This is a genomic window from Kiloniella antarctica (assembly GCF_042682825.1).
In the GTDB taxonomy this organism is placed as follows: domain Bacteria; phylum Pseudomonadota; class Alphaproteobacteria; order Kiloniellales; family Kiloniellaceae; genus Kiloniella; species Kiloniella antarctica.
The window spans coordinates 1-115,343 of sequence record NZ_JBHUII010000013.1; the positions used below are offsets into that span (position 1 = coordinate 1).

At 42.8% G+C, this 115,343-nt stretch carries 100 protein-coding genes, 3 pseudogenes and 2 riboswitches (1 of these 105 running past the window's edge); of the genes and pseudogenes, 55 read left to right on the forward strand and 48 right to left on the reverse strand.

Annotation, left to right across the window (positions count from 1 at the left end; genetic code table 11):
* Positions 1–263: 263 nt before the first annotated feature.
* Together ACFSKO_RS18600 and ACFSKO_RS18605 are read left to right on the forward strand one after the other, a co-directional pair.
* Positions 264–2,276 carry an ASKHA domain-containing protein gene (locus ACFSKO_RS18600; RefSeq protein ID WP_380254476.1) on the forward strand — a complete coding sequence of 671 codons (2,013 nt, stop codon included), beginning with the start codon at positions 264–266 and terminating at the stop codon, positions 2,274–2,276.
* Positions 2,277–2,559: 283 nt separating this feature from the next.
* A complete protein-coding gene (locus tag ACFSKO_RS18605; RefSeq protein ID WP_380254478.1) occupies positions 2,560–2,739 on the forward strand; it encodes a hypothetical protein in 180 nt (59 codons plus the stop codon).
* 206 nt (positions 2,740–2,945) lie between these two features.
* Here the strand turns inward: ACFSKO_RS18605 and yaaA are convergent, their stop codons facing one another.
* Positions 2,946–3,725 (reverse strand): peroxide stress protein YaaA, encoded by a 780-nt coding sequence (yaaA, locus tag ACFSKO_RS18610; protein ID WP_380254480.1) that lies wholly within the window; start codon positions 3,723–3,725, stop codon positions 2,946–2,948.
* Between the two features lie 196 nt (positions 3,726–3,921).
* On the opposite strand from yaaA, the gene ACFSKO_RS18615 reads away from it, so the two are divergent.
* The 9 genes from ACFSKO_RS18615 (at position 3,922) to ACFSKO_RS18655 (ending at position 13,149) form a co-directional block, all read left to right on the forward strand.
* Positions 3,922–5,142, forward strand: coding sequence for a bifunctional alpha/beta hydrolase/OsmC family protein (locus tag ACFSKO_RS18615; RefSeq protein ID WP_380254482.1), 1,221 nt, complete (start codon positions 3,922–3,924; stop codon positions 5,140–5,142).
* 73 nt (positions 5,143–5,215) lie between these two features.
* Positions 5,216–5,446: a ParD-like family protein gene (locus ACFSKO_RS18620; protein ID WP_380254484.1), complete on the forward strand. Its 231-nt coding sequence runs from the start codon at positions 5,216–5,218 to the stop codon at positions 5,444–5,446.
* 1 nt (position 5,447) lies between these two features.
* A complete protein-coding gene (gene map, locus ACFSKO_RS18625) occupies positions 5,448–6,245 on the forward strand; it encodes a type I methionyl aminopeptidase (protein WP_380254486.1) in 798 nt (265 codons plus the stop codon).
* 311 nt (positions 6,246–6,556) lie between these two features.
* Positions 6,557–7,636 carry a hypothetical protein gene (locus ACFSKO_RS18630; RefSeq protein WP_380254488.1) on the forward strand — a complete coding sequence of 360 codons (1,080 nt, stop codon included), beginning with the start codon at positions 6,557–6,559 and terminating at the stop codon, positions 7,634–7,636.
* Between the two features lie 9 nt (positions 7,637–7,645).
* Positions 7,646–8,767, forward strand: coding sequence for a hypothetical protein (locus ACFSKO_RS18635; protein ID WP_380254490.1), 1,122 nt, complete (start codon positions 7,646–7,648; stop codon positions 8,765–8,767).
* A 26-nt stretch (positions 8,768–8,793) separates the two neighbouring features.
* On the forward strand, positions 8,794–10,755 hold the full coding sequence (locus ACFSKO_RS18640) for an ATP-binding protein (protein WP_380254492.1): 1,962 nt from the start codon (positions 8,794–8,796) through the stop codon (positions 10,753–10,755).
* Between the two features lie 5 nt (positions 10,756–10,760).
* Complete coding sequence (locus ACFSKO_RS18645; protein ID WP_380254494.1) at positions 10,761–12,179, forward strand: DUF6638 family protein; 1,419 nt, start codon at positions 10,761–10,763, stop codon at positions 12,177–12,179.
* Complete coding sequence (locus ACFSKO_RS18650; RefSeq protein ID WP_380254496.1) at positions 12,179–12,469, forward strand: hypothetical protein; 291 nt, start codon at positions 12,179–12,181, stop codon at positions 12,467–12,469. Before ACFSKO_RS18645 ends, ACFSKO_RS18650 begins: the two co-directional genes overlap by 1 nt.
* 8 nt (positions 12,470–12,477) lie before the next feature.
* Positions 12,478–13,149, forward strand: coding sequence for a DUF1523 family protein (locus ACFSKO_RS18655; protein ID WP_380254498.1), 672 nt, complete (start codon positions 12,478–12,480; stop codon positions 13,147–13,149).
* Between the two features lie 6 nt (positions 13,150–13,155).
* On the opposite strand, the gene ACFSKO_RS18660 is transcribed toward ACFSKO_RS18655, so the two are convergent.
* Positions 13,156–13,572, reverse strand: a complete 417-nt coding sequence (locus tag ACFSKO_RS18660; protein WP_380254500.1) for a GNAT family acetyltransferase — start codon at positions 13,570–13,572, stop codon at positions 13,156–13,158.
* Positions 13,573–13,736: 164 nt separating this feature from the next.
* Positions 13,737–13,919: riboswitch (FMN riboswitch) on the forward strand.
* A 134-nt stretch (positions 13,920–14,053) separates the two neighbouring features.
* Between ACFSKO_RS18660 and ribB the strand changes: the two genes are divergently transcribed.
* Together ribB and ACFSKO_RS18670 are read left to right on the forward strand one after the other, a co-directional pair.
* Positions 14,054–14,749: a 3,4-dihydroxy-2-butanone-4-phosphate synthase gene (gene ribB / locus ACFSKO_RS18665; protein ID WP_380254502.1), complete on the forward strand. Its 696-nt coding sequence runs from the start codon at positions 14,054–14,056 to the stop codon at positions 14,747–14,749.
* A 134-nt stretch (positions 14,750–14,883) separates the two neighbouring features.
* Positions 14,884–15,372, forward strand: a complete 489-nt coding sequence (locus ACFSKO_RS18670) for a DUF1203 domain-containing protein (RefSeq protein WP_380254504.1) — start codon at positions 14,884–14,886, stop codon at positions 15,370–15,372.
* 128 nt (positions 15,373–15,500) lie between these two features.
* Here ACFSKO_RS18670 and ACFSKO_RS18675 read toward each other — a convergent pair whose 3' ends face one another.
* From ACFSKO_RS18675 to ACFSKO_RS18685, 3 genes are all read right to left on the reverse strand, one after another.
* Positions 15,501–16,085, reverse strand: coding sequence for a FlgO family outer membrane protein (locus tag ACFSKO_RS18675; RefSeq protein ID WP_380254506.1), 585 nt, complete (start codon positions 16,083–16,085; stop codon positions 15,501–15,503).
* Between the two features lie 11 nt (positions 16,086–16,096).
* On the reverse strand, positions 16,097–16,891 hold the full coding sequence (locus ACFSKO_RS18680) for a hypothetical protein (RefSeq protein WP_380254508.1): 795 nt from the start codon (positions 16,889–16,891) through the stop codon (positions 16,097–16,099).
* 146 nt (positions 16,892–17,037) lie between these two features.
* Positions 17,038–17,610 (reverse strand): hypothetical protein, encoded by a 573-nt coding sequence (locus ACFSKO_RS18685; protein ID WP_380254510.1) that lies wholly within the window; start codon positions 17,608–17,610, stop codon positions 17,038–17,040.
* A 351-nt stretch (positions 17,611–17,961) separates the two neighbouring features.
* Here ACFSKO_RS18685 and cysQ point away from each other — a divergent pair, with 351 nt between their 5' ends.
* Positions 17,962–18,828, forward strand: coding sequence for a 3'(2'),5'-bisphosphate nucleotidase CysQ (cysQ, locus tag ACFSKO_RS18690; RefSeq protein WP_380254512.1), 867 nt, complete (start codon positions 17,962–17,964; stop codon positions 18,826–18,828).
* A gap of 45 nt (positions 18,829–18,873) precedes the next feature.
* Complete coding sequence (locus ACFSKO_RS18695; RefSeq protein ID WP_380254514.1) at positions 18,874–19,908, forward strand: L-threonylcarbamoyladenylate synthase; 1,035 nt, start codon at positions 18,874–18,876, stop codon at positions 19,906–19,908.
* 26 nt (positions 19,909–19,934) lie between these two features.
* Here the strand turns inward: ACFSKO_RS18695 and ACFSKO_RS18700 are convergent, their stop codons facing one another.
* Positions 19,935–20,585 (reverse strand): HAD family hydrolase, encoded by a 651-nt coding sequence (locus ACFSKO_RS18700; RefSeq protein ID WP_380254516.1) that lies wholly within the window; start codon positions 20,583–20,585, stop codon positions 19,935–19,937.
* Positions 20,586–20,741: 156 nt separating this feature from the next.
* Here ACFSKO_RS18700 and ACFSKO_RS18705 point away from each other — a divergent pair, with 156 nt between their 5' ends.
* Positions 20,742–22,184 (forward strand): FAD-binding oxidoreductase, encoded by a 1,443-nt coding sequence (locus tag ACFSKO_RS18705; protein WP_380254518.1) that lies wholly within the window; start codon positions 20,742–20,744, stop codon positions 22,182–22,184.
* 6 nt (positions 22,185–22,190) lie between these two features.
* Positions 22,191–22,652, forward strand: coding sequence for a GNAT family N-acetyltransferase (locus tag ACFSKO_RS18710; protein WP_380254520.1), 462 nt, complete (start codon positions 22,191–22,193; stop codon positions 22,650–22,652).
* Between the two features lie 82 nt (positions 22,653–22,734).
* Here ACFSKO_RS18710 and mmsA read toward each other — a convergent pair.
* Positions 22,735–23,748, reverse strand: a pseudogene (mmsA, locus tag ACFSKO_RS18715) (CoA-acylating methylmalonate-semialdehyde dehydrogenase); the annotation flags it as partial.
* A 122-nt stretch (positions 23,749–23,870) separates the two neighbouring features.
* Positions 23,871–24,546: pseudogene (locus tag ACFSKO_RS18720) on the reverse strand (IS6 family transposase); the annotation flags it as partial.
* Positions 24,547–24,710: 164 nt separating this feature from the next.
* On the opposite strand from ACFSKO_RS18720, the gene ACFSKO_RS18725 reads away from it, so the two are divergent.
* The 3 genes and pseudogenes from ACFSKO_RS18725 to ACFSKO_RS18735 all read left to right on the forward strand — a co-directional run.
* Positions 24,711–24,839 (forward strand): transposase domain-containing protein, encoded by a 129-nt coding sequence (locus ACFSKO_RS18725; protein WP_380255413.1) that lies wholly within the window; start codon positions 24,711–24,713, stop codon positions 24,837–24,839.
* Between the two features lie 106 nt (positions 24,840–24,945).
* Positions 24,946–25,245: a YciI family protein gene (locus ACFSKO_RS18730; RefSeq protein WP_380254522.1), complete on the forward strand. Its 300-nt coding sequence runs from the start codon at positions 24,946–24,948 to the stop codon at positions 25,243–25,245.
* A gap of 26 nt (positions 25,246–25,271) precedes the next feature.
* Positions 25,272–25,480: pseudogene (locus ACFSKO_RS18735) on the forward strand (transposase domain-containing protein); the annotation flags it as partial.
* 184 nt (positions 25,481–25,664) lie between these two features.
* Here the strand turns inward: ACFSKO_RS18735 and ACFSKO_RS18740 are convergent.
* From ACFSKO_RS18740 to ACFSKO_RS18770, 7 genes are all read right to left on the reverse strand, one after another.
* Positions 25,665–26,549, reverse strand: a complete 885-nt coding sequence (locus tag ACFSKO_RS18740) for a hypothetical protein (RefSeq protein ID WP_380254524.1) — start codon at positions 26,547–26,549, stop codon at positions 25,665–25,667.
* Between the two features lie 1,024 nt (positions 26,550–27,573).
* Positions 27,574–28,317, reverse strand: a complete 744-nt coding sequence (locus ACFSKO_RS18745) for a copper resistance protein B (protein ID WP_380254526.1) — start codon at positions 28,315–28,317, stop codon at positions 27,574–27,576.
* A 3-nt stretch (positions 28,318–28,320) separates the two neighbouring features.
* Entirely contained in the window at positions 28,321–30,036 is a 1,716-nt protein-coding gene (locus ACFSKO_RS18750) for a copper resistance system multicopper oxidase (protein WP_380254528.1), read from the reverse strand.
* Between the two features lie 182 nt (positions 30,037–30,218).
* Complete coding sequence (locus ACFSKO_RS18755) at positions 30,219–30,800, reverse strand: cupredoxin domain-containing protein (protein ID WP_380254530.1); 582 nt, start codon at positions 30,798–30,800, stop codon at positions 30,219–30,221.
* 127 nt (positions 30,801–30,927) lie between these two features.
* Entirely contained in the window at positions 30,928–31,263 is a 336-nt protein-coding gene (locus tag ACFSKO_RS18760; protein WP_380254532.1) for a hypothetical protein, read from the reverse strand.
* Positions 31,264–32,064: 801 nt separating this feature from the next.
* Positions 32,065–32,823 (reverse strand): CbtA family protein, encoded by a 759-nt coding sequence (locus tag ACFSKO_RS18765; protein ID WP_380254534.1) that lies wholly within the window; start codon positions 32,821–32,823, stop codon positions 32,065–32,067.
* 36 nt (positions 32,824–32,859) lie between these two features.
* Positions 32,860–33,045: a CbtB domain-containing protein gene (locus ACFSKO_RS18770; protein WP_380254536.1), complete on the reverse strand. Its 186-nt coding sequence runs from the start codon at positions 33,043–33,045 to the stop codon at positions 32,860–32,862.
* A gap of 40 nt (positions 33,046–33,085) precedes the next feature.
* Positions 33,086–33,300: riboswitch (cobalamin riboswitch) on the reverse strand.
* Positions 33,301–33,796: 496 nt separating this feature from the next.
* On the opposite strand from ACFSKO_RS18770, the gene ACFSKO_RS18775 reads away from it, so the two are divergent.
* Positions 33,797–34,255 carry a c-type cytochrome gene (locus tag ACFSKO_RS18775; RefSeq protein WP_380254538.1) on the forward strand — a complete coding sequence of 153 codons (459 nt, stop codon included), beginning with the start codon at positions 33,797–33,799 and terminating at the stop codon, positions 34,253–34,255.
* Positions 34,256–34,407: 152 nt separating this feature from the next.
* Complete coding sequence (locus ACFSKO_RS18780) at positions 34,408–34,920, forward strand: flagellar basal body-associated FliL family protein (protein WP_380254540.1); 513 nt, start codon at positions 34,408–34,410, stop codon at positions 34,918–34,920.
* A gap of 75 nt (positions 34,921–34,995) precedes the next feature.
* Here ACFSKO_RS18780 and ACFSKO_RS18785 read toward each other — a convergent pair whose 3' ends face one another.
* On the reverse strand, positions 34,996–37,452 hold the full coding sequence (locus ACFSKO_RS18785; protein ID WP_380254542.1) for a heavy metal translocating P-type ATPase: 2,457 nt from the start codon (positions 37,450–37,452) through the stop codon (positions 34,996–34,998).
* 172 nt (positions 37,453–37,624) lie between these two features.
* On the opposite strand from ACFSKO_RS18785, the gene ACFSKO_RS18790 reads away from it, so the two are divergent.
* The gene (locus ACFSKO_RS18790) at positions 37,625–37,798 is read left to right on the forward strand and encodes a hypothetical protein (RefSeq protein ID WP_380254544.1); all 174 of its coding nucleotides are present in this window, start codon (positions 37,625–37,627) and stop codon (positions 37,796–37,798) included.
* 32 nt (positions 37,799–37,830) lie between these two features.
* Here ACFSKO_RS18790 and ACFSKO_RS18795 read toward each other — a convergent pair whose 3' ends face one another.
* Positions 37,831–38,769, reverse strand: coding sequence for a hypothetical protein (locus ACFSKO_RS18795; protein ID WP_380254546.1), 939 nt, complete (start codon positions 38,767–38,769; stop codon positions 37,831–37,833).
* 24 nt (positions 38,770–38,793) lie between these two features.
* A complete protein-coding gene (locus tag ACFSKO_RS18800) occupies positions 38,794–39,153 on the reverse strand; it encodes a beta/alpha barrel domain-containing protein (protein WP_380254548.1) in 360 nt (119 codons plus the stop codon).
* Positions 39,154–39,704: 551 nt separating this feature from the next.
* Between ACFSKO_RS18800 and nhaA the strand changes: the two genes are divergently transcribed.
* The 8 genes from nhaA (at position 39,705) to ACFSKO_RS18840 (ending at position 51,448) form a co-directional block, all read left to right on the forward strand.
* Entirely contained in the window at positions 39,705–40,874 is a 1,170-nt protein-coding gene (gene nhaA / locus ACFSKO_RS18805; protein WP_380254550.1) for a Na+/H+ antiporter NhaA, read from the forward strand.
* 328 nt (positions 40,875–41,202) lie between these two features.
* Positions 41,203–41,532: a hypothetical protein gene (locus tag ACFSKO_RS18810; RefSeq protein ID WP_380254552.1), complete on the forward strand. Its 330-nt coding sequence runs from the start codon at positions 41,203–41,205 to the stop codon at positions 41,530–41,532.
* Between the two features lie 149 nt (positions 41,533–41,681).
* On the forward strand, positions 41,682–43,124 hold the full coding sequence (locus tag ACFSKO_RS18815; RefSeq protein WP_380254554.1) for a TolC family protein: 1,443 nt from the start codon (positions 41,682–41,684) through the stop codon (positions 43,122–43,124).
* Positions 43,121–44,662: an efflux RND transporter periplasmic adaptor subunit gene (locus tag ACFSKO_RS18820; protein WP_380254556.1), complete on the forward strand. Its 1,542-nt coding sequence runs from the start codon at positions 43,121–43,123 to the stop codon at positions 44,660–44,662. Before ACFSKO_RS18815 ends, ACFSKO_RS18820 begins: the two co-directional genes overlap by 4 nt.
* Positions 44,663–44,673: 11 nt before the next feature.
* Positions 44,674–47,826: an efflux RND transporter permease subunit gene (locus ACFSKO_RS18825; protein WP_380254558.1), complete on the forward strand. Its 3,153-nt coding sequence runs from the start codon at positions 44,674–44,676 to the stop codon at positions 47,824–47,826.
* Positions 47,827–47,957: 131 nt separating this feature from the next.
* Positions 47,958–49,166, forward strand: a complete 1,209-nt coding sequence (locus ACFSKO_RS18830; RefSeq protein ID WP_380254560.1) for an ABC transporter ATP-binding protein — start codon at positions 47,958–47,960, stop codon at positions 49,164–49,166.
* A 212-nt stretch (positions 49,167–49,378) separates the two neighbouring features.
* Complete coding sequence (locus ACFSKO_RS18835; protein WP_380254562.1) at positions 49,379–49,951, forward strand: recombinase family protein; 573 nt, start codon at positions 49,379–49,381, stop codon at positions 49,949–49,951.
* A gap of 60 nt (positions 49,952–50,011) precedes the next feature.
* Positions 50,012–51,448, forward strand: coding sequence for an IS1182 family transposase (locus ACFSKO_RS18840; protein ID WP_380254564.1), 1,437 nt, complete (start codon positions 50,012–50,014; stop codon positions 51,446–51,448).
* A 197-nt stretch (positions 51,449–51,645) separates the two neighbouring features.
* Here ACFSKO_RS18840 and ACFSKO_RS18845 read toward each other — a convergent pair whose 3' ends face one another.
* Complete coding sequence (locus ACFSKO_RS18845; RefSeq protein ID WP_465262321.1) at positions 51,646–52,152, reverse strand: aldehyde dehydrogenase family protein; 507 nt, start codon at positions 52,150–52,152, stop codon at positions 51,646–51,648.
* Positions 52,153–52,295: 143 nt separating this feature from the next.
* On the opposite strand from ACFSKO_RS18845, the gene pdxR reads away from it, so the two are divergent.
* Positions 52,296–53,762 (forward strand): MocR-like pyridoxine biosynthesis transcription factor PdxR, encoded by a 1,467-nt coding sequence (gene pdxR, locus ACFSKO_RS18850; protein WP_380254566.1) that lies wholly within the window; start codon positions 52,296–52,298, stop codon positions 53,760–53,762.
* A 52-nt stretch (positions 53,763–53,814) separates the two neighbouring features.
* On the opposite strand, the gene ACFSKO_RS18855 is transcribed toward pdxR, so the two are convergent.
* On the reverse strand, positions 53,815–54,282 hold the full coding sequence (locus ACFSKO_RS18855; RefSeq protein ID WP_380254568.1) for a hypothetical protein: 468 nt from the start codon (positions 54,280–54,282) through the stop codon (positions 53,815–53,817).
* A 383-nt stretch (positions 54,283–54,665) separates the two neighbouring features.
* Between ACFSKO_RS18855 and ACFSKO_RS18860 the strand changes: the two genes are divergently transcribed.
* Entirely contained in the window at positions 54,666–54,989 is a 324-nt protein-coding gene (locus ACFSKO_RS18860; protein ID WP_380254569.1) for a PilZ domain-containing protein, read from the forward strand.
* Between the two features lie 55 nt (positions 54,990–55,044).
* Here the strand turns inward: ACFSKO_RS18860 and ACFSKO_RS18865 are convergent, their stop codons facing one another.
* From ACFSKO_RS18865 to ACFSKO_RS18875, 3 genes are all read right to left on the reverse strand, one after another.
* Positions 55,045–59,280: a response regulator gene (locus ACFSKO_RS18865; protein ID WP_380254571.1), complete on the reverse strand. Its 4,236-nt coding sequence runs from the start codon at positions 59,278–59,280 to the stop codon at positions 55,045–55,047.
* A gap of 161 nt (positions 59,281–59,441) precedes the next feature.
* The gene (locus tag ACFSKO_RS18870; protein ID WP_380254573.1) at positions 59,442–60,434 is read right to left on the reverse strand and encodes a GlxA family transcriptional regulator; all 993 of its coding nucleotides are present in this window, start codon (positions 60,432–60,434) and stop codon (positions 59,442–59,444) included.
* A gap of 308 nt (positions 60,435–60,742) precedes the next feature.
* Positions 60,743–62,311, reverse strand: coding sequence for a trimethylamine methyltransferase family protein (locus ACFSKO_RS18875; RefSeq protein ID WP_380254575.1), 1,569 nt, complete (start codon positions 62,309–62,311; stop codon positions 60,743–60,745).
* 564 nt (positions 62,312–62,875) lie between these two features.
* Between ACFSKO_RS18875 and ACFSKO_RS18880 the strand changes: the two genes are divergently transcribed.
* Complete coding sequence (locus ACFSKO_RS18880; protein WP_380254577.1) at positions 62,876–65,395, forward strand: GcvT family protein; 2,520 nt, start codon at positions 62,876–62,878, stop codon at positions 65,393–65,395.
* A 115-nt stretch (positions 65,396–65,510) separates the two neighbouring features.
* On the opposite strand, the gene ACFSKO_RS18885 is transcribed toward ACFSKO_RS18880, so the two are convergent.
* Positions 65,511–67,322 (reverse strand): gamma-glutamyltransferase family protein, encoded by a 1,812-nt coding sequence (locus ACFSKO_RS18885; protein ID WP_380254579.1) that lies wholly within the window; start codon positions 67,320–67,322, stop codon positions 65,511–65,513.
* A 216-nt stretch (positions 67,323–67,538) separates the two neighbouring features.
* Here ACFSKO_RS18885 and ACFSKO_RS18890 point away from each other — a divergent pair, with 216 nt between their 5' ends.
* The 5 genes from ACFSKO_RS18890 to ACFSKO_RS18910 all read left to right on the forward strand — a co-directional run bounded on the left by ACFSKO_RS18890 (position 67,539) and on the right by ACFSKO_RS18910 (position 72,530).
* Positions 67,539–68,516: a Bug family tripartite tricarboxylate transporter substrate binding protein gene (locus tag ACFSKO_RS18890; RefSeq protein ID WP_380254581.1), complete on the forward strand. Its 978-nt coding sequence runs from the start codon at positions 67,539–67,541 to the stop codon at positions 68,514–68,516.
* Positions 68,517–68,641: 125 nt separating this feature from the next.
* Positions 68,642–69,151 carry a tripartite tricarboxylate transporter TctB family protein gene (locus ACFSKO_RS18895; protein WP_380254583.1) on the forward strand — a complete coding sequence of 170 codons (510 nt, stop codon included), beginning with the start codon at positions 68,642–68,644 and terminating at the stop codon, positions 69,149–69,151.
* Positions 69,152–69,157: 6 nt separating this feature from the next.
* The gene (locus tag ACFSKO_RS18900) at positions 69,158–70,816 is read left to right on the forward strand and encodes a tripartite tricarboxylate transporter permease (protein WP_380254585.1); all 1,659 of its coding nucleotides are present in this window, start codon (positions 69,158–69,160) and stop codon (positions 70,814–70,816) included.
* A 106-nt stretch (positions 70,817–70,922) separates the two neighbouring features.
* Positions 70,923–71,750 carry a sulfite exporter TauE/SafE family protein gene (locus ACFSKO_RS18905; protein WP_380254587.1) on the forward strand — a complete coding sequence of 276 codons (828 nt, stop codon included), beginning with the start codon at positions 70,923–70,925 and terminating at the stop codon, positions 71,748–71,750.
* 39 nt (positions 71,751–71,789) lie between these two features.
* Positions 71,790–72,530 (forward strand): FadR/GntR family transcriptional regulator, encoded by a 741-nt coding sequence (locus ACFSKO_RS18910; RefSeq protein WP_380254589.1) that lies wholly within the window; start codon positions 71,790–71,792, stop codon positions 72,528–72,530.
* Positions 72,531–72,562: 32 nt separating this feature from the next.
* On the opposite strand, the gene ACFSKO_RS18915 is transcribed toward ACFSKO_RS18910, so the two are convergent.
* Positions 72,563–74,071: an FMN-binding glutamate synthase family protein gene (locus tag ACFSKO_RS18915; RefSeq protein ID WP_380254591.1), complete on the reverse strand. Its 1,509-nt coding sequence runs from the start codon at positions 74,069–74,071 to the stop codon at positions 72,563–72,565.
* A 331-nt stretch (positions 74,072–74,402) separates the two neighbouring features.
* Between ACFSKO_RS18915 and ACFSKO_RS18920 the strand changes: the two genes are divergently transcribed.
* Together ACFSKO_RS18920 and ACFSKO_RS18925 are read left to right on the forward strand one after the other, a co-directional pair.
* Positions 74,403–75,428: a glycosyltransferase family 61 protein gene (locus ACFSKO_RS18920; RefSeq protein ID WP_380254593.1), complete on the forward strand. Its 1,026-nt coding sequence runs from the start codon at positions 74,403–74,405 to the stop codon at positions 75,426–75,428.
* A 39-nt stretch (positions 75,429–75,467) separates the two neighbouring features.
* A complete protein-coding gene (locus tag ACFSKO_RS18925) occupies positions 75,468–76,403 on the forward strand; it encodes a UDP-glucuronic acid decarboxylase family protein (RefSeq protein ID WP_380254595.1) in 936 nt (311 codons plus the stop codon).
* Between the two features lie 166 nt (positions 76,404–76,569).
* Here the strand turns inward: ACFSKO_RS18925 and lpdA are convergent, their stop codons facing one another.
* The 4 genes from lpdA to ACFSKO_RS18945 are packed head-to-tail and all read right to left on the reverse strand — an operon-like array spanning position 76,570 to position 81,515.
* Complete coding sequence (lpdA, locus tag ACFSKO_RS18930; protein WP_380254597.1) at positions 76,570–77,964, reverse strand: dihydrolipoyl dehydrogenase; 1,395 nt, start codon at positions 77,962–77,964, stop codon at positions 76,570–76,572.
* 3 nt (positions 77,965–77,967) lie between these two features.
* Positions 77,968–79,263, reverse strand: coding sequence for a dihydrolipoamide acetyltransferase family protein (locus tag ACFSKO_RS18935; protein WP_380254599.1), 1,296 nt, complete (start codon positions 79,261–79,263; stop codon positions 77,968–77,970).
* 3 nt (positions 79,264–79,266) lie between these two features.
* Positions 79,267–80,280, reverse strand: coding sequence for an alpha-ketoacid dehydrogenase subunit beta (locus ACFSKO_RS18940; RefSeq protein WP_380254601.1), 1,014 nt, complete (start codon positions 80,278–80,280; stop codon positions 79,267–79,269).
* 2 nt (positions 80,281–80,282) lie between these two features.
* The gene (locus tag ACFSKO_RS18945; protein WP_380254603.1) at positions 80,283–81,515 is read right to left on the reverse strand and encodes a 3-methyl-2-oxobutanoate dehydrogenase (2-methylpropanoyl-transferring) subunit alpha; all 1,233 of its coding nucleotides are present in this window, start codon (positions 81,513–81,515) and stop codon (positions 80,283–80,285) included.
* 157 nt (positions 81,516–81,672) lie between these two features.
* On the opposite strand from ACFSKO_RS18945, the gene ACFSKO_RS18950 reads away from it, so the two are divergent.
* On the forward strand, positions 81,673–82,143 hold the full coding sequence (locus tag ACFSKO_RS18950) for an Lrp/AsnC family transcriptional regulator (RefSeq protein ID WP_380254605.1): 471 nt from the start codon (positions 81,673–81,675) through the stop codon (positions 82,141–82,143).
* Between the two features lie 212 nt (positions 82,144–82,355).
* On the opposite strand, the gene ACFSKO_RS18955 is transcribed toward ACFSKO_RS18950, so the two are convergent.
* The gene (locus ACFSKO_RS18955; protein ID WP_380254607.1) at positions 82,356–83,933 is read right to left on the reverse strand and encodes a hypothetical protein; all 1,578 of its coding nucleotides are present in this window, start codon (positions 83,931–83,933) and stop codon (positions 82,356–82,358) included.
* Between the two features lie 320 nt (positions 83,934–84,253).
* On the opposite strand from ACFSKO_RS18955, the gene bmt reads away from it, so the two are divergent.
* Complete coding sequence (bmt, locus tag ACFSKO_RS18960; protein ID WP_380254609.1) at positions 84,254–85,342, forward strand: betaine--homocysteine S-methyltransferase; 1,089 nt, start codon at positions 84,254–84,256, stop codon at positions 85,340–85,342.
* Between the two features lie 91 nt (positions 85,343–85,433).
* Here the strand turns inward: bmt and ACFSKO_RS18965 are convergent, their stop codons facing one another.
* The 4 genes from ACFSKO_RS18965 to ACFSKO_RS18980 all read right to left on the reverse strand — a co-directional run bounded on the left by ACFSKO_RS18965 (position 85,434) and on the right by ACFSKO_RS18980 (position 89,368).
* Complete coding sequence (locus tag ACFSKO_RS18965; RefSeq protein ID WP_380254611.1) at positions 85,434–86,132, reverse strand: HAD family hydrolase; 699 nt, start codon at positions 86,130–86,132, stop codon at positions 85,434–85,436.
* Between the two features lie 18 nt (positions 86,133–86,150).
* Positions 86,151–87,350, reverse strand: a complete 1,200-nt coding sequence (choV, locus tag ACFSKO_RS18970; RefSeq protein WP_380254613.1) for a choline ABC transporter ATP-binding protein — start codon at positions 87,348–87,350, stop codon at positions 86,151–86,153.
* 20 nt (positions 87,351–87,370) lie between these two features.
* Positions 87,371–88,231, reverse strand: a complete 861-nt coding sequence (gene choW, locus ACFSKO_RS18975) for a choline ABC transporter permease subunit (protein WP_380254615.1) — start codon at positions 88,229–88,231, stop codon at positions 87,371–87,373.
* 186 nt (positions 88,232–88,417) lie between these two features.
* Complete coding sequence (locus ACFSKO_RS18980; RefSeq protein WP_380254617.1) at positions 88,418–89,368, reverse strand: choline ABC transporter substrate-binding protein; 951 nt, start codon at positions 89,366–89,368, stop codon at positions 88,418–88,420.
* Positions 89,369–89,723: 355 nt separating this feature from the next.
* Between ACFSKO_RS18980 and betI the strand changes: the two genes are divergently transcribed.
* From betI to ACFSKO_RS18995, 3 genes are all read left to right on the forward strand, one after another.
* Complete coding sequence (betI, locus tag ACFSKO_RS18985) at positions 89,724–90,311, forward strand: choline-binding transcriptional repressor BetI (RefSeq protein WP_380254619.1); 588 nt, start codon at positions 89,724–89,726, stop codon at positions 90,309–90,311.
* A 58-nt stretch (positions 90,312–90,369) separates the two neighbouring features.
* Positions 90,370–91,836, forward strand: coding sequence for a betaine-aldehyde dehydrogenase (betB, locus tag ACFSKO_RS18990; RefSeq protein WP_380254621.1), 1,467 nt, complete (start codon positions 90,370–90,372; stop codon positions 91,834–91,836).
* Positions 91,837–91,901: 65 nt separating this feature from the next.
* The gene (locus ACFSKO_RS18995) at positions 91,902–92,318 is read left to right on the forward strand and encodes an HIT domain-containing protein (RefSeq protein WP_380254623.1); all 417 of its coding nucleotides are present in this window, start codon (positions 91,902–91,904) and stop codon (positions 92,316–92,318) included.
* 268 nt (positions 92,319–92,586) lie between these two features.
* On the opposite strand, the gene znuA is transcribed toward ACFSKO_RS18995, so the two are convergent.
* Entirely contained in the window at positions 92,587–93,660 is a 1,074-nt protein-coding gene (gene znuA / locus ACFSKO_RS19000; protein WP_380254625.1) for a zinc ABC transporter substrate-binding protein ZnuA, read from the reverse strand.
* A 128-nt stretch (positions 93,661–93,788) separates the two neighbouring features.
* Here znuA and ACFSKO_RS19005 point away from each other — a divergent pair, with 128 nt between their 5' ends.
* From ACFSKO_RS19005 to ACFSKO_RS19015, 3 genes are read left to right on the forward strand one after another with little or no spacing between them, the layout of a single operon-like run.
* On the forward strand, positions 93,789–94,283 hold the full coding sequence (locus ACFSKO_RS19005) for a Fur family transcriptional regulator (RefSeq protein ID WP_380254627.1): 495 nt from the start codon (positions 93,789–93,791) through the stop codon (positions 94,281–94,283).
* 54 nt (positions 94,284–94,337) lie between these two features.
* Entirely contained in the window at positions 94,338–95,222 is an 885-nt protein-coding gene (locus ACFSKO_RS19010) for a metal ABC transporter ATP-binding protein (protein WP_465262322.1), read from the forward strand.
* Positions 95,222–96,037 carry an iron chelate uptake ABC transporter family permease subunit gene (locus tag ACFSKO_RS19015; RefSeq protein ID WP_380254629.1) on the forward strand — a complete coding sequence of 272 codons (816 nt, stop codon included), beginning with the start codon at positions 95,222–95,224 and terminating at the stop codon, positions 96,035–96,037. Before ACFSKO_RS19010 ends, ACFSKO_RS19015 begins: the two co-directional genes overlap by 1 nt.
* A 66-nt stretch (positions 96,038–96,103) precedes the next feature.
* On the opposite strand, the gene ACFSKO_RS19020 is transcribed toward ACFSKO_RS19015, so the two are convergent.
* Positions 96,104–97,048: a LysR substrate-binding domain-containing protein gene (locus ACFSKO_RS19020; protein WP_380254631.1), complete on the reverse strand. Its 945-nt coding sequence runs from the start codon at positions 97,046–97,048 to the stop codon at positions 96,104–96,106.
* 346 nt (positions 97,049–97,394) lie between these two features.
* Complete coding sequence (locus tag ACFSKO_RS19025; RefSeq protein ID WP_380254633.1) at positions 97,395–98,756, reverse strand: aminotransferase-like domain-containing protein; 1,362 nt, start codon at positions 98,754–98,756, stop codon at positions 97,395–97,397.
* A gap of 166 nt (positions 98,757–98,922) precedes the next feature.
* On the opposite strand from ACFSKO_RS19025, the gene ACFSKO_RS19030 reads away from it, so the two are divergent.
* On the forward strand, positions 98,923–99,891 hold the full coding sequence (locus tag ACFSKO_RS19030; protein ID WP_380254635.1) for a threonine dehydratase: 969 nt from the start codon (positions 98,923–98,925) through the stop codon (positions 99,889–99,891).
* A 92-nt stretch (positions 99,892–99,983) separates the two neighbouring features.
* Here the strand turns inward: ACFSKO_RS19030 and ACFSKO_RS19035 are convergent, their stop codons facing one another.
* From ACFSKO_RS19035 to ACFSKO_RS19075, 9 genes are all read right to left on the reverse strand, one after another.
* On the reverse strand, positions 99,984–100,211 hold the full coding sequence (locus tag ACFSKO_RS19035; protein ID WP_380254637.1) for an amphi-Trp domain-containing protein: 228 nt from the start codon (positions 100,209–100,211) through the stop codon (positions 99,984–99,986).
* A gap of 249 nt (positions 100,212–100,460) precedes the next feature.
* Complete coding sequence (locus ACFSKO_RS19040; RefSeq protein ID WP_380254639.1) at positions 100,461–101,042, reverse strand: GNAT family N-acetyltransferase; 582 nt, start codon at positions 101,040–101,042, stop codon at positions 100,461–100,463.
* A gap of 210 nt (positions 101,043–101,252) precedes the next feature.
* Positions 101,253–101,702 carry a DMT family transporter gene (locus ACFSKO_RS19045; RefSeq protein ID WP_380254641.1) on the reverse strand — a complete coding sequence of 150 codons (450 nt, stop codon included), beginning with the start codon at positions 101,700–101,702 and terminating at the stop codon, positions 101,253–101,255.
* Between the two features lie 70 nt (positions 101,703–101,772).
* Positions 101,773–102,393, reverse strand: a complete 621-nt coding sequence (locus tag ACFSKO_RS19050; RefSeq protein WP_380254643.1) for a Crp/Fnr family transcriptional regulator — start codon at positions 102,391–102,393, stop codon at positions 101,773–101,775.
* A gap of 82 nt (positions 102,394–102,475) precedes the next feature.
* The gene (locus tag ACFSKO_RS19055; protein WP_380254645.1) at positions 102,476–103,177 is read right to left on the reverse strand and encodes a hypothetical protein; all 702 of its coding nucleotides are present in this window, start codon (positions 103,175–103,177) and stop codon (positions 102,476–102,478) included.
* A gap of 565 nt (positions 103,178–103,742) precedes the next feature.
* Complete coding sequence (locus ACFSKO_RS19060) at positions 103,743–106,676, reverse strand: CHASE domain-containing protein (RefSeq protein WP_380254647.1); 2,934 nt, start codon at positions 106,674–106,676, stop codon at positions 103,743–103,745.
* Between the two features lie 384 nt (positions 106,677–107,060).
* Positions 107,061–108,494 carry a phosphonoacetaldehyde dehydrogenase gene (gene phnY / locus ACFSKO_RS19065; RefSeq protein WP_380254649.1) on the reverse strand — a complete coding sequence of 478 codons (1,434 nt, stop codon included), beginning with the start codon at positions 108,492–108,494 and terminating at the stop codon, positions 107,061–107,063.
* 24 nt (positions 108,495–108,518) lie between these two features.
* A complete protein-coding gene (gene phnA / locus ACFSKO_RS19070; RefSeq protein WP_380254651.1) occupies positions 108,519–109,769 on the reverse strand; it encodes a phosphonoacetate hydrolase in 1,251 nt (416 codons plus the stop codon).
* Between the two features lie 30 nt (positions 109,770–109,799).
* Entirely contained in the window at positions 109,800–110,954 is a 1,155-nt protein-coding gene (locus ACFSKO_RS19075) for a 2-aminoethylphosphonate--pyruvate transaminase (RefSeq protein ID WP_380254653.1), read from the reverse strand.
* Between the two features lie 196 nt (positions 110,955–111,150).
* Between ACFSKO_RS19075 and ACFSKO_RS19080 the strand changes: the two genes are divergently transcribed.
* From ACFSKO_RS19080 to ACFSKO_RS19100, 5 genes are all read left to right on the forward strand, one after another.
* Entirely contained in the window at positions 111,151–112,029 is an 879-nt protein-coding gene (locus tag ACFSKO_RS19080; RefSeq protein WP_380254655.1) for a LysR substrate-binding domain-containing protein, read from the forward strand.
* 114 nt (positions 112,030–112,143) lie between these two features.
* Positions 112,144–112,941 (forward strand): substrate-binding periplasmic protein, encoded by a 798-nt coding sequence (locus ACFSKO_RS19085; RefSeq protein WP_380254657.1) that lies wholly within the window; start codon positions 112,144–112,146, stop codon positions 112,939–112,941.
* A gap of 241 nt (positions 112,942–113,182) precedes the next feature.
* Positions 113,183–113,473, forward strand: coding sequence for a chorismate mutase (locus ACFSKO_RS19090; RefSeq protein WP_380254659.1), 291 nt, complete (start codon positions 113,183–113,185; stop codon positions 113,471–113,473).
* A gap of 233 nt (positions 113,474–113,706) precedes the next feature.
* Complete coding sequence (locus ACFSKO_RS19095) at positions 113,707–114,390, forward strand: cytochrome c oxidase subunit 3 family protein (protein WP_380254661.1); 684 nt, start codon at positions 113,707–113,709, stop codon at positions 114,388–114,390.
* 3 nt (positions 114,391–114,393) lie between these two features.
* Positions 114,394–114,705: a cytochrome C oxidase subunit IV family protein gene (locus tag ACFSKO_RS19100; protein ID WP_380254663.1), complete on the forward strand. Its 312-nt coding sequence runs from the start codon at positions 114,394–114,396 to the stop codon at positions 114,703–114,705.
* Positions 114,706–114,780: 75 nt separating this feature from the next.
* Here the strand turns inward: ACFSKO_RS19100 and ACFSKO_RS19105 are convergent, their stop codons facing one another.
* Together ACFSKO_RS19105 and ACFSKO_RS19110 are read right to left on the reverse strand one after the other, a co-directional pair.
* Entirely contained in the window at positions 114,781–115,185 is a 405-nt protein-coding gene (locus ACFSKO_RS19105) for a YchJ family protein (RefSeq protein WP_380254665.1), read from the reverse strand.
* 15 nt (positions 115,186–115,200) lie between these two features.
* On the reverse strand, positions 115,201–115,343 hold the final stretch of the coding sequence (locus tag ACFSKO_RS19110) for a hypothetical protein (protein ID WP_380254667.1). 382 nt of this gene lie beyond the right edge of the window; 143 of the gene's 525 nt are visible here — the last part of the coding sequence; the start codon falls outside the window, past its right edge — the gene reads right to left on this strand; it ends in the stop codon at positions 115,201–115,203.

A 115,343-nucleotide genomic window follows, 5' to 3' on the forward strand; every position in this document is an offset into this window, starting at 1 on the left:
AGCCAGCAGCAGAAGGCGCTGGTGGGGCGCGTGAAGGTCGTCGCAGTCGCCGACGTGCATAGATAAATAAAAGAAGCACCTATCCAAAGCTCTTTAGCCTTGTGGGTATAAGGGGTTTGTTTCACATAAGATCTATTTTATCTGTATATTTGCCACATAGACACTTAAGACAAATATCGGCTAAATAAAGAAGTGACAAATGACAGGCATTATAAGCCTGCATTAAAAGTAAATAACTGGGGAAATGGAGCAAGGAGAGTCTTATGTCTAAAGATGCTCATATCGTATTTACACCTTCCGGAAAACACGGTGATTTTCCGATAGGAACACCTGTTCTAACCGCAGCCCGAAATCTCGGCGTAGATATTGATTCTGTTTGCGGAGGCCGCGGTATATGCGGTCGCTGCCAGGTCGTCGCCGGTGAAGGTGAATTCGCCAAGCATAAGATTGTCAGTTCCTGCACAAACATGACAGCCTTCTCAAGCGTAGAAGAGCGCTATGCAAGCAAGAAAGGTATGAAAGAAGGCCGTCGGCTTTCTTGTCAGGCAATGATAGAGGGTGATCTTCTTATCGATGTCCCCGCTGAGAGCCAGGTCCACAAGCAGGTCGTTAGAAAACGTGCAGATGTTCGCCAGATTGAAATCGATCCCCCCATACAGCTTCATTATGTCGAAGTTGAAGAGCCAGACATGCACCATCCTTCTGGCGACCTAGAGCGACTTTTCTCTGCGCTTAAAGCACAGTGGGGATTGACCGATCTCCATTGCGACCTCCGCACCCTGCAAACACTGCAACCGATACTACGTAAAGAAAAATGGAAAGTTACTGTTGCAGTAGAAAATCAAAAAACCATCATTGCCCTTTGGCCTGGTTTTAAAGAAAAAGGTTATGGCATAGCCGTCGATCTCGGATCGACAACGATTGCTGCCCATTTATGCGACCTTCAAACAGGTAACGTCACAGCTTCTTCTGGAATTATGAATCCTCAAATTCGTTTTGGGGAAGACTTAATGAGCCGTGTTTCATACGTAATGATGAACCCAGGTGGCGACAAAGAAATGACCACTGCCGTTCGTGAATCGCTTGATACTCTAATCGGAGTTGTCGCAGACGAAGGCGGTATTGAACGCAGTGATATTCTCAGCATGACTTTTGTCGGCAATCCTGTAATGCACCACCTCTTACTGGGCATTGATCCGACAGAGCTTGGTGGAGCCCCCTTCGCTCTCACCTTAAACTCATCGATCCATCTCTACGCATCAGAATTAGATCTGAATATCAGTCCTGATGGTCGGGTTTACATACTCCCTTGTATTGCCGGACACGTAGGAGCCGATACTGCTGGTGTCATCCTTTCAGAAGGGCCACATTTACAAGACGAAATTACCTTAATCTGTGATGTGGGTACAAATGCTGAAATCGTACTGGGGAATAGGGATCGGCTACTTGCCTGCTCCTCCCCAACAGGACCTGCGTTTGAAGGCGCACAAATTACGAGCGGACAGCGGGCCGCACCAGGAGCAATAGAGCGTATTCGTGTAGATCCAGAAACACTTGAACCCCGATATCGGGTTATTGGATCAGATTTGTGGTCAGACGAAGAAGGGTTTGCTGAAGCAACCAAATCCAGTGGTGTAACAGGTATTTGCGGGTCAGGTATCATTGAAGCCATCGGGGAAATGTTCCTGGCTGGTATCATCCAGACTGATGGCATAATTGACGGTTCAAAAGCAACCGTTTCTCCACGCGTTCAATCCAACGGAAAAACTTTTGACTACATAATAAGTGACAAAGAGCCTATTATCAAAGTTACCCAAACTGATGTCCGTGCCATTCAGTTGGCAAAAGCTGCTCTCTATGCTGGCGTTAAACTGTTAATGGAAAAGTTAGATGTCACAACCGTTGATCGCATCCAGCTTGCGGGCGCATTTGGTAGCCATATCGATGTAAAGTACGCCATGGTAATAGGCCTGATCCCTGACTGCGATCTTGAACGTGTTAAATCTGCAGGTAACGCAGCTGGAACAGGCGCACGTATTGCCTTACTAAATAAAAAGGCACGTAAAGAGATCGAAAATGTCGTCAGCAAAGTTGAAAAAATTGAAACTGCCGTCGAACCAAAGTTTCAGGAACACTTCGTCAATGCCATGGGAATGCCAAACACCGTGGATGAGTTTGTCAACCTGTCAAAAATAGTCACCCTCCCCGAGAAAAAAACGGGTAAGGCAGAAAGCCTGGATGATCAAGGTCGGAGCCGGCGTAGAAGAAGACGCTAAGTTAAGAACAAGTAAGGAGGGAACATTAACCCTGCCCTCCTTACTTTTATTCCAAAGTGAAAAACAAAAAACACCTAATTACCGCTATTTACTGTATCTCTTTTATTCATTGATCTCCTCAAATACTAAATCACAACTTTCACTTCATAAAAAATTAACTTTTAATTAACCTTCATATATCGTAAAGTTTACACACAGAAAAAGGAAGATCATAGGCACGGCATCAACTTCCCTCTCCAATCGATCAAGATGACGAGAGGGTTCTAAAGGAGGCAAATTACCAATGCCGACAACAGAACAGTTAGAAAATCGTCTGGCTGAGGATAACATTACTCATCGAACTTTTGGCATCAGCAGAACTGCCTACGATGGCGTGATTTCCTACCAACTAGAAAAACACGGCTTTGAAGGTGCTTTTCGAGTTATAAAACAACAGGTAGACGCACTACAAACTACACATTAGCTTTACATTGTTGGAATTACTCAACGAGACTAAGAAGCACACGTATCAGTACCCTTTATTTATCTGAGGGTCAGATACTTTATGAAAAAATCAAAAAAGTCATGCTTATGCTCACGCTCATGAAGCTCCCCTTCCCAAAGCAGCATTACAAACCACTTAGCATATGCTTTCACTGCCCCAAAGGATGTTGACTTGAGACAAAGGGCTCAATTAGTGCCCTGCTCCCGAATGAAAACATAGATATCATCGCTAGATAGATGCTCTTGATAAGAATACCCCGCAACCGAAAAATCTTTAAGACCTTCAGGACGATCAATACGTCCTTGCACCATATAGCGAGACATCATTCCCCGCGCACGCTTGGCCGGAAAACTAATAATTTTGGCCACACCGTCTTTGACTTCTTTAAAGACGGGAGTGATAATTCTCCCTTTCAGATTACGAGGCTTTACCGCCTTAAAGTATTCGGTGGAAGCCAAATTTATTAAGACTGGTTCCGCCATGTCAGCAAGTAAAATACTCAACTCGTCCGTGATCTGATCTCCCCAGAAATCATAAAGATCTTCGCCGTGAGGATTGCGCAATTTTGTCCCCATTTCCAGACGGTACGGCTGCATCAAATCCAAAGGACGAAGCAAGCCATAAAGACCTGAGAGGATGCGAAGGTGATCTTGAGCATATGTAAGCTCTGCATCGTTAAGTGTCTCGGCTTCTAAACCAACGTAAGTATCGCCCTTAAAGGTATCTACAGCTGTTTTGGCATTATCAACGGTGAAAGGAAAAGAAAAGGCCCGATAGCGCTGATAGTTTAAATCAGCAAGGTTATCGCTGATGTTCATCAAGCTCCTAAGATCTGCACGAGACAAATCCTTTGTTACTGTTAGCAGGTCCTTTATCTGGCTAGAAAATACAGGGAGCGTTGTAGGTAGATCTACTTTCGCAGCGCCATCGTCTAATTTCTTTGCCGGAGAGATAACAGCTAACATGATAACCTCAATTTCAATAAAACAGTATATTACTAAAGCTAAGAAATGAACCCGCAAGAAACAAGGTTGGAGTTAACTTTTACCGAAAATATAATTCGAGTAGGGTTTATAACCAAGATGTGATTTTACTCCTTCCTGCCGCCAACCATTTATATGCTAGGATTATTCCAAATTTAAATAAAAGAAAGACGGGGCAATGCAGAGAATTAAAGTAAGCTTTAAAAGCCAGCAAGGAACCGACCTCGTAGGCGCTTTAGAATTACCAGATCAAAAACCAAGCGGTTACGCCCTCTTTGCCCACTGTTTTTCTTGTGGAAAAGACATCCCGGCAGCTACAAGGATTAGCCGCAGCCTCGCGGAAAAGGGCTTTGCCGTTCTCAGATTTGATTTTACAGGACTTGGTGGGAGCAATGGCGATTTTGGAAACACAAATTTTTCATCTAATGTCAAAGATCTGGTCGCTGCCGCCAGGTTACTTCGCGATCAGTACCAAGCCCCTGCCCTCTTGATCGGTCACAGTCTGGGGGGAGCAGCTGTTTTAGCTGCCGCAGAACAAATTCCAGAAGCAAAAGCCGTGATTACAATTGGCGCCCCAAGCACTCCTGATCATGTAACCCACCTGCTTTCTGATCAAATCGAAACCATAGAAAAAGACGGCGTTGCGGCGGTTAAACTTGGCAGCAGAACCTTTAACATTACAAAACAATTCCTCACCGACATTTCCGCCCACAATATGAAGGATCACATCAAGAATTTAAAAAAAGCCCTCCTTGTCTTTCACTCTCCAATCGACAGCACAGTTGGTATCGACGAAGCCCGTGAAATATTTGTCACAGCTAAACATCCCAAAAGCTTCGTCTCACTTGATAACGCAGATCACCTTCTGACAAATACTGCGGATGCCGTATATGTCGGCCGTACAATTGCCGCCTGGGCCGAACGTTATATTTCTTCTCCTCAAAGCCCTGCACGACCAACCCTCCCAGAAAAAGGGCAGGTACTTGTATCTGAAGAAAATAAAGCCTTTCTCAGGAATATCCAAACCGACGATCATAATTGGCTTGCGGATGAACCTCTCGCGGTCGGCGGTTCGAACCATGGCCCTGATCCTTATGAAATGCTTTTAGCGGCACTCGGTGCCTGTACTTCAATGACAATACGAATGTACGCAAATCGTAAAAAATGGCCGCTCGAAGATGTCCTCGTAAAGCTCTCTCATAACAGAGAGCATATCCAGGATTGCACAGGCTGCGAAGATAAAGAAAGCCAAATAGACGTACTTGAACGCAAGATTGAACTTATCGGTGATTTAAGCGATGAGCAGAAGCAACGTTTACTTGGAATCGCAGGCAAGTGCCCCGTTCACCGCACGTTAGAAAACAAAATCAAAGTCAGGGATAAATTGATAAAAGCTTGAACCTTTATTATATCTTGCGAAGAACCATCCAATTCGCATACAAAAAAGATACAAATCATATATGGATTCGAAAATGGGTATCGTAAAAATATCTGGTGATATGCATGAAAAAACACGTATTGCCAGCAAGGCAATGACACGATCTATTAATGCACAGGCCGAACACTGGATGAAAGTCGGTATGATGGCCGAAAGTCATCCTCAACTCTGTTATACTGACCTCCTTGCGCTGATGTTGGACGCAGCACATCAACACGAAATCGCCAACAGTCAATCCGCGCACACTGCGCAGAAAACAGCTTGATATGCTTCCCGGAAAACCAGTCATTAAGACAGACGAAGCAATTGAGAGAATGCGAAGATCTGGCGCCTTAACGGCAAAAGTGCTTGAAGCCGTTGCCGAGATTATAAAGCCAGGCATATCAACTATGGAAATTAACGATTTCTGTGAAAACTACATCATTCAAAACCTTGACGCCGTACCCGGCAGCAAAGGACAATACGATTACCCATATGCCGTTAATACATCCCTTAATCACGTTATCTGCCACGGCATGCCTTCGGACAAAGTAAGACTTAAAAATGGGGATATCTTAAATGTCGACCTAACTGTCTTAAAAGATGGTTACTATGGCGATAGCAGTAAAATGTTTACTGTCGGAGAAATAAAACCCTTTGCGCAACAGTTAATTGATACCACTCAACACTGTCTTTACAGCGCTATTCAACAAGTAAAACCAGGTATAACTCTTGGTGATATAGGTTTTATTATTCAAAATATTGCCGAAAAAAAACGCTATTCAGTCGTGCGTGAATTTTGCGGTCATGGTATAGGGGCCAGCATGCACGAAGTCCCTGACGTCGCCCATTTTGGCTCTCCCAATCAAGGCTTAAAGCTAAAAGAAGGGATGACTTTCACCATTGAGCCGATGATCAATCAAGGCAAGGCAGCGATCCGACAACATCCTGATGGTTGGACCATAACAACCAAAGATCGACGCCTCTCCGCGCAGTGGGAGCACACTATTCTAGTGACACGAACCGGATATGAAATTTTGACATTCCGAGATGAAGAACACGGTAATATTCCAAGAGTAACATAGACGAAACCAGCCAAGAATAACTTCAACCCTATGAGGAAACTTTACAACACGAGAGGAATGTTTTCCTTCCGTAAAGATAAGAAACGCTTCCCCGTTTTCAAAAATCACAAATGTCGTACAAATTGACGTCCAAACACCTCAATAACATTTTGATTTATCAAATATCCTCCGCTATTCTCAGCACACTATAAACGAGAAATTTATTCGCCTTCTTTACCCGTTGTGTGTATAGCCGTGTACGATTTTACGGGAATAATTGATAGGCAATACCTATATATACGATTAGTAGATACTTTTGGGGGAACAACAAAGTGGCCAATTTTGAAACTGCAATCCAGAAAACTCAAGCTGAGGTCGAGAACGCTCAAGCCAAGATAAACGAGCTTACAAACCGTATGGAAACAGCCCAATCAAAGATGAAACAGGGCGCTGATGTCTCCATAGATATTGAAAATGCCACATTGGATGACGTTCACAACCACAGTGATTCCATGAACGCGAACATTGCCGACCTCATAATGGGACTGGATGATGTAACTGCTGGGTTTTCCAAAGATTTTGACGCCATGCGAGAAAAAACGGCTTGGGAAAGCATCATTGGGTTTCTCTCTTCCGCAAAAGCAGATTCAATGCGTGAAGAGCGTATTCGCGGCGCATCAATCGATGATAAACTACAAGATCTCATAGGTAAATCGGACGTTATTGTTTCCCTACTGCAAGGTCAATTGACTGTCCTTGAAACGCATAAGGTTCGCGTAGAAAAGAACCTTTCCGAAACCCTCAACGAACGCGAAACCACTGTTGGTGAACTGGAAGACCTAAAGGCCCGCATTCTTGCAATGGACCCGGAGATTATCACGCTCGAAGGAAAAATCTCTGTAGAACAGGATGCCGCTGCCCGAACCAAATTGGAAAGTCAGCTTGCTGAACTCAATGGAACTTACAACGAAATGGTTCAAGAAGAGCAGGTCAAACTTGCTAAGTCCCAAACCCTTGAACGCTATATCGAAAAGGGTAAAACTTGGGTTGATTCCTTGCAAAACCAAGCCGCAACACAAATGGTACTCATCAATAAGCTTCAGACAGACACCAAACAACGTGTGGTTCTTTATGATGCCTTGACCAAATCCTTAAAAACGGCTCAGCAGCAAGATGTTGCTCACCGCATCAACGAGATCGGTGTTGCAACGGATCAAGAAGCACAAACAGCTATGGCAGCCATTGGCTCAGCAACGAACCAACGTATGGCTGAAATGATGGAAAAACACGAAGATCACATCGTGTTCGCGCGAAAAGTACTGGAAGAAAAAGCTAAGTCCGACGAGCGTTTTGCACGTCGCTTTGCTGGTATCGTTGAAAAGCACGATAAAAATCTTTACGGCCAAAATTAAGGTAAGAACTTGACCTTAAGAGAGGATCATTACCCTCTTCCCGATGCTGCGGCGACACGGCGATATTTTGCCAAGTTTGATCGCATCATCGGACATATGAGGGATGTTGCGGCCTTGGCATCTGGAAATGGACGCCTTGAGCAATCAGAGTTGGAAATTGTCGAAGGTTATTTAATCTGCCTGTCTTCGACCTTTTCTGCATTATCCTATAAACACTTAATGGCAGGGCACGTTTCCAATGCTTTACCCCATGAATTAGAGATTGACCGTCAAGATTCTGGCTTTCCCGTTTATCGGGAACTCCTGCAAATGGCGAATGATTGTGTTCAGGCAGAACATCATCTTGGCAGCTTACCACCTAAGAAAAATTTAATTGAGGATATGACCAGTTACATCCTCAATGAATTAAAACTTCCGCGCCGATTACAATTTGCAATGTCTCAACGTCTTTATTACGAGCACCTCCAAAACAGGGCCTTGTTCTGGGCGCAAAATCATCCACAAATTCGATCACAAAAAAAATCACACAAACTTCGCCGCAGTTACCTTGTCCATTGGGCAACATTTGATAGCCAGACCAACCTTCCCATCATTTACATAATGAAATTGGAAGATTCCGGGCAGGCCTTCTTACAACACGATGAAGAAAGGTGGCCTCGGGTACAAAGCCACTTGCTGGCTCAGTCTTCTATCTCATTAAAGCTCTTAACGATTGCCTCAGGATTTGATAAAGATTTTAGCGATCTGCACCCCAAATCCCTGCGCCGGATAACAATCGGTCCAATGTATTCACATGCCTTCACTCAACAAAACGGCCCCTTGAGAGAAGTGCTTGAAGAGTCCTCCGGCGAGCCTGGATTAGACTGGTGTCTCGCATGGACAGTAGAATCCTTGATTTCAAAAAGTACGAGTAAACAATCTACCGGCATATTTGGTAAGATCGATCAGGAAATTTTTGATTTGAACCAATATGCACGCGGTGAAGTTGAGACTGGTGCCACAGAAACAAACCATTACCTCATTTTGCCTCAACGACCTTACCAAGTCTTGGAAGACCGGGATCCCCCAGGATTACGCAATATTAGAAAATTCGTGGTTGGCGCTGATGGAAAAGTCCTGAGCAGCCTTTAACACAGATAAATAAACGAGATATATTTATGAGCACCTCGCAAAATTTAATGGAAATTCGTGAAGATCAAATAAAAAGTAACTACGCAGCTGCCGAAGGCTTGCTGGAAGGATTTGATCACACCCCCAGAATTGCAAAGCCGCGCGATGGCGCGAAACCAACCGCCACCGAACGCTCCCCCGGCATTGGTGTTCGACGACGCTTTCGATCAACCACCCCGGGGTTGGCAACCCAATCAACGGCCCGTCCAGAAGGCGTTCATCTGATCGACCGCATTGAAGCGACAGATGAAAGTGACCCTCTAACAAGCCCTGCACAGGCCACTCTGTTACAAGGAATGCGACGCGCTCTGGCCACCGCGCACGCCGTCTCAGATCTCTATGCCGATCAAACCGTCCTCTCCGACCTCAAAAGAGACAACCTCGAAGGCAGACTTGATGCCACGCGCAAAGCAGAGTTTTCTGAGTTGTTGTCCGCAGCCTCTTTGATATCCCTCCAAGTTTTCGCGAGCATGACCACGTTTCTGCTCTCCTCTCAGGTTGCAGAAGCTGGTGAAGGAGAACTGGATATTGGAGAAGTAGAAGAAATTTTAACCGACAACCCACAACTCGCCCTACATGGTGCCCTTTGGGAACTCGACCAAACGCTTGCGTTGTTTGCAACAGATGACACCAAAGTCATTCGGGTTGTTTCAACCTTTTGCGAAAGGCTGATGGAGAAGATCTCTCTGAAAGCACAAAATGCACCACGTTTGGATAGCTTTAAAAGTGTAAGTTATCAGGTCGAGGCTGATGATTTTCAAATTGACGGCTTTACCCCGGCGAGCAAAAGCAAAAGCACTTCGTTGATTATGACCTTCAAGAAGCCACATGAGGTCGTCGGCAACCACATCGCGAAGTATCAGGCCATGAAACTGGCTAAAATGCTTATGGCCTATGACTTTGATCGACACCTCAATCCCTTCGCTGAACTGGGTGGGTTTATCTTTACCTTCATGGGCGATGGTAAACCTGGGACCGGGAAAACGACCCTGATCCAGATGATGGCGGGCTTGCTGAACGAATACTGTAACAATGCTGGCTATCCCTTCCGTTATGCCAACCTGTCGACAGATTCAATCGATAGCTACCAGGGTAAATCAGCACAAAATGCCAAAGCCTTTATCCAAACGGTTCTGGACCCTCAGGTTATCGGCTTTGGAACCATTGATGACATCGACCAAATCGCAGGTAAACGAGGTGATCGTCAATCATCTGCCGGCCAACAGGAAATCACAGCCGTACTTATGGAAAGTTTTGCAGGAGCCAACACAGTGGTTAGGGGCAACTGTACCTTTGGTATGTTTTCAAACTATCCCGAACAGGTGGATGACGCCTTACGACAAAGAGCAGGTGCTCGGTTTTTAGTCGACGGTCCCCAATCTAAAGACGACTACATAGATATCCTACATCTCCTCTTGGGAAAGCGTCACGAAATCCCGCTAGGTGAACACGATCTTTACGCAGCACAGGAAATCAACAAAGCTGTTGCTGCTTCTTATGACGGTTATTCCCGTCCATCAGAAACACGCTTGGTATCCGTTTTTGACCGTGTTCAAGAAACGATTGGCGAACTGGATACTATTGCAAAGCTCGGATTGTACCTAAAAGCTATTCAAGAAGCCGACGAACGTTTTACGGGTCGTGCCATTAAGAATATCACGGATGCGGTCAAGGTCCGGGCGATGGATTTCGAGCTGCCGGATGAATGGATGGACCAACCTGACCTTTTTTTAACCAAGGACTATGACACCAAAAAGAACATGATTTCCGATCTTGCCAAACCTATTACAGTCGACATGGTCATTCAGGAAATCAACCGCTATGCCGATAGTGAGTTCCGCTACTCAGGTAAGTCTGATGAAGTCGCGATAGAAAACCATGTCCGAGAAATGCAACGCCATGCAGAAGCGCGTCGCCGGTACACTGACACAACTGGCGAACAGGGCTAAAACTCATGATGCGGTTGGTAGAACGAGGCTTAATGTATGGCAACCTTTTTGAAGTTGCGACGCCAGCCCTTGTTGAGCGATATAATGAAGCCCTTGAAAAGTTGACCGGACGCCGGACGTTATTAAGCAGCTTTCATATCGACCTGTCTGGATTTGCACCGGAAATAGCAGAAGAATTTGAGGACCATAGTTACTTAAACCCCCATGGCTGTAACCGACAGTTTATACTCCTTAGCGTCGAACAAAAACGCTCCCCTCTCTTAAACATGAACTTCTCAACTTCCAGATCTATCTTGAAAAAGTTCATTGTTGAAAATGAAACTGCTCTATTTGCCCTTACATCACGCGACGCTGTATTTGGGGAATTAATGAATTCTGTTTACCGAATTTCAAACGCAAAACATCTTTTAGATATTCGGCAAATTCGCATTGAAGCTGATACTGTTAAACGTGCTATTGCCAAAGCATCCGAACTCTCAAAGCTTGTTGAACGCTTTCAAATCGAACCAGATGGTTGGTGGAACGACGAACTCGCTTCAAAAATGATCAACCTCGCCAAAGAGACCGGAGATATCAGGCGATACCCTGTAACCCTAAAAAACAAAAGCTTTCAGCAAGGTAATTTTCACACAACCCATTTCGATGGTGTCTACGTTTTTCGGGATACACAGCTTCCCGTTGTTATTTCTAAGATACCCAAAGATGAATTCCTCGACTTTCCCATCGAAACTGTTCTCAATTTTTCAAACAGATCATTAATTGCTGCCTTTCTTGAAAAAAACAAACTCATCCAGCCTCTTATTGATGCAGAGGATCTCGATGCAAAGGACATCATTCTGCAACGACTTGATTTTATCATGGTCGAACACCTCACTTCCGAAGGGATAACGGTTAAAGACTTATCTCGCTACGAATTGCGTTCTTTGGCTTTACGTACTGAAAAAAACCTTCCTGATGAATTTGAGGGACTCAATGATTTGCTCCGTTGGTTAGAACAAGGGGGGCAAAAACCAACTCTATCGCCAGAACATCCCGCTTATTTTTATAGCGTTAGAGCCAAGTTTCATCCTGACCGTGATCTGGTAAATATGCTGCTTGCAGAGTTAATGCCACAGGATATTTTACAACTTTTTATTTGCCATAAAGAAGCATTTTATACATCTTACTCAACATGGAATGATGCCAAAAGAAACTACGCCACAGATTTTCTGAGCAAAGAGTATTTTTCTGACAAGACCAAGGTAAGACGCGAACTATTTGGCGATGATAGCCCTGCCGCACTCAAAGAATTACACGATAGAAATCAAAGGGAAGCTCCACCTAAACAACCCTGGGGGAAATATCCCGTTCCGAATTACTCAAGAAAAAAACCAACCCCATCTACCCGAAAAAAGACTAAAGGCCCTTGGGGAGGAACAATCTAATGATACTTTGGTTGTTTCGGCTTGTTATTATATTTGGCATTTTAACCGTTATTTATATTGCTTTGTCTTTCTATTACAGATGGGACAAAAAACGCGAACTGGTTGCTGAATATAAGGCGAACTCACCTAAAGATTCTATACAAACAAATCCTGATCAAGAACTCGAAAACTATATTACTCAGGGCATTTCAAATTATGATCATTCTTTAAAAAAGAAACTCCTATTAGGGGTTTATGCGGTTCCACTGATTATAATTTTCGGACTTTTATTTATTGCTAACTTTATGTGAGGTGCCAAATGCAAACAGTAAAGTGGGCTTTGGGCCTTATGATCATCATTCTTCTCGGTGGCTTTCTTCATTACAATCTACCTGGACAAGACATCGTCCGTGTCGTCGGAACAGACGTGAAACGAATGGATACTTTCGGATTATTTGACACTGAGGCCCCTAAAACAAATCCCGAAAGAACGCGCGACGTCCGCTTTGTGAATACAGCCTGGCCAAATGCAACCCCGCGGGTTTACAGAAATGAAGATACCGACTGGCACTGGCCGCCTTATCTGAAATTTGATTCCGGTAATTTACAGGCACAATCTCAAGCTTGGATTTCAACTGAGGCAGCCCCCATTTGGGTTGTTATTACTCATTATGGCTGGCGTATTCCAATTTTATCCCTCTTCCCAAACGCCGTAGACATTAGACGCGCAGAGGGACCAAACCAGTTAATCATCCCTTGGTTCAATACGTTCTTTTTTATATCAATGGCCGTTCTTGGTTATATGATTTGGGCATTTATAACCCGGATAAAACGTCGCCATATCGACCCTGCTCTGGAAGATGTTTCTGACGTTGTCAACGACATCTCTTCCTCTGCAGAAGCCGCGAGTGAGAGAACTAGGGAAACAGGAAATAAATTCGGCCGATGGCTAGACACATGGCGCCCCAAACACAAAAAAAAATATAAATAGCAAGGATCACGCCTCAATCGTTTTTCCCATACTTACCCTTGGCTCTACTGAATAACCAAGGCTTTTATAAAGAGCCACGGCTCCATCGTTTCCATCCCGAACCTGAAGGTTGATTTTCACACATCCAAGTTTTCCAAGTTCCGCTTCTGCATACACAAGCAAGCTCGCTGCAACCCCTTTACGGCGATGTAGAGGATCAACAACTACGCTGTAAATCCACCCCCTATGTCCGTCATATCCAGCCATAGTTGTCCCGACAACTTCTCCCCCTTCCTCGGCAATAAATATTAACCCAGGCTGGAATATTTGCTTCTTTAGCAAAGCCTCAATTGGATCATTCCAAGGCGAAGGGGTTGGTTCATCTTCTTGCCAAAGTTTGATAACTCCGTTTTTGTCCTGATCACAATAATGCCTGATGTTCATTTTGTTCGTCCCTGTAGATTCTATTACATGTTCTCTTCTGATCCAAGTCGCGGATTAAGTCAAAAGAGACGGTTTCCAACTTGCCTAAGAGGGAAAAAATGGTCTAGATTTATCTCATCTTTCGCTAAAGAAATCACTTTAGGGAAAGATATGTGCATTTAGGCGCTTGTTCTCAGGGCAGGGTGAAATTCCCGACCGGCGGTAACTTTCAAGTTTAAGAAAGAAGCCCGCGAGCGCCCTTAATAATGAGAAGTGTCTTTCTATAGATCCTTCTCATTATTAAGGGGTCAGCAGATCTGGTGAAACTCCAGAGCCGACGGTAACAGTCCGGATGGGAGAGGATAGGCAAGAGCACTCAGGTTAGTTATCCCTGTAGGGTTCTGGCGCGTGCGTGTGTATGGCTTATAAATTCTAAGTAATACAAACGTCCTTTCTGAACACGCCCTGATTCTGGTTACGCCGCTTTTTTGGAGTGACAACCATGAATCAGATCGCAAACGATCATACACACCAGTCTTTGCTGGCCCAATTCGGCACCCCTTATGATCGTGTCGAAAAGGCCCTCGCTTCCATGAGGAAAGGCAAAGGCGTTCTTGTCGTTGACGACGAAGATCGGGAAAATGAAGGTGATCTCATTTTTCCGGCAGAAACACTTACCAATGAACAGATGGCGATGCTTATCCGTGAGTGCAGTGGTATTGTCTGCCTATGTATGACAGATGAAAAACTGCAATCTCTCGAGCTCCCCCAAATGGTCAGTGACAATAACTCTTCCATGGGGACTGGGTTTACAGTGACGATTGAAGCCAAAGCTGGCGTAACAACAGGAGTATCCGCAGCAGACCGGGTCACCACAATCAAAACCGCCATTGCTGATGATTGCAAACCGGATGACCTTGCCCGCCCAGGGCACGTTTTTCCGCTCCGCGCGATGACAGGCGGCGTACTAACACGCCAAGGTCATACAGAAGCGACATGTGATCTCTCGGCCTTGGCAGGATGGAAACCCGCAGGAGTTCTTTGTGAAATTACCAATCCTGATGGTACGATGGCACGGTTACCCGAGATTATTGCCTTTGGACAGAAGCACAGTCTTCCTGTTGTCGCGATAGAAGATATTATTCTCTACCGCCAAAAAATGGAATCCTTACCTGAGCGAACAAACCTAGCCAGTTAAGAATTTTGATTTTCATGAACGAAAGGCCCCACTTTTGGGGCCTTTCCTGCTTTATAAATACAAAAGCAAGAAATAGATAGAAGCAACACACCTATTTCTGGTTTTCTCTTCTCAACAAACAAATGGAGGAAACGATGACAGACCAGAATACATCCCGAGTTCGCTTTTTAGGTATCCCGAATAAAAAAGCCAGACTATTACAATGCGGCGGACATGACGAAAACGGACAAAAACCAGAGCGCATGATCTCTGATGGATCTGGGTTTCCATGTCGTCACTGCCTAAAGCCAATCCTAAATAATGAAGGTGTTCTTGTGCTTTCCTACCGTCCTTTTGAGGACAAACAACCCTATGCAGAAACGGGCCCAATTTTCCTTCACAGTGATCTTTGTGAAGAACACCAGGATAACGAAGAGCTTCCTGACAATATCCGTTCCCAGGGCAACACACTTTTACGCGGTTATAACGCTGATAACAGGATCGTCTATGGTACTGGCCAAACTGTTAAATCAGAAACAGTGAAAGAAGCCGCCCTCGACATGTTTAAAAATGAGAAAATTTCTTACATTCATGCACGATCAACAACGAATAACTGTTTCACATGTCGTATTGAAAGAACTTAACCTTAAAATTTACGAATATATTCTAATCAATGAAAAGTTCTGTAAAAACAGGGCTTTTCATTATTAATATGTCCCGCTAATTCCTCGTTTTGAAATACACAAAAGCGAACGGCTGGAATATTTTTTCTCTACTGAACTAAAACCCAACCACCTTGTGTTTTTGTTGGCAGCATGGAAGAAATATCGGCATCTTTGTTTAGTCGAAAATCTGTCGCCGAAAGTATACGGCCATCGCCCGCGCGAAGGAGCCGTAAATTTACAAAGACACTATGCTCTCCAATAGAATAGGTTCCTGTAAGAACAGCCTGCGCATCTTGACGACCTGCCAGAAAAGCTAAATCACGTGAAAGCATTAACTCTCCCTGATGCGGTCTGACTGCAAGAGAATCTCTCATTTTGACTTCCGACACACTATAGCCAAGTTGGGCAATGCGTCCTGATAGCTGTTCACTTAGGGTCCGTCCAAATGTTGAACTGGTTTCAAGAGCATCAACATCAACAATAGAAGCCACAAGAACAGAAGCGTTGCGATCCAAGTTCTGGCTGGAAGTGTATACCAACGTATCAGCAGCATTATACACTTCAGGAAGAAGGTTCGCGGCACTGACAGAATTGGCTTCAGGAACAGGATCACTATACAGATTATATGAATCCGGCGCACAAGCCGTAAGACCAAACAAAATAACAGTAGAAACGAAAATACTCTTTATCATTAACTTTTTCCCTACTGCGTCACGATTGCGATTGTACGAACAGGCAATTTCTCTTCTTCGCCAGTTGCTGTTGTCCTAATGGGACGATCAGCAGGAAAACTTGTCATATACAAAGCCAGTTCTTCGGGGCGTATATAGATGACCTCAGATTTCTGATGAAGAAGCTCCGCGCCATGCGCAATTGTCGTGGTCAATACCATTTCCGCATTGGTTACAGCGCCAAAATCAATTAAGCCCCGAACAAGTTCTGTCACAGCTAAACCTGCCCCAATTGTGGTAAGTGTCCCCCAATTACCATATTCCTTGATGCCAATAGCCGTCGCGAGACCAAAGACCGATTCTGGTGAGGCTGGTAATTGATACCCTTTGTCGTCATAGAAAAAGCTTTGAACTTGATAGTTTACAACGATTGCCCCCTTGGGCGAGGTTACAACAGGAACCCCTTTTGTCAAAAGCTTGTCTTCAAGTATCCGTTTGAATGCACGGCCAAACGGCATATCAACGGGACCCGGCTGTATATAAAAGGGTTTCGATGAACCATAACTAACAGGAGCATCACTTTTCCCATCCGAAGATGGCGGAGAGACATCCACAACAGAAGCCACATCAAAATCAGGTGCCGCAGCCAAATCCATGACGATCCGTGTTGCAGCTCTATCACCCAAAAGCCCCCAGTCATTCCAAGTAAGCGCTTTATATTGACTGTGGGTTGTTTGTGGCTGTTGATCACGTTTAACCAAAGGTTTACCGCAAGCTGTAAGAGCAATACTAGCAATGGCCAGAATTATCACGGCAGGCTTCAACATGAAGTAACTCCAATCACAAGTTCAGCATATAGTGTAGATTTATTGTACCTACTCTTACTTCCTGTTTATCGGAAAACTCTTTCTGTACCGTTAACTTTATCTAAAGATGATTCTATAAACTTCAAACTGAGGCTTAAGTATAATTCTCAATTAACGCCACCTTCTGGAACCCAGCCCTGTTGCCACAATGTAAGCGGCGCAACCGTTGCACTTTCTCCGTTCTTAAAAAAGGAGCTGTCAACAGACCATAAAGTGGTCTTTTCCTCTAGGGGGCTGTCGATCTGTTCCAAAACGGCTGTTGCATGAAGAATGTTTCCGTTGACCCAGCTTCGTAGAATAGGTTGTCGAAGTTCATGGTGTTTAATTAGACCGTCTCGCTGAAGTAGATCAATAAAATTACTTGTATTTACCGCTTCATCAATACAATCCAATTGGTTCTTCCCCACGTCACTCATAAAGGTTCCGGCCTTATCCTTAGAGGTTCCGTTCTGATCTCCAGCTATTCTTTCAATCCTCCCTATGGCAATTGCGATAGCCTTACGTTCAGAATCAGGAGTGAGTTTTTTTGTCGCAAAAAGAGATTGAATTTCGATCCATTGGCTTTCATCGATTTCAATCATTCCTTTGTTTTTACAACCATGGCCAAAACAATACCCCATCTGGTCTTTAGAATAAGAGGAGGAGAGATGCGACAAAGAGCTCTCAGATGGTTTCGTCACGCTGCACCCTGTTATCAATATTGATAAAAAGGCTATTGTTAACAAAAAGCTTTTTGACACAGAAAACTCCGCAGAAAGAAAGAAACAGTAGCACAAAAGCCCTGTGAATTTACAAAAGCAGAAATGCCACCCTCTATCGGTTATTGCAACCTCTGAAAGTAATGTCGATACAGAAGATATAACATTCTTATGTAAACTGCCCTATATTTGGTTTGATTAAGAAGCAAAAACCTAGACAGCTCAGGATAGATAAGTTACCAGCAGAACCAAGAGATGATCATTATGGCTTGCTGAATCTTCAATTGCCTTAAGGGATTGGATCACCAGTTAACGCCACAAAAGGAGAAGACCATGGGCCCGTTGCAAATTCCTGCCGAGATTCCTGTTCACGATGACAACCGCGATCTCATGAACGCACTGCTTATCATCGCTGAACGTGCAGGGAACATCATCATGGAAATCTACAATCGTCCAGAAGGCATCTTGGTCGAAAATAAATCTGATTCTTCACCCGTGACAGAAGCAGACAAAGCTGCAGAGGCTTTTATTCTTGGTGCCTTAAACACACTTACCCCTGACATTCCAGTGATATCGGAAGAAGCCGCATCTGAAGGTGAAATTCCGGATCTTGGTTCTGATCCTGATCATAGCCTTTTCTGGTTGGTTGATCCTGTGGATGGTACCAAAGAATTCATTAGCAAAAATGGTGAATTTACCGTCAATATCGGTTTAATTGAAAACGGCGTCCCTGTGGCCGGCGTTGTTCACGCACCAGCCAAAGGCCTTACCTGGGTTTCCGCGGAAATGTGTGTATTCTTTGAAAAAGGATACGAGCCCATTGTTGCGCAAGTGCGAAATATCCCAGCAGAAGGTGCAACTGTCGTAGCCAGCAGACGACATGGTGATAACGATGATCTCAAAGCCTTCTTGGATACACGTAAAGTGTACGAACAAATTAGTGCAGGGTCCTCTCTCAAAATTTGTCTAATTGCTGCAGGACGTGCTGATCTTTACCCACGATTTGGTCCTACCATGGAATGGGATACAGCAGCCGCACATGCTGTACTGCTCGCCGCTGGGGGCCATCTTAGTGATCCTGATGGCGATCCCCTGACCTATGGTAAATTTGGCTTTAAAAACCCATATTTTGTCGCCGAGGGTGAGCATCTTGATGTCGGTTTTGATCTTGATGATGACGAAGAAATAGACAACGATTAAGAATTTATAGAAAACAAGAAACTAACGGATCTGGAAACAATTTAGATGCCCCCTCATCCACCAAAAAAGAGCGCCAATGTATTTGCTGCGGATCAAAATGGATTTGATCATGCCTGTAATATACTCCGTTCAGGTGGACTGGTCGCGTTTCCAACAGAAACCGTCTATGGCTTAGGCGCAGATGCCACAAATTCGATTGCCTGCGCCTCTATATACGAAGCCAAGGGGCGACCAAGTTTCAATCCTCTGATTGTTCACTTTCCAAATTCTACCGAAGCTGAGAAACGTGTAATCTTCACAGTGCAGGCTAAGGCGTTGGCTCAATCGTTCTGGCCAGGTCCCATGACACTGGTTTTAGCGCGGAAAAGCGATTGTGACATAGCTAAAATCTGCTCTGCAGGATTAAATAGCCTTGCCGTTCGTGTCCCAGGTCATCCTATTGCACATCAACTTTTAGAAAAATCCCAGCTTCCTTTGGCAGCACCGAGTGCAAACGCATCAGGAAAGATTAGCCCGACAACAGCAGAACACGTAGTCAGCTCTCTGGGAGCTCGCGTGCCCTGTATACTTGAGGGACCAGCTTGTTCACTAGGGTTGGAATCCACTGTTATTGACCTCACAGGTCCTATACCTGTTCTCTTACGTCCAGGAAGTTTGACACAAACCGAAATTGAATCAGTAATAGGTCCCATAAAGCTCGGCCAGTCACTTATGGAAAGTAAAGCAGAGAAACCGTCACAAGCAACGGCTCCTGAGCTTAAATCACCAGGGTTACTCAAAAGCCACTATGCACCAAGCTTACCTTTGCGTTTAAACGCAACAACCGTTCAACCAGACGAAGCCTTGCTCGCTTTCGGCCCCGCCCCCCTGACCGGCGCAGCAACAATGTACAACCTAAGTGAAAAAGCAGACCTGAGAGAAGCTGCAGCAAATCTTTTTGCAGCACTGCACGATTTAGATTCTCCCAAAGAAAATCACATGCCGGTCAAGATTAGGGGAATAGCAGCAATGTCTATCCCCCATGAAGGTCTTGGCCTAGCAATTAACGATCGTCTAAAGCGGGCTGCAGCTCCACGGTAAGGATCGCTTCTCACATTTAACGTACTCTATCTGTACACACCAAGCTCAATAAGCTTCTTATCTAGCAAAGCTGGATCGATAAACTGGACCCCATGAAATCCAAGATCTTTTGCAATCATTACATTATCGCTGCGATCATCAATAAAGAGGCACTCTTGCGCTTTTAAGGAAAAATCACTGAGCAGTCGGTGATATATTTGGGGATCGGGTTTGGCTAACTTGACCTGCCCGGAAACGGTTATTCCCTTAAATCGCTGCATAAAAGGAAACTCCTCAGCGTATTTGAAGGTTTCTGCCGACCAATTTGTAAGACCATAAAGCGGTGTTCCTTGTTGGTATAAACGCTCTAGTATATCAACAGTTCCCTCTATTGCTCCCCCAAGAGTTTCAGGCCAACGAGTCAAAATTGCCTCTAAAGGTTCGAGATAATGAGGAAACTTATTTTGCAGTTCTCCAATAACATCATGAAAAGCTTCGCCAGCGTCTAATCTATGGTTCGCCTCAAATGTAAAAGCTTCGCTTAAAAAGATCTCCATTTCATCAGGATCAGAAAAAATAGACCGATAAAGGTGCCTTATCTCCCAATCGATAAGCACTCCACCAAAATCAAACACTACATTTTTAATCATTAAAGCCTCTAAATTACTTTTATAATAAGCAATAGTTAAATAACTCATGAACTGACAACAAGATAAAGCCAGACAAGAGATTCTGTTTAGAATTCGCACCAATTTGAACTGGCGCCTTTGTAGAAAGGGTTTTAAATTAGATCATTCACAACCTATGATCTTATCCTCACAAGCAAACCTGTCAAAAAAAAGGCCGCCGCTCATATGCCTAACAATTTACCCAATGATTTTATTTCCAATTTGGAACAAATCGTTACGGACAAAGGCCTTATTGTCGAGAAAAATGAAATACGTCCCTATATTACGGAACGAAGAGGTCGCTTTGTTGGCGAAACCTTATGCGTCGTTAAACCAGCAACGACAAAAGAAGTTTCAGCCGTTGTTAAATTATGCTCTGACAACAAAGTAGCTATTGTACCACAAGGTGGAAATACCGGATTGGTAAGTGGTGGCATCCCCTTTGCCGAAGATCGTGCTATCATCTTAAATCTGAGTCGTATGAACACCATCAGAGACTTGGACCCGATCAATAATACCATGACTGTTGAAGCAGGCTGTATTTTACAAACCATACAAGACCATGCCTCAAAAAATGACCGTCTTTTCCCTCTATCCCTCGGTGCGGAGGGTACGTGCGAGATTGGCGGCAATATCGCCACCAATGCTGGTGGGATCAATGTTATTCGTTATGGGAACACACGTGCGCTTATTTTAGGTTTGGAGGTTGTTACCCCGACAGGGGAAATATGGGATGGTCTAAGATCTCTGCGCAAAGACAATACTGGTTACGATCTCAAGCAGCTTTTTATAGGCTCAGAGGGAACTCTTGGGGTTATCACCGCTGCCGTACTAAAGTTATTTCCAAGTCCTAAAGAACAACAAACGGCCTTTCTTGCCCTCAACAGCTTGGAAGATGCCCTTCCCTTACTCAATATGGCGCAATCAATGATCGGTGATGCTCTTACTTCTTTCGAGCTTATTCCACGGATCGGGATCGAGTTTTCACAAAAACATGGACACCGTGTTATTGATCCTATTGAGGCAAAACATGACTGGTATATTTTAATGGAGGCCAGCGCCGGAACAGCTAACTCCTTCCTCCCCGACCTTTTTACAAAGTATATGGAAAAGGCCTTTGAAGAGCAGTGGGTTCTTGATGGTGTTTTAGCACAAAACAAAGCACAATCAGACAGCTTCTGGCTTATCCGGGAAAACGTAACACTTTGCCAAAAACCAGAGGGCGGATCGATAAAACACGATATCGCGGTTCCAGTATCCTCAATCCCCACCTTTATAAGAAAAGCCAATGCTGCGGTTAAAAAACTTATTCCGGGTATCCGCCCTTACCCCTTTGGTCACGTTGGGGATGGCAATATTCATTATAACCTCTCCCAACCCGTGGGCATGGACAAACAAGCATACCTCAACCGTTGGGAAGAGGTTAACCGTGTCGTTCATGATATTGTGATTGACCTCAACGGTTCGATTTCAGCTGAACACGGTATAGGTCGTGTGAAAGTAAAAGAAAACGCACATTACAAATCATCTATTGAGATCAAATTGATGCAGCAGGTCAAACACAGTTTTGATCCCCTGAACATCATGAACCCAGGTAAATTAATCCCGTCGATACAACCAAAAAAGTAAAAACTAATGCATATCAGAGATCATACGCTTAAAGACAGTGCAACACTCTTAAAATTGTTTCACGACACCGTTCACAACATTAACATTAAAGACTACACCCAAACTCAAATCGATGCCTGGGCACCTGATAATTTTGATCTAACCCGTTGGGAAAGCCGAACCCGAAATTATAAAATATTTGTTGCCGAGGATAACAAAGGGATCGCGGGCTTTGCTGAACTGGATATAGATGGTCATATTGATTGTTTCTACGTGCACCACGAACGACAGGGGCAAGGCGTGGGGAAATTATTAATTGAACATGTAGAGAAAGAAGCTTTACGTCAGAATTTTTCTCGAATATTTGCGGAAGTGAGTATTACGGCAAAACCTTTTTTTGAACGCTCAGGATTTATTGTTCTCACAGAACAACAGGCTGAAATTCGAGGGCAAAAGCTTACTAACTTTCGTATGGAAAAACTGCTATAGCCAAGTAATAAAACTTATTTAAATACAAGAAAAAACCTCGAAAAAATTCCGAAGTTTTTTCTTGTTCAAAAAAATTTACTTCTTACTTCATAGTCGGCATCATAAATTCAGCCCCGCTACGAATACCTGTTGGCCAACGGGTTGTAACCGTTTTCAGGCGCGTATAGAAGCGAATACCTTCTGGGCCGTGCATGGAATGATCCCCAAACAAAGACCGTTTCCAGCCACCAAACGAGTGGAAAGCCATTGGAACTGGAATTGGCACATTCACACCAACCATACCAATTTGAATTTTATGCGAGAACTCACGTGCAGAATCACCATCACGGGTAAAGATTGCTGTCCCATTGCCGTATTCGTGGTCGTTGATCAGCTTTACGGCTTGATCGAAAGTATCCACCCGAACAACCGCGAGAACCGGACCAAAAATCTCTTCCTTATATATACTCATATCAGAGGTCACGTTATCAAACAAGCAACCGCCAATGAAGTATCCGTTCTCCAAACCTTCAGGTTTTTTGCCTCGACCATCGACAACAAGCTTAGCTCCCTCTTCGACACCTGCATCAACAAAGCCAGTTACCTTTGCCAAATGTTCAGCAGAGATAAGCGCGCCCATTTCGGCGTCAGCGACTTCGTAATGCGCGATTTTGAGGCCTTCAACTTTAGGTGCCAGTTTCTCGATCAAAATATCAGCAGCTTCATCACCAACCGTCACGGCAACAGAAATAGCCATACAGCGTTCGCCAGCAGATCCGTATGCGGCCCCCATAAGAGCGTCAACAACCTGATCCATGTCCGCATCCGGCATTACGACCATATGGTTTTTAGCCCCCCCAAGTGCCTGTACTCTTTTACCATTCGCCGTGCCGGTTTTATATACATACTCTGCAATCGGCGTAGACCCTACAAAGCTAATTGCTTTTACTCTTTCATCTTCCAACAGAGTATCAACAGCTTCCTTATCACCGTTGACCACGTTAAGAACACCATCAGGAAGACCAGCTTCCTTCAAGAGCTCAGCAAGACGTAGAGGGCACGATGGATCTTTTTCAGAAGGCTTTAGAATGAATGTATTACCGCAAGCGATCCAGACTGTGTGAAAACTAAACCTCAAATGGTAATGGATTGAAAACACAGTATTTTTAGAGAGAGAGTAAAACATTGGATCTGTTGCAAAATTGACTTGAAGACAAAGTATCTTCGGTCTTTCTGTGTTTATAAAGTGTATAGTTCAAAATTTCTGTTGATCAGGCGGACTTCTCCCTTGACGCCTTTTTCATATTTCTAAAAGGCTGGCTTGCCCCTTTCTAAAGGCATTCATCAACTCGAAACCTTTGATGGTGGCATAGGCTGTTTTCATCGATTTGAAGCCTAGAGTGGGCTTTATCAATAGTTTCAGTTTTCCATGGTCAGCCTCAATCACATTATTCAAGTATTTCACTTGCCGATGTTCCATGTCTGGATGACATTTCCCTTCCGCCTTTAGTTCTCTAATTGCAGCACCATAGGATGGCACCTTATCAGTGTTGAGAATCTTTGGCTTTTCCCAGTCTTCTAAACCGCGAAGAGCCTTTCCGAGAAAGCGTTTAGCTGCCGACGTGTTCCGCTTGGGTAAAAGATAAAAGCCTATTGTTTTACCATCTTTGTCGGCGGCCCCGTATAGATATATCCACTTGCCTTTATCTCTGATGTAGGTTTCGTCAACCTGCCAACTGCGCCAGATAGAAGGTAGCTTCCAGTACCAACGCAAACGTTTCTCCATTATTGGAGCAAAGTGCTGAACCCAACGATAAATCGTCGTGTGATCCACATTAACACCGCGTTCTTCCAATATTTCTTCAATTTCTCTATAATTGATCCCGTATTTACAATACCAACGAACGGCCCAAACTTGTGCACGTCAGTGGTTTGCAAGCAAACCATGAGAGTGGGATGATCTCTCATTGGAAATGCCTGTACTTAAAATCATTCATCTTATAAATCCGGAAAAAATACGTGATTTAACAATAATAATGAATAAAGCTATTTCTTTGCAACAGCGCCATCTATTCTCTTATTGAAACTTGCAAACTCAACGATATTAACCCGGAAGCTTACTTCACTGATATTCTTGGGCGGATGCAAAGCTACCCGGTTAACCAGGTGCAAGACCTCTTGCCGTGGAACTGGAGACCAGCTGAGTGAGTAAGCTGGTTAGCCTGTATGGTTATTGGATCTAAGCTATGATTGAAGTGGTACTAACGGACCAACCTATAAATTCTTATTGGTAACCAAAATCAGGAGAAAGCACATGACACGTTGGGTCGTTATATTTAGAGACACACCTAAAATGCTAGATGTCAGAGCAAAGCAGGAACTTCGCAATGCACATGTCGCATATGCGAAGGATCATCCAGAATTATTGATAGGTGGCGGCTTGAAACCAGAAGTTGGCGAGCCGTTCTGCGGAGCGCTCTGGGTGGTAGAGGCAAAATCTATGGAAGAGGTAGAGCAACTCGTATCCGGTGACCCGTTTTATTTCCCTGAGTTTCGAACATTCGAAATATTCACATGGGGTAAACTGCTTGAGGACCAAACAGCGTTGCTCTGAGAATTTTGGGGGTTTTGGACTCATAGCGGCCCATTGCCCTCGGCCGCAAAATTACCTGTTCATGGGATTTGACCGAGGCGGAAAATTGGGTGCCATCGCTTATACCTTGATCGAGACCGCCAAACTCAACGGCGTTTATCCACAAGCCTAGCTATCCGATGTCCTTGCCAGAATTGCCGATCACAAGATTAATCGCATTGATGAACTGCTGCCTTGGCATTACGCTCAAACATGAGCGTAATGTGATACCAACAAGTCGTCGAGGTGTGGTTCACCGAACGCTAACAACTCATCTCCGTTTGTTGGGATGAATTCTACTAAAAACTGGAGGAGTTTGAGGGACTCAAGTCACTTGGTTTAGTAATTCACTTTAGTTCAACGTCGAACGCCGAAAGCGGAGACACCCATTGTGCTCTTACTTAATCTTTGAGCATCCGAGCCACGCTCTCCATACTTTCAGGTGATGATTGAAAGGGAGCAATCGGGTCGAACAAAGGTGCACGCGATTTTGTTTCAGCAAGGCCAAGAATCTCGACATCCAAATTAAGTTGATTCCATGGTGGGGCCTCTTCAGGAGGACGCCATGCATTAGAGAAATCAGCCGTTTCATTATTGGCGGTTTCCCAAAGACCAATACAATCATCAATCCAGCCGTGAAGTTTCCAGAAATAAGAATTTACGTGGCTGGAAAACGGTGCGCCGAGCCAATCATTATCGATACTCTCATCATTGAAGTCAGCGGGCGGATGGTCTGCAAAGCGCATATGCATCCAATTGTGCACGCTGCTTTCAAGCACATCACCATAGACGTCGAGCGATATGTCATCGCGTTGTAAAAACTCTGTGCTGCGAAGAATACGTTCATATTCAAGATTCTGTGCGACAACGGCTTCCGAACGCGCATTTGAAATTGCGGCTAATGAGATCGAAAATTCGGCAGGCCACTGGGTGGGATCGTCCAGGTTTTCGATTTCTGGCTCCGGCCAATCCACATCATTCGCTCCTGATGGTATTTGACTCCATCCAACAACCTTTGGCCATGCAGCATCATTTGCGTTGGCCAGCATAGCATCAATATTCTTAATCATCATTCGGTGCATGAAAAGAAAGTCGAGACCCGAACCTGGTTGTCCAGTTAGCGATGCCGTCCATCCGATATCCGCTAGCGCTAGAACCAGCGAAGCATTTGCAGGATCATTAACAAAATTTGCATTCTTCACGAGGTGCCAATAGCGATGTCGCCACCGCATGTTTGAGGATGCCATCATGGATTTAACCGGCGTTGGGATATCTGAGCACATCATTTCGTCTCCTGCTAGTTCTGTCCGTATTTACACTATCTTGACTTGCTATAAACGCATGAAATTAGGAAAGGTTTTTTTACCTCTCTTTTTTGAATAATTGGCAATATAGAATTATCGAATTTTGAGTAACAACGCACACCAAATAATCAGTTAATGAACTAACTACATATGCTCTCGTGGTATTCTTACATACTCCAATTTATCCAACCCTCTGATTTTCTAATCACTCGCGCCAACGCTACTGCCCACAAGAAAATTCGTCTTCACCAAACTATTATGTACTGAACCAAGCATCGTAACTAAAATTCAGGCGTTTAATATTTTGTTAACCATATATCATTACGAGAATATGTGCCATCATTTTCAATCGTATTGCAAATGATCCAGGCTGTATGAAAACTTATTTTTACAAAATTGAAGGTCTCTTCGCTAATAATGTTAATTGTAATTTCAGGAAAACGACCGTTATTCTGAAATTATTCAGTCATGTCGTATCAATTGCCTGTGACTTTCAGAGATAAATGTCGCTAAATTTCATCGCTAAATGGCGTAGTTGATATCTAGACACCTATTCCACAACCCTTGAATTTTTTACGGTTCTATTGCTGTAGCCTGCTTGCAATCATCCCAGTCCATGCTTGCAAACATCGAGAATTTGAGCTCAGATTATTAGCGGCTATAAATCAACATCAGCTCAGATTAAATGATAATGAGCTCGCTTTATATGCAACTCAGCTTGCAATCATAATTCTCAGCTCACTTTACGTAAGAAAATAATTTTTAATCAGATTAAACTTCTCAGAAAACCTTGTTCAATTGGGTAATCAAAAGCTCGGTGACGTCTTAGTTGTATTTTATGGTCATAATTCAGATTAAATATATAAGATTGATCTGTTTTAAAAAATGTATGAATTCTATCATTCGCGGTCTTTCTTCATTAATATTGTTCAGTTGATGGAAGCTAATCAATTAAAAAAACACCCCCAATAATTAATTGGGGGTGTTTTTCAAGAATATCTTACAATCAAAATAATAACCGTAATCCGGTAACAATAGCTATATCGTCAGCTTCCTCACCATCTTCACGGGCGTAGTCACGGGTTTGACCAAAGCTACGCTCGTAATTTATACCTACATAAGGAGCAATATTTCGGCCTACAAGATCATAACTAAGCCGAAGGCCAGTTTCTATTGTACTAAGCCCCGAACCAACCCCTACTTCAGCATCATTTGAAAAAGCTACATCAATCTCTGCTGTGGGAGTTAAAATCAAACGATTGGTCAGTAGTAATTCATAATCCACTTCCAATCTTGCCGAAACATCACCTTTTTCACTTAGATATACATCACTCTCTATTTCAAACCATTGCGGGGCCATTCCCTGAAAACCAAGTACAGCATATCCACGGTTCTCGCCTTTGGGACTGTCATAACGAAGGCCTCCTTTGGCATCAAAGAAGTCTGAAATTGGCACTTGAAGCAACCCCTGATGTTCCAGAGTATCAAATGTACTGTCATCAAGTGAATAATCTCCACTAGACCGTAAACGTAACTTGACCTCGTCTGTGCCGATGAAGGCATCCCCATCCCATACAAACAAGTCTTGTTCTTCACCTAGGCGATATTCGAATTGTTCAAAATTTATGCCGTAGTAAACATAAGGAGATTCACCTGCAATAGAAGTTCCCGATGTGAGAAGAAGTCCGGTAAGGCTAATAACACCAAGAACAAGGGATGATGTTGTCACTCCTTTAAACTTGTAGCTCATGAATTAACCCTCCGTTTGAGTTTTATTTAAAAGGTTTGCAGTAGGGCCGCCTTCAACAATCACTTTGCGAAACATACCCGCCGCAGCATGATAGGAAAGGTGGCAATGGAAAGCCCACTGACCTGCAGCATCAACTTCAGTTTCTGAATAGACTGTAGTTCCTGGTGCAACAGATATAGTGTGTTTTACGGGATTCCACTTACCATTTCCGTTGTCAAGAATTGACCACATACCATGTAGATGCATCGGATGAGTCATCATGGTTTCATTGACAAATTTAAAACGAACACGCTCTCCATATTGTAGACGAATTGGATCGGCGTCTTCATATTTAATTCCATTTATAGACCAACTATATCGGCCCATATTTCCAGTTAATCTCAATTCAATTTCTCTAGTTGCACTTCGCTCTTTGTAAAGAGGTTTTTGAGCTTTTAAATCAGAATAAGAAAGAAATTTTCCACTGTTTGCAGCTGTAGGCATCAACCCGCTTCCCGGAGCATAAAAAGGATCTGGTCTAATATTTCCTCCTTTCATATTGGACATTTTGGAATGGTCCATAGTCTTCATATTGGACATATCAGTCATTTTAGAATGATCCATGCCTTCCATGCCTTCCATGCCTGCCATATCCGACATATTCATACCAGCATGATCCATCCCCATATCCGACATGGTTAAGAGAGGAACTTCTCTTAGTTGAGGAATATCAGAAACCATGCCTTCACGAGGAGCTAATGTTGCGGCACCAAAACCTGTTCGCCCCATTGATTCTGCAAAAATGGTGTAAGCTTTATCTTCCTTTGGTTGAACAATGACATCATATGTTTCAGCAACAGAGATACGTAACTCATCAACTTTGACTGGCTGCACGTTGTTGCCATCTGCGCTTACAACAGTCATTTCAAGTCCAGGAATACGTATGTCATAATAAGTCATAGCAGACGAATTAATAAACCGCAGACGTACTCTTTCATCTGCTTTAAAAATACCCGTCCAGTTCTGCTCAGAAGTTTTTCCATTTACCAGAGTTGTAAACCCCTGTACATCTTCAATATCAGAAGGGGTCATTCGCATCTCACCCCAACTCAAGCGATCATCTAAAGTTTTTGAAAGACCCTTAGACGAGATGTCTGAGAAGAAATCGCCTAATGTGCGTTGTGACCGATTGTAATAATCATCCATCATTTTTAAATTACGCATTATCGTTGCGCCAGAGTCTTCATGTTCATCGGTAAGTTGAACAACATAATCGCGTTGATATCTAAAGGGATCGCGTTTTTTTGGGGTAATGACGATAGCCCCATAAGCCCCGTCAGGCTCCTGAAAGCTGGAATGGCTGTGATACCAATAAGTACCTGATTGCATGACAGGAAATTGGTACTTAAACGTTTCCCCAGGAGCAATTCCTTCAAAACTAATGCCAGGAACTCCATCCATATCTGTTGGCAAAATTAATCCATGCCAATGGATAGATGTACTTTCTTTAAGATTGTTTGTAACATTAATTGTAACATCTTCTCCTTCACTAAACCGCAATACAGGCCCTGGGGTTGTACCGTTGTAGCCAATACTGCTTTTACTAAAACCATTAGTGTTTTTGATAATATTATCTACGCTTAAGTCATAGACTTCAGCTTTTGCAATTGATGTCCAGAGAAGAGTTAGTGTAACAAAACCGTATATTATTGTGTTAAATCGAATTAGCCACTGTTTCATGAATTTTATCCTCATCAAGTACGATACCCATGATCATCGATTATCTTTTTCAAGACTATCTTAGACATATATATTCGTTATTTTTGAATGCTGTTTTTCATAAATTCTTTAGGCACTGAGTTGCATTAAATCAAAAACACCTCAGTGCCAAATCTCAAGAATTTTTACAGAGAAAACAAAAATTAAGGATGAGAAGTTCCATTTTCTGCATGGTCTTTATCGCCAACATTTATTTCCCCGACCATACCACTCTCATAATGTCCAGGGACATTACAGGCAAATTCAAGCTCGGCAGATTCAGGAAATCTCCAAATAATTTCGGCAGATTCACCAGGCTCTAATAGAACTGAATTTGGATCATCATGGCTCATCGCTTCGCCATCTCCCATTTTCATATCACGGTTAATTTTATCAACTTCCAACATGCCATGATCAATCATCATCATCATTTCTTTCTGATGTTCTTCATGCATTGCAGCCGTACCTATATTAAACTCATGTACGAACTCGCCAGAATTCGAAATTAGAAATCGTACGGTTTGGTTTTTATCTACTGTAATCTTTTCAGGTGTGAAAAAATTATCTTCAAGGTTAACTTCAATTGTCCTAGTTACTTGAGAGACATCCCCAGCTTTTCCAATTGTAGGTTGCTCTGAACTTCCGTGCCCAGCACCAGCCATAGCAAAAGAAGTTAATCCTATTGAAAGAATAAATCCGGTGAGAGAAGAAAGAAAGGCCTGACGGCTTGTTAAAGTATATTTCATCTGCAACTCCAGCAGTAATAGTATGATAAATTGATTTTTTGAGAAGTGGTGGGCGACAACGTCAAAACCTGTGATTTTGATAATTTTGACACTAAATATCGTGTCGAATGAAGCCGACCCGTTGGAGTTACAGGTACCGTGGTGGACGAAGGTCCACTGTTGGAGCTTGAGCAAGTAAAGACAAACTTTCGGTCAAGCTCCAAAGCGTGTACTGAAAGAAATTTACTCTTTTTTGATCTAATATAAGAGGAAATAATGTGTTCGAAGAACTACAATGAAATATCTGTTGGCAATCATCAGTAGAGTTCTGTGTATCAGAATTTTGTGAAATAGTGTTAAGAGTATCTTGAGAAGCCACCTCATGATGACTAGCATCGCCGTCATGATTAAAAGCACCAACTTCCACAACAGAAGCAGATAGTACTAAAATCAACATTATCATGGTGCGAAAAGTTCTAAACATTAATTTTACATAAGGTCAGACATTAAATTGGTCAAGATTTTTTTTCATATACCTATGATTTTCTTAAAATAGTAGATTTTTATATAAATTATATTTGAGTTACCTCCTCATTGAATAGTAAAATTACTATATAAATTACATTAGGTTTGTTAATTTTTTAAGAATTTTTCAATGAAATAAAAAGAATATCTGAAACAAGTAAAACATTTGAAGATCTATAGAACAGGAATGTCAGGTTCCTTTTATCAGTAGAATATGAGTAATGCGGTATGTCTTGCGTAATGAGCTTTTCGCAAATGATTTTGATCTTTGATCTAAATTCAGGCCCTAGATTCCCAGCAATAAATGCCAAAGGAATTGCTTTGTAATAATAACTTTCCGAATTAGATTTATGAAAGCATTCGTCTGATTTTTTTAGGAAAATCTTAAATTTAAGTGTAACAATACAAGGTGAGTTCTTATCTCTATCTTCACTTGAATAAGCAAAATTATTTTTTTCTATAGCTTTGCATGACCCATTGTTTATCCAATGCTCCAACCCAAAATCAGGGAGAGCTTTTAATATATTTATTGGTTCCATCAAATTCGTGATTTTGTCTTTGCTAACCGTTCGCCATATGACTTGAAGATAGGAGTTCATAATACACTTAATCTGTTTTCTTACGTTAAGAAATCATTTATTTTTTAGTTTTTACTGGAAAATACAAAGGACAATAAAATTCTGTGTCTTCAAAGAGAAGACCCCACCCAAAAAGGGCGAGATCTTCTCTAAAATGAGGGCTTTCACACCAAAGTTTTAGGTTACTTTGCAACATCCCCGGAATGTTTCCACAAAGCTCCAGAGGTCCACCCAAGAATAACCCAGAATATGGCGCTCACCACAATCGAAGCTGCAACAAATTGCCCTGCAAGTTCAGGCGGAGCATTCCCACCTATTTCTGTGGGTTGTGGAGCCCCGATAACATGGGGCAGGATAATTAAGAGAAGCCCAAGTAAATAGATCGGAGTCTTACTGCCAAAAATCATTACCCACAACCCCACACCGGTTGCAACAGACGTTGCTATCCACCAAGTTTGGCGAAGTGATAGGTCTGCGGCCATACTGCCAGGGACTTCAGGAGGAAGCCCTAGAGAAGGTGCCAAGGTAAAAACAGCAAAACCAGCCAAACCCCAAATTACACCACGCCGACCGGAAAGTTTCTCCCCGGAAAAGGTGAAACAAGCAACAAGAATAGCGGCAAAGCCAACGCCCGTCAGTATATTAGCCAATGAGGTAAAGAACGTACGCTCAAGCCTATTGTTAGGTCCCCATTCTTCCTGACCATCTTCTGAATCTGTATCGGCCAGATATATCTGGCCTTGAGTATCGCTGTGCACATTGGCCTTTTTTACCCCCCCTTGAGTAGCATCTTGTAAAAGAGTGTGGTGATTTTCTCCACTGTTTTCGTACTCTTCTGCATATAGGATAATTGGTGTTGTGGTGAATTCGTGTACAACAGACACAAGTATTCCTGCCACCAATCCGGCAATGATTGCCGTTGACATTATTCTTTTCAACATATCGATCTCGCTAACGGATATTTCTCCGTTTCAAAATTAATGGCAGGGAAATGCGTAAGAATGGCGAGTGTCATGTGCGGCATTGTGTAGACTTGCTGATTGGGCAAAGCCAACTCCATATACCATAAATATGCCAAACATCATTGCAACAGCAGCAGCCATAACAGCATTAGTGCGAGATTGTGAAACAACAGAAGACGCTGAATTTATTGATAAGTTCATAATTTTCTCCATGTACCGTTAACACCCGTCGGTAAGGTAACGTTGATAAGATCGACTGGTAGGTCTCCTGGCTTCCGGATCTTTATGGCAAGCTCCTTCCCAGCCTTGCGGCCAGTGGGTTTAACTTGCAATTCCCCGTATACAGTTGCGGGCGCAGCTACGGTTAAAAGTTCCCTGATGGGTAAACTCCTCCGTATTCCCTATTAACCCCCAGATATTTAACCTTTATGGGGGACCAGATACATATAAATATATATATCCCAAACTACTCATTTTTTGAAGTATTCGTCTACTTTTTTCTTATTATCACTAAGATAATACGCATTATACTCCGCTTATTTTTGTGTTATTGACAGAAAATAGAGTGATTTGAGCATAAATATAAAATATAGCTTGAGGACTGTACATGGTCACAACGGATCGAGGCGTAAGAATAATATCATTGGTGGTCTCTGTTCAAGCTGCCAGTATGCTGTGCGCAGCATTTATCAGACCCATTTCTCTTTGATATAATGGAATTTCTCTGGACCAAATAGAGACACAAAAGAGTGCTGGAACCACTTAAAGAAGACGTGATAAATCGTTACGTAGAGGCAACTTGCGAGGGGTATACCCAAAACCAAATTTCACCTTGATCCAGCTCAACAACAGGCACCTTTAATCCATGCTACTTTACACTAGAAATTCCCGGCAACAGGTAAAAGAAAACCTAATGTTGATATTTACAGATTACACTTATTAAACGAATACAATGAAATATAAAATTTTTGAAGAGTTTAAGAATATGAAAGTGAAAAACAAATACCAAATTATTTTTGTACTCGGATTTGTGGTACTGGTAGGAGGAGTTTTTGCTAATAACATAATTGAAAATATGTCTGATTCGGAAGGAATAAAAGTTCCTGAATTTTCTGTTATAGCCCAAAAAGGAAAAATTGCTTTCAATAACAGTTGTGCACAGTGTCACGGAAGCAATGGATCGGGAACAAGTAATGGCCCTCCGTTAATCCATAATATTTATAATCCAGGTCATCATGGCGATCAATCGTTCATACTGGCATCAAAGAACGGAGTACGACAGCATCACTGGAAATTTGGTAACATGCCGCCTCAGCGGCAAGTCCAGCTGGTAGACGTCCAAAACATCATCCGCTATATTCGTGAAATTCAAGAAGAGAATGGGATACTCTATCAGAAGCATACCATGTAAGAGAATATTCTAAAGGTAGAAACTTGATTGAAAATTTAGTCAAAATTATACAGGTATTAATGCTTTCGGATTAAAATATATTAAGATCTGAAATTTTTGTGCCCATATAATTTCAGACATTCTTATTCCAATCGAGATCGAAAGACTATCTTATGGCTGATGATACGACCAGTGAAGAAGAATTAGAAGTCGAGGCCCGACCTAAAGGTGGATTATCTGGTAAGAAGCTTGTCTTGTTCGTTGCCTTACCCATTCTAATTCTTGCTGCTGCTGCTGCAGGGGCATATTTCACAGGTATGTTTGCACCAAAAGAAGCTGTGGAAGAAGAAATTGTCGAGGAAGTTGTACCTGTAATTGGCCCTGCTGTATTTTATGAAATTCCTGGATTTTTAATAAATTTGATTCCCTCTGGAAATAGAGATCATTTTTTAAAAATCACGATTAGTTTGGAATTAGAACAACAGACGGATATTCCTTTAGTTGAAGTCGTCATGCCAAGAATAGTTGATAATTTTCAAGTGTATTTAAGAGAACTTCGAATTGATGATTTAAGTGGAACAGCTGGTATCCAACGGCTACGTGAAGAGCTGTTGATAAGGGCGAATTCAGCAACTACACCTATTAAAATCAAAGACGTGCTATTCAAAGAAATGTTAGTTCATTAATTATAAGGGATGCACTCGTAACGCTGTTCACAAGGCTACGAGTGCATCCCTTATCTATAATTTACTGAGGCTGCTTTATTCTAACAAAACAGGTTTCACCCAACGTAGTCGGAGCGCGTTCGAGAGTACAAATATACTGGACAATGCCATCGCTCCTGCAGCCAACGCGGGAGAGAGCATTGTTCCATTGATTGGGTAGAAAACTCCTGCAGCTACTGGTATTAAAATGGTGTTATAACCAAATGCCCAAAAGAGATTTTGACGGATATTTCTCATTGTATGTTTACTAATATCAAATGCGTTGACAACACCTCTCAGATCTCCAGACATTAATACAACATCAGCAGACTCAATGGCGATGTCAGTACCTGTGCCAATGGCAATTCCGACATCTGCAGTTGCAAGAGCAGGAGCGTCGTTGATCCCGTCTCCTACAAAAGCGAGTGTAACTAAATCACTTTTCATGTCTTTTAAAGCAGCAACTTTACCTTCAGGTAGTACCTCAGCAATAACATGATCTATCCCGAGTTCTCTAGCGATTGCTTCGGCGGTACCTTTGTTGTCGCCTGTAATCATGGCAACCTTTAGTCCCAGATTATGTAAAGCCTGAATGGCAGAAGGGGTACTTTCTTTGATAGGGTCAGCAACAGCAAATATGGCAGCCGCTTGACCATCGATTGCAGCATAAAGAGGGGTTTTTGCTTTCTTACCCAAAGCTTGTCCGATTGCTTTAAGATCACCCAAATCAATGCCTTCTCGTAGCATAAACCTATCCGCGCCAATAAGGACTGACTTTCCTTCGACAACGGCTTGAACTCCATAGCCTGTGACTGAAGAAAAGTTTTCCACAGATGGCATGGTAAGTTCTTTTTTCTCTGCAGCACGAACGATTGCTTCTGCTATTGGGTGCTCAGATTTTTTTTCCACTGCTGCGATGAGACGTAAGACTTTTTGTTCCGAAAAACCATTTGCGGTTTCAATATCAGTTAATTCTGGTTTACCTTCTGTTAACGTACCTGTTTTGTCGACAGCAACAATGGTCGTTTTTTGAAGTGTTTGCAAAGCATCACCCTTGCGAAATAAAACGCCCATCTCAGCAGCCCGTCCAGTGCCCACCATGATTGATGTCGGGGTTGCAAGTCCCATCGCGCAAGGGCAAGCAATAATTAGAACAGCAACTCCTGCGACTAAAGCGAAGCTAAGGGCCGGATCAGGCCCCCAAACTAGCCAGGAAAGTACAGTTAGGAATGCTATCGAAATCACAGCAGGTACAAACCAGGATGTAACCTTATCAACCATGCCCTGAATAGGTAGCTTTGTACCTTGCGCTTCTTCAACCATCTTAATTATTTGAGCCAGCATGGTATCTTTACCAACTTTGGTAGCCTTGAAAGTTAAGGCGCCTGTTCCATTTACCGTTCCGCCAACAACAACTGAGCCGCCTTTTTTTTCAACAGGTATAGGTTCCCCAGTTATCATGCTTTCATCAACATAAGAATTTCCGGTTATAACCGCTCCATCAACTGCTATCTTTTCACCAGGACGAACGTGAATAATATCCCCAGTAACAATCTCTTCGATACTTAATTGTAAAGTGTCGCCATTTCGCTCAACGCGCGCTGTTTTGGCTTGTAGATTAATGAGCTTACGAATTGCAGCGCCAGTTCGCCCCTTGGCACGGGCCTCTAAATAACGCCCCAACAGGATGAGTACAACAATGACAGCCGCCGCTTCGTAATAGACATTGGCTGTTCCTTGGGGCAATAGATCAGGGGTAAAAGTCGCAACCAGTGAAAATCCATAAGCAGCAGACGTACCAAGAGCCACAAGTGAATTCATATCAGGAGCACCTTTAAAAAGTGCGGGAAACCCTTTGGTGTAAAAGCGTAACCCAGGGCCGAGAAGAATTATTGTAGTAAGGGTAAATTGGATTAAATGGTTTATAAGTAAATCAATAGACTGGCTAAGCCATTCATGTAAGCCAGGGATGACATGCCCGCCCATTTCAATCAGGAATACTGGGAAAGCCAAACAAGCGGCAAAAAGGGTTATTCGGCCAAGCCGCGAAATCTCTTGGGCTTTGCGCTCTTCATCGCTTTTAGTGTCTGCCAATCCAATTTTTGCTGGATACCCTGACTGAGTTACAATCTTAGCAATATTATCTACAGAAACAATACTTGGTATATATTGCACTTGAGCCGTTTCTGTCGCCAAATTTACCGATGCATTAAGAATACCGTTTTCAGCGCTTAAGGCTTTTTCTATGCGCCCAACGCATGAAGCGCAGCTCATCCCACTAATTTGCAAGGTGATTTGCTTACTTGAGGCAGGATAACCTGAGTGATTAAGTGCAGTAGTGAGGGCATTAATATCGGCTGGAGGCGAGTAAGTCACATGAGCCGTTTCTGTTGCCAAATTAACTGACGCACTGCTAACACCAAGAACTGATGTTAGAGCTTTTTCTGCATTATTTACACAAGAGGCACACGACATACCTTCAATTCGAAATGATATTTTTTGCTGAATACTCAATATTTTTACCCCATTTGGTATGTTGTTAACTTATTTATAGGGTTTCCTGTAACTGGAAGGTCAAGCCATCAATTTTGCGGCATAGGCTTGACCTTCCAGTTACAGTAGCACTTACAATATTGGGGTTTTTACTGTTGGAACGAATTTTTTTGTTTAATAAGGAACAGCAAAGATGAAGAACAGCTTAGATATGAAAATCCTTGATGCGTTCAAATGTTCGTTGCGTCAGGAACGCGAAGACGTCGCTGATTGCTTGTTACAGGCCCTTGAGGTCTTGGCTGCTAACCGGGTCAAGAATACCTGCCTTGGTAAAGCTTATGCTGAAATCTATGCGGTTCGCTATTAACAAGGTTACAAACGGTGCTCTAATAAGCTTTCTTAAGTGGTTTGTTTTCGGCGGAAAATATATATCGCAGAACCTAATTCTGGAGGTAAAAGTAAGTCGCTTAGGGTGCGATTTTCTTCAAAATCAAAAGCTGATTGCGCCTTGTAAGTTTTCCAGTTCCCGGCAGCCGTTTTTAGTCGACTTCCAATCACAATGTAGGTCTGAACACTCGATGTTTTGAAGACATGGGTTTCAAAGTCATTACCGGCAGGCGGCCATGAACAGATTACGACTTCAGGATTGTATGTTTTAAGGGCCGTTTTTGCGTCCAGTTTGTTTATTGAGCCAGAATAATCTATGGAATGATCCCAACTTCCATTATCTGTTGCCGCAACCTTGACGCCTAGATTGTTTAAAAACCTGGATAGAGTTCCATCCCCTGCGGCGATTTCAAGGCAGGATTGAGCGCCTATTATGCCCGCCAACTCATCGATTAATTTTCGTGAATAAAAACAGTAAATTCCCTTGGGTTCAACTAATGGCATAAGAAAATTTTTCTGCCAAACCATCGGCCAAATGAACCGGAACCAAAATAAAGAAACCGGCTTTCGTTCCAAATCATGGGAAAACAGTAACTTCTGAACGATATATCCATTAAGGAAATTAAATTTAATTTTCCCGTGTTTAACTCCAGTTACCTCTGCCAAGCCCCGATTTTTTATGACGAGTTGAAGCATGCGTTGACGGACGTATTGCGCCAATTCAGGAGGAAGTTTTATACACGTCTTATCTTTTGAACTTCGCGCTTTAGTGTTATTATTATGAGGCGGTATTGCTGAATTTATTAAATCCGCAGGATTTTGGTTTTGAGCAGCACTGGAAATAGCTTGTTGTACAGCGCTCCATTCTTCTGGAAATTCATAGCAGAGTTCGTTTAAGGATGGCATTTTTTTGAGCCATTTTTGTATTTTTTTCAGATTTTTTGTTTTCATCCAAAAGCTTCTTCATAAGTAATTTTAATGATTATACCCCTTTAATTGCCAAAGACACGTATGGATTGTATTAAGCCCTTTGAAAAGCTGAATATATAGCGTTTCACGCTTTGGCGTGCAGCAGGTTGCAAACAAAGCACCAATTGATGAGCCCAAAGAAGTTATTACCTCTATCAGGCTATTCAGTTTTTCTGTTTCGTCTGTATGAGATGGTATCTGTGTTGATAACTGGGCATAGTTTTTTTCTAAATCGACTATTCGTTCGCTACGATCAGACATGCAACATGTGCGTCCAAGTCTCTCTAAGGCCTTTGTACTTTCAGATAAAGTTTGATTTATCTTATCCAATATTACCAATTTGTTGTTTGCCTCACTTTTAATCATTATTATTTCCCTCTTTTGACTGATATACTTAAAGCTAAAGGTTCCAGCTCCCATAAGGTCAAGCGGTTTTGACTCAATTTTATTAACAAATCAAAACGATCAATTTTCCCTTTTTCAACAACATTAAAAAAACACTTCGAAAATGTTTTTTAAAGTTCTTTCTATCAGCATAATTTGGTCAATTAACCAACAGTCATCCAAACGAATCTGCCCTTCATTTGCCCGTATCATGTGTTTTACGGTTGTAAATATTCTGGATAACCTGTTATGGCGTTTTTTCCACTTCCTTGTTGATGAATAGCATTTAACGCCTTGTCCCTACCCCTATATAGAGAGCTGTTGTTTTGGAAAATGAACACTTTAAAGCTAACTTAAATATATTTAAGGAAAGCTGAAAAGGTTACGTATATTCACTTTATCCACGACAATTAGAGCTGAATGGATAATGCTATTTACTTTTCAAAGTTATGTTTTAGAAACAAAAACGTGACACATCGATACCGAAGTAAAACAATAAATAGTCATCAATGCCATAATTAGAAAGCAATGTATTGAGCCAAATTTTAAATTTGTTTAAAGATGAACGAATCTCCGGAGTGATTGTGCTTATCGCAGTGTTGTTAGCATTAATCGCTGCTAATTCACCTGCCGCAGAGATTTATGCGCTCATACACCATACTCCAGTTCATTTTCGTTTTGGTCCTTTGATAATTGATGAGCCATTGGTGAAATGGATAAATGAAGGCCTAATGGTGATCTTCTTTCTAATGATCGGATTAGAGATTAAGCAACAACTTCTTGAAGGCCACCTATCTACTCTAAAACAAGCCGCCTTACCAATTTTCGCAGCTTTTGGTGGCATGATGTTACCTGCATCATTATATGTAGGATTAGCTTGGGACGATCCTAATGCACTCCGCGGATGGGCTATTCCTACTGCGACAGATATAGTATTAGCTCTTACAGTTCTTTCGTTACTTGGCTCTCGTATACCAGTCGGTCTACGAATTTTTTTGACCGCACTTGCTATTTTTGATGACCTTGGCGCTATAATAATAATTAGTCTATTTTATGGGCAAACTGTTGCTGCTACACCACTAATAATTGCAGGCTTTGCCCTATTAGGTCTTTTACTAATAAATAGGCTTCAAATTTTTCAACCTGTGATTTATATAGCTATAGGCTTGGTGCTTTGGATAGCAATGCATAAATCTGGAGTTGAGGCTTCACTTACAGGATTTTTTATTGCTTTATCCATTCCTATACACATACCGAAGGCAGGTGCTTCTTCTCCGCTTCGTCGTACAGAAAAAAAATTTCATATATGGAATGTTTTATTTGTCATTCCTTTATTTGCTTTCTTTAATGCAGGTATAAATATAAATCAAACAACCGATTTTTGGCCTCTAAACTCTGTCTCTTTGGGAATCATAGTCGGTTTATGCATTGGGAAACAAGTAGGCGTCTTTATAGCCTCTCGCATTGCTGTTGCAACGGGCCTAGCTCAATTACCAAAAAATGTCACTTGGTTCCAATTATATGGAGTAGCACTCCTTTCTGGTATTGGTTTCACCATGAGTACATTCGTTGCTACTCTAGCATTTCCCAATACAGATCTTATAGTCTCTGCAAAAATTTCAATTCTTTTAGGATCTGTCCTTTCAGCTACTGTTGGAGTGGTCGTTATTTATCTATCAACTACAAAAATCTCATCCAAATAATGTTAAGTTTAAAAAACTATTGTGGATAAAATAAGTATAGAATCTTTCTTAGAAATCTCCTTCTATAACGGGTCTTTCTTATAAAATAACGTTATCTGTGCTTGATAAAAGGCCATAAATTTCGTCTCGTAAAAAAAACAACTTGATGCGACAGGAAGTCGCAAACCGGTTAACTATTTGATATAAATATAATATTTTTATATTTCAAAACGAATTGAAAAAGAGTCGAGTATTTCACTTGCCTTTAATATTTGTAACTTCTAATTCTTAAAGAGAACTAATTTTAAACAAAGGTTGTAGACTCGCCTTGAGAAACACTACTGGTAGAATGAAAGGAATCGCAAAGAATCTCAACGCATTAATTGTGTTGATATTCCTGCTCAACCTTTTGATCGGCATGCCTGTATTAATGCAGTTTCACGATGATGGTGATAGTAATTATATCGCTTCGGTGGAACTTGATCACACTTCCATACCCAAAAAGAATGACCTACATGATAATGTTGAACATTGTGGTATTGCCTCTTGCTCTGTTGCACTAGGCAATGAACAGTCAATTAAAATCACAAATTTAGAACAAAAAGCCTTATACTCCTTTTCTACTTTTGAATTAAAAACCTTATTTATAGCTCCTCCCAAACGCCCTCCTTCAGCTTAGCTTGATATTACACATCTGACTATCGTGCATCTGCACGAAGCCGTCGGTGTATTTTTTCTAATTCTATCGCTTAAATTAGAAATGTTTCTCCCGAGTTAGCACATAGCTAACCCCATCTGTTGTCGATGGAGAGTTGAGGAAATCAAGAAATGCTTTATACACGAGTACCGTTTTTATGCCTTGTTGGCGTGACAATCGCCGTCGTTTCAACGATAGGAATCTCTTTCGCTTCTGATATTAAGAAGACTGCCTCGGACACAATTCAAAAGGAATTTACAGAAGCTTTAGACCTCGAAACAGCCGTAAAATTTGCACAATTTAACGACCCATGGCTGGTGGGAAATGAACATTCCGAGGATGCCATCCTGTCATCAAGTGTTGCGGCAGGATCTTTATCTGATCCAACAATATCTATCAGTATGGCAAATTTGCCTACCGACAGTTTGAATTTTGATCAAGAAGCAATGACGCAAGCCAAAATCGGAATCTCACAGATATTTCCTGCGGGAGACAGCCTCGCAATACGAAAACGACAGCTTCAATTGCAAGGGAGCCAATTTCCACATCAACGTGACAATCGAAAAGCGGAGGTTCGAGTGATTGTGGGACAGCTTTGGCTAAATACATACAAACAGCAAGAAAGTATAGCAATAATACGTAAAAATTGGGCACTTTTTGAACAATTGACGGATATTGCAGAATCCAGTTATTCAACCGCACTCGGTAACAGTCGCCAGCAAGATCTTGTTCGCGCCCAATTGGAATTAACACGGCTTGAAGACCGTTTGACAGTGCTGCATCAAAAACAAGAAATGTACCAACAGCAACTGTCTGAATGGCTAAACGATTATTTTCACGATGAATATTCAGAGGATAACAGGCAAAGAATACAACTTAATACTATCCACTTTTCCCTTTCTAGAAAATTGCCTGATATTAACCTGCTTAATCAAGAGTTTTATAAATCAGTCGAACCTGTTGATACGGAAATTCTCTTCAAAAAATTATCTACACATCCCGCTTTGAAAGCTGTTGACCAGAAAATTAAAACTAGTAATGCAGGTATCAAACTGGCCAAACAAAAGTATAAACCCAAATGGGGTGTAAATGCAGGATACGGGTTTCGAGCAGATGATCCTATGGGAAACGATCGGGCAGATCTTTTTTCAATTGGTATGACTTTCAGCGTCCCGCTTTTTACTGCTAATAGGCAAGACATGGAAGTTCAATCCGCCAAATCAACTGCTTCCGCAGTTAAAACCGAGAAATGGCAACTTCTTAGGAAGCTTATGGCATCATTTGAAGCTTCCAAGGCTCAATTTTTCCGATTAAATCAACGCCAAACACTCTATCAAACTCAACTGCTTCCTCAAATGCACGAGCAAGCTGAGGCGTCTCTAACTGCTTATACGAATGATGACGGAGATTTTGCTGAAGTTGTAAGGGCCCGCATTGCTGAAATAGATGCTGAAATCAGTGCGCTAAGCATTGATGTCGAACGGCAGAAATCCATCATCCAATTAAATTATTTTTTCACAATAAGCACCAGTGAAGCTTCAACGAGTGATCTTCAATTAGGAGACGGTAAATGAACAATAAATCCGCTATAATATTACCTTTATTGGCGGGCCTTGCTTTAGGATCAGGTGCGTCCATAGCAGCTTACACATACATATACCAATCTTCAAAGGATGCCCAACTACAGAGTGCTGATACAGTTATAAAGAAACCATTATACTGGGTCTCACCAATGAATCCTGATTACAAACGGGACAAGCCCGGGAAATCTCCAATGGGGATGGACTTAATTCCGTTTTATGAGGAAACCAACACTGGTAAGGATACAGGTCTTGGAACGATTAGAATTTCATCTGATGTAGTCAATAATTTAGGCGTCAGAACCGCATTAGTTATAAACCAACCCCTTCATACCAAGATTAACACTGTAGGTTACGTGCAGTATGATGAAGATCGGTTAATTATGATTCATCCAAGAGTGGAAGGTTGGATAGAAAAACTTTATGTAAAAGCTGAAGGGGACCCGGTTAAAAAAGGTGAACCTCTCTATGAAATCTACTCCCCCGCACTGGTAAATGCTCAAAAAGAATTGATTATTGCCCTTGATAGGGGAAATACTCGCTTAATACAGGCTGCTGAAGATAGATTGAAAGCTTTAAAGTTGCCAAGGCAAACAATTAAAGCATTAAAGAAATCACGGAAGATAAACCAAACAATTACCCTTTATGCGCCGCAAAGTGGCGTTGTCACCAGCCATAATATTAGAGAAGGTATTTTTGTAAAACCTAGTAATTCCATTATGTCTATAGGGTCATTGGATCAAGTTTGGGTTGAAGCAGAGATTTTCGAACGCCAAGTATTTCAGGTCAGAGAAGGCCTGCCTGTTACTATGTCATTAGAGTACTTGCCTGGCAAAAATTGGTCTGGAAAAGTTGATTATATATACCCAACTTTAAACGCAGAAACTCGGACAGTAAAAGTTCGTCTTCGGTTTGATAACGAAGACAAATATTTAAAACCAAACATGTTTTCTCAAATTACAATCCATGCTCAAGCCAAGGAATCAACCTTACTTGTCCCAAAAGAAGCAGTTATTCGCTCCGGAAGTTTTGATCGCCTGGTTCTTGCTTTAGGCGAAGGTCGATTCAAATCCATTAAAGTTAATGTTGGTCGCATTGATGATCAATCTGCAGAAATCTTATCTGGCGTAAAAGCAGGGGAAAGGGTCGTTGCATCGGCTCAATTTTTACTTGACTCTGAATCCAGTAAAACATCCGACTTCAAACGAATGAACATGCAAAGCGATGAGGAACGAGAGGTATCTACATTATCTGCCACTGTTTTGGTTGATGCGACTATAACCAGTTTGATGAAAGACCATCGAATGATGACCTTTTCCCACCAAGCAATCAAGGAATGGGGCTGGCCAGAAAAGAAAATGACTTTCACAATTCCTGATTCTATAGATATTTCAATACTTAAGCCAGGGATGAACTTAAGTATTGAGATTCATAAAAGCCCCAGTGGTAAATTCAAAATATCCAAAATTCATGCCCCGAACAAAACAAAAATGAACCATGAAACCATGGCCACTGGCCAACTTAGCGAGTAAAGGAAAATATAATGATTGAATCCATTATTCGCTGGTCAGTAGCTAATCGCTTTTTCGTTTTATTGGCCACTTTTATTCTAGTTGGTTCAGGACTGGTCGCTGTAAAGAATACTCCTGTTGACGCACTCCCTGATCTTTCTGATGTACAGGTAATTATTAAAACATCCTACCCAGGGCAAGCGCCCCAAGTGGTCGAAGATCAAGTAACTTATCCATTAACAACTGCTATGTTATCGGTGCCAGGTGCAGTAACTGTTCGTGGTTTTTCTTTCTTTGGGGATTCTTATGTTTATGTAATTTTTGACGAAAAAACGGATTTATACTGGGCGCGAACTCGTGTGCTGGAATATTTAAGTCAAGTAGCGCCGTCACTTCCTATAAGCGCGAAACCACAACTGGGACCCGATGCCACTGGTGTAGGATGGGTGTATTTATATGCTTTAATCGATAAAACCGGAAAACATGATCTAAGCCAATTAAGAAGTTTACAGGATTGGTTTTTAAAATATGAACTCCAAACTGTTCCTGGGGTTTCTGAAGTCAGTGCTCTTGGTGGTATGGTTAAACAATATCAAGTTATGGTAAATCCTGATAAATTAAGAGCTTTTGGTGTCCCCCTTTCTCACATTCAGACGGCAATCAAACGCGGTAACCAAGAAATCGGAGCATCGGTAGTAGAAATGGCCGAAGCTGAATACATGGTCCGAGCTACCGGATATATTAGCAGCGAAGAGGATTTAAAAAATATTCCTTTAGGTGTTAATCAAAACGGAACACCTCTTTTGCTCAAAGATGTCGCAGATATCGGCCTTGGCCCACAAATGCGTCGTGGGATTGCTGAACTTAACGGCGAAGGAGAAACTGTAGGTGGCATTATCGTTATGCGTTTTGGTGAAAATGCTCAACAAGTCATAGACGGTGTGAAAGCCAAAATGAGTCAGTTAAAGAAAGGATTACCAGAAGGTGTAGAGGTTGTAACTGTTTACGACCGGAGTTCTTTGATTGAAAGAGCCGTTAAGAACCTTTGGATAAAACTCTTAGAGGAATTCGGCGTAGTCGCTATGGTCTGTATTGTTTTTCTCTTTCACGTACGCTCTTCGCTCGTTGCAATTATCAGCCTACCTGTTGGAATTCTTACTGCCTTCATCATCATGTATTTTCAAGGATTAAATGCAAATATCATGTCCCTTGGTGGTATAGCCATTGCCATTGGAGCAATGATAGATGGTGCCATTGTGATGATCGAAAATATGCACAAGCATATGGAAAAAACCCCTCTCACCAAAGAAAATCGATGGAGAATTGTCACAGAGTCTGCCACTGAAGTTGGTCCTGCATTGTTTTTCAGTTTACTAATTATCACCGTCAGTTTTGTGCCTGTCTTTACACTTGAAGCGCAGGAAGGTCGAATGTTCTCCCCCCTTGCCTTTACTAAAACATATGCGATGGCCGCATCAGCAGCTTTAGCAATAACTTTAGTGCCTGTCTTGATGGGTTACTTCATTCGTGGGAAAATCCTCCCTGAACATAAAAATCCGATTAACCGACTTTTAACCGCAATCTATCTACCCGTTCTTACAAAGGTTTTAAGGTTTCCAAAAATTACACTTTTGGCAGCTCTTATTACGCTCTCCGTTGGTGCATGGCCATTAGACAAAATTGGAAGTGAATTCATCCCACCTTTGGATGAAGGGAGTCTTATGTACATGCCGACTACATATCCCGGAATTTCTATCGGTAAGGCTCGGCAGCTTCTCCAACAAACAGATAAACTGATCTATACAGTACCTGAGGTTGAAACTGTATTTGGTAAAGTCGGACGGGCAGACACTGCGACAGATTCAGCGCCACTAACAATGGTAGAGACTTTTATTAAACTGAAACCACATGATCAATGGCGTGAGGGTGTTACCATTGGTAGTCTCAAAAAGGAGTTAGATACTCTTGTAAAATTTCCTGGCGTTACTAATGCTTGGGTTATGCCTATTAAAACCCGTATTGACATGTTAGCAACCGGCATTAAAACCCCTGTTGGTATCAAAATTTCTGGGCCAGAATTATCTGAAATTCAAAGAATAGGAAAAGAGCTGGAAAATCTCCTTAAAGATGTACCTGGAACAGCGTCAGTTTATTCAGAACGGGTCGCGGGGGGGCGTTACGTTATAGTCGATATCAACCGGGCAAAAGCAGCACGATACGGGCTTAACATAGCTGATGTACAACAGGTCGTTGCAACAGCAATTGGCGGTATGAATGTGACACAAACGATTGAGGGCCTTGAACGTTATCCCGTTAATATAAGGTACCCTCAAGATTATAGAAGTTCACCAGAACAATTGTCCTTACTCCCCATTGTTACCCGTTCTGGGCAACGCATTGCACTATCAGATGTAGCAGATATTCGCGTAGAAAATGGCCCTCCAGCCATCAAAAGCGAAAATGCTCGATTGAACGGATGGTCTTTCATTGATATTGAAAACATTGATGTTGGGAGTTATGTCGTCAAAGCCCAAAATATAGTTAACGATAAACTTTCTTTGCCAGCAGGGTATTCTATTCAATGGTCAGGACAATATGAATATATGCTTCGGGCAAAGGAAAAGCTTACTTATGTAATCCCGCTAACCCTAGCAATTATTGTAATATTGTTATTTATCAATTTCCGCAATCTTGTGGAAGTGGCCATAATTATTGGAACTTTACCACTCGCAATGGTAGGTAGCATCTGGTTAATGTATTTACAGGGCTTTAATTTCTCAATTGCTGTTGGAGTTGGGTTTATTGCTCTTGCTGGTGTCGCTGTAGAAATTGGTGTCATCATGCTGGTTTATCTCAACCAAGCCTACGTCAAAATGTTGGATGATTGCATAATCCAAGGTGTCGAACCAAAGGAAGAATTACTAATCCATGCCGTTTTGCATGGTGCTGTCATACGTGTTCGGCCAGTGATGATGACTGCTTCTGCTATTATTGCTGGATTATTACCAATTCTTTATGGAACAGGGACAGGTTCAGAAGTCATGAGCCGAATTGCAGCACCAATGGTTGGCGGTATGGTTAGTGCCGTTCTTCTCACCTTACTTGTTGTGCCAGCGTTGTATTTTTTGTGGCGTAGAAAATACTTACCAAAGGCCCTCAAACTAAATTCTGATTTATCAACATAATCACAATTAGTAGAGGATCGCCATTTATACCAGCAAATCATGGTAAGAATTTTTTCATCATGATTTGTTGGGTTTAGGTTATTACCCAAGCATTGCTAGCAACAACGATTAAACCGCTCTAAGGAGTTGTAATGTATAATTATTATGAAGATATAGTTCATTGGCTTGCAATGTCCTTAGGTCACAGTTTAACGGCCCAAGTCCCTATTTGGTTACACTCTTTCCTACATTTAACACTTTTTTGGGCCCCTTTGGCCATGCTTGTCCTCGCCATAACGATAGTTGTAATAAGATTGCGAGGAGTATTTACATACAAAAAGCCCCTCAACTTAATTAAGGAGATAAAGGAAGAATCTGAGTTTGGTGCAAATGCTTATGCGTTCATCATACAGTATACGTTAAAGCAACAGGTATTTTTGGCTGGATTAGGATTACTTGCAATGCCTGTTTTATATCTAACGTTAGAACTCCCAAAGATCATTATTAATGATGTAATAAGTTCAGAAAATTTTCCAATCATTTTTATGAATGTCGAGTTTTCACAATCTAAGGCTCTATTTGCATTGAGTGCTGTTTTCCTTTGTGCAATTTCTTTAGGAGGAATTCTTAAATACTGTATCAACGTATATAAAGGTAAAGTTGGTGAACGTATTTTAAGACGTTTTCGGTTACTTATATATCGTTGCTGGAGAGAAGGTCGAGGTCCTTCCCGGAGGTCAGAAATTATACCGTTGATAGCATTAGAAGCAGAGCCAATCGGAGGTTTCGCATCCGATGCTTTTTCTCTCCCGGTCTTTCAAGGAGGAACTTTTGTTACCATTTTAGTCTTTATGTTTGTCCAAGATCCTGTACTTGGAGCAGCTGCTATTACTCTTTTACCTCTCCAATTATACTTAATACCTAAACTACAACGCCGTGTTAATGTATTAGCGCGTCACCGTGTTAAAGAAATTCGTATATTAGGAGGAGAATTAGGGGATCAATCATCCCGGCAGGATCGTGATAGAAAAGAAATTCAATACATAGGAGCTTCATTAAAGAATGTTGAGACAATTAGGCGAAATATCCACAAAGTGAAATTTTTAATGAAAGCGCTTAATAATTTTCTGACTGCGCTAACACCCTTTTTTTTCTATTCAATCGGTGGTTTTTTGGTAATCGAAAATAGCCTTACGATTGGAGCTTTAATAGCTGTCATCGCTGCCCAAAAAGAATTCTCATCACCATTAAAAGAACTTTTCAAATACTACCAAGAAGCCGCAAATGTAAGTATTCGATTTCAAGAGGTTATAAAATTTTTAGACGAAAAAACAACAAATTTAAACAAGAACACAGTGTAATTTATCAAACCTGGAAATTCAATTTATCGTGGATTACTACATTCACTTGGTTAAAAACAAGATTTTAGGAGTTTAGATAAACGACCGTTAATCTGAACTTATTCAACCATATCGCTACGATTGCCAATACCGATGGTTAAGTGTATAAAAAACTGGTTTACATAAACAACGTCTACTTTTCTATAATTCATATGAGTTGTCTTAACTAAATCATGAAATTTGGCTACGCACGCATTTCCACCAATGAGCAAAATCTGGATTTACAGATTGATGCATTAAAAAAAGCTGGCTGTGAGGAAATATTCTCGGAAATTGTCAGCGGTACCAAAACAGAGCGAAAGGAACTTGATAAGCTTTTAGATTTGGTTCGTGCAGATGATGTTATTGTTATCTGGAAATTGGATCGACTTGGGCGCTCCTTAAAACACCTGGTTATGTTGGTAAATAAACTAGTGGGTGAAGGAGTGGGTATTAAAAGCCTGAATGATCCGATTGATACAACAAACCCGCAAGGCAGACTTGTTTTCAATATCTTTGCTTCACTTGCCGAGTTTGAACGGGATCTCATTAGTGAGCGAACTCAAGCTGGACTTAAAGCAGCTCGCGCAAGAGGCCGTAGAGGTGGACGTCCAAAAGGCTTGTCAGATGAAGCCAAGCTAAAAGCTATTGCAGCAGAAACACTCTACAAAGAAGGCGAGTTGTCTGTAATTAGTATCGCGGAAAATCTAGGTATCAGTAAAGCCACGCTTTATAGTTACTTAAGACATAGAGGCATTACGTTTTGAATTTGATTAAATATGCCGTTATGGGATTCCAGAGCGTAGAGCCACGTGATATATTAGAGCATGACACATATATCAGGAAACTCTCGTTCTCAGTTACTCTTGTTACCGGAAAGGGTTGATGATTATGTTGGCCCCGATAATACGGTTCGGTTCATTGACGCTTTTGTAGATGGGTTGGATTTAAAAGAGGTAGGCTTTACGAGAGTACAATCAAAATCAACTGGCCGCCCAGGTTATGATCCTGCTGATCTGTTGAAACTTTACATTTATGGATATCTGAACAGAATACGCTCCAGCAGGAAACTTGAGGTAGAAACTCACCGTAACATAGAGGTCATATGGCTATTGCGACACTTGAAGCCTGATTTCAAGACAATCGCTGATTTCCGCCGCGACAACCGTTCTTGTTTTAAAAAGGTGTTTCGAGAGTTTGTCCTTTTATGTCGCCAGCTTGATCTTTTCGGACGAAAGCTACTCGCGGTCGATGGCACAAAAATTAAGGCCGTCAACAGTAAGGCAAACAATTTTACACGTGTATCTCTATCCAAAATGATCAAGGAAGCTGACGAACGGCTTGATACTTATTTAAAGCGTCTTGATGAAGGTGATAAGGGGGATGTTGAGGTAATACATTCTGCAACTGATCAAAATCTTGCTGAAAAAATCAACCATATTAAAACCAGACAAAATCAACACAAAGCACTTCTTGAACAATTGGAAGAGACTGGAGAAAGTCAAATTTCTCTATCTGATCCCGACAGTCGCCGCATGATGGGAGGGAGTACAGGTCATCGTGTTAGCTATAACGCGCAGATAGCCGTTGATTGCAAACATAACCTGATTGTCGAACAAGAAGTCTGCAATCAGGGTTTTGACCTTGGCTTATTAGCGAAGACAGCGGGTCCTGCTCGATCTATTCTTGGTGTTGAGGAAATTGAAGTCGTTGCCGACAAGGGATACTACAAAATTGAAGATATTGAAGCCTGTGAAAAAGATAACCTTATAGCTTATGTATCTAAACCACAGAGAGGATCTTCTGTGGCAGCAGGTTATTTTTCAAAAGAAGTATTCCGCTTTGATGAAAGGGGTGATTTTTATATCTGTCCGGCAGGTAAGCAACTGTCCACCCGTTATATAAGTAAACTACGAGATAATACACGATACACATACTGTAATCGGGCAGCTTGTAGAGTTTGTCCCTTACGTTCTCGATGTACGAATAAAGGATTTCGTAAAGTATCACGGTTTGAGAACGAAGTCGTTCTTACACGTATGGCCGAAAGACTAAAAAAGCGCCCTGAAATGATGAACCTACGGCGGTGTTCCGTTGAACATCCCTTTGGCTCAATTAAACAATGGATGAACCAAGGAGCGTTTTTAACATGCAGATTAGAAAATGTTCGTGGTGAATTCAGCTTGACCGCTTTGGCTTACAATATGAGGCGGGCGATAAACCTTGTCGGCGTTAAAGGTTTGATGGCGGCTTTAGAAACCTAGAGCCCCTAAACACGTTCAATTTTCCAGAATTTTGCATTATCACTTAAAATAACGCCTCTTATACGGTAAAAATACAAGATCTCATGATGATTTCTGATCGAGGCCTATATAAAGAAGTCTTTGTTGATCGATTGCGTACATCTTAATTTTAGAAATTTACGGACCTGAAGCGACCATTTTCACTGCGCAGGGCGTTTTCACACGGTCTGGATCGCAATCGGGAACATCCACATCGGTACCATGGCTGGGAAGTTAAAAGGCGTGATTCCAGCACAGACACCAACGGGTTGACGCGCTGAATGACTATCAACACCAGTGCCAACGTTTTCACTGTGCTCGCCTTTAAGAAGATGTGGGATACCACAGGCAAACTCGACGACTTCAAGACCGCGTGTAATAGAGCCCTTCGCATCACTAATCACTTTCCCATGTTCTGCACTGACCATGGCAGCCAATTCATCCATGTTCTTTTCGATTAGCTCTTTAAACTTAAACATCACACGCGCACGTCTAAGAGGCGGCGTTGCCGCCCAAGAAGGCAGAGCCGCTTCTGCATTAGTAATCGCCGCACGCATTTCGTCTGCAGATGCTAAAGCAACTTTACCCGTAGCTTGCCCCAAAGCTGGGTTGTGAATTTTAGCCGTTCTGCCACTTTGGCCAGGGACTGTTTTGCCGTTAATGAAATGTCCAATGGTCTGGCTCATAAGCCCGCTCCTTAATTAACGTGATCCAATATTGAATTGCTGAGTATTTAATTGGAACATCATCAAATAAGTTATAGCCAGTTCTACCTATTATCTATATCCAGTGATTGTGATTGGCTATAAATCATGGCTTAATATTTTTTATGACAGACAACCTATTCATTTTAAACAGAGCAAGCACAGAATCTCTTCAACTCCAGATCCGGCGTCAATTTGTAAGTGCTATCTTGGGCGGAAGCCTTCCTTCTGGCGCAGCAGTACCTTCTAGTCGAAAGTTAGCGATACAATTAGGTGTCTCCCGGATTACCGTTACCCAAGCTTATCAGTCCTTAATTGATGATGGATTTTTATCTTCCAAAGAACGTAGTGGTCTTTTTGTGAGCGATCGATTGCCTCTTCCCTTAGAAGAACAAAAACCAGAAGACGATAAAGCCACATCGAAATCTATAAATGCAACGTTACGTATTAAACATACTCCGAGCCACCAGCAAAATATTGAAAAACCTGAAAACTGGCGAGATCATCCATATCCTTTTGTAACAGCCCAAGTCGATAAATCTCTTTTCCCCATAGCAGCATGGCGAGAATGTTCCAGACAAGCGCTTAGCCTTAATGCCATGGCAGACTGGACTGAAGATCGATTGGGGACAGATGACCCTTTTCTGGTCGAACAAATAAGAACCAGGTTACTACCAACTCGGGGAATTCATGCTCGCGAAGATGAAATACTCGTCACCGCAGGCGCTCAAAATAGCCTCTATATGCTTGCACGGCTCTTTTTAAACAACAACACGCTTTTTGGCGTTGAAAACCCTGGTTATCCGGACTTACGTAACATCATACAAATGATTGGGTCACGTATCAGATATCTGGAACTTGATGAACACGGATTAATTCCAGATCAGCAACTTGATGATTGTAACATGATTACCGTCACCCCCAGTCATCAATTCCCGACAACAGTCACCATGCCTTTGGAACGCCGTAAAGAAATTTTGGAGAAAGCCGAACAAAACAACATAGTAATTATCGAAGACGATTATGAACCGGAGTTGAATTTCAAAGGGTCTCCCGCTCCCGCTATCAAGTCACTAGATCGCACAGGAAGGGTTATTTATGTTGGCAGTCTATCAAAGTCATTTTTCCCTGGGCTACGCCTCGGATACCTCGTTGGACCAGCGCATGTTATTCGTGAAGCACGAGCCCTCGGACGTCTAATACATCGTCACACGCCAACGAATAATCAAAGAACCATGGCACTTTTTCTCGCCTTGGGTCATCACGATGCCCTACGGAAAAGGTTGCGAAAAATATATAAAAACCGTTGGTTGGAAATGAAGGATGCACTTACAGAAGTTGGCCTTAGTTTTCAAAATGCCACCGGAGGAACTAGTTTTTGGGTAAAAGGACCGGATGGTCTGGACAGCAAAGAGCTTTCACGTCATGCCCTTAACTTAGGTGTCGTTCTGGAGCCTGGAAGTATTTATTATTTTGATGCCCTCCCAAAAAAGCAATACTTTAGGCTGGGTTATACTGCCATTGAAAAAATCCATATTGCAGAAGGAATACAAAAGTTGAAACAATCTCTAGAACTCACCTTAAGACCTTAAACAGCCTGCCAGTAGAAAGAATACGCCCAACTCAATATTTAATATCGACTCACTAGTGCAATACTGCTCCAATTGGAACAAGCGTCAATTCTTCCTCTTGAATGAGTTCTGACATCGGAAAGCTTGGAACGCTCGAATCATTATCATCGACATGCATGTAAAAAGACAACATACCCTTGTCCAAAAACGGCATAGGGCGATATTTATGATCGATATTGCTTTCAACTTCGAACTCTAGATCGTTCGTTATATTTGAATGTTCTGTGCTGCTATCTTCACTAAATAAATCCGCCATACGAAGTGAAGGATTTTCTAGCGCTCTAAGACCCAGATTTAAATCAGTAGAGATGTGTCTATTAGAGTTTTCGTGTAAAATTGAGTTGGCAAGCATCTCCTGCAAGGCATGAACTCCTTGGTCAGAATCTCTCGGTATAATCAAGAAGTCCTCTTCGACTTCTGTTAAAAATTCTTCACCAATATCCTTGGTAAAAAATCCCCCCGTTTCGGCGGCAGCAAGCATGACAATCTCCTATAACCTGTTCTAGTTTAGGAAATTAAATCTAAAATTTAAGTTAAATATTTCTTGCTAAAAAATTAACTATAAATAGCCCAGTAAAGCTGCGCACTTCTATTACAGTTATTTTAAATACTTCCTTTAAAATTATCAAAATTTATAAATTTTTGTGCTTTTACATAAAAAAACACTCGATCCAAACAATAAACCTCATTACAGAAGACAAGCATTTATGACGTCAATTTATACAAAAACAAACGACTAGAGATAAGCGAAATTTATCGCTATTTGTTATCGTCTTTTCATTCACAGCTTAATTGCTTAAACTTTCATTAAATGCAGTCAGTTACCATTTACGTCATATTTATAAATCAGAAGAGAATACGTTGATGACAAAGTCAGGCGAAGAACGCAGAATTTTCCCCCGTGCAGAGGTAACCTTAATCGGTAGGATGAAAGGTGAGCCCCTAAAAAAAGACTGTGCTGTAATGGATATTTCCCTAACTGGCGCCAAACTTGAACTCGACGAAGAACTGAACGATAGAACAATTGAATCTGTTCGTTTTTCGCAAACATCTGGTTTAAACGTTTCTATTGCTTGGCAAAAAGGGTGTAGTGTCGGCGTTCACTTTACAGATGACCCACACGACATAGCGAACGTTTTAGAAACACTCATTCCAGAAAGCTGTTTCGAACCTTTTTCAAAAAAATGATCGCAACAGTTTAAAGGTATTAACTGACGTAGTTATCAAACAATTTTTCAACTACTTACAGACTTTCTATATCCGATAATATCTCTAACATTTCATCTTCAGCACTTTTAGTTAGAGGTCTTGTTTCTAGAGCTATATTCGCCTCATTTTGAGGAGCCATTACTTTTTTACCATTAAAAACTTCAACGTTACTGGAAAATTCTTGTGTCGACAGCCCTTTGTTTGGACTTACACAAGATAAGATCTTTGAAAAAAGCTCCTCAGGATTTATTGGTTTTGAAAGATATTCATTCATTCCTGCTTCAAGACACAAGTCGCGGTCCGTATCCATTGCATTAGCTGTCATTGCGATAATAGGGATCAAAGCAACTTCAGTATTATCAAGCTGACGAATTTTCCGTGTTGCTTCAAGACCATCCATAACAGGCATTTGCATATCCATAAGAACAAGATCAAATACCTGCCCAGATGATAAGATCTCGATTGCCAGTTGGCCGTTAGCAACGATAAACGCTTCATGCCCGCCTTTTACTAACATCGACATAGCTAACTTTTGATTTATCTTGTTATCTTCAACAATCAGTATTTTCAGTTTTTTTGTTTTGAGCGCAATATCTTTAAAGGAAAAACGACTATCTCTTTCCTCAACCTCATTCGTACTAAAACCTGTATGTAGGAAAAAGCTGAGAGAAGAATGACTTATTGGTTGAGGAAGTGTCCCAGAGAAACCCAGTTCTTTAGCCCAAAGACGTGCCTCATTAGATTTATTTTGAACAACAATAGCAGAGAGCACTCCCTTCTCTTCTATCATTTTTTTACTCGTCGTTCCCAACATCTCTAAATCAGCATTATTCCAACTGTCATCCGCAAGAAACAAGGAGACTTGATTATTTTGTAAAAGGTATAATGCTTGGCTACAATCACGGGTCATAATGACATTCGTACCCGCGTCTTCGAGATATTGCCTGATAACTTGAGAACTGAATGTGTCTTCCATAAACAATACAGCGTTTTCACAGATAAATCGATCATCGCCTTTAATCGATCCAATACGCTGGTCTTCACCTTTGATTACATCCAACTCGACCGTGAACCAGAAATTACTTCCCTTACCTAACGCACTTTCTACCCCAATATCACCGTTCATCAAGTGGACAAGTTGTCGACAAATAGCAAGTCCAAGCCCTGTACCCCCAAATTCTCTTGTCGTAGAAGCATCTGCTTGTGTGAATTTTTCAAATAACTTTCGTTGTATTTCTTGCTTAATACCGATACCGGTATCACTGACATCGAAACGAAGTCTTAGTTTGTTTTCTGCGGTTTGATCTTCATACTTTCCCTCTTCATGCGTGATTACTTCATTATCTGTAAGCTTGCTGACTTGAATTGAAACACCGCCTTCTTCCGTAAACTTCAAAGCATTTCCAAGTAAATTCAAAAGGATTTGACGAAGCCGTCCACCATCCGCAATCGCGTGCCGATGAAGATCTGGCGGCAGGTAAATTGCAATAGATAACTCTTTGTCATTTGCACGAGTAATAAGGAGGTTCGCACTAGATTCAACAATAGAGACCAAATCAACTTCAGATACTGATAGATCCATACGACCCGCTTCGATTTTTGAAAAATCCAACACGTCGTTGATAATACTCAAAAGAGCATCACCAGATTCATTGATCATAGATGCAAACTCATATTGCTCGTCATTCAACTCGGTCTCGAGCAACATCGTTGCCATCCCCATGACACCGTTCATTGGCGTTCGGATTTCATGACTCATAGTGGCAAGAAATTCCGATTTTGCCTTATTGGCTGCCTCTGAAAGATCACGAGCCACTGAAAGTTGTTCAGCCATACTAACGAGTTCTTCGCTCTGCTTCTCCAATGCTTCATGAGCCAGTTGTAAGTCCATCAAGTTTTGCTCAAGTGCGTGCTCCGCTTTTTTATGATCAGTAACGTCAAGAAGTATCCCATCCCAATGATATTCTCCACTATCACCAAAGCTAAGTTGAGCGATTGACCGTATCCATTTAGGTTGTTGGCCGGCTTCATGCTTGAGGCGCATCTCATAATCCAGCCGTGGCATAGTATCCTGATCTTGTTCCATGGATGCCATCCACTCTTCATAGTCCACAGGGTTAATAATCGTAGCAAGCAAGCTTGGATTAACTTTGATCGACATTGCACTCAGCCCTGTGATCTCCATAACACCATCACTAATGTAAGGGACGCTGATCTTACCATACTTATCCCTATTAAACCGATAAACAGCACCGGGTAAATTTGAAGTCACAGCTTGTTGAAATTCCTTTGCGGCCATACGGTCGCTGACATCACTAAAAGTGAGGACCATACCACCGTCGATAACCGAACTAGCTGAAATTTCTAGATGTTTACCGTTACGTAAATTCAAAGATAACGAAAAGGGTTCTCCTTTGATCAAAAGATCCAATAAACTTAAATTTAAACGGCTCTTCTCCGTGTTGCCAAAATCGCGCCTTGCCTCAATTAAATTAAAAAGCTCGTCAATTTTCGTACCAACAGGAAAAACTTCAAAAGGGATGTCTAAAATTCTATAAAATAGCGGATTGTTGACCGCAATAATCCGGTGACGATCAACCATACAAACACCCTGCTCAATCGTATTCAGGGTTGTCTTTAAAATAGAATAATGATGGGTAATTTCATCTGAACGTTGCTTCAACTTTGAAATATCACGCCAAGAAATTAACTGACCTTCCTCGTTCATCGTCTTGATTTTTGTTATTGTGATTTCAACAAAATATTCTTCGCCAAATGATGGCTTTAACAACCATTCAAACCGACTGATGCCTTCGGACATGGCTTTATCAATCATAGTAAGAAATTTAAATGATGATCGTTCTCCATCTGGTTGGTATTCAGATGCTAGCTCTGACATTTGAAGACCAAGAAGCTCAGTTTTAGTCTTACGCCCACTCATACGAACGGCGGTTTGATTGCAGTCGATAAAACCTGATTTATCACGAATAAGAAGACCGTCAGAAGAGTGCTCAAAAAGAGTTTTAAACCGTTCCTCGGTCAAAATTTTATTAGTAACTTCACTCGCACTACCTTGATAACCTTGGAACTTTTTGTCTCCGTTAAACAGAGGAACACCACTAATATTAATCCAAATGAAACGACCATCCCTATCACGGGTTTTACATAAAATATTTTTAAAGGATTCAAGGCGATCCATTACATGGGTTATTTCAGTAGTGCCATTATCCTTGTCTTCAATGAAAAGGTTAGAAACAGGGTTGCCAAGATATTCCTTATCAGTACGTCCTGTGACTTTTGATACTTGAGAGCTAACAAAACTTATAGTTTGGTACTCATCGCATTCCCAAAGCCAGTCAGAAGCAATTTCTGAGAATGTTTGAAATCGCTGCTTATTTTCTTCCAATACATCTTTTATAACCTGAAACTCTTCCAAGCGGCATTCAGATAATCGCACCAGATATAATAATCCGGTTAGTAACAACGTGATAATCAGACCTCCAACCAGCCACCAAATAGCGTAATTTTGATTATAACTTTCAAGGAGTGCTTCGTTAGGCCAAACTTCCAGTGTCCAGTTCGGATTGCCAGGAAACGGTAAAACTACACTTTCTATGTACGAAAGCCCTGCTTCACTTCCTCTTGCATGCCTATAATAAAGCGTATTTTCACCATCATATACAGAAAAGGAATAACCCTTCTCTCCAAAACTGCCCATATTAGTTTCAAAGAAACTCGATATCTCTAAAATTCCTGTGATGAACCCTGTATATTTGCCTTCCAATAACAAAGGAAAATCAATTGTTATTGCCGTTCCAGATTGCACAAGTTTGAAGGGCCTCGATACATGTTCTCTTCCCTTACGTAAAAAGTGTGTAATTTCGTACTGCCGCCATTCGATATTACTAAGGTCCAAACCGAGAGCAGGTTCATTTTTCTTAAGCGGAACAACCCATTGAACCACATTATTATGGTCAACCCATTCAATCGCACGAAAACCAGGAAAATTTGCGACAATAGATTCAACATCATGTGCCCATCTAAGTTGGACAAGTTCACCCGTACTACGAGTTCTATCAGTTAATCGACCAAGGACATCAACATAACTATCGATTTTTGTGAGTAAATGCTGGCGGAAACCCGTTAATTCAGTACGCACATTCTGACGATTGCTCTCAACATTGAGCATCGTAAGAAAAGACCACAGTAACACACTGACACAAATGCCAGTTATCGCCACCGTAATGGTTGCGGCCTTTGATACCCTCATAAAGTCAACACTCTTTGATCGCACGAAAACGAAGTATTTTCTCCCCAAAGGAGAGTGAATTACAGTGTACTAAAGACTTGATGAACGCTTCTTTAACAAACACATACATTCAAGCTCAATTAAGCTGAAATTCTCACAATAAAAGAGTGATTTAAGAGAAATTATTCTTCTGTTTCACCGTCAGAGAGAGCTGGTAAACCGCGCTCTTTCCGAGGGGTTCGGCCAAAGAAGTCGCGATAACATTTGGAAAAGTGAGACGCAGAAACGAACCCGCATGCCAAAGCGACATCGATAACTGACATATTGGTTTGAAGAAGAAGCAATCTTGCTTTGTTAAGACGAAGCTCGAGATAATACCGTGCGGGAGAACGGCTGAGGTATTTACGAAACAGCCTTTCAAGTTGACGCGTAGATAGTCCAGCATCTCTGGCAAGTTGTATCCGAGTTAGAGGCTCTTCCAAATTATCTTCCATCAGCTTAATAACGGCAAGAAGTTTTGGATGACGGACGCCAAGCCGTACTGGCATGGACATCCGCTGTTGATCATGTTGGTCACGAATACGGTCATGCATGAACTGGTTCGCAACTTCAGCGGCAAGCTCGTGTCCGTGTTGTGAAGAGATCACATTGAGCATCATATCCAAAGAGGCCGTACCACCTGCACAGGTGAAACGATTTCGATCAATTTCAAAAAGCTCAGGTGTTACTTCTATCTCTGGAAAATCTTCAATGAACCCCTCAAGGTTTTCCCAATGAATAGTACAGCTATAATCATCAAGTAAGCCCGCCTTCGCCAATATATGAGCCCCTGTACATAAGGCACCGATATCTGTACCCATACGCTCGACCCGACGTAACCAGGAATGAATTCTTTTATCAGTGTTTTTATGCGCATCCTCGCCGCTACAAATAATAGCAGTATGGAAACTATGTGGATCATCAAAATTCATTGTTGGTGAAATTGGAATGCCACAAGATGACATCACTGGTTGGTCATCTGCACTGACTAAATTCCAGCTATATAGTTTTTTTCCAGACTCACGATTAGCCAGGCGCAAAGGTTCAATCGCAGAAGTAAAAGCGATTAGCGAAAACTTAGGGACAAGAAAAAAAACAACGCGTTGAGGTAATTCTTGGGGAGCTTTTCTAATCATTTTTTTCGACCTGATACGCATGATTTATTATGTGAATACAACTCTTTTGTAATCAACCTATTCACCATAAATCAGGTGAATGAATGAAAGCATAACACCATTTGTTAATGCCTGTTCAAAAGCGCCAATTCATTAAATTTTGGGTTCATTCCAATATTTAAACGCCCAATATCAGAAAGAATAAGGCGTAACAAGAAAGGAAATCAACTTTTCTATTACTTAGGTAAAAAAAGAGACCACGGAATGCGGTCTCTTTTCCATTTTACTGCCTGATCAACGATCCACTAAAGGTTCGTTGCTTTTAGCCTTTAAGTAAAAGCATCCGGCATAGATTCTTTTTTCTTAGACATAAATTCGTTTAGAGCTTCATCAATCGACAGATCCAAAGCAGGTGCCACATACTCTTCCAAAGTCTTTTTGACCAATAGATTTGCACGTTGATAAGCGTCCTTTGAGCCCTCTGACTCCCACTGCTCGAACGAGTTATTATCAGCAATAGTCGAACGGAAAAAAGCCGTTTCAAAGTTGGCTTGGGTGTGAGCACAACCAAGGAAATGATTTCCTGGACCCACTTCACGAAGCGCATCCATTGCCTGACCATTTTCAGAAAGGTCATATCCCTCAAGCATACGTTGCATCATACCAAGCTGATCAGCATCCATCACAAGTTTCTCATAAGAAGAAATCAAACCACCCTCTAGCCACCCTGCAGCATGAAGAGTGAAGTTAACACCAGCAAGTGCGGTCGGTAGGATTGTGTTTGCAGACTCGTAAGCTGCTTGAGCATCAGGAAGCTTAGACCCACAAAGAGACCCACCTGAACGGAAAGGGACCCCAAGACGTCGTGCCAACTGAGCCATTCCATAAAGAACCAATGCAGGTTCTGGCGTACCAAAAGTTGGCGCACCTGATTGCATGGAAATTGAGCTGGCAAAAGACCCCAATACAACGGGAGCACCCTTACGAACCATCTGTGCAAACGCGATACCTGCCATGCCTTCAGCCAATGACTGTGCCATCACACCAGCAGCTGTTACGGGGGCCATAGCACCTGCCAGAATAAATGGCGTAACGATACAAGCCTGCATATTTCGTGCATAAACTTTCAGGGCACCAAGCATGGTGTCGTCAAAAGTCATCGGTGAGTTGGCGTTGATCAAGCTGATCATAACCGTGTTGTTATCAACAAACTCATCCCCGAAAACCAGTTTGGACATAGCAATAGAATCTTCAGCCCGCTCTGGTGCCGTTACGGACCCCATATAAGGCTTGTCTGAAAGGCTGATATGAGAATAGAGCATATCCAGATGACGCTTGTTCACCGGTATATCCACAGGCTCACAAACGGTACCACCGGAGTGATGCAGCGCAGGCATAGAGTATGTCAGTTTCACAAAGTTACGAAAATCTTCGATAGTCGCATAGCGACGGCCACCGTCAATATCCCGGACAAAGGGAGGGCCATATACAGGAGCAAAGACGGTATTGTTGCCGCCAATTATTACATTCCGATCACTGTTACGTGCATGTTGAGTAAACTGGCTCGGCGCATGTGCACACCACTGACGGGCTAAACCCCGAGGAAAACGAACGCGCTCCCCTTGAACATCACAACCGTTATCTTTTAGAATTTGTAGAGCTTCAGCATCGTCCCGAAATTCAATTCCGATTTCTTCAAGAACAGTTTCAGCATTATTTTCGATAATTTGAAGCGCTTCTTCATTAAGCGTTTCAAAATATGGAATGTTCCGCGTTATGAACTTTAGTTGTTCACTAGAACTGGCAGAGCGAATTGCACGACGCGATGCCGCACCGCCACCGCCACGACCTCTGCCACCACGACTTGCGCGACCCGCGCGACCTTCTGTATCACTCATTATATGCCCTCCGAAATAATCTTCGATTTATTCCTCTCAGCACGTTTTACCTCTGTCTGGTTTGCGACAGCCTAAAAACTAAAAGCGGCAAGCAGAGATATCAGCCTCACTTATTGGAATAAAAATCCATAAACAGGCAACTCTTTGCAGATAATAGTACAAGATAATTGTTAATTTTAGAACATTTTAATCAGCGGACAAAATGAAACCATGATTAGGAGTCGCTTTAATTTCGAAAATTCTAAGCCCCAAATTTTAAATTTTTCTCTCCTCTTTATCCATCTGATCTATCTTGCTCATAATAAATAATTCCGTATATGAGGCCGCCATCTATCCATAAAAATTGTCGCAATAAATCACTTATGTCGTAAACTGCAAGTGTGATGACGCAAACCGATAGGACGATTACAAGACAGTTCATCATCATTATAGATGAAAGCTTTCAATGGCATCGTTTCCCTAAGGCAACTGGAAAAGCCTTTCTGGTATTCACGCTATTTAAAGCAAGAAACAACTTGTATCCGTGCATAAGCACGTTTAGCCGTATTTTTTTGGAGACTGGCGATGAAATCTCACTACAAAGCCGTTGTTATCGGTGGTGGTGCTGTTGGTGTTGGTACACTATACCACTTGGCTAAAAAAGGTTGGTCAGATGTAGCTCTCCTAGAGCGCCACGACTTAACTTCAGGCTCGACCTGGCACGCTGCAGGCCTACTGCCTTTATTCAACATGAGCTACTCTGTTGGTAAAATTCACCAGTACTCTGTCGATCTTTACGCCCGACTAGAAGAAGAAACCGGTCTTCACTCTGGGCTAAAACAAGTATCCAATATCCGCTTAGCTCGTACCGAAGACCGTATGGACGAATACAGATACTATGTTGGTGTTGCGAAAACTCTTGGTGTAAATGTTCGTTGGCTTTCAATCGAAGAATTGAAAGAAATTTGGCCCCTTTGTAACACTGACGGCGTGCTTGGTGCGATCCAACACATTGATGATGGCTATGTTCAACCTGCCGAACTTACAACAGCCCTTGCAAAAGGTGCACGTAACTGTGGCGCTGAAATCCATCAACACACAGCAGTGATTGGCCTAGAACAACAACCTGATGATAGCTGGCTAGTTAAAACCGACAAAGGCGACATCACTTGTGAACACGTGATTTCCTGTACTGGTAATTTCGCCCGTAAAACCGGTGAAATGGTTGGACTCGATATCCCGGTTATCCCGGTTGAGCACCAGTTCATTGTCACCGAAGCGCACCCAGAAATCAAAGCTCGCCACGCTGCTGGTCTCCCTGAAATGGGTGTTCTGCGCGAATCAGATTCTTCTTGGTACATGCGTGAAGAAGCTGGCGGCCTTTTGCTCGGCCCATACGAAGTAGGCGCTCCTTGTTGTTACGTTGATGGCCCTGCACCTGATGCTAAGTATGAATTGTTCAACGAAGAACTCGAACGTTTGATGCCCTATATCGAAACCGCCTTCGAACGCGTACCCGCGTTTGCTGAAGTAGGTATCAAGGAAGTCTATAACGGTGCGATTGCTTACACCCCGGATGGTTCCCCAATTATTGGCCCGGCTTGGGGCCTTAAGAACTTTTGGCTGAACGAAGGTCACTCCTTCGGTATCACAGCTACTGGTGGTGCTGGTTGGCAGTTGGCTGAATGGATCGTTGATGGCGAACCTACGATAGACATGTCTGGTGTAGACCCGCGTCGTTTTGGTCCTTATGCAAGCCTTGGTTTCTTGAAAGAGAAAAACGAAGAAGCCTACGCAAACGTCTTCACGGTTCACTATCCAGACGAATCTCGTCCTGCAGCACGTGGGCTCAAACGCTCGCCCTCTTATGATCGCATGAAAGCACACGGCGCGGTTATGGGAACAATCTTTGGCTGGGAACGTCCAAACTGGTTTGCTCCAGAAGGCTACGGGCTAACCGAAGAAGATCTGAACCAAGACGATACAATCACCCGCGAAAACCACGCCCCTGCAGATCAAGGTAAATTACCTGTAGAAAAATGGTCATTCCGTCGCTCTAACTACTTCGAGCACATCGGCAACGAATGTAAGAACGTTAAAGAAAACGTTGGTCTGCTTGACATGTCAGCGTTCTCAAAGTTCATCGTTAAAGGTCGTGGTGCAGAAGCCTGGTTGAGCAGCTTGGTTGCCAACAAGATCCCTCAAAAGATCGGCCGCATGGCGTTGACACACATGTTGACCCTGCACGGTGGTGTTCGCGCTGAATTCACGATCCTTAAAACGGGTAAACAGAGCTACTACCTTGTGTCGGCTGGTGCTCAAGAGCGTCACGATTGGGATTACCTAACCAAACTCAGACCAACTGATGGTTCTGTCGATATTGAGAAAATTACCACTCAACAGGGTGTTTTCATTATCGCGGGTCCAAAATCCCGTCTGCTGATGGAAAAACTATCTGACGCTGACTTCTCTAACAAAGCCTTCCCGTGGTTGACAGCACAACAAATCTCAGTGGGCATTGCCCCTGTGACTGCTGCGCGTGTTAACTTTGTCGGCGAATATGGTTGGGAGCTTCATCACCCAATCGAAATGCAGAACTATCTTTTTGATGTTCTTATGGAAGCTGGTGCGGAATTCGGTCTCAAACCATTTGGTATCCGTGCTATGGATTCCATGCGTTTAGAAAAATCCTATCGCTTGATTCCAACAGAAATGTCAATCGAGTATTCTGCTCTTGAAACAGGTCTTGATCGTTTTGTTCGTCTGGACAAAGAAGACGATTTCATCGGCAAACAAGCCTTGGCTGCTTGGAAAGAACGCGGTTTTGATAACCAGTTCGTTACTATGGAAGTCCATGGTACTACTGACCGTGATGCTCGTGGTTCTGAACCAATTTATCTCAACAATGAAATGATTGGTCGTGTAACATCAGGTGGCTTTGGTTTCCGTACAGGTAAATCTATTGCACTCGCAATGGTTCGTCCTGATCTGGCAGAAATCGGTACTGAATTGGATATTTATATCCTGGGAGATCTCTTCAAAGCGACTATTATTGAAGAATCACCATACGATCCTGAAAATAAAATCCTGCGTAACGTCGAGTAATTTCATAGTACGCATAAAACAAAAAGGCGCTGGAATTCATTAAATTCCAGCGCCTTTTTTTGTGAAATAATTCTATTTCACTGATCTTCTTTTTATACTCTATAACCTCAAAGACTTAACGCCCAATCGCATACCCCTGCATAAAACGAGGGTTGGCAGCCGCTTTAAGTAAACCGTCTTCTTTTGAAGCAGCAGCCATTCGACCCAGGCTCCAATCAGGTTCCACTACGACCTTGTGTCCTCTACGTTTAAGCTCATCAATAGTTGATTGTGGGAACCGCCCTTCCAGCGCTAGGTTCCCGGGGTCACATTCTCTTGGATAGAAAGAGCTTGGGAAATGTGCCGTTTGAAATCCTGGGGCATCAATAGCCTCTTGTAAGTTTAATCCGAAGTGTACATGACGGAGGAAAAAGTGCAGGGACCACTGATCTTGCTGATCTCCGCCAGGAGTACCAAAAGCCATATAAGGCACTCCATTTTTCAAGGCCAAAGAAGGCGTAAGTGTTGTCCGTGGGCGCTTACCCGGTGCGATACAGGCTGGGGATTTTTCATCAAGCCAGAACATCTGTGCGCGATTTGAAAGACAGAAACCAAGCCCCGGTATAACCGGAGAAGATTGCAACCACCCTCCGCTTGGTGTGGCAGACACCATATTACCCCATTTATCAATGATATCGAGATGGCAAGTATCTCCTTTAGCTCCCCCTTTATCATCAGGCGTAGGTTCATCATCAAATCGAGCAACGGTTGGCTCACCGAGGTCTGTATTATTTTTGCCTTCTTCCGTAGTTCCCTTCAGGCGAACAACAACATCGCCGCCTTTTCCAGGAATAACACCAGGACGAATTTCCAATGAAGCAGTCTCGTTTATAAGCGCCCGGCGAGCAGTATTGTAAGTTTCTGAAAGCAAGATATCCATTGGGACATCAACAAAGTCAGGGTCCCCATAAAAAGCTTCCCTATCAGCAAAAGCCAGCTTGGCACTTTCGGTAACGAGATGTACAAAATCTGGTGATTTTTCATCTAATGCTTCGAGATTAAACCCTTTTAACAATGCCAATTGCTGGAGGAAAACTGGGCCTTGCCCCCAAGGTCCGGTTTTACACACTGTATAACCGTGATAGTCGAAAGTGAGCGGCTCCTCATAAGTTGCCGACCATTCGGCCATGTCTTTACCATTCAAAAGGGCCTTATTACGTCTTCCTGAAGTATCCATAACTTCTGCTTTACGACAGAAGTCATCAATTGCCTGGGCAACAAAACCTTCAGACCATATGCTCCTTGCAGCTTCAATCTGTCCTTCTCGACTATCCGAAACGGCCTCTGCTTCTTGAATAATACGGCGATACATTTTTGCCATTTCAGGATTTTTAAACAACTGTCCTGCTTTAGGAGTTTCACCATCTTTTATGTAAACTTTCGCAGAAGTGGGCCATTCTTCAATAAAGAGAGATTTAACACTCGTAATAGTATGTGCGATGTTCGGCACAATCGGATATCCATCTTCCGCAAACCCGATACAGTATTCCAACACATCTCTGAGCTTCATAGTCCCGTAATCAAGAAGCATAAGCATCCAGGCATCAAAAGCCCCAGGAACAACTGCAGATAAAAGCCCCGAGCCAGGAACCACAGCCAAATCTAATGCCTGATAAGTTGCCAGAGTTGCTTTTTCTGGTGCAGGACCCTGCCCGTTAATTACTTTTACTGGACCACCTGCGGGAGCTACGATAATGGGCACTTCCCCACCGGGTCCATTAAGATGAGGTTCCACCACTTGTAACGCGAATCCTGTTGCCACGGCGGCATCATAAGCATTGCCTCCACGTTCAAGAATTCCCATCCCCGCAGCCGTTGCTAGCCAATGGGTTGATGTCACAACCCCAAAAGTACCAACAATTTCAGGGCGTGTGGTAAATCCACTCATCTCTTTTTCTCCATAAATTCATCACAAAAATCTTCATAACAAGCGTACTTTGCCAAAGGATTGCAGAGGACCCGAGCCTGAAGACCAGATGTTAGTACAACATATCTTGACACAGAACTTAGATCATGTAGATAATTGGTTCAACCAATATAATTTGGCTATACCAATTTTTATCTTCTCACTTAAGAGAAGAAAATTCTCTGGGGAGGAGATTTCATGTCAAAATTATCGATTAATGTGGTTAGTAAACTAGGAGCCGCAGGTTTATTAACTGCGATAACACTTGGATTAACATCACAGGCACAAGCCGTTGATATTTCATGCGACACAGCAAAACTTATCGTACCATGGAAAGCAGGCGGAGGAACGGATGTCGTTTTCCGGAAATTTGCTGATGCCGCCAACAAATCCGGCGCCCGCCCTCAACTACAAATCATTAACATTCCCGGACAAGGTGGTAACAAAGGCGCCAAAGAAGCAAAACGCGCTAAACCTGATGGATGTACTCTGGTTGCCATTCACCAATCCGCCATTACCAGTTACTTTACTGGGCGCGTGGATTTCACCTGGGATGCTTTTGAACCTGTAAGCTTGCTCAGCCGGACTTCTTCTTTTGTTGGAGCTTCATCCGAGGCTCCGTATAACAACTTGGAAGAACTTATTGTTGAGGCAAAAAAACGTCCCGGAGAGATCACTGCTGGTGGTACTTTTGGTTCAGTAAGTCAGTTTTTGTTTCTTTTGATTGAAGATTCTACAGGCATAAAATTTCGCCATGTATCATACGATGGCACGAAAGAACGAGTTACCGCCCTTCTCGCTAATAATATAGATATTGGTGAGATCAACTTGACAGCCGCAACCAAATATATCGCAGCTGGTGACATGAAAGCCTTAGCGGTAATGGGTGAAGTATCAGAGACACCAGATGTTAAAACAGCCAAGGAACAAGGTGTTAATGTCGTTTTCGGTGTAGAACGCGGGATCATGTTACCTAAAGGCACCTCTCCAGAAATAATTGCCCACTATGAAACAATTTTTAAAAAAGCATCTCAAGATCAAGCCCTTCAGACATCTCTGAAAAAAACCGGCACAGACGTGGTCTATAAGAACGCTGCAGATTACACCTCACACATGCAGTCAACTTATGACAAATGGTTGAGTATTGCCAAAAAAATTGGGGCATACAAACGCTAAAACCCTGTTGTTTTAAAGCCATTGAGTTTCTTCATTTGGCTCCCTGACTTTAATCAACTTACTCACGCGCAGACCTCTTTACTCAGATTTCAGAGGTCTGCGTGTTTTTTCCAGGAGCTTTACTTATGGTTCGAGCAAAACAGGATGTCATAGTTGCCGCCTTATTATTACTATTTTGCGGCGTAATGATTTCAGCAAGTTATGATATCAGAGACCTTGGCTATCCTGGTCTCAAACCAGAAACATGGCCACGATTTCTATTAATCCTGTTGAGCGCCCTCAGTGCCCTCTACTTTATCCGTTCAATCAAAGAGAGCAGCACAACCAAAGTCCTTGAGAAGGACGAACCACAAAACAATAAGCCTTTCATTCAAAAGTATTGGTTTAAATATAAAAATGCTTTTTGGTGTTTCCTATTCTTTTCCATCTTTTTATCAAGCTTGGATTATCTAGGTATGTTGTTTGGAGGGATGCTTTTTGTCTTCGCTCTCTTAACTGCCCTCGGCGAACGCACGGTAAAAAACTTAATCCTACATATTATTATCGCCGTAATCTCGGTTGGAGCAATGTGGTTACTTTTCACTTATAGTCTTCGGGTGAATTTGCCCGAAGGTGCACTTCTCTCAATCTGGTAGGTAAATATGTGGGACATAATCCTTCAAGCGGGAAGCGCTATTCTGCTCGACCCCAATACACTTCTTCTTATGGCAATCGGTGTCATTGCGGGGCTATTAACTGGTGCCATTCCGGGTTTTACTATAGCGATGGGCGTTGTACTTACCCTTCCCTTTACCTTTGGCATGTCCCCGATCCAAGGTATAGCAACCATGATAGGTGTCTTTGTTGGCGGCCTTTCAGGTGGGCTAATGTCAGGTATGCTGACGGGAATACCGGGAACACCATCCTCTGTCGCCACGACCTTTGATGGTTTCCCAATGGCCAGAAATGGCAAACCTGGGCTTGCGCTCGGACTTGGGGTCTGGTCTTCGTTCTTTGGTGGCATTATCAGTGCGATCTTTCTTGTAGCTCTCGCACCACAACTTGCTGCTTTAGGTTTGGAATTTGGACCATGGGATTATTTCTCCCTCATTCTTTTTTCCCTCACAATCACCGCCAGTCTATCTGGTAAAGCCTTACTAAAAGGAATGATTGCTGGCGTTTTGGGGCTGTTATTTGCCACAGCAGGAGAAGATCCAATCAACGGTATGGCACGTTTTGATTTTGGGTGGGATCCTCTATTACAAGGTTTCGCCTTTCTTCCTGTACTGATTGGCCTTTTTGCCTTTAGCCAACTTCTAAATGACATCGAAGACAGCGAACAGGCCAGAAAACCCTTGCTGGAAAAAGCTATGTCCGCAGCACGGATTGAACACTGGCTCGCAATCAAGATGATTTTTACACGTTGGGGCAACCTATTGCGGTCCAGTTTAATAGGAGTATTTACAGGAGTACTCCCGGCTGCGGGGAGCTCTATCTCAAATATCCTAGCATACGATCAAGCAAAAAAAGCCGCGCCCGATGATAAAACCTTTGGCACCGGAGATCCGGATGGCATCATCGCGCCAGAAGCCGCAAACAATGCAACAGCAGGTGGTTCCTTAATCACTATGATGGCACTTGGGATACCTGGTGATGTCGTCACTGCTGTGATGATTGGCGCCTTAATGATCCATGATATCGTTCCTGGGCCGTCATTTATTAGCGATGAGCCCGTTCTCGCTTACGGGGTATTTATCGCATTTTTTCTTGCACACTTCATGATGGTCGGAACCCAGGCTTTAACACTTCGTTTATTTTTATTTGCAACCCGATCCCCTATGTACATCCTCACTGCTATTATTTTAGCATACTGCTCTATCGGTGTATTCTCTCTTCATAACGTACAATTTGATATGTGGGTGATGCTTGGATTTGGCTTCGTCGGCTATACTCTACGTAAGCTCGGATTTCCTCTTGCTCCCATGATTCTTGGTGTCGTTTTAGGGCAAATTGCAGAACTTAATTTATCTCGCGCTCTATCCATCAGCGACGACATAACATTATTTCTCTCCAGGCCTTGGTCTTTGTTTTTCCTAGTCTTAGCTGCTTTTTCCTTTAGCTTTCCTTGGTATCAGGAAGCCACTAATAAAGGTCGAAAATGGGCTTTATTTTTCACACCTGTTGCAACTCTAAGCTTGTCTGGACCAGTCCTAATGATGGAAGGCACCGTCCGTCCGGTACTCGGTGGAATTATGATCATTGCAGCAATCTTTATGACTTGGAAAGTTGTAAAATCCGGTTACAAGAGGCAACGAGAATAGTGAAACCATAATCTTCATAAAAACCATTCCCCTAAGGTAACAGGGGTATTACAATCCAACCTTATTCGTTAACCTCGTCGAATAAACGCATATCAGGCCTTATTACATGGATGTTTTTCTCTCTGCAGATTTTTTATTACTCGCAAGCGTTTTGCTTGCAACGGGTGTTGTTGCTGGGCTTATTGCAGGCCTTCTCGGCGTTGGTGGCGGAATTGTAATTGTTCCGGTTCTCTACCATCTTTTTAGTCTTATCGGCGTGGATGAATCTGTCCGAATGCACACAGCTGTTGGCACTTCACTCGCCACGATCCTTATTACGGGCTTTGCCTCGGCCAGATCACATTACAACAAGGGCGCCATAGACATAGAGCTCTTAAAAACTTGGGGTCCAGCCATCGCGATCGGTGTTATTATCGGAGTTGTGGTCGGTGGTAACATCGGGAGTACAGCCTTGATTGCCGTATTCGCGATTGTCGCTTTATTGGTTGCCATAAACATGGCTTTTCGCCCAGAAGGAGCCCATATTGCAGACCAGTTACCGGGCTCCCCTTTTAAACAATTGATGGGTGTTTTTATTGGGGGTTTCTCTGTTCTTATGGGAATTGGTGGCGGCACATTATCTGTTCCAATCCTTACACTTTTCAATTACCCTATTCGAAAGGCTGTTGCGACAGCGGCCGCTATCGGTTTGATCATCGCTGTGCCCGGTTTCCTTGGCTACATCTACTATGGTTTAGATTTACCCGGTCGGCCTGATTTCTCACTTGGTTACGTTAACTTAGTCGGCTTTGCTTTGATTATCCCGACATCAGGTTTTTTTGCTCCCATAGGTGCAAGAATTGCCCACACTATTTCGCCACGACTACTTCGTTTATCTTTTGCTCTCTTTCTGTTCATCACAAGCTTGCGCATGATGTATGACTTGCTAACATAAGCAGGTTACCAACTGTGGTAGTCAGCAGGAGAAGTAAGTATGGTAGAGCAAGCCCAAACAGTTGGCCTTGAGGAAGATATAAAAAAAGACCTGTCTCTTTCCGAGCAAGCCTCAAATGGGAGAGCTTATGAGGATGTTATCGCCAAGATCAGAAAACTGATCAACGATGACGAAATGGGACCTGGTGATGCACTTCCCTCAGAACGTCGATTATCGGAACTCTTTACCGTTTCCCGCCATTCAGTAAGAGAAGCCATACGCGTTCTCCAGGAACAAGGTGTTCTTGCCCCCCGCCGCGGGAGTGGTAACTATATACGCTCGTCCTCCAGAGAAGAACTCACACGCGCGTTATCTTCTCTCGTCTCCGGAGATTCTCGCCGCCTGTTCGAGGTCTTTCAGCTACGCGAACTCATGGAACCTCAAATTGCGGCCCTTGCTGCTGAAATGATCCTTCCAGAGCAACTCGCTGAAATGGATCAGTTGGTCCGAACGCAAATGACAACAGAAGATCTCGGTGAGCTGAGGAAAATAGACAGAAGTTTCCACGCACTTATTGCCAAGGCTACAGGCAACACCTTACTTGCAGATCTGATGGATAAAATCAGTGAGTCTATCGATCCATCAAGAACAGAAGGGCACCAAAGTGACGAACGTCGGGTCGCGTCAATATCCGGTCATTGCCGGATATTATCTGCCCTACAATCCCACGACCCAGTCGCTGCCGCTGCCGCAATGCGCGAACATATCAAGGATATAAAACAGGCTGTCACTCCTGAATGAGGTAGAAAACATTATTTCTAAAACTCATTACCTCATTCTGCAGCCGTTTCGAGAGCTGGTTCAGGATATAGTTCATCCATAGAAACACTACGCCCCGTATTTAGAACAATACGGGCGTGAAACCTTTTCAGAGTTCGTGCTTCAGAGGCGCCACAACTGTGGGCAATAGTCCCGACTTCTTTACGCATGTTCTTTGCATAACTTGCGACGCGTTCCGACTTGGTTTGTGGATCAAGTCCAAATTGTAATTTTTTGTTGTGGGTTGTTACGCCGGTGGGACAAGTATTCTTATTGCATTGCAGTGCTTGAATACACCCCAGAGCAAACATAAACCCCCGTGCAGAATTGACAAAATCAGCTCCCGCACAATAGGCCCAGGCTACATCAGAAGGATTAATCATCTTTCCGCTGGCGCAAACTTTTATCCGCTCTCTAAGGCCGTGTTTTTTCAAAGTATCCACGACAAGAGGCAAACTTTCTCGCAAAGGAACCCCCATATTATCAATCAAACTCATCGGCGCAGCGCCTGTCCCGCCATCTGCACTGTCGATCGTAATAAAATCTGGGGCCGTTTCAATTCCACGCTGATTGATTTCTTTGCATAAATCTTCAAAAAAACCATAAGCACCAACAACCATTTTAAATCCCACAGGCTTACCTGTGGTTTCTCGAATATAATCCAGCATATCCAGTAAATCGCCGACACATTTGACTTCCGGGTGACGGTTAGGACTGATTGCATCTTGCCCGATCGAGATTCCTCTGATCTTCGAAATCTCTTCAGTGACTTTTGCCCCAGGTAATATGCCCCCTTTTCCCGGTTTTGCACCCTGGCTTAGCTTAAGCTCAAACATTTTGACTTGATCGTGAGCCGCAACCTCGCGGAGCTTTGCTTCGTCAAAGCCCCCTTCAGGTTTACGTACCCCAAATTTAGCGGTTCCTATCTGAAAAACAATATCCGCCCCGCCCTCAAGGTGATAAGGCGACAATCCTCCTTCGCCCGTATTCAGCCAAATACCAGCTTTTTTTGCCCCCATGGACAGAGCACGAACAGCCGGAATAGAAATCGCACCATAACTCATTCCAGAAATATTAAAGATACTGTCTGTTTCATAAGATTGTCGACAATATGGACCAATCGACACACGCCCTGGCTCAACCATATCTTCTGCTAAATTTGGAAAAGCACAATTAACAAAAAATACGGTCCCGGCTGGTCTAAGATCTCGGGTCGATCCAAACGCTACTGTTGAATCAACATTCTTTGCTGAACGATAAACCCAAGAACGCTCAGCCCTGTTAAAGGGCATTTCCTCCCGGTCTAAAGCAAAAAAATACTGACGGAAAAACTCGCCAAGGTGCTCAAACAAATATCGGAACCGTGCAATGACAGGATAATTACGCCGTAAGGTGCTTTCTGTCTGAGTGACATCTTTGATATAGGCAACGATAAACCAGAGAACAGCGAGCCCAATAGCCGTGATAAACACAAAGGATAATAACTCCAATATCGTAACGACAATTTCCGATAACTGCCCCATTATGTTCATCTCCCTGTCTGTTCACTTTTATTTTCCTAAACTATAAGATAAAACAAACAACAAAAGCCAGACACAAGCGCACACGCTTTAGATATAGAGCTAATCCACCTAAGTACGATCGAGCACACGAATCACTCAAAAACATTAAACACTTGATAACAATTCATAATTTTTAAAACCCTCAACTCAATCCTGAAACCTACAAAAGTACCGACTTCAATTTATTCAAATTTGTTCGCCTATAAATAAGTTGCTAAAAAAATTGGATTATGTAATAGGACAAGCCTTTTTAAGTTGTTTGAAAAATTTAAAATAAGAGGTAAATTTCGGTATGAAGCGCGGAAAAATTCATAAAACTCCCCTGACCGAAACAATGACCGTTCATCGCCCCTACCCGATTAACATTTCTTCTGATGATGAGTTTCTCTTCCATGAGGCAATAGAACAAATTGTTCCTAAAAGTAATCTTTTAGAAATTGATGATGCGATTATCCTCGGCAATGGTTGGGTGTGGTCCAACAAGCAACCAATAAGAAACGCTTTTAATCCTCACCGAATGCCCGATGCAAAGAAAAAGAAACTAAAAGGAACAATACGATTAGCTCTCTCCAGTCTATATAGAAAAAGCTCCGAAAGCGGCCTTTGGGTCACAGATTCCTGGAGCTTTAATTACTATCACTGGCTTACCGATACCATTCCAAGATTGTATCTGGCGAGAAACCACGGTGTTCGCGCGCAACTCTATTTACCAAAAATCTGCATCACCCCTAAATTCATTACTGCGTCTTTGGAGTTATTGAATGAAAAACAACCCATATACATTAAACGAAATATAGAATCCTTGCGGGTGAAAAAATTATTTTTACCCACCTATGCCGGTGAGATAGGTAACAATCATGCCCCGACAATAAGGGCTGTCGCTAAAAAATTCAGAAGTCACTGGAATAAATCAGCAGACATTAAACGTCGGGTGTATATTAGTCGAAAACTAGCACCCAACAGGATAATCAAGAATGAAGATGAAATATTACCTATTCTTGAGAAATTTGGGTTTGAAGCAATCTCTTTCGAAACTCTTTCATTTACAGAACAGGTTGAACTTGCTGCATCATGTGAGATGATCGTTGGTCCCCACGGGGCGGGTTTAACCAATATCATGTTCATGCCAGAAGGTGGAAAAGTAGTTGAGTTTCACCCTCAACGAACAGAGATTAACCAATGTTATTTTAACTTATCTCACGCAATGCATCATACTTATCAATACTTAATCGCAGATAACATCGACGATAAAAACAATATGACACTAAATCCATCTTCACTCGAAAAATGCTTAGCCAATGTGCTTAGTCTTCCTTAGACCCTTACAAAAGGGCTATCGCCCGAGGTAAACAAAAAAATGAACAGAAGAATATTGGTTACTGGCGGAGCAGGATTTCTTGGTTCGCACTTATGTGAACGCCTTTTACAGCGGGGCGATGAAGTACTTTGTGTTGATAACTACTTCACAGGCACAAGACGGAATGTAGAACGCCTCATTGGCCATCCTCGTTTTGAGTTGATGCGCCATGATGTTTGTTTTCCGTTATACGTAGAAGTCGATGAAATTTATAATTTGGCATGCCCAGCTTCGCCAATTCACTATCAGCATGACCCAGTACAGACGACAAAAACATCCGTTCACGGCGCCATAAACATGCTTGGACTTGCAAAAAGAACAAATGCAAAAATTCTTCAAGCCTCGACATCTGAAGTTTACGGAGACCCAGAAGTCCATCCTCAGACAGAGGGGTATTGGGGAAATGTAAACCCAATCGGCATACGATCATGTTACGATGAAGGTAAGCGGTGTGCAGAAACACTTTTTTTTGATTACTGGCGACAGCATCAACTACGTATAAAAGTGCTAAGAATATTTAATACTTACGGACCAAGTATGCACCCAAATGATGGACGGGTTGTTTCTAACTTCGTCATGCAGGCTCTCCAAAATCAAGACATTACTATTTATGGGAACGGCTCTCAAACGAGATCATTCTGTTATCGCGACGATTTGATCGATGCAATGATTTTGATGATGGATACAAGTGATGATGTGACCGGACCAATCAACGTAGGAAACCCGAACGAATTCACTATTCGAGAGCTTGCAGAAATCGTAATTGAGCTAACTGGATCTAGTTCAAAGATAATCAACGTAGCCTTGCCACAAGATGATCCTACTCAGAGAAAGCCTGATATTTCAAAAGCAACTAGCGAATTATCCTGGGCCCCTAAAGTACAAATTAAAGAAGGTCTAGTTAAAACAATCGAGTATTTTCAAACAATGTTGTAAAGCGACATTTTAAAAGACACCGTATAACTTTGTAAATATCGTTACGACACAGAAAGTAAGTTTTATTTTTATTAATAAGCCCGCCCACAACACGAACAAAAAAAGACGTCGGTAAATCCAACGTCTTTTTTTAAGTATATGTTATGATTCCTACCACTCAGTAAACTTAAATATGCAATGCGTGTCCAAGTGTCTTAAGCGCTGCTTCGTGCAGGGCTTCGCTTTGGGTTGGATGCGCATGGATCGTTGCCGCTATATCTTCGAGCCTCGCCCCCATCTCAAGAGCCAAGGCAAACCCTGCTGACAATTCAGAAACACCAACACCCACAGCCTGTATTCCCAAGACCAGATGATTATCAACACGCGCGACAATCCGGACAAAACCCTCTTCGCGTTCTGCAGACATTGCGCGCCCATTGGCCTGAAACGGAAAACTGTTTGTAATTATATCATGCCCAAGGTCTTTGGCTTCTTGGGGAGATAGTCCTGCTGTCACAATCTCTGGGTCCGTAAAACAAACCGCAGGGATACAAATCTTATCCCAGGTCCGTTTTTCACCCGCAATAATTTCTGCCACTATTTCACCTTGCGCCATAGCACGGTGTGCAAGCATCGGTTCTCCCGTGACATCCCCAATGGCGTAGGTTCCGCGCATGGAAGTCTGGCACTTATCATTGATCTGGATAAAAGCACCATCCATACGTAGATCAATCTCTTCCAAACCCCAGCCCTGTGTTACAGGTTTACGGCCAACCGTTACCAAAATTTTATCAGCAGAGATTTTTTTGTCTGTATCGCCGCTATTACCGACAAGAAGCGCATCTCTCTTAGTAGACAAGCCTTTAGCTTTTGCGCTTGTTAGCACCTTAACCTTCAAGCTTTCCAGACGTTTTAAGATTGGGCGTACCAAGTCTTTATCATATTGAGGCAAAATAGATTTCGCAGCTTCAACAATGGTTACAGCAGAACCGAGTTTTGCATAAGCAATACCTAATTCAAGACCAATATAACCTCCGCCAACAACAACCAATTTCTTTGGAACTTCATGCAGAGCAAGTGCTTGTGTTGATGAGATCACTTTATCACCAAAAGGAAGGAACGGAAGCTCTACTGGAGCAGATCCCGTTGCAATAACCACATACTCGGCACGAATAATCTGAGAACCTGTTGGGGTAGCGACTTCGACAGTTTTACCATCGCGAAACTTTGCCCACCCCTCAACGGTCTTCACACCATGTTTTTTCAAAAGGCCTGCAACACCAGAGTTTAGACGGCTTACAATACCGTCCTTCCACTCCATTGTTTTTAACAAATCAATCGTCGGTTTCGATGTTGAAATCCCCAAGGCATTTTTACCTGAAAGATGAGATACCTTTTCAAATTCGTCTGCGGCATGAATTAAGGATTTGGAAGGGATACAGCCAACATTCAAGCAGGTTCCACCCGGCTTACCAGCCTCGATTACAACCGTATCAATACCCAATTGCCCCGCGCGAATGGCACAAATATAACCGCCCGGGCCAGCGCCAATGATGAGAAGTTTAGTTTTAATCTCTTTCACAGCTTAGCCCTCCATAAAGATCATTGCAGGAGTTTCGAGAAGACCTTTGATCCGCTGAACAAAAACAGCGGCATCCCAGCCATCGATAACCCGGTGGTCAAAACTTGAAGAAATATTCATCATCTTCCTTGGCACAAAATCTGTTCCGTCCCACATCGGGCGAATAGCCATTTTATTCACGCCCAAAATAGCCACTTCCGGATGATTGATCACAGGTGTCGTTGCAATCGCCCCCAGAGGCCCAAGAGACGTAATGGTAATAGTTGAGCCACTAAGCTCTTCACGTGTCGCTGTCCCCGCTTTCGCGGCTGTAGCTAAGCGATTTACTTCTGCAGCACACCCCCAGACATCTCGAGCTTCGGCATGTTTAATAACAGGCACCACAAGACCGTTTGGGGTTTGCGCCGCCATACCTATATGAACACCACCATATTGGTGAACCACCCCGTTCTCATCATCAAAGATCGCGTTTAAATTTGGCTGTTCACTCACAGCCTTAACCAAAGCGCGCATTAAAAAAGGTAAAAGAGTTAACTTTGATTGTTCCTCAGTCTTTTTCTTATTTAACATTCCCCGTAGCTCTTCAAGCGCGGTCATATCAACTTCTTCAACTATTGTAATGTGTGGGATACGGGATTTAGAAATCGACATTTTTTCGGCAATTTTTCGCCGGAGGCCAACGATTTTTACATCCGTTACCGAAGTATTAGCAATATGACCGTTACCTGAGTGTACCTTAACCGCACTGCCATCAAAGTACACATCGAGGTCTTCGTGGGAAATACGACCAGCAGGCCCCGTTCCCGTTACTTGTCGAAGATCTACTCCGGCATCCATAGCACGTTTTCGCACCGCAGGCGATGCGATAGGCTTTTCTCCTTCAGCCCGAATAGGACCAATGGTTGCCTGACGTGCAGGCGCAGCACTGGGCTTCTCAATTGTAATTTTCTTTTTTGGAGGTTCCACGACAAATGCAGAATCTTGAACGGCCTGAACCACGTCAACGGGTTCCGCTTTCTCGAATTTTGCTTCCCCTTGATCAACAACATTGCCTTCGCCATCAACTTCCAGTTTAATAATAGGAGAGCCTACAGCCATCACATCACCAGGTTCAGCACCCAGCCAGATAACACGACCATCTACAGGTGATGGAATTTCGACAGTTGCCTTATCCGTCATCACTGCCGCAAGTACAGCATCTTCCTGGACAACATCACCAATGGCAACTTCCCACTCCACAATTTCGGCTTCAGCTACACCTTCACCCACATCGGGAAGCTTAATAACAAATGTACCCATAAATCAGGCCTCCATTACTTGTTTAAGTGCACGTCCTACGCGGGCAGGGCCTGGGAAGTAGTCCCACTCTTGAGCATGCGGGTATGGTGTATCCCAACCAGTAACACGTTGGATGGGCGCTTCAAGATGATAGAAACAAGTTTCCTGTACACGCGAGAGCAGCTCTGCGCCAAAGCCAGAAGTAAAGGTGGCTTCATGAACCACAACACAGCGTCCGGTTTTCTTAACCGAAGCAATAATAGTCTCTTCGTCCAAAGGTAAGAGGCTTCGCAGGTCAATAATTTCTGCGTCAATACCAGTTTCTTTTGCTGCAGCTTCGGCAACATAAACCATCGTGCCATAAGCCAGTATTGTTACGTCTGTGCCTTCTTGAACGACCTTCGCTTGACCAAAAGGAATACTGTAATACCCTTCTGGAACCTCGCCCAATTCATGTTTGGACCACGGTGTGACAGGTTGGTCATGATGACCATCAAAGGGACCATTATAAAGGCGTTTGGGTTCCAGAAAAATTACAGGGTCATCATCTTCAATAGCTGTAATTAAAAGACCTTTCGCATCCGCAGGATTTGACGGCACCACAACTTTTAGGCCTGAAACTTGAGTAAAGGTCGCTTCTGGGCTTTGACTGTGGGTTTGTCCTCCAAAAATGCCCCCACCCGTCGGCATACGGATCGTAATCGGTGCCGTAAAATCCCCTGCAGAGCGATACCGTAAACGGGCAGCTTCGGATACAATCTGGTCATAAGCCGGATAAACATAGTCAGCAAATTGAATTTCAACACAAGGCCGTAGACCGTAGGCCCCCATACCAATTGCTGCTCCAACAATTCCCGACTCATTTATAGGCGCGTCAAAACAACGGTTCTTACCGTACTTTTCCTGTAAACCGTGAGTACAACGGAAAACACCGCCAAAATAGCCAACATCTTCTCCAAAAACGACCACGTTGTCGTCTTTTTCCATCATCACATCCATCGCATCACGGATGGCTTCAATCATCGTCATTCTGCTCATGATTAGAATCCCGCTTCCTGACGTTGTCGCCTCAAATGAGGAGGCATTTCTTTATAAACATCTTCAAACATATCTTTGGCAGATGGAGATCCACCCGAATGGAGTGTTCCGTGGCTTTCTGCTTCTTTTTGAGCCGCAAGAACAGTATCTCTAATTTCAGCTCCGACCTGTTTATGCCGCTCTTCTGACCAGGCTCCAATTGCAATCAAATGTAATTTCAAGCGCTCAATAGGATCCCCTAAAGGCCAGACATCTGACTCTTTCTTTGGACGATAAGCCGCCGGATCATCAGAGGTTGAATGTCCCCCTGCTCGGTAAGTTACATACTCAATCATCGTAGGACCAAGGTTGCGGCGTGCCCGTTCAGTTGCCCACTTTGCAACGGCATAAACGGCAAGGTAATCGTTACCATCCACCCTTAATGCCGGAATACCAAAACCGTGTCCGCGTGCCGCAAAAGTTCCCGAACCGCCTTTAGCTATGCCTTGAAAAGTAGAGATCGCCCATTGATTATTTACTACGTTGAGGATTACCGGCGCTTTGTAAGTAGAGGCAAAAACAAGGGCAGAGTGAAAGTCGGACTCTGCGGTTGAACCATCCCCGATCCAGCCTGCAGCAATCTTAGTATCATGTTTGATGGCCGATGCCATAGCCCAACCAACGGCTTGAATATATTGAGTGCCAAGGTTTCCTGAAATGGAAAAGAAACCATATTCTTTTTCGGAATACATGATGGGCAGCTGACGACCTTTGAGCGGATCTTCCTCATTAGAGTAGATCTGGTTCATCATCTTGACCATCGGGTAGTCTTGAGCCAGCAACAGGCCCGCCTGACGATAGGTCGGGAAATTCATATCCCCCTTTTCCAGCGCACACTGAAAGGCCGTGGCCACAGCTTCCTCACCCAGGTGCTGCATGTAAAAGGATGTCTTTCCTTGTCGTTGTGCCATTGTCATACGGGCATCAAACGCCCGTAGTGTCATCATGTGACGAAGGCCTTTGATAAGCTCATCATCACTGAGAAGCCCTGCCCAAGGACCGACGGCTTCACCTTCACGATCTAGCACCCGAATAATGGAATAGGCCAAGTCCCTAATATCTTCCGGGGAAACATCCACCTCTGGCCGGCGGACACTTCCAGCCTTGGGAATACTTACATTAGAGAAATCAGGTGTATCTCCCGGACGGAATTCTGGCTCTGGTACATGTAAATGCAGCCGTTGTTTTTCCGACATATATCACTCCCTAGGGTTAAGGCCGTTGCATAGGCCTTCTTTTTTATCTCTGTCAGCAATTATGACATATTAGCTCTGGTGATTATTACTAAAGTTGGTAGTCTTAATCTAAATTTAAGCGTTTTATCACTAACAAACATCACACAAGTAGAGATTTATGGAACTCGATAGTATTGATATAAAGATATTGCGAATCCTTCAAACCGAAGGTCGTATCCGCTCTATTGAATTGGCCGAACGCGTCGGCCTGTCGCCAACGCCCTGCGCCCGCCGTGTAAAAATGCTGGAAGATGAAGGTGTTATCACGGGATATGCGGCCAGAGTTGATCAAACCAAGCTTGGGTATATGATCAACATCTTTGTGTCTGTAGAGCTTGAAAAACAGGCCTCCGAAAACCTCAAACAATTTGAAGAAGAAATCGATAAATTTGAAGAAGTTGTTGAGTGTTATCTGATGACTGGAAGCCAAGACTTCCTTCTCAAAGTCGTTGCTACCGACCTTATGGCATTTGAAAAGTTCCTTCAGGAGAAATTGACACGCATACCAACCATACGGGCCGTCAGATCCCGTTTCGCCCTTCGTAGCATCGTCGAAAGGAACGCCTTGCCTAGCCCACAGCGTCCCTAACACGAACCGCGTATTTTGAAAACTTTGGATACATTTGATCACTTAGGCACTCCTTAAAAAGTTCTTCGCCTTAGATCAGACTCCTATATAATCGCACTAGTTGTCTTATAAAATATTATACTAGGAAATTTTAAATACAATCGAACACAAAAAAACTGTACTCTGTTTGAGTACAGTTTTTTTTAATTTCAATGTTATTTTGTTCGGCTTATCTATTCAGTCACAACTGGTAACGGTAATCGGTGACGAACCAGAAGGTCTCCAATGCTGTTGGCCTTATACTCAATCAATGTATCAGGACCGCCCCAGATAGGGACAGCACGGCCAAGACGGGCCATAAGATCGTAAATAATGAACTTGGCGACCGCATTCCCCCCACGTGTTCCCTCATAGAGCAATTGCAGTGGATAGGCCGCATTACCAATTACAGGAATAAATCCGAGCAAAAGAGCCAGCCAAGGTCGACGGCCTCCACGAGCCGTGGCGGCTATGATCCTACATGACGTATAAATCGTCCGAACGATAACGCCCGCACTGAGATAACCAATTACCCCCCCAGCCACACCGATAACGCCCGTAGCACCCAAGGTGAAAATGGTGGTTAACGTAATAACTTTCACAAAAGGTTTAAGCGCCATCAATACCCCAAAATCGGTGATATAAAGGCTGCTCTCGCTGTTTTCCATTTCGTGCTTAAGGGTATCAGCTTCATGATCTGTGAGCTGGCGACGTTTGCGCCAGTTTTCAATACCTCTGGCAACGACCAAACGGCTCAATTGTGAGCGGTAGGACGGCATAAACATAAAAGCACGAACCATTGGCAACAAATGGCTTAATTGTTTAAGTAACTTACTTTCTTGCACCATCCGGCCAAGTTTCGCAAAGCCGCGAGAAAGGCCACTTTTAATCAGGCGGCCATACCAGCGTAACGGTCGTGTTTTGTAATGTTCGGCTTCTTCTTCTGTTATCTTACTACGGGCAAGCCTCGATTGAATACTACGTTGCAAACGAGACATAAAACGCCAGTCATCATCCTTGTGAACCAGACCTTCGGCATCAACACATAGCTCGTCAAATTCTTGCGAGCTCAGTACATTAAGCAAAGCATCACTATTATCGTCGATATAACGGCGTAATTTTGGCACATCGACATCATCATAAAGCGGACGACCATTAGCTAAAGTACGTTGGAGATAAAAACTGAAAAGAAGAATAGGATTAGCTGGGAAAAGAGCCGGCACACCAGATTCCAAATCAACCCATACCCACCGGGTCTCACCAGTTTCCGTTGTTTCTAGTAAAAAATTACTGGTCGCAACCGGATTACCATAACCTGCTTGCCAAGCAAGGCCGTCAAAACCAGAATCAAGTAGCAAAACTTGAAGAGGTTTCATAACGTTATCGACAAGATCTTTGATCTCGTTTTCTTTCATCGAGGAATAAGGGTGGTGTAAAGAAGGCGCACGGCCGTCAATAAATTCCATCGTGATTTCGTTTGCACGAAACTCATCATTCCAAGAAGTCGAAATTATTTCTGCAATTCGAAGCTTTCCAGGAAGCCATAGTTTCATCAAAGCAGATAACACCCGACGTCGACAAGCCGCCTCAGCGATTGAGCCTTTATGCCAAATATAAGGGTTATTCGCGCCAAAGATCACAGTGTGAACCAAGCCAGCCAAACTGGAACCAACAAAAATTTTCCGCGCAGTAGCACGACCATCTGGCAGATGATCCAAATAAACCGTTGCCGAACGACCTGCGCCGATCTTTCTGTCTTTTAAACTCGACATAAACTTTTATCCAACCCTTGTATGATGCTCATAGGCCCCTTTAGAGACTTGATAGAAAGTCCGATTTTGTTAGTCAGCGCTAGGGGGAAACCTTATGAGCTGCACATATCTATACCTATTTAGCATAAATGAACAGCCACCTAGAGACATAAATGTCACTTTTATGACCCAAATAGTTCACGTATTAGAAATTACAAGGCATGTTAACCATACCAGCGACCAAAACCATATAAAGAAAACCTGATATAGCTTGCGTATCTCGAAAAAAGAGCCTAATTTCTGATAATAGATCAATTTCAATATTATCTGGTAGCTGAACCATGGCGAATAAATTTCTAGAACTCCTTAAAACACGCGACTGGTTGCTTGCAGATGGCGCGACAGGGACTAATCTTTTCGAAGTTGGTCTCCAGACAGGTGATGCTCCTGAGCTCTGGAATGTTGATGAGCCAGAAAAAATTTATAACCTTCAAAAGTCATTTGTTGATGCGGGTTCTGATATCATCCTAACAAATACGTTTGGTGGTACGCGCAACAGAATGAAGCTCCATAAAGCTCAAGATCGTGTGGCAGAAATTAATGCTGCAGCTGTAAAAATTACAAAAAGGGTCGCTGATCAAGCTGACCGTCCCGTAATTGTTGCAGGCTCTATGGGCCCAACAGGAGACATCTTTGAACCAGTGGGAAGCTTAAGCCGCGAAGATGGAATAGCTGCGTTTCGCGAACAGGCCTTTGCTCTTGCAGAGGCTGGTGCCGATGTTCTATGGCTGGAAACCATTTCAGCCCCGGAAGAGCTTGAGGCAGCCGTCACGGCATGTAGCGAAACTGGCCTACCAATTGTTACGACCCTAAGTTTCGATACCAACGGTCGTACAATGATGGGATTAACCCCTGCTGATTTTGCTCGACGGGTTAAAGAGCTTTCCCCTGTACCTGTTGCTTATGGCGCAAATTGTGGTGTAGGTGCATCCGAAATGGTAACAGCATTGCAAAATATGGCAATGTGCTCCGAAGAAGGCGACGTGCTGGTATCAAAAAGCAATTGCGGTATTCCAGAATATGTTGATGGTGCTATTCGCTATACTGGCACTCCGGAACTGATGGCTGAATATGCACGTATTGCCGTTGATTCTGGTATTAAAATTATCGGCGGATGCTGCGGAACAACACCTAATCACGTAAGACACATGCGTGAAGCACTTGATAACCATACCCGGGGCGCCAAGCCAAGCCTCGATGAGATTGTCTCTCGTTTAGGAGAAATATCCAATGGCGCGAGAGCAATGAACGAAGCTGGTCCCCTAGGGGCAAAACCTACAGAGCCCGTTACGGGTGGCGGCAAAAAACGTCGGGGGCGTGATCCTAAACGCAAAGCCGCCGATGATGGAAAATTCCCCGGCGAAGTTTAACCGAAACATAATGTATAAAAAAGGACCTCAAAGTTGAGGTCCTTTTTTATACGACTTGGATCAGAAGATTTAAATCATAGTTAGTGCTTAACTAGCCCAATAAGCTTTCGATCTCTTCGATTGAGGAGAGAACATGATCAGCAACACGTGCCAACTCTTCTCGCTCAGATGTTCCAGTTAGCACACCAACTTTCATTCCCACCTTGGCATTCACGCCCATTTCCATATCGTGTAAGTTATCCCCAACAACCATAACACTGCTTGGGTCCAACGCTATGGCAGAACAGAAACCAGCGACCATTCCTGCTGTTGGTTTCAAACCATGTCCAGAATCATAACCCGCAACAAAATCCAATTTTTCCAAAACATTAAAACGTCCCAAAGAACGACGGGCACCCTGCTCGCTATCACTGGTCGCAACACCAAGCGTCAAACCACGCGCCTTTAAACGATCAAATAAAACTGCCAATTCAGTAACAGGTACTGCAGCGGCCTCGCCATCTTCTTGAAAAATTGCTTCGACTTTAAGTATCAAGTCATCGTAATCCGCATCAGATAAAAACTCACACCACTTGGCGACAATCTCGCCATTACTACTCGCAGCCAACATAGATCCAGGAAGCACACGTCCAAGATTATGGTCGTACCCTGTTTCAGCGAGTAGTTTGGCGGCAAGATCTTCATCCCCTCGTGCTGCCATTAAAGCAGCCTTCCGGTTCAAAGGCATCCAGCTCTGTTCATAGTCCAACAGAGTACCGTCCTTATCAAAAAGGATTGCTTTTATTGTCATAACTATAGCTTTCTTCGATTATTGAGCGGCGTCAGCGATAGAACTTTGACGCAGGATGCCCTGATAAATCTCTTCATCCCCGACAACACCTACCAGACGATTATCTTCCACCAACAAGATAGGATTACCTGTCGCCTGTCGGAGTTCAATCGCCCGCTTCATCGTGATATCCGGGGACGCCATAACAATATTATCTTCACCAATATCTGAAAGCAGGTTCTCTTCGCCGAAATTAAAGAGTTTCAAGTCCTGCTTATCATCAAAGATAACTTTACTAACCGCACCATCGTTACCAAGAGAAACCTTAAAGGCGTTATATTTGTCGAGTATCAGAAGATCATTCGCTTTCTTTAAATCTTCCGTTAGCGTCATAAGAGAAGCACAACGAAGAACGTTCAACGGGTTCATATGAGCAACAAATTCTGCAACGTATTCATTTGCAGGATTAAGTACGATCTCTTCCGGTTCACCGTATTGGACGATACGTCCGCCTTCCATAATAGCAATATGAGTACCAATTTTCAGGGCCTCATCGAGATCATGGCTCACAAAGATGATCGTCTTTTTGAGGTTACGCTGCAGCTCAAGAAGTTCATCTTGGAGATGATCACGAATGAGAGGATCGAGCGCTGAAAAAGGCTCATCCATCAGTAAGATATCCGCATCTGTGGCAAAGGCACGGGCAAGCCCTACGCGTTGTTGCATGCCTCCGGAAAGCTCGTGCGCGTACTTGTCTTTCCACTGGTCCAGACTAACCATTTTGAGCTTCTCTTCAACGATTGCCTCGCGCTCGGCTTTTGGCATGCCCTTTAACTCAAGACCAAGACCAACGTTCTCGGATACTGTTCGCCACGGCAGAAGAGCAAACTGCTGGAATACCATTGAGACGCGCTCCATACGCATATGACGCAAAGTTTTCGCATCACAAGAAGCAACATCCACCATCGTGTCACCATCTTTAACCAGCACCTCACCCCGGGTTACAGGGTTCAAGCCATTTACCGCACGTAACAAGGTTGACTTCCCAGAGCCTGAAAGCCCCATAAGAACACAGATTTCACCTTCTTCAATTTTGATGGTTCCATCGGCAACTCCAAGGACACACCCCGTAGCCGCAAGGATTTCATCGCGGGTCTTACCTGCATCAACCATCGGAATGGCATCTTTTTGGTTATCACCAAAGACAATATCGACGTTTTTAAATTCTACAGCTGACATGATTATGCTCCATCCCTACCTTAAGCGCCATCAACGGGGGCATTGCGCTGTTTACACAACCGATCAAGCAAGATCGCGACAATAACAATAGCCAAGCCAGCTTCTATACCCATATCAATCTGGCGTGAGTTTAGCGCGCGGACAACAGGTTTACCCAAGCCACTGGCACCGACAAGTGCCCCGATAACAACCATAGACAATGACAACATAATACACTGTGTCACACCTGCCATAATAGTTGGAAGCGCATAGGGAATTTCGACTTTCCAGAGCAACTGTTTTTTGGTTGCACCAAAAGATTCTGCGGCTTCGATCAATGGTTTTGGAACAGAAGACACACCGAGATGAGTGAGGCGTACTGGCGCCGCAAGTGCAAAGATAACTGTCGCGACAAGAGCAGGAACCATTCCCAGTCCAAAGAGTGTCATTGCAGGAATGAGATACACAAAGGTTGGAATTGTCTGCAGTAAATCAAGAACAGGCCGTAAGGCAGAAAAGAGCCACGGTCGGTGAGCTGCTGCGATCCCCAAGGGAACACCAATAACCATACAGACCACAGTTGCATAAACGACAAGAACAAGAGATTCTATTGTTTCTTCCCAATAACCCTGATTAATAATAAACAATAAAGAAAGAACGACAAACAGAGATAGCTTCCAAGAACGTTGTAAATATTGAGCAACCGCAGTTACTAATACAATCAAAATCACAGATGGTACCAGCAGAAGCAATTCAACTGATCCATCGATCAAAAAGCTACCACCATCTGTAATTGCGTCAAAAAATCCTGCAAAATTATCGATGAGGAAATCGAAGAAAGCTTCGCCCCATTTTCCTACAGGAATTTTATGGCCAACCAACCATTGTTCAATACCCGACATCGTCAATCCCTCTGTTCTAAAAGCAAACTCGACGTTTTTCGAGCCTTTGCCTATTTTTATTCCAGCCAATACCCACTTAACTATTATTTAAATGCGCGAGTACCGTCACTGGTTTTATTTTCATTAAACATACAAGAGGGCTGACAAAATGCCAGCCCTCTGTAACATATTTACTTATCGATCAGATTAGAGTCCGAGATGTGCTTTTACAGCAGCAAGACCATCACCGCCGTCAAAAGTAGTCACACCAGCAAGCCAAGCATCCAGTGCTCCTGGGTTAGCTTTTAGCCACTCAGTTGCCGCAACAGGACCTTCTTTACCGTCATCAAGGATAGCGCCCATTACTTCATTTTCCATTGCGAGGGAGAACTGAAGATTATTAAGAAGCTTGCCTACGTTTGGACAATCAGTTGCATAGCCTTTACGAACGTTCGTATAAACATTCGCACCACCGAAATTTTCACCAAAGATCGCATCACCACCAGATAGGTAGGTCAACTCAAAGTTGGAATTCATTGGGTGTGGTGCCCATCCGAGGAACACAACTCCTTTGTCCCGACGCGTTGAACGTGCAACTTGAGACAACATACCAGCTTCGGAAGATTCAACGACTTCGAAACCTTTGAGACCAAAGGTGTCGGCGTCAATCATATCTTGTATCAAACGGTTACCATCGTTACCCGGCTCAATACCATAAATTTTGCCATCGAGTTCATCTTTGAACTTTGCGATATCTGCAAAATCTTTCAGGCCTTTGTCAGCCAGGTACTTTGGAACAGCAAGAGTGTATTTTGCGCCTTCCAGATTGACGCGCACAGTCTCAACAGAACCTTCATCACGATAAGGTGCGATATCTGCTTCCATTGTCGGCATCCAGTTGCCTAGGAAAATATCGATATCTGCGTTTTTAAGACCCGCATAGGTAACTGGTACCGATAGAATCTGAGTTTCAGGCTTGTACCCAAGACCTTCGAGAACAACTGAAGTCGTTGCTGTTGTTGCGGTAATATCTGTCCATCCAACGTCAGAAAAGGTAATATCTTGACAGCTTGCTGGGTCGGCGGCTTGCGCACCTGTTGAAAGTGCAGCGGCAGCAATAGCGAGAGTGCTAGCCGAAACCAAGTGTTTGAGGTTCATTCACTTGTCTCCATTTTATTTGCGCTCGGGATAAGTCCTGAGGCTTGAATTAGGTTTATAGCAAAATCCCTGCGGTTTTGTTCTTTTTTTTGCAAGATTATCGCCTGATTAACTCCCTTGAACGACACCTTAAGTGCGTCGTTACCTTACTATCAGTAATTTATTTTGATTGAACGTTCAATCAAAATAAATTACTGATAGGTTTAACATCAGCGTTTGATTCCATAGAAAATTCACATTTTTCACAACGAAATCAAATAATAACGCCAAGCAAAAACGACGATAACTAGTTATTTATTTCTATCGTTATGACTCCAAGAAATGGAAACAGAGCACTATAAGGGAATCTAAGAACTTGCCAAAAGTCGGAATGGAAGAAATCAGGAAAGCACAGTTGATTGAGGCAACAATTGCCGTGATCCACGAAGAAGGCTTTACCAATGCCAGCATTTCGAAAATTAGCAAACGTGCTGGATTGTCTTCTGGTATTGTCGCTCATTACTTTGATGACAAATCCGGTCTCTTAACAGCCACGCTACAGCACTTAATGCGCATGCTGGGTGAAGAAACCAAAAGTCAACTTTTACACGCACGAACACCAATTGAACGGCTCTTGGCAATCGTCAACTCTAACTTTGCGGACGATCAATTCAAACCCGGTGTTGTTGATGCATGGCTTGCCTTTTGGGCTTTAGTACCCACCTCACCCAACTTGGCACGCCTCCACAGAATCAATGAACGGCGGATGCAAAGCAATTTTCAACACGCCCTCAAACCATTGCTTCCTGCAGAAAAGATTACCAGCACAGCAACCGGACTTGCCGCGATGGTTGAAGGGCTTTGGATCAGATGCGCATTGACAAAAGGGGGCGTCACCCCAAAACAGGCAATTGCGATCATGGAAAGCTATATAAACAGCCAAATTATGGCTCACCAAGAATAATCCAACCATCATCATTTTCAACAAAACCAAACAAGATCTATACCAAGGACAAAAGACTATGGCCCAGCTTCCAATTCAAAAGCTTTACATCAATGGTCGTTATGTGGATGCCACATCAGGAGAAACCTTTGAAACAATCAACCCTGCGACAGGGGATGTTATTTGCGATGTCCAAATCGCCTCATCTCAGGACGTAGACAAAGCTGTCGAGGCTGCAAAAACCGGATTCAAAATTTGGTCAAAGATGAGCGGAACCGAGCGTAGTCGTATTCTGTTACGTGCCGTTGCTCTCTTGCGCGAACGCAATGATGAGTTGGCCATTTTGGAAGTGACCGACACCGGAAAACCTATGCAAGAAGCCAACTGCGTTGACATTGAATCTGGCGCAGAGTGCATTGAATATTTCGCAGGCCTTGCAGCCTCCATCAATGGAGAACACATCCAATTAGCAAATGGAAACTTTGCGTATACTCGCAAAGAACCTCTTGGGGTTTGCGCAGCTATTGGAGCTTGGAATTATCCCATACAAATCGCATGTTGGAAATCTGCCCCTGCCCTCGCCTGTGGCAACTCTGTGATCTACAAAGCATCGGAAGTTACGCCGTTAACTGCCTTGAAACTGGCAGAAATCTATACAGAAGCCGGTCTTCCTGCTGGCGTATTCAACGTCGTGTCTGGTCTCGGCCCCGTAGGTCAGATGCTTGCAGAACACGACGGTATCGAAAAAATTTCACTCACTGGGTCCGTGCCAACAGGGAAACGGGTGATGGAATCAGCATCGAAAACGTTAAAACATGTGACCTTGGAACTCGGTGGAAAATCTCCACTAATTGTTTTCAATGATGCCAATATAGACAACGCTGTATCCGCTGCCATGCTTGCAAATTTCTATACACAAGGTGAAATTTGCTCAAACGGTACCCGTGTTTTTGTACACAAAGACATCAAAGATGCTTTCTTGGAAAAGCTGATCGCGCGTACTTCTAAAATGGTCATCGGCAACCCAATGGATTTAGAAACTCATGTTGGTTCTCTCATCCACAAAGACCACATGAAAAAAGTTTTAAATTACATAGAGATCGGTAAAAAAGAAGGCGCAACACTTTCTTACGGCGGCAATCAGGTAACGGTTGAAGGTTTTGAAAATGGCTGTTTTGTCGAACCTGCAATTTTCACTGATGTAAAAGCCGATATGCGTATTGCAAACGAAGAGATTTTCGGAGCCGTGATGTCCGTTATCACTTTCGATAACGAAGATGAAGTTGTCGCTGCAGCCAACGATACACAATTTGGTCTTGCAGCAGGTGTCTTCACACAAGACATCAACAGGGCGCACCGCGTGATAGAAAATCTTGAAGCTGGAACGTGCTGGATCAACAATTACAACATCACACCGATTGAAATGCCTTTTGGCGGTTACAAGCAATCAGGTATTGGCCGGGAAAATGGCACTGTTGCGATTAATCACTTCACTCAAATTAAATCCGTGTATGTAGAAATGGGCGATGTTGACTGCCCATATTAATTATATTCCCTAATTTTTGAAATACAGTTCCTATCGCCCTTAACCGTTACGGAAGCAGTTTAACGATGACTTTTGCTCTTCATGAACGCCTTGAAGCTGACACCCTCTTCATCACAGATCTAGCTCACAGTCGAGTACTTTTGATGAATGACAGCCAATACCCTTGGCTTATCTTGGTGCCGCGTTATCAAGGGTTACGAGATTTACACGACCTATCGCCCAACAAATTGGCGGAAGTTATGGAGGAAGTACGAAAGGTTTCTGAAGTACTGGTTCAGGATTTCAGGGCTTACAAGGTTAACGTTGCTGCGTTGGGGAACATGGTACCCCAACTGCACATACACGTCGTTGCCCGATTTGAAAATGATCCCGCTTGGCCTGGCCCCATTTGGGGTGTGCATCCAGCCATTCCTTACAACAAGGAAGAATGCACAAAACTCAGAGTTTCACTTGAAGCCGCGATCGGGAGTGGGATACATTAACCTGAGAAAAATTGCCTCCCTGAGCTAAGCTCAAGATTATTTCTCTCAGGCTCCTGCCTTACCATATCCCACAAGACCGATTGCGGCTTCCTTTTTCGTCTTATTCATATCTGTTAGCAGGTAGTTCCCATGCCTGCTAACACGAATACACGAATACACGACACGAATAAGGACGAAGCCCCATCTATAGTCATTGATTCAATAAAAAAGATCGCGCAAAGCCCGCGATTCTCCCTCTGAGCGACAATACAACTGTTTTTTCTTCTCTTTAGTCAGATAAACATGTTTCGATAGACAGACTTAAAGCACTCAGCAAACCAGTATAAGCATCTTTACCCATCCCCAAGTGTGAGCCCATTGGGTCAAGTTCCGCTTTTTTAATTGGCAATCCTTCGGCAAGAACGTTCACAATTGCGGGCTTGAATTGCGGCTCGCTAAAGATACAAACAGCTCCACTTTGTTTAATCTGCTCTCTTAAATCTGTAATGCGTTTTGCGCCAGGTTTTCGCTCTGGATTAATGGTCACAGCTCCAATTGAGTTGAGGGAAAATTCTTTCTCAAAATATTGATAAGCATCATGAAAAACTAAATAAGGTTTATCTTTCACTTCGCTTAATTGTGTCGTGATATCCTGTTTTAACATCCCTAAAGAAGCTAACGTCAAATCTACATTGTCTTGATAGGCCTGTGCATTACTGGGATCCATTTTCGAGAGTTCTGCTCCGACTTTTTGAACGATTTTTCTTGAGTTTTCTATAGAGAGCCATACATGTGGATCAAATTTACCATGATCGTGCCCCTCATGCTCATGGGCATTTTCTGAACTATGAGTATCATCATGATCATGATCATGTTCTGGGCCATGGTCATGTTCTGGGCCATGGTCGTCGTGGCTTTCATGATCGTCAGTTGCCCAAGAGCCCTCCGTACGGTTCTCCAACAAAGTCACCCCCTCTAGATCCATCAACTCCAATACTATTGTCTGTTGGGATTTTTGACTGAGAGGTTTTTCAAGAAATGTCTCCAAACTTTCCCCAACCCAAACCACTAAATCCGCCTTATTCAATGCACGCACCTGTGAAGGTCTCAGGCTGTACCCATGTGGGGAAGCGCCCTGATCAACAAGAAGGTCTGCATCACCAACACCATTCATCACCGATTGAACGAGGGAGTGTATCGGCAAAATAGATACAACTACGTTTGGGGTATCAGCACTAGAAGGTGTTGCAAGAAACGCACCTCCGGCTAACACAGAGCAAACACTCAGTATTGTTTTCTTAAACCGATATCTACGCTGATACACACGTGATTTTACGCACAGATTTTTTAGGAGGTTATTCATTGTCTTCACCGGTAATTTATCTTTGAGAATATCACAAGCATTGACCCTCAAAGTAGGGTTATATAGAAATTTCATTATTGTTATGTTATAACATTTACATCTTTGTCAAGGCAAGATATGAATACCGTATGAAAAATTTCGATACAGTCTCACTCTCTTTTTGTGGCGGATCTCATGATCATGGCCGTTGTGTTAAAACTGCACTTAGTGCCGCTGAAGAGCTCTGCCGATCAAAAAGCGTTCGCCTTACCGATGCCCGCAAACGCATATTGGAATTAGTTTGGGATAGTCATCACCCGGTTGGGGCCTATGACATACTATCAAAACTATCCCTTGAGAGTGGTAAAACTGCGCCGCCCACGGTATATCGCGCTTTGGATTTCCTACTTGAACAAGGTTTGATCCACCGTATTGAATCCCTTAACGCTTATGTAGGTTGTGCCCACCCTACAGAAGAGCACGCGGGTCTATTTCTTATTTGCAATAGCTGCGGATGTGCGGCTGAAGTTCATGACCAAACCATTGACCAAACCATTTTGGCAAAAGCATCAAACCTTGGCTTCGCACCCGAACAACGCACTCTTGAGGTCAGAGGTATTTGCCCGGATTGTCAAAGCACGTAATTGCTTTAACAATCAACAATTAGACTTTTGCGAACGAAAGAACCGAAATCTCTGATGGTCACGGAAAAAACAGTTATCTCACACGAAACTCCAAACACTTCCAAAGTGCCTGAATCCATTGAATGCGGATGCGGCCATGATCATTCCGATCCCCCCTCAATGAGTGGGGAACCATTAATACAGGCCTGCGACTTAACCATTAAATTTGGTGGTCGTACTGCCATTCGCGATGTAAATCTTACTGTACATAAAAAAGAAATCGTTACGCTGATTGGTCCGAATGGCGCAGGAAAATCTACTCTTCTCCGTGCATTACTACAGGCGATAAAACCAACATCAGGAGAGGTCTGGCGACGTCACGGACTTATTATTGGCTACGTGCCGCAAAAACTGAACATCGACCCGATTATGCCCATGACAGTTGAGCGGTTTCTTTCCATACCTGAACGTAGGCCGCTTGATGAACGCAAAGAAGCTCTTGCGAACGTCGGCGCATCACACACCCTCAATCAATCTGTACAAAGCCTCTCTGGTGGTGAATTTCAACGCGTTTTACTTGCCCGTGCAATTTTACGAAAACCAGACCTCCTGGTTTTGGACGAACCTGTTCAAGGTGTCGATTTTCAGGGCCAAACAGAACTGTACAAGTTGATATCCAGACTAAAAGATCAAGCAGGATTTGGTATTCTCATGGTCTCTCATGACCTCCATATCGTTATGGCAGAAACCGATCGCGTCGTGTGCATTAACGGCCATGTATGCTGTTCCGGTGCGCCAACCCAAGTGAGTGACAGTCCTGAATATCTAGCTCTATTTGGCGGCCAGACCAAACCTGGCCTCGCAGTTTATCATCACTTGCATGACCATATCCATGACATTGGCCACCAGCATGGCCCCGACTGTGCCCACCCAAACCCATCAAATAGCGATCAAGTATAATGATATTCGAAGATTTTTTCCTCCGCGCGATCGTGGCTGGTGTCGGTGTCGCTATAATTGCGGGCCCCTTGGGTTGCTTTGTCGTTTGGCGAAGAATGGCTTATTTTGGAGACACTCTTGCACACTCAGCCTTGCTTGGCGTGGCCTTGGGGCTCTTACTTGGCTTTAACTTAACCGTTGGAATTATTGCAACGGCAATTATGATTGCCTTGCTGGTAACCTTATTCCAACATCAAAAGCGCCTCGCCAGCGATACACTTTTAGGTATTATGGCACATTCCAGCCTTGCTATAAGTTTAGTTGTTCTTGGCCTGCTACAGGGATTTCGGGTCGATTTACTCTCATACCTCTTTGGGGATGTTCTCGCCGTCACTTTGGAAGATATATACTGGATTTATGGCGGCGGCCTTATCGCCATGATCTTGCTTGCCTGGATTTGGAAAGACTTACTGGCTTTAACCCTACACGAAGAACTTGCACGCGCAGAAGGTATCAATGTCACCCTTGTGCAAACCCTTTTTATGGTAACAGTCGCTATTGTCATCGCCATCGCCATGAAGGTTGTTGGCGTACTCCTGATCACTTCATTATTGATCATACCAGCAGCAGCAGCACGGCGATTTTCAACAACGCCCGAACAAATGGCTGTTATTGCCTCAATAATCGGCAGTCTATCGGTCGCGGGAGGTTTACTGGGCAGTTTACAATGGGATACACCATCCGGACCTTCCATCGTCGTCGCCCAAGTCACACTATTCCTGGGAGGCTTATTGTTCGGGGGCCTCTTGAACAATATAATGAAAAGGACATCCTAACTTGCGGTAAATCCCCCTAAGCAGGATCAAGAATGATTTAAGGTATCGATTAGAGAGGGAAAGTATTTAAAGAATAACATCCCCCCGTTCACGACGCTTCTGTTTTGCAACCTCTTCTCGCGCATAGTGCTCTTTAACTTCCTCTAAAACCCAATCACGAAACTTTCGAATCTTGGGATGATTGCGCCGTGCTTTAGGATAAACCAGCCAATACCCAAAATCATCACAGCAAACCCTTTCAAAGGGCTGAATTAGGCGTCCAGAATTTAGAGCCTCTCGATAAAAAACTGGGGTCAGAACAGCAACACCCTGCCCTGCTTCCGCAGCCTTTGCTTCAAGTATCTGCGTTCCCATCCGGTTTCGTGGTCGACAATTCAGTTCATCAGAGGGCGTTTCCATCGCATCAAACCAAATTTTCCACCACGGATCACCAGGATCGATAAAAGGCAATTTAAAAAGATCGCTCGGTTGCTTAATTCCCCCAACTGAATCCGCCAATTCAGGACTGAGCATGGGAGAAAATTCGGCAGGTATGAGCAAGTGCTTTTCAAGTCCTGGCCAATCACCTTTTCCAGCTCGAATTGCAAGATCAAATTCTTCCCGGGCAAAGTCAATAATGTACGATGCGGTATCAAGACGGACAGCAAGATCTTCGTACTTAATTTGAAACTTTCCTATGCGTTCAGCCAAAAAACACACCGCAAAGGTACTCACCGTTGTAATCGACAACATTCCCTGGGTACTGTCTTCTGCAATAGAAAACGCTTCGCGCAATATCTCGAACGCCTCACTTACCGCTGGCGCCAACCTCTCCCCGGTTTCAGTAAGACTGACTTGACGCGGACGACGCAAAAATAAGGGTGCACCAACCCGCTCTTCCAATATTTTAATTTGATAGCTTACAGCCGCCTGTGTCATGCCCAATTCGTTTGAAGCACGGGTAAAACTGCAATGCCTTGCCGCAGCTTCAAAAACACGCAGCGAAGAAAGTGGGGGTAATTTTTTCGACATAATGCATAAAATCTCCTTATGCATAGTAATCATATTTTAGTTGGAAAACCAAAGTGAAAAATCGCAAATTAGGTTTATCGAACAAACAACCCTATTGAGGGAATATGAAAATGATTATGGCAAACACTTCTTGTAAATCACACTATAACTCAACCACGCGTAAAAATGAATTGAGTTTGAAATTCTTATATTTTTCTTTAAAATCAATAATTAAAAGAAAGCAAAAAAAGCATACAATCAAGTTCCATGACTTACACTATTTACCGGATCATCTAAAAACAGATCTTGGGATATGGGATACACGCACACCCAAATAATTATAAATCGGCTTCACATAAATTATGACTTATGCATCGTATAAAAACGCATCAGCACATCCAATAATTTTATCCAACGCCTGACTTAAAACTGCACAACTTTTTGGTGCCGTTAAACAAATCCTGATCCGACCTGTTTCTTTCCTCCCGGCGGCGAAGAAACTATCTGGAACCACCTCAACGCCGTTGGCTCGTAGCTTTCTCGTTGTCTCGGCCGAAGCTCCTGAGGTCAACAACCAGAGATGTGGACAAGGTGTGCGTTTCCAACACACCGCCCCTAGCCCTCTCAATCTCGATTGGGCCAGGTTCCACCGCCTTTCAACTTCGTGCCTTTGCCAGTCAGCCCTAGCAAAGGCACGCCCTTCTTCTATCCATAAGCAGGCAAGTTCAATCATAAAAGGACTCATTGCCCAATGTGTGGCGTGAACTTCAGCCCGGATAGGAGCAATCCAACGTTCAGCACCACTAACAAAGCCAAACCGTAATCCAGGTGACACTGCTTTAGACAAACTGCTTAAAAGGACCGTATTATTGGGTAAATCAATTGCCAATGGGGGCATCCCGCTCAACGCACCATAAACATCATCCTCAATCACAAGAAGATCATTCTCTTTTATAATTTTGGCAATCGCCTTACGCCTTTGTTCCAACATAACAGTACCCGTTGGGTTTTGAAGATTAGGCACAAGGACAGCAATTTTTGCCCCACTGGCATTGATAGCAGCGTACAAAGCCTCGGGCAGGATCCCTTCTTCATCACAAGATACCCCGTGTAGTCGTAACCTTAGCTGGCGCGCAATAGCTTTCATTCCAGGAAAAGTGTACTCCTCAACTAATACTGTCGCCCCTGGACCACACAAAGCTAATAACGTTGCAAAAAGTGCTTGTTGGGCTCCGGCACAAGGAACAATTTCTCTAGGTTCAACTTCACACCCACGCCAAGACAACCAATGACTGCTCGCCACTTGAGCTCTCATTAACACCTCAGGAGAATGATAGGAAAAGGCATTCAACCCAATTCCCTTTTCCAGACCTTCCCCCAATAGAATTTGAGAGCACTCATCATCAGGGAAATCTGCAGGTAAATTTGTCGAAAGATCAATCATGGTTTTGGGAGATTTTTTCTTTAAAGCAAAAAGCTCTGCTTCTCGGCTGCTTGCAAGAACAAAAGTTCCCCGTCCAACTTCACCACCAATAAGATGTCGCCTTGTTGCTTCTTTATAGGCCTGAGTAACCGTGCTCAGGTTCATTTTCAGATCCCATGCTAAATCTCGATGAGTAGGAAGTTGCTCTCCGGGTCGTAACTCCCCCTTTCGAATTGCCGTAGCTATCGCATCCACTACGGCAAGGTACTTTATTTTGACCTCTGGATTAAGTTCAGGTTTCCACACGGTAATGCCCCTACAAACCGATTACATTGTATCCCACACAATATTATTATTGAGCCATACAATCAAATTGTTAAAGTCATCTAACAAATCAATAGAAACCTCCCTCTTCAAACAAGAAACCTCTCAAAGAGGTATTTGCGAGAGACTTTGAGAAAACGAGATCAAAATGTTTACAAAAGAGCAAATCGAAAGCGCGGCTCAGTATATCTATCAATATATGGCGGCGACACCACAATACAGTTGGCCCCAGATCAACAAACGGGTGGGTTGTTCTGTTATCGTCAAGCATGAAAATCACTCCCCAACTGGAGCTTTTAAAGCCCGAGGTGGTCTAATTTTTGCCAATTGGTTACGTGAAAACCACCCTGATGTTGAAGGGATCATCACTGCAACAAGAGGTAATCACGGCCAAGCCCAAGCCTTTGCAACCACAATGGCAGGAATTAAATCGGTTATCGTCGTTCCCCGGGGAAACTCTATTGAAAAAAATAATGCCATGCGATCATTCGGTGCTGAATTAATTGAACATGGCGATGATTTTAACGAAGCTCTACTCGAAGTATCTAAACTAGCCAAAGAACGGAACCTTTTTGTGGTTCCGCCCTTCCATCCACAAATTATGCTAGGGGTCGCAACTTACGGGCTTGAACTTCTCACTTCAGCACCAGACTTGGATCGGATCTATGTTCCCATCGGATGTGGATCAGGTATTTGTGGGACAATAACAGCACGGAACGCTCTCGGCCTTAAAACTGGGATAATTGGCGTTGTATCCAGACAATTCTCAGCTGTAAAAAAATCGTTTGAATCCGGCACAATCGTCGGAACGGGCCCATCTTATTCCTTTGCAGATGGCATGGCTGTTCGCGTACCTATACCAGAAGCCTATAAAATTTATGCCAAAGGTGCCGAACGCATTATCGATGTAAGTGATGATGAGATTGCCGAAGCAACACGCATATATTTTAAAGACACTCATAATGCTGCCGAAGGAGCAGGAGCTGCTTCGCTTGCAGCGGCCTTAAAAGATCGCGACCAACTTAAGGGAAAAAAAGTAGGCGTTATCTTAACTGGCGGCAATATCGACACCGACATGTTTCAACAAATTCTCGCAGGAAAAACACCAACCGGTTGATGATATCAAAAGAGGCTTCCTATTTAGAAGGAAGCCTCTTTTATTTGAGACTAAATATAATTCACGATCTCAGGCAAACACTGCGGACAATGTTATTTTTCCGTGTCCCACTTGATCTGAAATTCAATCTCTTCTTCACCATCACCGCGTTCATGTTCAATGTTGTAGATTGCCCGCACTGGGACGTAGATGCGCTCGCCTGCGATCTGGATTTCAAAGCTTTTGTTTTGTTCCAAGGAATCAGCAAGGCGACGCAACTTTGCAATGAAATCTTCTATGGGATAGGTTTTTTCAATATCTCTTTCGGGCTTATTTACCATATTCGTAACCTCAGCATTTGTTGTAAAATTGCAGAATAATCTTTACCGTACCAACCATATGAGGCAAGCGCTACGAACAGCTTTACCCAAAAAAACATCTTCAAACTTAGTAAAATCTCTTAATCAGGTAGTCACGGAAAAAACAATATTTTAAGCAGATATTCACGCCTATTGAGAAGTGCAAGAGAGTAATAATATTAAATATAAAGTATTTGTAAATCTCACTTTTCCACCAGTTATTTACGTTTTCTATGTCCAAATATAATTCACGATTTCAAATTGAGTTTTAAATCCCCAATATTCATATAATGGCTTTCCAAGTTCTGAAGCTTGAAGGGTAATGTATTTGATCCTCTTAACCTTGGTGTCGTGTATGATTTTTTGCATCATCTTTCCTGCAACGCCTTGTCGACGAAAATGAGGCTCCACCGTAAACATGTGTACCCCAAGAACCCAACCATCATCATAAAGAAGCGCTGTTCCAACCGCCTGCCCCTCGCGGCTAACCAATAACAACTCCACTCCCGTTTTGCCTATCAGTTTATATATAACCGGATTATAAATATCATATCCAAATGACCTTGATGCAATATCACACCAGATATCGACTTGTTCTGAAGTTGTTATTTTTTCAAAATCCAAATCACTTTCAGGTAGATAATCTCTCTGGGAAACATCGAGAAACATGGCGGATTGGTTAAATTTTTTCTCGAAACCCAAAGTCAAAAGTTCTGAAGAGAAAATATCGTCTGCTTTTGCCCAAAGTGGTATAATAATAGGCTTCATATCAGAATGCACACGAGTGATTAAACTTACAAAACCATCATCCAATAATTTGTTAACCGTGCCAGTATTTTGAACGTCTTCCCATGCCAGCCAAACTCTGTTTGGCCAGTTTAGCGTAAAATTAAGGCCCCTTGTTCCAATAAAAGAATAGCTTTTGCTCTCCATTATTCTCCATAAATTGGTTAAATTATCAATGTTAGCCCTATGTAGATCCATGACTTGCTCACTAAGTTTAAAATATCTTTTACCTGTCGTTTATGGCCTATTAATTAAATAAACTCCGATAAGTAGAGCACATACCCCCAGAGCTTTGTCTCCAGTAATTGACACGACGGGAAGTTGCAACCAACCAAAGTGACTGGCAAGAACCGCAAAAATAAGTTGCCCTGTGAGACCAATAGAAACCATAGGTCCCGCACCCATTTTTGGTATCAACCAATAAAAACAGGCAATCCCGAAAGCACTTAATATTCCACCTGAGAACCAAAGATATACTGGTACACTTCGTACGGCTTCAGCTTCAGGCAATCGACGCACCAATACGACAATAGCTAGGCTGATAAAAATCAAACTGCTAAAAAAAGCCACTGCCGTTGCATAAATAGGGTTTTTTAAAACTTGTCCCAGCTGAGCATTCAAAACCGCTTGAGCAGCTATTGCAATCCCAGAGATAAAAGCAAGAAGAGGTAAAGCTAAATAAGTCATGGCACAGAATTATCGAACCTGTGCAATTTCTTCATTTACATATGTTGATAGAAAGAACTATTTGTATTTTTTAAGCGGAACGCAAAGCTTTGCGAATTCGGCTCAGTTGAGTCGGTGTCACGCCAATATGTGAAGCAACGTGATATTGAGATAGACGCTCCTCTAGTCCAGGGTTTAATCTTTGAAAGGTAAGATACCTTTCCGTAGCATTGTCCTGCACCAAAGCGACCTCACGTTTCTCCTTATCCAAAATCCAATTCTTTTCCAAATAAAGAATATGAAACCACTTTAGATCCTCATGTAATTTCAACAGCTCTCGGTAAGCGCCAAAATCAATTTCAAGAAGGTGACTATCTTCCAACGACTGAATGGAAAAATCAGACGGCTTCTTACTCAACAGGGCAACCATTGAGCCTGGAAAAGAATTCTCGATGAAAAAATTTTTACAATATTCGTTTCCATCGAGATCAAAGACGAAGGCCCTAAACAGCCCCGAACAAACGAAACCAAAAGACGTTGTTACTTCTCCTGCCTTAACAAACGAAGTTCCCCTAGTATAAGACTTAGAGGACGTAATATTTTTCAGTTCAGACCACGTTTGTTCAGATAACTGGCAGTAGCCTTCAATGGCGTTACGCATCAGAGAAAAACCATGCTCAAAACAAACGCTACCTTTTGACCAGTTATCCATGAAAAAATAAAATTCTAATGTCCGTAATTACAGGTAGTGGAAAGGAATAAATTGAAAAATCATTTCCATTTATGGTGATATTCTAATTTATGATATCTTTAAAAACTTTGGATTCACTTAAGGAAAATGGTGTGTTTTTACGAAGATAATCAGAAAATAACTTCATGAAAGGTGAGAACTCAGCGCCCAAATAATGATATAGAGGGGCCCTCATAATACTCTCTCCCTGATCAGGTGCTATTATGAATTTTCCTTCTGAAACATTGTGTAATACAGAAAAATCCGAAGACACAAAAGATCCAATCTCACCCTTATTGTAAGCCTCATACACGTCTTCAACGGTTTTAAAAAGCTTTCCTCTACGTCTTTCCATATACTTTTCATGCCATACAATTCCTAGTGTATAACCCGTTGGCAGACTATCTCGCAGAGTATGATTAGGATGTAACCAAAGAGACCCTGAATGTTGAAAAAGTGGAATTTCCGAACGTACAAAATTACGGGTATACCGTGGTTCAGCAATCGCCAAACGATACATTTCGCCATCGACAGTATGATTATTAAAAGAGGCGATACCTCTGCGCCCAGGTAATCTTTCGATTAAAATATCACACCCCAAGTCACTGTATACAGATTGCAAGGTTTCAAGATTTTGCTCTGCCAAAATACTGTCCCCAATAATCGCAATTGATTTAGGGCACACCACTTCCGCCAGAGATTGACTGGTGAGTAAAAGACTACAAAAAAAGAACACAACCCTGAATAAAGGGTTAAGCAGTTTCATTTATTAAACCTTGATACCCTCATATGCTCGACGATTAAGATGTTATGACAAACGTCCTTAAATATTTGTTATTATTTTTTTCATTGTTCATAAAATAATAGAAAAACAACGATATAAGAATTTAAAAATTTGTGATTTCTTATCTGAATAAAGAAAAATGGGCTGTAGCATTTGCTACAGCCCAAGTTTAGCTAACCTGACACAAACACCTAAAATGTCAAGCCGCCTTCCAATTTCTGTAATACCTCAATTCACCCTATTAAGGCAACGGGTAAGTTATTTATTTGTTAGAATAAGTTCCAGAATAAAAGTTAAAGAATATTTGTCCGTTAACTCTTACTTCACTCTTCAAAATTCAGAGTAATTACAGTCTAATTTTTGAGTTTTACTGAAAACTACTCAATATAAAGCATTTAATTTAACGAAAGCGGTAGTTAAAAATAATATTCTAAAGTAACCACAATATAGTAAATCATAATTAGTTACCAAGTAGGTCAAAAAACAACCCTTCCGTACTTTTAAAAGTATTACAATAATGATTCTCTAAATTGGTTTTGAATATTGGTTATGGAGCTTCAATACGGCGATGAATTTCAATTCCCATAACCTTGTTGATAGCATCAACGAGCTCTACACGATCAATAGGTTTGGCAACACAGGCATCCATTCCCGCATCGCTATATTCACCTTGATGTTCTGTCATTGCATCTGCGGTTAAGGCAATAATAGGAACAGATGATTTCTTCCCTTTAAGTTGCCGAATAGCTCGGGTTGCATCCGGACCACTCATCTCCGGCATCCGAACATCCATCAGGATTAAATCAAAGTCTTTGTTCGTTATCGCCTCCAAGGCTTCACGGCCATTCCACGTAAGTTCAACTTTGTGTCCTAACGCCTCCATCGTAAATTCAATAATACGTTGGTTTATTTTGTTATCTTCAGCAATCAAGACGTTAAGAGGACGTATTGTTTCGTGATCAACAACAGTTTTCTTAGCAGGAGAACTCTGGATAGTCTTTTTCGCGGGAACGTAAGGCAGCGTAAACCAGAAAGTACTTCCTTCACCTAATTTACTTTCAACACCAATTCTTCCGCCCATCAACTCAATTAAACGTTTGCAAATCGCAAGGCCCAATCCCGTCCCTTCATATTTTCTGGAAATCGAAGCATCCGCCTGAGAGAATTCTGTAAATAATTTAGGGACACCCTCCGCACTAATACCAATTCCAGTATCCTCGACTGAGATTTTAAACTCTTGTTGATCTCTGACAGATTTAACTAAACTGCCCTGGACAATCAGGTGCCCCTCTTGCGTAAATTTAAAAGCATTGCCAATCAAATTAAGTAAAACTTGTCTAATTCTGGTGGAATCTGAGTTTACGAATTCAGGAAAATCATCAGAAAGATTAAGCTCAACTTTTAACTGCGTGTCTCGCCCCATTTTTTCATCAAAAAGTGCTAGGACTTCCGTGACAAGCTCTTTCAATGAAAAATCAATGTGCTCCACATCCAATTTTCCAGCATCAAGCTTAGAAATATCCAGAATATCATTAAGCACGCGCAATAAAGACTTCGTGCAATCTTTTATCTTAGATACTTTTTCATGGCTTTCGTCATCCAACTCATCTTCAAGAAGCATATCTGCATAACCAATAACACCTGTCATTGGTGTTCGAATTTCATGGCTCATTGTCGCTAAAAATTCAGACTTGGTCTTATTCGCATTTTCAGCTTCTTTTGTTGCCGTTATGAGAGCTTGTTCGGCCACTTTTCTATCCGCAATTTCAGTAAGAAGCTCCCTGGTGCGCTCGTCAACCGTGGCCTCCAATTCCAAGTGCCTCCCTGTGCCCAAAAGAGCAAGAAATCCAATGAGAGAGGTAATAATTAAGCCTGGCACCAAAACTTCCCAACCGCTTTTTTGTAAGCGCTGCTTTAAGAAGTCGTCCAAAGCATGTACCTGTAATTCCCACTTCCGGCCCGGTACATTAACAACATGAGTCCAATTGGAATCAGCTTGTATTTTAGGAACTGACAGGTTTTTATTTTCTGTATTGTAACTTTTTACTGAAGATCGAAATAACAGTCTCTTGCTCTGTTCCGCTGTCATATCTAGGAGTTGAAGCTCCACTCCCTTGCTCTCCACCGCTGGGAAAAGAGATTTTATTATAACCTCAATATCGATTACCCCTGTATGGTAACCCTGAATAGCCTGTCTTCTATCTTTAACAGTATCAACAGAGCTTCCGGCCAAGTAGTGCGGCCTAAAAATGAGAACACCATACTTGTTCGCATCGTCTTCCTGGACAAGTGTAATACGTCCCGTAGTGACAGCTTCACCCAAGTCCCGTGCAAGGTTAAGAGCCTCCCTTCGTACAGGGTTTGACATGACATCAAATCCGAGAACCTTGAAGTTTTCTCGCAAAGGTTCAATCATCATCACCGAGACATACTCTGCTCGGTTAGACGCAGAGGAAAGCTGCCCTTTGTTATCCCGATCCTTAATTATCAAATTTGGGCCATAAGATTGTTGTAAAGAGGCCTCTCTTGCGGGTCTCTCATCATGAGAAAATCTTGCATTCCAAGAAATTGCTTTCAATGCTGGAAATTCGATCAAAGGAACGTTTGTAAATGTTTTGAACTGTTCTGGCGTAACCTTTCCAATGGCATGGAAAGTCCCTTCTTGAGCAGCCAAAACACTTAAATAGCCTCTTAACGTAAGATTTAGCTCCTTGGCCATGTCGTTGGAAACGGCTTCTAGCTCAAGAAGAACATTGGTTTTATCCAAGGCCCTGACGTACCCATAAGCCGTAATCGTCAGCCCAAATGTTACGATTAATACTGTCGTCACAGGGCCACGTCGATTAACCCACTCTTGTGTGCGATCAAAACGCCACACCAAGATCATTGGGGTAAAAATGAAGACCCCAAGGGTATCCCCTCCCCACCAAGTGACCGCAGTTGACACCCAGCTCTCGACATCCACAACGCCCGTAAAAACAAGAACACTAGAACCAATTATTGCATTCAAAATACAGGCAATTGGCCCCGCCAGTACAAAAAAACGAATAATTTTTCCTGGAGATGTTAATGGATTTGGATAATTACCAAATCGGTGAACCAAGTACCCTCCACCTACAGCTTGGAGTGCGGCTCCACTAGCAATACCAACGGCAACCAAGAAAGAAAGAAAAGATACGTCTGCAAGAAACTCTAGTGAATTTACAGAAAGTATGTTCGCACAGAAGCTTCCAATAAATACACCCGGCCAGACCCGATAACCAAAAATGAGAATCGCGGCAAGAGCGATACCTGAAGGCGGCCAAATTGCTGTGGCATACCCTGTTTCAATGGCCCAACTTAAACCAACCCATCCAGTCACGCCGTAAACGCTGCCCAAGAGGAAAATTAAAAATACGTTGGATATGTTTCCCGTATACAGGCCTTTTCCCTCCGGTGGTAAGTCCGAACCAGAGCTTGTCGCACTGTTTTCTATCGGCATGCGATTGTCAGTGATAACAGCTCCCTTGAGGAAAAGTTGTGCGATTTATTAATTAAGTAAAGAGTATAATATCCAAACAAAACTTAATAAATGATTAGAAATCAGATTTTGAATTTTAAAAAATCAACCAATAATTGAGAATTTTTTGATACTACGTGGTCCTTTCGACTTACTCATTGCCCTAAAAACATAAGATTTAAGGCTATAGTCGAGCAAATCTATTTTAAACCCACAAAAAAAAGGGAGAGCAAATGCTCTCCCCATAGTAAATTTGTCAGACCGTTTATGGTCTTCCATTTATACTTCGGACCACAACCAAACCAAATTCCTGATTATGGGACAAACCTTTCAGCAAGGTACTTCTATTATTTTAAATACTTCAGCTTAAAGCCAAGGTAGAGAGTAGGTTTTGACATTAGTATAACTCTTCATAGCTTCAATAACGCCCTCTTTGTACCCAAGACCGGAATCTTTGATGCCACCAAATGGAGACATCTCAATACGATACCCCGGAACTTCCCAGACATTCACTGTTCCAGTGCGAAGCTCTTTAATGAAACGCTGAATGTACTTAAAGTTGTCAGTACATACACCAGAAGATAAACCAAAGGCCGTCGAGTTAGAAACGCGAATAGCATCGTCAATATCTTTGATCCGGATGATCGGGATAACTGGACCAAATGTTTCTTCTCGAACCAATTCACAATCATATGGCACATGATCGAGAACAGTTGGAGGATACAACGCACCGACACGGTTGTTCCCGTATAGTAGCTGTGCACCAACTTCTTTTGCATCATTAACACGGCGCTCAAACATTTGCGCAGAAGCCTCGTCGATTACACAGCCGAGATCCGTTTCAGGATCCATAGGATCTCCGTACTTGATCTTCTGTGCCTTTTCGAGAACCAGCTTTGTAAAAGCATCAGCAACTTCTTCAACAACCAAAATTCGCTTAACGGCTGTACAGCGTTGCCCTGAGTTTTTGGTTGCACCTGAAACAGCCAACTCAGCAGCCTTATCAAGATCAGCATCTTCCATTACGATAAGCGGAGCATTACCACCTAATTCTAGGACAGTACGGCGATAACCTGCATTTTCAGCAATATACTTTCCAACAGGTACACCACCGGTGAAGGTCACCAGTTCGATGTTTTCATTTCTGATAAACTCATTACCGAGATCTTCTGGCAAGCCTGTGATAATAGACAGCATCTCTTTAGGCAAACCTGCCTCATATATAATGTCAGCCAAAATTAAAGCAGTCAGAGGTGTTTTTTCAGTTGGCTTACAAACGATACAATTGTTTGTCGCAATTGCGGGCGCAATCTTATGGGAAATCATGTTCAAAGGGTGATTGAACGGTGTAATTGCAGAAATTGCTTTGAGAGGCTCACGCTCGGTAAAAATTTTACGGGATTTACCGTGTGGTGTGATATCACAAGAGAAAATCTCACCATCGTCAAGAATACACATCTGGCCAGCCAGTGTGTAAACGTCGTAAGCACGGCCCACTTCGTATAATGAGTCTTTCTTACAGAGACCAGATTCAGCCGTAATAACATCTGAAATCTCGTCTTTACGTTCATTCAGAATTTCTGCCACACGGAAGAGTATTTGTTGACGCTCATAACGTGTCAGTTTTGATTCGTAATTTGCTGCAATTTCAAAAGCTTCTTTGGCATGTGCAGCAGTACCACGAGGAACTGTTCCAACCACTTCATTGGTGTAGGGATAGTGGACTTCGATACGACCTTCGGTATCAACCAGTTTACCGGCGATACGCATTGGCTCATGGCCAACAATCTTTACAGACATTTTGGTTATCCTCTTTAAAGCCAATTACTCAGCGTAGTTTACAGAGCAATAGAAAGCGTCAAAGTTACGAAGACGCATATCGGATGGAATCCCTGGCATTGGACGGTTACTGATGAAAGGTACTTTCTGCTCGGTAATACCACCATGTGTACGCAACGGGCGATCAAGAGCTGAAAGATCATGACGATCTTCAGACGTACCAAGAGCCAAGTGACGCTCAGAGATGATAATAATGTCACCCATACGATCTTCTGGTAGTTCCAGCATGGCACAACCAGCAGGGCCAGATATCGCAAGCTCGACACCATCAACCTGCGAAAGACGCTTAACAGCATCATCAACGCTTTCACCTTTTGGAAGGTAAGCTGTCGCAAAAGAACCCAGGGCACCATGATGTACAACATACGGATCGGTAATTGGAAGAATGACGCGGGCAGCGTCCTTACCGTACCATTCATCGAGAAGATCCTGAAGGTATAGTACGTTTGGCTTACCTTCAGCGTCGTGTTTTGGGTTCATTCCATGGTCAGCTGTCAATGTTAGAACAGCACCCATTTCATCCAGTTGTGCCCAGTATTTATCCATCATTTCGTAGAAGGCCAGTGCGCCTTCTTCTTCTGGTGCATACTTGTGTTGAATAAAGTCCGTCGTCGATAGATACATAATTTCTGGACGAACTGTTTCCATCAACTTCACACCAGCTGCAAAAACAAATTCAGATAGATCGGCGCTATACACGGATGGTACGGGCATCCCAACGAACTCATTGACGTTTTCAATGCCGTTATCTTCCATGTTCGCCAGGTCCGATTTCTCAGCAGAGAAGCAAATTGCATTGCCTTTACTATAATCCAGACCGTGACCAAGAAGAAGGCGGAGTTTGTCTTTCGCAGTTACGACAGCAACCTTGGCACCTGCATCCTGAAAGGAAGAGAAAATAGTTTTAGCGCGATAATAACTTGGCGCATTCATCAATTCTTCTTCACCAGTTTCCTGATTATAGAAATAGTTACCACAAATACCGTGATAACGTGGTGGACACCCACTCACGATAGAAAGGTTATTTGGATTGGTAAAACTCGGAACCACTGATTCAGCAATTAAATTGGTGTTCGTGTTACCACTAAGTAGGCTCTTAAGCCATGGCATACGCCCAGCTTTCATTGCCACTTCCATGTAATCAGGTTCACTACCATCAACACAAACAACGACAATTGGACGATCAGATCTTTTATACAAGCGGCCGTTGGCCTGAACAAGTTTACCAGTACTCATAGGATATCTCCTGAATTCATAATTACCGTTTTAGGCAGCAGCCGAGGCGCAGTTTGTAACGCCCATTTCATTAAGTGTTTCTTTGATCACAACGAGAGCATCACGAATATCATCATTCCCCATCCGGCCAATACAACCAACGCGGAACGAGTCTGCGACTGTAAGTTTTCCTGGATAGATAAGATAACCACGCTCTGCTAGGCGATCATAGAAGTCTTGAAAATCAAACTTTGGATCAGTTGGCTTGTGGAAGGTCACAATGATTGGAGCTTGCAAATGATCAGGCAACAAAGTTTGAAAACCAAGAGCGCGCATGCCATCTACTAAAATTTTACAGTTTGATGCATACCGACCACCACGACCATCAACACCGCCCTCTTCCTCAAACTCACGAATGGCTTGATCGAAAGCGACGATACAATGTGTCGGAGGTGTAAACCGCCACTGATCGGTTTTTTCCATCTGAACCCATTGATCATAAAGATCAAGAACTAAAGAAGGCGCGTTCCCTTCGGCTTTCTCAAGAGCAGAACGACGGATAAGGACAAAGCCCATACCCGGCACGCCTTCCAGACACTTGTTGGAAGAAGCGGCGACTGCATCATACCGAATTTTCGTAGAATCAACAGGTAAAGCACCAAACGCAGACATAGAATCAATCAGTAAAGAACGCCCGTGCTTTTCAACAATTTCAGCAACACCAGCAATTGGATTAAGTACACCAGATGTTGTTTCACAGTGGATCACGGCAACATGCGTGATATCTTTGTCTTCATTTAGCTTTGCATCCAAATCAGAAATGCTGACAGGCTGATCTTCCGGGTATTCCATGATCTCGTTTGCACGATTATAGTACTTACAGATCTTAGCCATACGGTGACCATAGGCGCCATTAACAAGGATCAGTAATTTACCATCCCGTGGAACCAATGTTCCCAGCATTGCTTCAACTGAAAAAGTACCGCTGCCCTGTAGAGGAACACAAACGAAATCATCCTGACCATTGATGATGTTCAACAAACTACTGCGAACTCGGCGGTTAATTTCAATAAACTTCTTATCACGTGATCCGAAATCATGAAGCATAGCTTCTTTTGTCGTTACAGAGGTTGTCAGTGGACCCGGCGTTAAAAGCCATGGATCACCTGACGGGGAAGTAGCGACAGCAGACGTCTTATCAGACATTAAGGATCTCCTCATTTGACCCGAAGACAAAGATCGGAAAAGATAAATACTCAACCGTCTTATTAAAAAAAATCAGTTCGTATTCACAGTCAAACTTAATAATTCATGATTGTGTTTTGAACTACTTGCTCTATATGCCGCGAATCTCTATCATAAATCAAATCGATACTTTATATATTACAAATTGGTTTAATCAATGAATCATGCTCAGATCCGTGCATTCCATGCTGTCGCCAACGAAGGAAGTTTTACCAAAGCAGCTGATGTCCTTAATGTTACGCAACCAACTCTGTCTGGTCAGGTCGCAGCATTAGAGGAAACCTACGGTGTAAAGCTCTTCGAAAGAAGAGGGCGCGGTATAGAAATAACGGAGATTGGGCGACGACTTCATGCTGTTACTCTGCGCCAATTTGCCGTAGAACTCGAAGCAGAACAGGTCTTACTTTCGGCACGAGGCCTGATGTCTGGGCAACTCCGTGTTGCCGCCGACGCTCCCTACCATGTCGTTCCTCTGCTCGCGACATTTAGTCGACTCTATCCAGGAATTAACTTTTCGATGAGTTTTGGGAATTCTCAGCAAGTTCTTCAAGGTTTATTTGAACGTAAGTCTGATGTTGTTGTCATGCCAAACATTCAAGAAGATAGACGTATTCACGCAGCACCTTTGAAACGCGAACCTCTAATTGTCTTTGTCGACCGCAATCACCCTTGGTCTGCAAGAAGAAGCATCAGTATTACGGAACTTCCGCACCACCGCGTCATCTTGAGAGAAAAAGGCTCTGTTACTCGAAAAATTTTTGAAAATGCTTTGGAAAGTGCCGGCGTTAAACTTGGAGAAATTCTTGAAGTTGGGAGCCGGGAAGCCGTACGAGAAGCCGTTGCTTCCGGTCTTGGAATTGGTGTCGTCTTTGAAAGTGAATTTGGGAATGATACAAGGTTACATGGCCTAACAGTGCGCGACGTCCAGCTTGAAGGCCTTGAGTATGTGGCCTGCCTCAAAGACAAGAAAGATTCACCAGTTATTCGAGCTTTCTTTGACCAAATACAGAGCTTAACAGCTACGAGTAACTCATAACGTTTGGTACGATAAGCACAATTGATCAATGATCCACGACTTGGTTATAGAGCCATTATATGTTAATCTATCTGTCTTATTACGCCCCCTTAATTAAGGTGAGAAGGTAATAGCATGACGCACCATATCCAAAAAATAATTACCTTATTCACTCTTATTATTGCCCTATATTTCCTCCCCTTCTCCAGTAGTTATACCGATGATCAATGTAAGGTTTTTTCTGGTAACGGGATCAATAATTGGTACCCTTTTTCTTACCGTGATATCGATGGAAAATTAACAGGGATCGTTGTTGACGGTGCGCATGAGGCCTTAAAACGTATTGGTTTATCAATCGAAATAGCTCCAGACAAACCTTGGAAACGCATCATGTATGACCTGGAGCAAGGCAAAGTTGATATGGTTTTAGGTGCTTATTGGAATAGTGAACGTGCTGAAACATACTACTATTCTGAGCAATTGGGCACAGATGAATTGCGTGTATTCGTTAAAGAAGAGAAGCAGTTCCCTCTAAATTCGAGCGAAGATCTTATCGGTCGATCAGGCATGATAATCCTAGGCGGATCATTAGGTGACGAATTTGACAGCTTTGCGAAAAAGCACCTTAATTTTATAGAGGTTCCTCAAAGTGATACGATTGTCTTGATGCTTCAAAATGGCCGAGCGGATTATGGAATTCTTGGATATGTTGAAGGTCTTCTTCATGTGCAAGACCTTAACTTAAAGGGAAAAATTGTTCCACTTGATCTACCCATTTTATCTAATTCTATGCATGTACTGATAAATAAAAATGCAAAGTGTGCTCATAAAATACAAGCCATGAACCTCGCAATTATCGATATGCAAAATGATGGCACTTTGGATAAAATTATTTCTTATCACCTAAGCCAGATATCTAAACGTCCCAACTAGACATCATCCACTACCCTAATTGGTCAAACCTTTCGTTTTTTTAATAATCTTTGGCCCTTGCGATTATTCTTATTTTACTCGACGTTCTCACCTATTTATAAGAAGCTATATTTGTTTCAAGCTAGTTTGAAGTCGATTCAAAATTCAGCAAACAAAATACGCGATGAGGCACAAAATGAAAAAACACACCCGTTGTTGAATAGACGTTGATCAACAGGCGTTGGAGAGGGAAAATAAACTAATGAGCGAAGACGTTAAAGCAAAACTAATTGAGTACCGTGATAGTATTGATAACATTGATGCTGCACTTATCTATATGCTATCCGAACGCTTTAAGGTCACAGAGAAAGTTGGTTTATTTAAAAAAGAATACGACCTTCCACCCGCTGATCCACGAAGAGAACAAAAACAAATTTCCCGTCTTCGAGATCTCGCCAAGTCAGCAAAGCTCGACCCTGATTTTTCAGAGAAATTCATCAACTTTGTCATAGATGAAGTCATTCGTAATCACGAAAAAATACGCAAGGGCTAGCCCACGCAGACGCGCTCAATTTTGTGACCTACACAATACCAGACAGACTTGGTGCTGTTCGCTTTAGATTGGATCTATCCCTACCAACTCTCTAACAAGTAAACCTTTAGTTTTTCTAATATTAATACAAACTCCCTCAAGGATACTGCACTCCTTGAGGCATTATGTCATATTGCCTACCTACTCTCTTTGCGAAAGGATCAAACATCCAAAAAGAGAACCTAGGCAATCTCATGCATCCACCCGACAAAGATAGTGATTTCTACGAAATATATTTAAAAGAGATCCAAGGCAGCTCCAATCCAGCAAACAGGGAACAGCCACCCCTCACAAATTCCGACCAAATCACTGATCGACAGGAAAGTGATCAAAGTGCCTGGGGCCCTCTGGATGCGCTTCCAGGTAATCCCATGATGTGGATATTGATCATTAGCGAATTGATGGTCTTTGGTCTCTTACTTGCTGGATATTGCGTAAAATTTTTAGAAAATCCAGAGCTTTTCATTAACTCCCAAGCTCAACTCAATCGCCTGATTGGTGGCCTCAACACTCTTACCCTCATCACCAGCGGTTTATTCGCTGCCTTAGCAAACGAGGCAAGCAAGGATAATAAAGCTTTTTTGTCTCGCGTTTTCTTATCACTGACCGCAGCCCTTGGGTTGGTTTTTCTCGTCTTGAAATTTTACGAATACAGCGAAAAGGCCGCTTTGGAAATCTCAATAGAAACCAACAGCTTTTATACCCTATTTTATCTCATGACAGGCTTTCATGCCGCACATGTAATTTTTGGGTTACTACTTCTTGGGTTGGTCAGTTGTTACAACAGGCGAGAAAATATTCAAACAGCCTGTGCCTTTTGGCACATGGTAGATCTCATTTGGTTGATCCTATATCCCATTCTCTATTTGGTAAGGTAATCCATGCAACTCATATTTAACAAAAAACAAACACCCATATTTCGTCTTTTAATTACCTGGGTTCTAATGTCGTGTTTAACGATAATCAGTATGCTCAGTGGCGAGGTATTTGAAACAGGTGAAGTAGTGGTATCAATTGGCTTTATTTCTGTTGCGATACTAATGCTAACAACCCTATTCAAATGCCGTCTGCTTTTACTTGATTTTTTAGAGCTCCGTCACGTTGCCCCACAATGGCGCCGTGGATTTTCTTTCGCAATTCTTCTCATCATCGTAATGGTTTTGGCCACTTATGCTTTAGCATTTGGGGTTTGATTCCATCTCTGCCAAAACATTTCGAAAAGAACAGTTCAAGGTCGAGATTTTCTCTTAAAACAGACACTTTGACGTTTATTCTGGCAAAGCCTTGACGTAATACCATCGTTTAGATTTTTGACGGAAAAGGCTTTTTTCACGCTGCTCATTAACAATTCCACCAATCACAGAACGGGCAATAAAAAGGACGATGCCCTCCTTATCTTTTTTTGTTCCCTGGCATGTTTCCACAATATCAAGCCCTAACCAACGGCTATCTTTTGCGCGTAAAAGAGTACCAAGTTCGTCAAAATCTGTTTGGTATCTTGGCCATAGTGTTTCCTTGAGATACGCAATCTCTTCCTCAACATAGGCGCAGTACCGTGACCGCATAAGCTGTTCAGCCGTTTCTGGATACTCATTACCAACAATAAATATTTCACAACAATTGCTATAAGCTTGCCCAGAATTACACGGGCAAGGTTTGTTATCAGGTGTCATCTTATAAAAACAAATTCACGTTATTTGCCGACTGAGCTGGCTTAAGCTTTGCTGTTGTATCTCACTCATACCATCACCTTCGATTGAAGCGACACGAGTTACCATCGATAAAAATTGTTTTTTCTCCTCAGCGCTTAAGCCACGACGCAGGACACGAC

Coding starts and splice junctions, on each gene's coding strand:
- ACFSKO_RS18885 (WP_380254579.1), bottom strand. CDS start 67,322: ATGAGTGGATTTACCACACGCCCTGAAATTGTTGGTACTTTTGGGGTT.
- ACFSKO_RS18705 (WP_380254518.1), top strand. CDS start 20,742: ATGCCTAACAATTTACCCAATGATTTTATTTCCAATTTGGAACAAATC.
- ACFSKO_RS18745 (WP_380254526.1), bottom strand. CDS start 28,317: ATGAGCTACAAGTTTAAAGGAGTGACAACATCATCCCTTGTTCTTGGT.
- ACFSKO_RS18845 (WP_465262321.1), bottom strand. CDS start 52,152: ATGAGCCAGACCATTGGACATTTCATTAACGGCAAAACAGTCCCTGGC.
- cysQ (WP_380254512.1), top strand. CDS start 17,962: ATGGGCCCGTTGCAAATTCCTGCCGAGATTCCTGTTCACGATGACAAC.
- ACFSKO_RS18755 (WP_380254530.1), bottom strand. CDS start 30,800: ATGAAATATACTTTAACAAGCCGTCAGGCCTTTCTTTCTTCTCTCACC.
- znuA (WP_380254625.1), bottom strand. CDS start 93,660: ATGAATAACCTCCTAAAAAATCTGTGCGTAAAATCACGTGTGTATCAG.
- ACFSKO_RS18935 (WP_380254599.1), bottom strand. CDS start 79,263: ATGGGTACATTTGTTATTAAGCTTCCCGATGTGGGTGAAGGTGTAGCT.
- ACFSKO_RS18680 (WP_380254508.1), bottom strand. CDS start 16,891: ATGTTGAAGCCTGCCGTGATAATTCTGGCCATTGCTAGTATTGCTCTT.
- ACFSKO_RS19080 (WP_380254655.1), top strand. CDS start 111,151: ATGAATCATGCTCAGATCCGTGCATTCCATGCTGTCGCCAACGAAGGA.
- ACFSKO_RS18750 (WP_380254528.1), bottom strand. CDS start 30,036: ATGAAACAGTGGCTAATTCGATTTAACACAATAATATACGGTTTTGTT.
- ACFSKO_RS18645 (WP_380254494.1), top strand. CDS start 10,761: ATGATGCGGTTGGTAGAACGAGGCTTAATGTATGGCAACCTTTTTGAA.
- phnY (WP_380254649.1), bottom strand. CDS start 108,494: ATGTCTGTAAAGATTGTTGGCCATGAGCCAATGCGTATCGCCGGTAAA.
- ACFSKO_RS19090 (WP_380254659.1), top strand. CDS start 113,183: ATGAGCGAAGACGTTAAAGCAAAACTAATTGAGTACCGTGATAGTATT.
- ACFSKO_RS18760 (WP_380254532.1), bottom strand. CDS start 31,263: ATGTTTAGAACTTTTCGCACCATGATAATGTTGATTTTAGTACTATCT.
- ACFSKO_RS19075 (WP_380254653.1), bottom strand. CDS start 110,954: ATGTCTGATAAGACGTCTGCTGTCGCTACTTCCCCGTCAGGTGATCCA.
- ACFSKO_RS18880 (WP_380254577.1), top strand. CDS start 62,876: ATGAAATCTCACTACAAAGCCGTTGTTATCGGTGGTGGTGCTGTTGGT.
- ACFSKO_RS18875 (WP_380254575.1), bottom strand. CDS start 62,311: ATGAGTGATACAGAAGGTCGCGCGGGTCGCGCAAGTCGTGGTGGCAGA.
- ACFSKO_RS18925 (WP_380254595.1), top strand. CDS start 75,468: ATGAACAGAAGAATATTGGTTACTGGCGGAGCAGGATTTCTTGGTTCG.
- ACFSKO_RS18670 (WP_380254504.1), top strand. CDS start 14,884: ATGACAGACCAGAATACATCCCGAGTTCGCTTTTTAGGTATCCCGAAT.
- ACFSKO_RS18895 (WP_380254583.1), top strand. CDS start 68,642: ATGGTTCGAGCAAAACAGGATGTCATAGTTGCCGCCTTATTATTACTA.
- ACFSKO_RS18655 (WP_380254498.1), top strand. CDS start 12,478: ATGCAAACAGTAAAGTGGGCTTTGGGCCTTATGATCATCATTCTTCTC.
- ACFSKO_RS19020 (WP_380254631.1), bottom strand. CDS start 97,048: ATGTCGAAAAAATTACCCCCACTTTCTTCGCTGCGTGTTTTTGAAGCT.
- ACFSKO_RS18695 (WP_380254514.1), top strand. CDS start 18,874: ATGCCCCCTCATCCACCAAAAAAGAGCGCCAATGTATTTGCTGCGGAT.
- ACFSKO_RS18770 (WP_380254536.1), bottom strand. CDS start 33,045: ATGAACTTATCAATAAATTCAGCGTCTTCTGTTGTTTCACAATCTCGC.
- ACFSKO_RS18915 (WP_380254591.1), bottom strand. CDS start 74,071: ATGGGGCAGTTATCGGAAATTGTCGTTACGATATTGGAGTTATTATCC.
- ACFSKO_RS18815 (WP_380254554.1), top strand. CDS start 41,682: ATGCTTTATACACGAGTACCGTTTTTATGCCTTGTTGGCGTGACAATC.
- ACFSKO_RS18700 (WP_380254516.1), bottom strand. CDS start 20,585: ATGAGTTATTTAACTATTGCTTATTATAAAAGTAATTTAGAGGCTTTA.
- ACFSKO_RS18605 (WP_380254478.1), top strand. CDS start 2,560: ATGCCGACAACAGAACAGTTAGAAAATCGTCTGGCTGAGGATAACATT.
- ACFSKO_RS19095 (WP_380254661.1), top strand. CDS start 113,707: ATGCATCCACCCGACAAAGATAGTGATTTCTACGAAATATATTTAAAA.
- ACFSKO_RS18790 (WP_380254544.1), top strand. CDS start 37,625: ATGAAGAACAGCTTAGATATGAAAATCCTTGATGCGTTCAAATGTTCG.
- ACFSKO_RS18900 (WP_380254585.1), top strand. CDS start 69,158: ATGTGGGACATAATCCTTCAAGCGGGAAGCGCTATTCTGCTCGACCCC.
- ACFSKO_RS18775 (WP_380254538.1), top strand. CDS start 33,797: ATGAAATATAAAATTTTTGAAGAGTTTAAGAATATGAAAGTGAAAAAC.
- ACFSKO_RS19060 (WP_380254647.1), bottom strand. CDS start 106,676: ATGCCGATAGAAAACAGTGCGACAAGCTCTGGTTCGGACTTACCACCG.
- ACFSKO_RS19035 (WP_380254637.1), bottom strand. CDS start 100,211: ATGGTAAATAAGCCCGAAAGAGATATTGAAAAAACCTATCCCATAGAA.
- bmt (WP_380254609.1), top strand. CDS start 84,254: ATGGCGAATAAATTTCTAGAACTCCTTAAAACACGCGACTGGTTGCTT.
- ACFSKO_RS18660 (WP_380254500.1), bottom strand. CDS start 13,572: ATGAACATCAGGCATTATTGTGATCAGGACAAAAACGGAGTTATCAAA.
- ACFSKO_RS18675 (WP_380254506.1), bottom strand. CDS start 16,085: ATGATAAAGAGTATTTTCGTTTCTACTGTTATTTTGTTTGGTCTTACG.
- ACFSKO_RS18905 (WP_380254587.1), top strand. CDS start 70,923: ATGGATGTTTTTCTCTCTGCAGATTTTTTATTACTCGCAAGCGTTTTG.
- ACFSKO_RS19100 (WP_380254663.1), top strand. CDS start 114,394: ATGCAACTCATATTTAACAAAAAACAAACACCCATATTTCGTCTTTTA.
- ACFSKO_RS19085 (WP_380254657.1), top strand. CDS start 112,144: ATGACGCACCATATCCAAAAAATAATTACCTTATTCACTCTTATTATT.
- ACFSKO_RS18980 (WP_380254617.1), bottom strand. CDS start 89,368: ATGAACCTCAAACACTTGGTTTCGGCTAGCACTCTCGCTATTGCTGCC.
- ACFSKO_RS19030 (WP_380254635.1), top strand. CDS start 98,923: ATGTTTACAAAAGAGCAAATCGAAAGCGCGGCTCAGTATATCTATCAA.
- ACFSKO_RS18835 (WP_380254562.1), top strand. CDS start 49,379: ATGAAATTTGGCTACGCACGCATTTCCACCAATGAGCAAAATCTGGAT.
- ACFSKO_RS18910 (WP_380254589.1), top strand. CDS start 71,790: ATGGTAGAGCAAGCCCAAACAGTTGGCCTTGAGGAAGATATAAAAAAA.
- pdxR (WP_380254566.1), top strand. CDS start 52,296: ATGACAGACAACCTATTCATTTTAAACAGAGCAAGCACAGAATCTCTT.
- ACFSKO_RS18825 (WP_380254558.1), top strand. CDS start 44,674: ATGATTGAATCCATTATTCGCTGGTCAGTAGCTAATCGCTTTTTCGTT.
- ACFSKO_RS19105 (WP_380254665.1), bottom strand. CDS start 115,185: ATGACACCTGATAACAAACCTTGCCCGTGTAATTCTGGGCAAGCTTAT.
- ACFSKO_RS18855 (WP_380254568.1), bottom strand. CDS start 54,282: ATGCTTGCTGCCGCCGAAACGGGGGGATTTTTTACCAAGGATATTGGT.
- ACFSKO_RS19015 (WP_380254629.1), top strand. CDS start 95,222: ATGATATTCGAAGATTTTTTCCTCCGCGCGATCGTGGCTGGTGTCGGT.
- ACFSKO_RS18965 (WP_380254611.1), bottom strand. CDS start 86,132: ATGACAATAAAAGCAATCCTTTTTGATAAGGACGGTACTCTGTTGGAC.
- ACFSKO_RS18810 (WP_380254552.1), top strand. CDS start 41,203: ATGAAAGGAATCGCAAAGAATCTCAACGCATTAATTGTGTTGATATTC.
- ACFSKO_RS18780 (WP_380254540.1), top strand. CDS start 34,408: ATGGCTGATGATACGACCAGTGAAGAAGAATTAGAAGTCGAGGCCCGA.
- ACFSKO_RS19005 (WP_380254627.1), top strand. CDS start 93,789: ATGAAAAATTTCGATACAGTCTCACTCTCTTTTTGTGGCGGATCTCAT.
- ACFSKO_RS18950 (WP_380254605.1), top strand. CDS start 81,673: ATGGAACTCGATAGTATTGATATAAAGATATTGCGAATCCTTCAAACC.
- choW (WP_380254615.1), bottom strand. CDS start 88,231: ATGTCGGGTATTGAACAATGGTTGGTTGGCCATAAAATTCCTGTAGGA.
- ACFSKO_RS18640 (WP_380254492.1), top strand. CDS start 8,794: ATGAGCACCTCGCAAAATTTAATGGAAATTCGTGAAGATCAAATAAAA.
- ACFSKO_RS18955 (WP_380254607.1), bottom strand. CDS start 83,933: ATGTCGAGTTTAAAAGACAGAAAGATCGGCGCAGGTCGTTCGGCAACG.
- ACFSKO_RS18860 (WP_380254569.1), top strand. CDS start 54,666: ATGACAAAGTCAGGCGAAGAACGCAGAATTTTCCCCCGTGCAGAGGTA.
- ACFSKO_RS18650 (WP_380254496.1), top strand. CDS start 12,179: ATGATACTTTGGTTGTTTCGGCTTGTTATTATATTTGGCATTTTAACC.
- ACFSKO_RS18795 (WP_380254546.1), bottom strand. CDS start 38,769: ATGAAAACAAAAAATCTGAAAAAAATACAAAAATGGCTCAAAAAAATG.
- ACFSKO_RS18820 (WP_380254556.1), top strand. CDS start 43,121: ATGAACAATAAATCCGCTATAATATTACCTTTATTGGCGGGCCTTGCT.
- ribB (WP_380254502.1), top strand. CDS start 14,054: ATGAATCAGATCGCAAACGATCATACACACCAGTCTTTGCTGGCCCAA.
- ACFSKO_RS18995 (WP_380254623.1), top strand. CDS start 91,902: ATGACTTTTGCTCTTCATGAACGCCTTGAAGCTGACACCCTCTTCATC.
- ACFSKO_RS18890 (WP_380254581.1), top strand. CDS start 67,539: ATGTCAAAATTATCGATTAATGTGGTTAGTAAACTAGGAGCCGCAGGT.
- betB (WP_380254621.1), top strand. CDS start 90,370: ATGGCCCAGCTTCCAATTCAAAAGCTTTACATCAATGGTCGTTATGTG.
- ACFSKO_RS18730 (WP_380254522.1), top strand. CDS start 24,946: ATGACACGTTGGGTCGTTATATTTAGAGACACACCTAAAATGCTAGAT.
- ACFSKO_RS18870 (WP_380254573.1), bottom strand. CDS start 60,434: ATGATTAGAAAAGCTCCCCAAGAATTACCTCAACGCGTTGTTTTTTTT.
- ACFSKO_RS18830 (WP_380254560.1), top strand. CDS start 47,958: ATGTATAATTATTATGAAGATATAGTTCATTGGCTTGCAATGTCCTTA.
- yaaA (WP_380254480.1), bottom strand. CDS start 3,725: ATGTTAGCTGTTATCTCTCCGGCAAAGAAATTAGACGATGGCGCTGCG.
- choV (WP_380254613.1), bottom strand. CDS start 87,350: ATGTCAGCTGTAGAATTTAAAAACGTCGATATTGTCTTTGGTGATAAC.
- ACFSKO_RS18840 (WP_380254564.1), top strand. CDS start 50,012: ATGACACATATATCAGGAAACTCTCGTTCTCAGTTACTCTTGTTACCG.
- ACFSKO_RS18615 (WP_380254482.1), top strand. CDS start 3,922: ATGCAGAGAATTAAAGTAAGCTTTAAAAGCCAGCAAGGAACCGACCTC.
- ACFSKO_RS18740 (WP_380254524.1), bottom strand. CDS start 26,549: ATGATGTGCTCAGATATCCCAACGCCGGTTAAATCCATGATGGCATCC.
- ACFSKO_RS18945 (WP_380254603.1), bottom strand. CDS start 81,515: ATGTCGGAAAAACAACGGCTGCATTTACATGTACCAGAGCCAGAATTC.
- map (WP_380254486.1), top strand. CDS start 5,448: ATGCTTCCCGGAAAACCAGTCATTAAGACAGACGAAGCAATTGAGAGA.
- ACFSKO_RS18710 (WP_380254520.1), top strand. CDS start 22,191: ATGCATATCAGAGATCATACGCTTAAAGACAGTGCAACACTCTTAAAA.
- ACFSKO_RS19055 (WP_380254645.1), bottom strand. CDS start 103,177: ATGAAACTGCTTAACCCTTTATTCAGGGTTGTGTTCTTTTTTTGTAGT.
- ACFSKO_RS18765 (WP_380254534.1), bottom strand. CDS start 32,823: ATGTTGAAAAGAATAATGTCAACGGCAATCATTGCCGGATTGGTGGCA.
- ACFSKO_RS19045 (WP_380254641.1), bottom strand. CDS start 101,702: ATGACTTATTTAGCTTTACCTCTTCTTGCTTTTATCTCTGGGATTGCA.
- ACFSKO_RS18940 (WP_380254601.1), bottom strand. CDS start 80,280: ATGAGCAGAATGACGATGATTGAAGCCATCCGTGATGCGATGGATGTG.
- ACFSKO_RS18800 (WP_380254548.1), bottom strand. CDS start 39,153: ATGATTAAAAGTGAGGCAAACAACAAATTGGTAATATTGGATAAGATA.
- phnA (WP_380254651.1), bottom strand. CDS start 109,769: ATGAGTACTGGTAAACTTGTTCAGGCCAACGGCCGCTTGTATAAAAGA.
- ACFSKO_RS18865 (WP_380254571.1), bottom strand. CDS start 59,280: ATGAGGGTATCAAAGGCCGCAACCATTACGGTGGCGATAACTGGCATT.
- ACFSKO_RS18620 (WP_380254484.1), top strand. CDS start 5,216: ATGGGTATCGTAAAAATATCTGGTGATATGCATGAAAAAACACGTATT.
- ACFSKO_RS19050 (WP_380254643.1), bottom strand. CDS start 102,393: ATGGATAACTGGTCAAAAGGTAGCGTTTGTTTTGAGCATGGTTTTTCT.
- ACFSKO_RS18920 (WP_380254593.1), top strand. CDS start 74,403: ATGAAGCGCGGAAAAATTCATAAAACTCCCCTGACCGAAACAATGACC.
- ACFSKO_RS18600 (WP_380254476.1), top strand. CDS start 264: ATGTCTAAAGATGCTCATATCGTATTTACACCTTCCGGAAAACACGGT.
- ACFSKO_RS19010 (WP_465262322.1), top strand. CDS start 94,338: ATGGTCACGGAAAAAACAGTTATCTCACACGAAACTCCAAACACTTCC.